95 protein-coding genes and 2 pseudogenes (1 of these 97 running past the window's edge) are annotated in these 115,343 nt (G+C 57.0%); 45 read left to right on the top strand and 52 right to left on the bottom strand.

The features are described from left to right. A protein-coding gene (locus AACV31_RS05035; protein WP_165156316.1) for a glycosyltransferase crosses the window boundary here: on the top strand, positions 1-1,245 show its 3' portion. Its footprint begins 207 nt before the window's first position; 1,245 of the gene's 1,452 nt are visible here — the last part of the coding sequence; the start codon falls outside the window, past its left edge; its stop codon occupies positions 1,243-1,245. Between the two features lie 9 nt (positions 1,246-1,254). On the opposite strand, the gene AACV31_RS05030 is transcribed toward AACV31_RS05035, so the two are convergent. Continuing rightward, positions 1,255-1,818 (bottom strand): histidine phosphatase family protein, encoded by a 564-nt coding sequence (locus AACV31_RS05030; protein ID WP_165156318.1) that lies wholly within the window; start codon positions 1,816-1,818, stop codon positions 1,255-1,257. A 204-nt stretch (positions 1,819-2,022) separates the two neighbouring features. Between AACV31_RS05030 and AACV31_RS05025 the strand changes: the two genes are divergently transcribed. Continuing rightward, positions 2,023-4,050 (top strand): acyltransferase family protein, encoded by a 2,028-nt coding sequence (locus tag AACV31_RS05025; RefSeq protein ID WP_185155297.1) that lies wholly within the window; start codon positions 2,023-2,025, stop codon positions 4,048-4,050. A gap of 211 nt (positions 4,051-4,261) precedes the next feature. Here AACV31_RS05025 and AACV31_RS05020 read toward each other — a convergent pair whose 3' ends face one another. After that, on the bottom strand, positions 4,262-5,920 hold the full coding sequence (locus tag AACV31_RS05020; RefSeq protein ID WP_165156320.1) for a methyl-accepting chemotaxis protein: 1,659 nt from the start codon (positions 5,918-5,920) through the stop codon (positions 4,262-4,264). A 304-nt stretch (positions 5,921-6,224) separates the two neighbouring features. Here AACV31_RS05020 and AACV31_RS05015 point away from each other — a divergent pair, with 304 nt between their 5' ends. Beyond that, positions 6,225-7,025: an MBL fold metallo-hydrolase gene (locus AACV31_RS05015; RefSeq protein ID WP_165156322.1), complete on the top strand. Its 801-nt coding sequence runs from the start codon at positions 6,225-6,227 to the stop codon at positions 7,023-7,025. A gap of 34 nt (positions 7,026-7,059) precedes the next feature. On the opposite strand, the gene guaD is transcribed toward AACV31_RS05015, so the two are convergent. Beyond that, a complete protein-coding gene (gene guaD / locus AACV31_RS05010; RefSeq protein ID WP_165156324.1) occupies positions 7,060-8,376 on the bottom strand; it encodes a guanine deaminase in 1,317 nt (438 codons plus the stop codon). Positions 8,377-8,953: 577 nt separating this feature from the next. On the opposite strand from guaD, the gene AACV31_RS05005 reads away from it, so the two are divergent. Further along, positions 8,954-9,550, top strand: a complete 597-nt coding sequence (locus AACV31_RS05005; RefSeq protein WP_007767706.1) for a glutathione S-transferase family protein — start codon at positions 8,954-8,956, stop codon at positions 9,548-9,550. 43 nt (positions 9,551-9,593) lie between these two features. On the opposite strand, the gene AACV31_RS05000 is transcribed toward AACV31_RS05005, so the two are convergent. The 6 genes from AACV31_RS05000 to AACV31_RS04975 form a co-directional block, all read right to left on the bottom strand. After that, on the bottom strand, positions 9,594-9,995 hold the full coding sequence (locus tag AACV31_RS05000; protein WP_165156326.1) for an Exc2 family lipoprotein: 402 nt from the start codon (positions 9,993-9,995) through the stop codon (positions 9,594-9,596). 231 nt (positions 9,996-10,226) lie between these two features. Continuing rightward, the gene (locus AACV31_RS04995; protein ID WP_105538834.1) at positions 10,227-12,173 is read right to left on the bottom strand and encodes a methyl-accepting chemotaxis protein; all 1,947 of its coding nucleotides are present in this window, start codon (positions 12,171-12,173) and stop codon (positions 10,227-10,229) included. Between the two features lie 365 nt (positions 12,174-12,538). Further along, positions 12,539-13,309, bottom strand: coding sequence for an AAA family ATPase (locus AACV31_RS04990; RefSeq protein WP_165156328.1), 771 nt, complete (start codon positions 13,307-13,309; stop codon positions 12,539-12,541). 568 nt (positions 13,310-13,877) lie between these two features. Further along, positions 13,878-15,134, bottom strand: a complete 1,257-nt coding sequence (locus AACV31_RS04985) for an AAA family ATPase (RefSeq protein WP_185155296.1) — start codon at positions 15,132-15,134, stop codon at positions 13,878-13,880. A gap of 206 nt (positions 15,135-15,340) precedes the next feature. Further along, entirely contained in the window at positions 15,341-18,055 is a 2,715-nt protein-coding gene (gene mgtA / locus AACV31_RS04980) for a magnesium-translocating P-type ATPase (RefSeq protein WP_165156330.1), read from the bottom strand. Positions 18,056-18,658: 603 nt separating this feature from the next. After that, entirely contained in the window at positions 18,659-19,780 is a 1,122-nt protein-coding gene (locus tag AACV31_RS04975) for a ribosomal protein uL16 3-hydroxylase (RefSeq protein WP_007767728.1), read from the bottom strand. A gap of 149 nt (positions 19,781-19,929) precedes the next feature. Here AACV31_RS04975 and AACV31_RS04970 point away from each other — a divergent pair, with 149 nt between their 5' ends. Further along, entirely contained in the window at positions 19,930-20,097 is a 168-nt protein-coding gene (locus tag AACV31_RS04970; protein WP_165156332.1) for a hypothetical protein, read from the top strand. Between the two features lie 124 nt (positions 20,098-20,221). Beyond that, the gene (locus tag AACV31_RS04965) at positions 20,222-23,161 is read left to right on the top strand and encodes an autotransporter domain-containing protein (protein WP_165156455.1); all 2,940 of its coding nucleotides are present in this window, start codon (positions 20,222-20,224) and stop codon (positions 23,159-23,161) included. Between the two features lie 58 nt (positions 23,162-23,219). On the opposite strand, the gene glgX is transcribed toward AACV31_RS04965, so the two are convergent. The 7 genes and pseudogenes from glgX to AACV31_RS04930 all read right to left on the bottom strand — a co-directional run bounded on the left by glgX (position 23,220) and on the right by AACV31_RS04930 (position 33,594). Then, the gene (glgX, locus tag AACV31_RS04960) at positions 23,220-25,298 is read right to left on the bottom strand and encodes a glycogen debranching protein GlgX (protein WP_165156334.1); all 2,079 of its coding nucleotides are present in this window, start codon (positions 25,296-25,298) and stop codon (positions 23,220-23,222) included. A 68-nt stretch (positions 25,299-25,366) separates the two neighbouring features. After that, entirely contained in the window at positions 25,367-27,898 is a 2,532-nt protein-coding gene (gene treY / locus AACV31_RS04955) for a malto-oligosyltrehalose synthase (RefSeq protein WP_165156336.1), read from the bottom strand. Further along, positions 27,895-29,679 carry a malto-oligosyltrehalose trehalohydrolase gene (treZ, locus tag AACV31_RS04950; protein ID WP_165156338.1) on the bottom strand — a complete coding sequence of 595 codons (1,785 nt, stop codon included), beginning with the start codon at positions 29,677-29,679 and terminating at the stop codon, positions 27,895-27,897. The genes treY and treZ overlap by 4 nt, the downstream gene beginning before the upstream one ends. A 304-nt stretch (positions 29,680-29,983) precedes the next feature. Continuing rightward, positions 29,984-31,080: pseudogene (locus AACV31_RS04945) on the bottom strand (HipA domain-containing protein). Positions 31,081-31,082: 2 nt separating this feature from the next. After that, positions 31,083-31,364 carry a helix-turn-helix transcriptional regulator gene (locus tag AACV31_RS04940; protein ID WP_165156340.1) on the bottom strand — a complete coding sequence of 94 codons (282 nt, stop codon included), beginning with the start codon at positions 31,362-31,364 and terminating at the stop codon, positions 31,083-31,085. A gap of 134 nt (positions 31,365-31,498) precedes the next feature. After that, on the bottom strand, positions 31,499-32,386 hold the full coding sequence (locus AACV31_RS04935; protein WP_165156342.1) for a siderophore-interacting protein: 888 nt from the start codon (positions 32,384-32,386) through the stop codon (positions 31,499-31,501). Beyond that, on the bottom strand, positions 32,383-33,594 hold the full coding sequence (locus tag AACV31_RS04930; RefSeq protein WP_165156344.1) for an MFS transporter: 1,212 nt from the start codon (positions 33,592-33,594) through the stop codon (positions 32,383-32,385). Before AACV31_RS04930 ends, AACV31_RS04935 begins: the two co-directional genes overlap by 4 nt. 135 nt (positions 33,595-33,729) lie before the next feature. Between AACV31_RS04930 and AACV31_RS04925 the strand changes: the two genes are divergently transcribed. The 5 genes from AACV31_RS04925 to AACV31_RS04905 are packed head-to-tail and all read left to right on the top strand — an operon-like array spanning position 33,730 to position 41,699. Further along, a complete protein-coding gene (locus AACV31_RS04925) occupies positions 33,730-35,478 on the top strand; it encodes an IucA/IucC family protein (protein ID WP_165156346.1) in 1,749 nt (582 codons plus the stop codon). Beyond that, positions 35,471-36,418, top strand: coding sequence for a GNAT family N-acetyltransferase (locus tag AACV31_RS04920; RefSeq protein WP_165156457.1), 948 nt, complete (start codon positions 35,471-35,473; stop codon positions 36,416-36,418). The genes AACV31_RS04925 and AACV31_RS04920 overlap by 8 nt, the downstream gene beginning before the upstream one ends. After that, entirely contained in the window at positions 36,415-38,160 is a 1,746-nt protein-coding gene (gene iucC / locus AACV31_RS04915; protein WP_165156348.1) for an IucA/IucC family protein, read from the top strand. The genes AACV31_RS04920 and iucC overlap by 4 nt, the downstream gene beginning before the upstream one ends. Next, positions 38,157-39,479, top strand: coding sequence for a lysine N(6)-hydroxylase/L-ornithine N(5)-oxygenase family protein (locus AACV31_RS04910; protein WP_165156350.1), 1,323 nt, complete (start codon positions 38,157-38,159; stop codon positions 39,477-39,479). The genes iucC and AACV31_RS04910 overlap by 4 nt, the downstream gene beginning before the upstream one ends. Positions 39,480-39,503: 24 nt before the next feature. Then, entirely contained in the window at positions 39,504-41,699 is a 2,196-nt protein-coding gene (locus AACV31_RS04905) for a TonB-dependent siderophore receptor (protein WP_165156352.1), read from the top strand. A gap of 585 nt (positions 41,700-42,284) precedes the next feature. On the opposite strand, the gene AACV31_RS04900 is transcribed toward AACV31_RS04905, so the two are convergent. Both AACV31_RS04900 and AACV31_RS04895 read right to left on the bottom strand, forming a co-directional pair. Further along, complete coding sequence (locus AACV31_RS04900) at positions 42,285-43,253, bottom strand: ParB family protein (RefSeq protein WP_165156354.1); 969 nt, start codon at positions 43,251-43,253, stop codon at positions 42,285-42,287. 7 nt (positions 43,254-43,260) lie between these two features. Beyond that, positions 43,261-44,457, bottom strand: a complete 1,197-nt coding sequence (locus AACV31_RS04895) for an AAA family ATPase (RefSeq protein ID WP_370458115.1) — start codon at positions 44,455-44,457, stop codon at positions 43,261-43,263. A gap of 851 nt (positions 44,458-45,308) precedes the next feature. Here AACV31_RS04895 and AACV31_RS04890 point away from each other — a divergent pair. The 8 genes from AACV31_RS04890 (at position 45,309) to AACV31_RS04855 (ending at position 64,395) form a co-directional block, all read left to right on the top strand. Further along, the gene (locus tag AACV31_RS04890) at positions 45,309-46,322 is read left to right on the top strand and encodes a RepB family plasmid replication initiator protein (RefSeq protein WP_007767773.1); all 1,014 of its coding nucleotides are present in this window, start codon (positions 45,309-45,311) and stop codon (positions 46,320-46,322) included. A 615-nt stretch (positions 46,323-46,937) separates the two neighbouring features. Then, positions 46,938-48,602 carry a ShlB/FhaC/HecB family hemolysin secretion/activation protein gene (locus tag AACV31_RS04885; RefSeq protein WP_165156356.1) on the top strand — a complete coding sequence of 555 codons (1,665 nt, stop codon included), beginning with the start codon at positions 46,938-46,940 and terminating at the stop codon, positions 48,600-48,602. A 13-nt stretch (positions 48,603-48,615) separates the two neighbouring features. Further along, positions 48,616-60,825, top strand: a complete 12,210-nt coding sequence (locus tag AACV31_RS04880) for a hemagglutinin repeat-containing protein (RefSeq protein WP_165156358.1) — start codon at positions 48,616-48,618, stop codon at positions 60,823-60,825. Beyond that, positions 60,822-61,226, top strand: coding sequence for a hypothetical protein (locus AACV31_RS04875; protein ID WP_237656673.1), 405 nt, complete (start codon positions 60,822-60,824; stop codon positions 61,224-61,226). The genes AACV31_RS04880 and AACV31_RS04875 overlap by 4 nt, the downstream gene beginning before the upstream one ends. Before the next feature lie 382 nt (positions 61,227-61,608). After that, a complete protein-coding gene (locus AACV31_RS04870) occupies positions 61,609-62,112 on the top strand; it encodes an immunity 42 family protein (RefSeq protein WP_105538458.1) in 504 nt (167 codons plus the stop codon). 264 nt (positions 62,113-62,376) lie between these two features. Continuing rightward, positions 62,377-62,763 (top strand): hypothetical protein, encoded by a 387-nt coding sequence (locus tag AACV31_RS04865; RefSeq protein WP_165156360.1) that lies wholly within the window; start codon positions 62,377-62,379, stop codon positions 62,761-62,763. Positions 62,764-62,912: 149 nt separating this feature from the next. After that, positions 62,913-63,536, top strand: a complete 624-nt coding sequence (locus tag AACV31_RS04860; protein WP_165156362.1) for a histidine phosphatase family protein — start codon at positions 62,913-62,915, stop codon at positions 63,534-63,536. A 91-nt stretch (positions 63,537-63,627) separates the two neighbouring features. Continuing rightward, on the top strand, positions 63,628-64,395 hold the full coding sequence (locus tag AACV31_RS04855; RefSeq protein ID WP_165156364.1) for a COG4705 family protein: 768 nt from the start codon (positions 63,628-63,630) through the stop codon (positions 64,393-64,395). A 41-nt stretch (positions 64,396-64,436) separates the two neighbouring features. Here AACV31_RS04855 and AACV31_RS04850 read toward each other — a convergent pair whose 3' ends face one another. The 16 genes from AACV31_RS04850 to AACV31_RS04775 all read right to left on the bottom strand — a co-directional run bounded on the left by AACV31_RS04850 (position 64,437) and on the right by AACV31_RS04775 (position 78,512). Beyond that, the gene (locus AACV31_RS04850) at positions 64,437-64,823 is read right to left on the bottom strand and encodes a RidA family protein (RefSeq protein ID WP_075198971.1); all 387 of its coding nucleotides are present in this window, start codon (positions 64,821-64,823) and stop codon (positions 64,437-64,439) included. A 91-nt stretch (positions 64,824-64,914) separates the two neighbouring features. Beyond that, a complete protein-coding gene (locus AACV31_RS04845) occupies positions 64,915-65,835 on the bottom strand; it encodes a LysR substrate-binding domain-containing protein (RefSeq protein WP_105538456.1) in 921 nt (306 codons plus the stop codon). A 111-nt stretch (positions 65,836-65,946) separates the two neighbouring features. Next, on the bottom strand, positions 65,947-67,158 hold the full coding sequence (gene metC, locus AACV31_RS04840; protein ID WP_165156366.1) for a cystathionine beta-lyase: 1,212 nt from the start codon (positions 67,156-67,158) through the stop codon (positions 65,947-65,949). A gap of 69 nt (positions 67,159-67,227) precedes the next feature. Beyond that, positions 67,228-68,412, bottom strand: a complete 1,185-nt coding sequence (locus AACV31_RS04835) for an aminotransferase-like domain-containing protein (RefSeq protein ID WP_007767346.1) — start codon at positions 68,410-68,412, stop codon at positions 67,228-67,230. A 172-nt stretch (positions 68,413-68,584) separates the two neighbouring features. Then, a complete protein-coding gene (locus AACV31_RS04830) occupies positions 68,585-69,862 on the bottom strand; it encodes an amino acid permease (protein ID WP_075198968.1) in 1,278 nt (425 codons plus the stop codon). 370 nt (positions 69,863-70,232) lie between these two features. Further along, a complete protein-coding gene (locus AACV31_RS04825) occupies positions 70,233-71,162 on the bottom strand; it encodes a LysR family transcriptional regulator (RefSeq protein ID WP_105596934.1) in 930 nt (309 codons plus the stop codon). 174 nt (positions 71,163-71,336) lie between these two features. Next, positions 71,337-71,483 (bottom strand): DUF2474 domain-containing protein, encoded by a 147-nt coding sequence (locus tag AACV31_RS04820; RefSeq protein WP_007767356.1) that lies wholly within the window; start codon positions 71,481-71,483, stop codon positions 71,337-71,339. A gap of 13 nt (positions 71,484-71,496) precedes the next feature. Continuing rightward, on the bottom strand, positions 71,497-72,501 hold the full coding sequence (gene cydB / locus AACV31_RS04815; protein WP_075198965.1) for a cytochrome d ubiquinol oxidase subunit II: 1,005 nt from the start codon (positions 72,499-72,501) through the stop codon (positions 71,497-71,499). Next, positions 72,498-73,913, bottom strand: coding sequence for a cytochrome ubiquinol oxidase subunit I (locus tag AACV31_RS04810; RefSeq protein WP_075198964.1), 1,416 nt, complete (start codon positions 73,911-73,913; stop codon positions 72,498-72,500). The genes cydB and AACV31_RS04810 overlap by 4 nt, the downstream gene beginning before the upstream one ends. A 123-nt stretch (positions 73,914-74,036) precedes the next feature. Continuing rightward, complete coding sequence (locus AACV31_RS04805; protein WP_032807677.1) at positions 74,037-74,558, bottom strand: carboxymuconolactone decarboxylase family protein; 522 nt, start codon at positions 74,556-74,558, stop codon at positions 74,037-74,039. Between the two features lie 40 nt (positions 74,559-74,598). Continuing rightward, complete coding sequence (trxA, locus tag AACV31_RS04800) at positions 74,599-74,922, bottom strand: thioredoxin (protein WP_007767363.1); 324 nt, start codon at positions 74,920-74,922, stop codon at positions 74,599-74,601. Between the two features lie 44 nt (positions 74,923-74,966). Further along, the gene (locus tag AACV31_RS04795; RefSeq protein WP_165156368.1) at positions 74,967-75,989 is read right to left on the bottom strand and encodes an alcohol dehydrogenase catalytic domain-containing protein; all 1,023 of its coding nucleotides are present in this window, start codon (positions 75,987-75,989) and stop codon (positions 74,967-74,969) included. A 28-nt stretch (positions 75,990-76,017) separates the two neighbouring features. Beyond that, positions 76,018-77,145, bottom strand: a complete 1,128-nt coding sequence (locus tag AACV31_RS04790; protein WP_075198961.1) for a flavin monoamine oxidase family protein — start codon at positions 77,143-77,145, stop codon at positions 76,018-76,020. Beyond that, the gene (locus tag AACV31_RS04785; protein ID WP_255492475.1) at positions 77,132-77,785 is read right to left on the bottom strand and encodes a cupin domain-containing protein; all 654 of its coding nucleotides are present in this window, start codon (positions 77,783-77,785) and stop codon (positions 77,132-77,134) included. The genes AACV31_RS04790 and AACV31_RS04785 overlap by 14 nt, the downstream gene beginning before the upstream one ends. Positions 77,786-77,871: 86 nt before the next feature. Next, entirely contained in the window at positions 77,872-78,213 is a 342-nt protein-coding gene (locus AACV31_RS04780; protein ID WP_075198959.1) for a carboxymuconolactone decarboxylase family protein, read from the bottom strand. A 17-nt stretch (positions 78,214-78,230) separates the two neighbouring features. Next, positions 78,231-78,512, bottom strand: a complete 282-nt coding sequence (locus tag AACV31_RS04775; RefSeq protein ID WP_007767381.1) for a hypothetical protein — start codon at positions 78,510-78,512, stop codon at positions 78,231-78,233. A gap of 241 nt (positions 78,513-78,753) precedes the next feature. On the opposite strand from AACV31_RS04775, the gene gcvA reads away from it, so the two are divergent. Both gcvA and AACV31_RS04765 read left to right on the top strand, forming a co-directional pair. Continuing rightward, positions 78,754-79,674 (top strand): transcriptional regulator GcvA, encoded by a 921-nt coding sequence (gcvA, locus tag AACV31_RS04770; RefSeq protein ID WP_075198958.1) that lies wholly within the window; start codon positions 78,754-78,756, stop codon positions 79,672-79,674. 31 nt (positions 79,675-79,705) lie between these two features. After that, on the top strand, positions 79,706-80,770 hold the full coding sequence (locus tag AACV31_RS04765) for a ParB/Srx family N-terminal domain-containing protein (RefSeq protein WP_165156372.1): 1,065 nt from the start codon (positions 79,706-79,708) through the stop codon (positions 80,768-80,770). Here the strand turns inward: AACV31_RS04765 and AACV31_RS04760 are convergent. Continuing rightward, positions 80,767-81,696: a LysR substrate-binding domain-containing protein gene (locus AACV31_RS04760; protein WP_165156374.1), complete on the bottom strand. Its 930-nt coding sequence runs from the start codon at positions 81,694-81,696 to the stop codon at positions 80,767-80,769. The genes AACV31_RS04765 and AACV31_RS04760 overlap by 4 nt on opposite strands. A gap of 165 nt (positions 81,697-81,861) precedes the next feature. On the opposite strand from AACV31_RS04760, the gene AACV31_RS04755 reads away from it, so the two are divergent. The 7 genes from AACV31_RS04755 to AACV31_RS04725 all read left to right on the top strand — a co-directional run bounded on the left by AACV31_RS04755 (position 81,862) and on the right by AACV31_RS04725 (position 86,916). Then, entirely contained in the window at positions 81,862-82,638 is a 777-nt protein-coding gene (locus tag AACV31_RS04755) for an SDR family NAD(P)-dependent oxidoreductase (RefSeq protein ID WP_075198955.1), read from the top strand. 45 nt (positions 82,639-82,683) lie between these two features. Continuing rightward, positions 82,684-83,166 (top strand): OsmC family protein, encoded by a 483-nt coding sequence (locus tag AACV31_RS04750; protein ID WP_165156376.1) that lies wholly within the window; start codon positions 82,684-82,686, stop codon positions 83,164-83,166. A gap of 182 nt (positions 83,167-83,348) precedes the next feature. Beyond that, positions 83,349-84,554, top strand: coding sequence for an MFS transporter (locus AACV31_RS04745; RefSeq protein WP_165156378.1), 1,206 nt, complete (start codon positions 83,349-83,351; stop codon positions 84,552-84,554). Between the two features lie 115 nt (positions 84,555-84,669). After that, a complete protein-coding gene (locus AACV31_RS04740) occupies positions 84,670-85,212 on the top strand; it encodes a carbapenem self-resistance protein CarG family protein (protein WP_105538451.1) in 543 nt (180 codons plus the stop codon). 44 nt (positions 85,213-85,256) lie between these two features. Further along, entirely contained in the window at positions 85,257-85,748 is a 492-nt protein-coding gene (locus AACV31_RS04735; RefSeq protein WP_050555494.1) for a hypothetical protein, read from the top strand. Between the two features lie 32 nt (positions 85,749-85,780). Next, entirely contained in the window at positions 85,781-86,476 is a 696-nt protein-coding gene (locus AACV31_RS04730; protein WP_075198950.1) for a helix-turn-helix transcriptional regulator, read from the top strand. Between the two features lie 56 nt (positions 86,477-86,532). Further along, complete coding sequence (locus AACV31_RS04725) at positions 86,533-86,916, top strand: VOC family protein (protein WP_012815771.1); 384 nt, start codon at positions 86,533-86,535, stop codon at positions 86,914-86,916. Between the two features lie 53 nt (positions 86,917-86,969). Here AACV31_RS04725 and AACV31_RS04720 read toward each other — a convergent pair whose 3' ends face one another. After that, the gene (locus AACV31_RS04720) at positions 86,970-87,860 is read right to left on the bottom strand and encodes a transcriptional regulator (RefSeq protein WP_165156380.1); all 891 of its coding nucleotides are present in this window, start codon (positions 87,858-87,860) and stop codon (positions 86,970-86,972) included. 428 nt (positions 87,861-88,288) lie between these two features. Here AACV31_RS04720 and AACV31_RS04715 point away from each other — a divergent pair, with 428 nt between their 5' ends. Then, positions 88,289-88,600: a type II toxin-antitoxin system HigB family toxin gene (locus AACV31_RS04715; protein ID WP_032807106.1), complete on the top strand. Its 312-nt coding sequence runs from the start codon at positions 88,289-88,291 to the stop codon at positions 88,598-88,600. After that, the gene (locus tag AACV31_RS04710; RefSeq protein ID WP_105538447.1) at positions 88,597-89,013 is read left to right on the top strand and encodes a helix-turn-helix domain-containing protein; all 417 of its coding nucleotides are present in this window, start codon (positions 88,597-88,599) and stop codon (positions 89,011-89,013) included. Before AACV31_RS04715 ends, AACV31_RS04710 begins: the two co-directional genes overlap by 4 nt. Positions 89,014-89,140: 127 nt before the next feature. On the opposite strand, the gene AACV31_RS04705 is transcribed toward AACV31_RS04710, so the two are convergent. The 3 genes from AACV31_RS04705 to AACV31_RS04695 all read right to left on the bottom strand — a co-directional run bounded on the left by AACV31_RS04705 (position 89,141) and on the right by AACV31_RS04695 (position 90,479). Further along, positions 89,141-89,497, bottom strand: coding sequence for a nuclear transport factor 2 family protein (locus AACV31_RS04705; protein WP_075198946.1), 357 nt, complete (start codon positions 89,495-89,497; stop codon positions 89,141-89,143). A gap of 81 nt (positions 89,498-89,578) precedes the next feature. Next, positions 89,579-90,022: an NUDIX hydrolase gene (locus AACV31_RS04700; RefSeq protein WP_075198945.1), complete on the bottom strand. Its 444-nt coding sequence runs from the start codon at positions 90,020-90,022 to the stop codon at positions 89,579-89,581. A 25-nt stretch (positions 90,023-90,047) separates the two neighbouring features. After that, positions 90,048-90,479, bottom strand: a complete 432-nt coding sequence (locus AACV31_RS04695) for a GNAT family N-acetyltransferase (RefSeq protein WP_075198944.1) — start codon at positions 90,477-90,479, stop codon at positions 90,048-90,050. Between the two features lie 84 nt (positions 90,480-90,563). Here AACV31_RS04695 and AACV31_RS04690 point away from each other — a divergent pair. After that, positions 90,564-90,674: pseudogene (locus AACV31_RS04690) on the top strand (DinB family protein); the annotation flags it as partial. A 38-nt stretch (positions 90,675-90,712) separates the two neighbouring features. Here the strand turns inward: AACV31_RS04690 and AACV31_RS04685 are convergent. Next, positions 90,713-91,624 carry an ABC transporter six-transmembrane domain-containing protein gene (locus tag AACV31_RS04685; protein WP_165156382.1) on the bottom strand — a complete coding sequence of 304 codons (912 nt, stop codon included), beginning with the start codon at positions 91,622-91,624 and terminating at the stop codon, positions 90,713-90,715. 100 nt (positions 91,625-91,724) lie between these two features. On the opposite strand from AACV31_RS04685, the gene AACV31_RS04680 reads away from it, so the two are divergent. From AACV31_RS04680 to AACV31_RS04670, 3 genes are all read left to right on the top strand, one after another. Beyond that, the gene (locus tag AACV31_RS04680) at positions 91,725-92,282 is read left to right on the top strand and encodes a TetR/AcrR family transcriptional regulator (protein ID WP_165156385.1); all 558 of its coding nucleotides are present in this window, start codon (positions 91,725-91,727) and stop codon (positions 92,280-92,282) included. A 298-nt stretch (positions 92,283-92,580) separates the two neighbouring features. Continuing rightward, positions 92,581-93,888, top strand: a complete 1,308-nt coding sequence (locus tag AACV31_RS04675; RefSeq protein ID WP_007767421.1) for an MFS transporter — start codon at positions 92,581-92,583, stop codon at positions 93,886-93,888. Further along, positions 93,881-94,687, top strand: a complete 807-nt coding sequence (locus AACV31_RS04670; protein ID WP_165156387.1) for a substrate-binding domain-containing protein — start codon at positions 93,881-93,883, stop codon at positions 94,685-94,687. Before AACV31_RS04675 ends, AACV31_RS04670 begins: the two co-directional genes overlap by 8 nt. Here AACV31_RS04670 and AACV31_RS04665 read toward each other — a convergent pair. Both AACV31_RS04665 and AACV31_RS04660 read right to left on the bottom strand, forming a co-directional pair. Further along, positions 94,662-95,561, bottom strand: coding sequence for a LysR family transcriptional regulator (locus AACV31_RS04665; RefSeq protein WP_165156389.1), 900 nt, complete (start codon positions 95,559-95,561; stop codon positions 94,662-94,664). The two genes, AACV31_RS04670 and AACV31_RS04665, sit on opposite strands and share 26 nt — an antisense overlap. A 103-nt stretch (positions 95,562-95,664) precedes the next feature. Beyond that, a complete protein-coding gene (locus AACV31_RS04660; protein ID WP_165156391.1) occupies positions 95,665-96,558 on the bottom strand; it encodes a LysR family transcriptional regulator in 894 nt (297 codons plus the stop codon). A gap of 103 nt (positions 96,559-96,661) precedes the next feature. On the opposite strand from AACV31_RS04660, the gene AACV31_RS04655 reads away from it, so the two are divergent. Next, positions 96,662-98,167 carry an MFS transporter gene (locus AACV31_RS04655; RefSeq protein WP_165156393.1) on the top strand — a complete coding sequence of 502 codons (1,506 nt, stop codon included), beginning with the start codon at positions 96,662-96,664 and terminating at the stop codon, positions 98,165-98,167. A gap of 8 nt (positions 98,168-98,175) precedes the next feature. Here AACV31_RS04655 and AACV31_RS04650 read toward each other — a convergent pair whose 3' ends face one another. Next, on the bottom strand, positions 98,176-98,496 hold the full coding sequence (locus AACV31_RS04650) for a darcynin family protein (RefSeq protein ID WP_165156395.1): 321 nt from the start codon (positions 98,494-98,496) through the stop codon (positions 98,176-98,178). Between the two features lie 94 nt (positions 98,497-98,590). On the opposite strand from AACV31_RS04650, the gene AACV31_RS04645 reads away from it, so the two are divergent. Next, on the top strand, positions 98,591-99,202 hold the full coding sequence (locus AACV31_RS04645; protein WP_165156397.1) for a TetR/AcrR family transcriptional regulator: 612 nt from the start codon (positions 98,591-98,593) through the stop codon (positions 99,200-99,202). 10 nt (positions 99,203-99,212) lie between these two features. Then, positions 99,213-99,524 (top strand): hypothetical protein, encoded by a 312-nt coding sequence (locus AACV31_RS04640; protein ID WP_161590025.1) that lies wholly within the window; start codon positions 99,213-99,215, stop codon positions 99,522-99,524. Positions 99,525-99,558: 34 nt separating this feature from the next. Here the strand turns inward: AACV31_RS04640 and AACV31_RS04635 are convergent, their stop codons facing one another. From AACV31_RS04635 to ycgZ, 4 genes are all read right to left on the bottom strand, one after another. Then, on the bottom strand, positions 99,559-100,299 hold the full coding sequence (locus tag AACV31_RS04635; RefSeq protein WP_161590024.1) for a metallophosphoesterase: 741 nt from the start codon (positions 100,297-100,299) through the stop codon (positions 99,559-99,561). Positions 100,300-100,432: 133 nt separating this feature from the next. Further along, positions 100,433-100,711 (bottom strand): biofilm development regulator YmgB/AriR family protein, encoded by a 279-nt coding sequence (locus tag AACV31_RS04630; RefSeq protein ID WP_007767443.1) that lies wholly within the window; start codon positions 100,709-100,711, stop codon positions 100,433-100,435. Positions 100,712-100,751: 40 nt separating this feature from the next. Beyond that, complete coding sequence (locus tag AACV31_RS04625) at positions 100,752-101,051, bottom strand: hypothetical protein (RefSeq protein ID WP_032807110.1); 300 nt, start codon at positions 101,049-101,051, stop codon at positions 100,752-100,754. Positions 101,052-101,219: 168 nt separating this feature from the next. Continuing rightward, positions 101,220-101,459: a regulatory protein YcgZ gene (gene ycgZ, locus AACV31_RS04620; protein ID WP_007670514.1), complete on the bottom strand. Its 240-nt coding sequence runs from the start codon at positions 101,457-101,459 to the stop codon at positions 101,220-101,222. A gap of 391 nt (positions 101,460-101,850) precedes the next feature. Here ycgZ and AACV31_RS04615 point away from each other — a divergent pair, with 391 nt between their 5' ends. Beyond that, the gene (locus AACV31_RS04615) at positions 101,851-103,068 is read left to right on the top strand and encodes a diguanylate phosphodiesterase (protein WP_105582442.1); all 1,218 of its coding nucleotides are present in this window, start codon (positions 101,851-101,853) and stop codon (positions 103,066-103,068) included. A gap of 231 nt (positions 103,069-103,299) precedes the next feature. Next, the gene (locus AACV31_RS04610; protein WP_041924235.1) at positions 103,300-104,043 is read left to right on the top strand and encodes a MerR family transcriptional regulator; all 744 of its coding nucleotides are present in this window, start codon (positions 103,300-103,302) and stop codon (positions 104,041-104,043) included. 24 nt (positions 104,044-104,067) lie between these two features. Here the strand turns inward: AACV31_RS04610 and asd are convergent, their stop codons facing one another. From asd to AACV31_RS04595, 3 genes are all read right to left on the bottom strand, one after another. Beyond that, entirely contained in the window at positions 104,068-104,925 is an 858-nt protein-coding gene (gene asd / locus AACV31_RS04605) for an archaetidylserine decarboxylase (protein WP_165156399.1), read from the bottom strand. Between the two features lie 197 nt (positions 104,926-105,122). Next, positions 105,123-106,631 carry a GMC oxidoreductase gene (locus AACV31_RS04600; protein ID WP_007767468.1) on the bottom strand — a complete coding sequence of 503 codons (1,509 nt, stop codon included), beginning with the start codon at positions 106,629-106,631 and terminating at the stop codon, positions 105,123-105,125. 45 nt (positions 106,632-106,676) lie between these two features. Beyond that, positions 106,677-108,224 (bottom strand): GMC oxidoreductase, encoded by a 1,548-nt coding sequence (locus AACV31_RS04595; protein ID WP_165156401.1) that lies wholly within the window; start codon positions 108,222-108,224, stop codon positions 106,677-106,679. Between the two features lie 493 nt (positions 108,225-108,717). On the opposite strand from AACV31_RS04595, the gene tehA reads away from it, so the two are divergent. Further along, entirely contained in the window at positions 108,718-109,725 is a 1,008-nt protein-coding gene (gene tehA, locus AACV31_RS04590; protein ID WP_165156403.1) for a dicarboxylate transporter/tellurite-resistance protein TehA, read from the top strand. A 57-nt stretch (positions 109,726-109,782) separates the two neighbouring features. Here tehA and AACV31_RS04585 read toward each other — a convergent pair whose 3' ends face one another. Next, a complete protein-coding gene (locus AACV31_RS04585) occupies positions 109,783-111,693 on the bottom strand; it encodes a methyl-accepting chemotaxis protein (RefSeq protein ID WP_165156405.1) in 1,911 nt (636 codons plus the stop codon). A 440-nt stretch (positions 111,694-112,133) separates the two neighbouring features. Here AACV31_RS04585 and AACV31_RS04580 point away from each other — a divergent pair, with 440 nt between their 5' ends. Both AACV31_RS04580 and AACV31_RS04575 read left to right on the top strand, forming a co-directional pair. After that, entirely contained in the window at positions 112,134-112,520 is a 387-nt protein-coding gene (locus tag AACV31_RS04580) for a VOC family protein (protein ID WP_161590019.1), read from the top strand. Between the two features lie 154 nt (positions 112,521-112,674). Then, positions 112,675-113,235, top strand: coding sequence for a thioredoxin fold domain-containing protein (locus AACV31_RS04575; RefSeq protein ID WP_165156407.1), 561 nt, complete (start codon positions 112,675-112,677; stop codon positions 113,233-113,235). A 38-nt stretch (positions 113,236-113,273) separates the two neighbouring features. On the opposite strand, the gene AACV31_RS04570 is transcribed toward AACV31_RS04575, so the two are convergent. Further along, positions 113,274-113,789, bottom strand: a complete 516-nt coding sequence (locus AACV31_RS04570) for a GNAT family N-acetyltransferase (protein WP_165156409.1) — start codon at positions 113,787-113,789, stop codon at positions 113,274-113,276. Positions 113,790-113,889: 100 nt separating this feature from the next. Here AACV31_RS04570 and AACV31_RS04565 point away from each other — a divergent pair, with 100 nt between their 5' ends. Genes AACV31_RS04565 through AACV31_RS04555 form a run of 3 tightly spaced genes read left to right on the top strand, consistent with a single transcriptional unit; the run spans position 113,890 to position 115,302 of the window. Further along, positions 113,890-114,213, top strand: coding sequence for an antibiotic biosynthesis monooxygenase family protein (locus AACV31_RS04565; RefSeq protein ID WP_165156411.1), 324 nt, complete (start codon positions 113,890-113,892; stop codon positions 114,211-114,213). After that, the gene (locus AACV31_RS04560; RefSeq protein WP_165156413.1) at positions 114,206-114,604 is read left to right on the top strand and encodes an amino acid-binding protein; all 399 of its coding nucleotides are present in this window, start codon (positions 114,206-114,208) and stop codon (positions 114,602-114,604) included. Before AACV31_RS04565 ends, AACV31_RS04560 begins: the two co-directional genes overlap by 8 nt. After that, complete coding sequence (locus AACV31_RS04555; RefSeq protein ID WP_165156415.1) at positions 114,577-115,302, top strand: ArsR/SmtB family transcription factor; 726 nt, start codon at positions 114,577-114,579, stop codon at positions 115,300-115,302. Before AACV31_RS04560 ends, AACV31_RS04555 begins: the two co-directional genes overlap by 28 nt. Positions 115,303-115,343 lie beyond the last annotated feature (41 nt).

Raw genomic sequence — 115,343 nt, 5'->3', positions numbered from 1 at the left:
TATGGCGCGGCGCGGGCCGATCTGTTCCGTTATCTGGTGATTTACCAGGAAGGCGGTGTCTATCTTGATGTAAAAAGCTTTTGTTCACGTCCGCTTGATGAGGTTATCCCAGCCGATTGCGAACTGATGCTTTTCCACTGGGATAACCAGCCTGGCGGACAGGATCATAAAAAAGGTCTGCACAAAGAACTCGCGGAACTGCCGCATGGAGAATACCAGCAGTGGAATGTCATTGCGGCGCCTCGTTCGCCGTGGCTGCGTGAAGTCATTGATGAAGTGACGAGCCGGATAAAAAATTATCAACCCGCAACATATGGGATTGGTATGAAAGGCGTGCTGAGCACGACCGGGCCTATCGCTTTTACCCTTGCTATCCGCCGTATCCCGTTCAGCAAACATGTTCATGTTGTCCGCGATCACCGCACCGTTGGTCTGAAATATTGCGGCGTGGACAGCTCTGTCCTTAAGCGTTTTAAAAAAAGCGCGTATGCCCGTCTTAAGACCCCTGTCGTCACGCTGAGCGAACGCGATCACGCGCGTTATCAACTGTGGCTGTTCTTTGTATTTCCCTTTAAGCGGCTTCATAAAAATATCGTTAATGAAACCGACATTGCACTAAAAAAAACCAGCAGGCTCCTGGGTGACAGACGTGTAAATCGCGCGCCAAAAGGCAGGAAGGGCTGGGTCGGCGCGTTTCGCCGCACCGGTAAGCGGCTTGGTTTACTGGTCGCAGCGGTGCTGGCGCTGACTGGCCTGCATGCCGGATACGAACAGCTCACCGGCAATTTTCATGAAGTGATTGAAGGTGAGCTGTACCGCTCTGCGCAACCAGACGCAACGGATATCGCTGAATACAGCGAGCGGTATCATATCCGCACTATCCTTAATCTTCGTGATGAGCCACGCGGCGACTGGTATGAGCAGGAAAAGGCCTCAGCTGACGTTCACGGTATTCAACTGGTGGATTACCCGCTGAGTTCCAGCAAAGAAATCAGCGTCAGGGAGGCGGAAAAACTGGCGGAGCTGATGAAAACGCTGCCGCGGCCCCTCCTGATTCACTGCGATCATGGCGCTAACCGCACCGGGCTGGTTTCTGCAATCTATCTGGATGCTGTCGCCCAGACCAGCGATCTCATCGCGCAATTGCAGCTAAGCCCGTGGTATGGCCATTTCCCGATTCCTGTTATGGGCCGTTACGCCATGTACAGTTCCTACAAGCGATTCCAGATAATGAGCCCATACTGAAGGGCTCCGTTATTCCGCACGACGATAGACCCCTGCGCCCCAGTAGCCTTTATCCGGTTTGCGGATTTCACGCCAGCCCTGACGGAGAAGTATACGGGCAATCAAACGATTCATGATGCCATGCCCCATCAGCAGCACCGGGCTTTCCGCATTACCGGCAAGCGTTGCCAGATTTTCTGCGGCTTTCACCGCTCGCTGTTTTGCGCCTTGCAGTGTTTCAGCGTGACCCGATACCCCGCACAGCCATAGCACACGAAAAATCCCGCTCCAGGCCAAAGGCGACAGACGCAGCCCGCCTACGCCATAAACGGGCAGTTCAGCCTCCCGGTATAACGCATCGGTGTGCATCGGCTCACAACCGAGCGCTTTTAGTGAAGAAAGCGAGCGGGGTAAATCACTACTGATGACAATGCCTGCTCTGTCAGCTAACGCACGACTTGTCTCAGGCGGTAAGTCGTTTCCCGTTCCGGCCAGATCATAACGCGTAATCCATTCTGGCATATCACGGGCCAGAAGCGAGTCCGGGCTCGTTAAAGCAGGCCTGCCGTGGCGCATGAGGATGATTTCCATCATTAAGTACCTTTACCCATCGGTTGGTTTCCATAAATTATCTGCTTAAGTATCTACTCAAGCGATCTTAAAACATTCTTCAGGCCGAATACCCCCCCAAATTTAAGAAGTGACTTAAATTCATAATGTTGTAGAATGTGACAGGATCGCGAAATTTTTTACAAAATTTAATAAGATTTATATTCATAAGTAAGGCGTTTCTTTCACATGGAATTATCTTTAATGAACCCGTCAAAAAGCCTCTCATATCAGGACGCTTATCGAGGGGATATAGACGGACTTCGTGCTGTCGCGGTTGTCCTTGTTATCTTGTTCCATGCCGGGATTTCTTATTTTCCGTCTGGTTTTATTGGTGTTGATATTTTCTTCACTATTTCTGGTTATTTGATTACCGGAAAAGTAGTCCGTGATATTGAGAATAAGAAATTCTCATTCGCTAATTTTGTTGCAGGCCGGTTATGGCGATTACAGCCTGCATTCATTACAGTACTGATCGCGACAATACTTATCGCTTCATACTGTTATATCCCTGCTGACTATCAGGTATTTACTAAAAGCGCCAAATATACTTCGCTATTTCTGTCGAATCAGTTTTTTGATAAGCAAAGCGCTACGTATGCTTCTCCGGATGCTGATGCATTTCTGCTAATCCACACATGGTCATTGGCTATCGAATGGCAGTGGTATTTTTTCTTTGCGCTGATAGCCACATTACTTGTCGTGTTTACCCGTAAAGATGACGCGGATAAAACCGGGAGAAGGGTGCTTCTGGGGTGGCTTGCGTTGACGGTGTTCGCTTCGCTGGCGATGATAATGTCTAATCTGTTAACGCATGGACAGCATTATTACTCGCTGGGAATGCGTGCGTTTGAGTTTCTGATCGGCGGCAGCGCTTCGCTACTTCAGCCAAAGCTAAAACTTACCGGGAAAACGCAGCAGAACCTTGTGGCTGTCGTGGCGCTCGCGTTGATACTATGGATCGCAGCCAGAGATATTTCGGTGGATTTTTATCCGAACGAATATACCCTTTTGGTTTGCCTTGCGACGGCGATGATATTTTTTTGCCGTGGCGCTTTCGTGAATGGGATGCTGACGTTTGCCCCGATTAACTATCTGGGGAAAATATCTTATTCTCTGTATTTATGGCACTGGCCAGTTTTCGCGACTCTGCACTATCTGGGTTATCCCCTCAAGGGTGAGACGCTCTGTATGGCGCTTGGCTTGACGCTGGTGCTGGCTATCCTCTGTTATCATGGTATCGAAAATCGATTCAGACGTGTTCGTCTCTCGGCATGGAAAACGATCGCCATTCTCGTTGTTGCCCCGATAGTGATATCCATGGTGTTATACTCACTGTCCGAAAAATATAACGGATTGCCTCAGCGCTTTAATGCCGAATATAACCGTGCATTTAATTTGCAGTACGATGCCTATCTTCATGCGAAGCGTCGCGAGGATTGCCACAGCGGTAAACAGAACCTGTCTGTTTGTCATTTTGGCGATGAAGATAGTAAGAAAACGGCATTTTTAATGGGCGATTCAAATGCTAATCATTTTTGGGGATTCTTTGATGTCGTAGCGAAAGATGCCCATGTGAAAATGTATTCGCTGACAACATCGTCCTGTCTGGCATTGCCGGGTATCTACCAGTACGACTGGTGGAAATTCAAAGGGATAAAGTACCAGACGTGTCATGACAATACGGAAAAGTACTATGAGTACATTCGTAAAAACCATTATGACTATGTGATCCTCGGTCATGTATGGTCACGCTATGCGCAAGGCCCGCATCTGATTAATGCTGATGGCGATGCGCGAAACGAAGCGTTAACGCAACAACGTTATGAAATTGCGTTGCGTAACGCGCTTAAAATTATTACCGCATCGGGTGCTAAACCTGTCGTGATGTTCACCATTGCTCAGATGCCCGAGAATTATGAAACCTGTATCAACCGGCACGTGATCCATCGTTATGCCTATGATGCTAATGAATGCGATGCGCAGGATCCGAAAAGCCCTGAAATAGCGTGGACGTTAGATTTGATGAAGAGAATGAAAAATGAATTCCCTTCGTTATCCTTTATCGATGCTAAATCTGCGCAATGTATCAGCGACACCTGTGTAACTAACATCGATGGAGTGACCATCTACCGGGATGCAGGTCATCTGACTGATTACGCCTCTTATCGCTTTGGTGAGATTTACCTTAAGGCGTTCGGTAATCCGTTAAAATAATGTTCTCATTCTGCTCATAAAAAAGCCGCTTATGCGGCTTTTTTATTTCCAGTCTATGCTGTTCGATTTTATGGTCGAGGACATGCTGGATGTCCGGTAACCGTCCACAAAAAAGCCCGGAGCACTGAGTTATCAATGCACCGGGCGTAGTTTAACCGGCGACAGCGTGACAGGCTTTTACTTCGCCCGGCGTAGCGATCGCGGCTTTTAATCAGAAGCTCTGCCAGTCGTTATCAGATACCGCGGCGGCGGCAGGTACCGGTCGCAGCGTTTTGATAGGCGTAACCGGAGCGGCGGCCTGACGCGCCGCGCTTTTCGCGTGGCTGTTCGCCGCAATGGTAAACGCGCCGACCAGCTGATTCAGGGATGCGGCCTGTTCCATCAGTGACTGTGAGGCCGCCGATGCTTGCTCAACCAGCGCGGCGTTCTGCTGGGTCACGTCGTCCATCTGATTGACGGCCAGATGAACCTGGTTAATACCCTGAGACTGCTCCTGCGCGGCCACAGAGATCTCATCGACAATATCCGTCACCTGACGCACAGCTTCGTTCATTTTGCCGATATTCTGGCCAACGCCTTCCGCCTGCGCTGAACCCGCCTCGACGTACTGCATCGAGTTCTCAATCAGCTCTTTAATTTCACGCGCGGACGATGATGAACGCTGCGCCAGCGTGCGAACTTCACCGGCCACCACGGCAAAGCCTCTGCCCTGCTCGCCGGCGCGGGCGGCTTCCACCGCCGCGTTGAGCGCCAGGATGTTGGTCTGGAAAGCGATGCCTTCGATAAGCGCGATGATATCGGTAATTTTCGCTGAACTGTCGCGAATATTGCCCATCGTGCTCAACATGGTATTGACGCGTGACTGGCTGTCTTCAGAGATATCACGCGCGTTTTTCGCAAGCTGGCTGGCAAGCTGGGTGTTTTCCGCAGTCTGACGCACGGTTTCGCTGAGCTCAGACATGCTGGCTGCGGTCTGCTCCAGCGAGGCGGCCTGCTCTTCCGTACGCGACGAGAGATCTTCGTTGCCGGCTGAAATCTGCCCGGACGCGGAACTTACCGACTGTGCAGACGCTTCCACCGCGGCGAGCGAGGAAGCGACATTCGCCGCCAGCGTGTTGTACGCTTTCGCCGTCAGTCCAATCTCGTCCTTGCGGGAGTCGTCGGCGCGCAGGGTCAGATCCAGGCGCTCACTGGAAGCTTCCAGCGTCTGGCGCATGCTGTTGAGCTGGTTGCGAATTGAGAAAATGGTCTTCAGCGTGAAAAAGCCGAGGATAATGATGACGACAGTTGAGGTGCCAATCAGGCCCCACAGCGTCTGACTATAGGAGCGATCGTTTTCCTGACGCAGCGTTTTGCCTACTGCTTCATTAACTCCCAGCTGTTTCTGATACAGGGCGATGAGCTGACGCGCCGCGCCGCCGACGCCGTTATCCTCACGCAATGCCGCCAGCGCGGTGGCGTTGTCGTGCGTACGGGAGCTTTCAAGGAACGCCGGTAGACGAGACTGTAGCGTCTGAATCATCGCACTGGCATCTTCAGAGATCTGCTTGTCTTCCTCGCTCGAAATTTCGTTCTGCAGGTAGTACTGATTCAGCGTAGTGATACGGTTGATAACGGTATCGATCTCTTTTTCGATCTGCGACTGGCGGGTAGCCTCTGTCGCGCTCTGGTGGCGATAAAGCCAGATAATCAATGTATTACTGCCATCAATCATTTTGCCGATATCAAGCACCGACGGAAGCGTGTTTTCCTGGACGTACTGAAACCTTGCCTGAAAATTGCTGACGACCACCACCGACGTGATCACCATAGCGATCAGCGCGGCTGAGAGAAGTGAGAACGTCAGCATAAGACGTTGTGTAATGGACATGAAGTGTTTCCTCGGGTGCCTCTTTTCGCTGTATGGAGCCAGTGCTTAAATCAAACCGGCAAAACGAATATCGGCAACCAGGGAGCCAATAATTAGCCCACGCCGCGCGCTTTTTCGTATCCTGCTGATTCCCAAAAATATTAAATTTATTTAAGTGAGCGCGGGGTATCCTGCGGCACGTCTTCATGGGCGCTTTTACAGCAATGGTCTTATGAGTTTGCTCTATGGTTTATATCGGAAGGCGTAAATGCGTTACGCCGAAACGCTGGTTGTTACCGTGATTTCCGGAACAGAGAGGGATGTAATGATCATATTGTGTAAAGCCTGCGGCACGTCTTACCAGGTGAGTGGCTCCCGGCCACAGCGGTGCGACATTTGCGACGATGAGCGGCAATTTGTGCCAGTGACGGGCCAGCAGTGGGTAGAGGCCGACACCCTTCTCGCCTCCCATTCGTGTAAGTGGAAGCAGCATACTCCCGATCTTTTCAGCATCCAGACGGTGCCGGACTTTGCCATTGGCCAGCGTGCGTTTCTGCTGCGCACGCCGCAAGGCAATATCCTCTGGGACTGCATCGCCACGCTGGATGAGGCGACCAAAACGCTGGTTACCGCGCTCGGCGGGCTGATGGCTGTCGCCATTTCGCATCCGCACTTTTACACCACCATGCAGGACTGGGCGGCCGCCTTCGACGCGCCGGTTTACCTGCATGCCAGCGACCGGGAGTGGATCATGCGAGGCAGCCCGCATATCCAGCTCTGGGAAGGTGACAACCTGACGCTTACGGATGATGTGAGTGTGATAAATCTGGGCGGGCACTTTACGGGCGGCTGTGTGCTGCATGACGCGCGCGGCGACGGCCTGCTGCTGACCGGCGACATTTTGCAGGTGACGCCGGGCGCAAATGGCGTCTCGTTTATGTGGAGTTACCCGAATATGCTGCCGCTGCCTGCCACGACTGTCAGCGCGATGACCAGGAAGCTGGACAGCGTGAAATTCTCTAGGCTGTACGGCGCGTTTGAAGGCCGTGAAATCACGGCCAGCGCCAGCGAGATAGTGCGTCGTTCCGCCGAAAAATATGTGGCGTGCCTGAACAACGCGGGCTAACGCGGCCCGTGTTTTTTCGCAAGCGGCCTGTCAGTCAGGCGCGCTCATACGCGACCCGGCCATCGACATAAGTGCGGTATATCGCGCGATCGTCACCGAGCGTCATCATCACGAATAACTTATCAAACAGGGTCACAGAATTGTCATAGCGCAGCTGCTGAAGCGGTGTTGAGGTGGGTTCCAGGACCACAAAATCGGCCTCTTTGCCGGGCGTAAAATTGCCGATAAGGTCGTCGAGCCCGAGCGCCCTCGCGCCGCCCAGTGTCGCGAGATAGAACGCTTCATAAGCGGACAAGGGATACCCCTGCAATTGCCCGACCTTGTAAGCTTCGTTCAGCGTTTGCAGCATGTTGAAGGTCGTGCCGGCGCCGATGTCCGTCCCCATGCCTACTTTCACTTTTTTATGCCACGCTTTGGGCAGATTAAACAGCCCGCTGCCAAGGTAGAGATTAGAGGTAGGGCAGAAAGCAATACTGGATCCGGTTTCGCTCAGGCGGTCCCACTCGTTTTCTTCCAGATGAACGCAGTGGGCAAAGACGCAGCGTTGGCCGGTTAAACCGTACTGATGATAGACATCGAGATAGCCGTCATGCTCAGGATAAAGCGCTTTCACCCAGGCAATTTCATCTTTATTTTCTGATAAATGCGTCTGAAACCAGGTGTCCGGGTACTCTTCTCGCAGGCGCTGCGCCATCGCCATCTGTTCCGGTGACGAGGTGGGGGCGAAACGCGGCGTGATGGCATAGAGCAGGCGCTGCTTTTTGTGCCAGCGCGCAATTAACGCTTTGCTCTCTTCATAACTGCGTTGCGGATCATCCAGCAGATACTCTGGCGCGTTGCGATCCATCATTACCTTACCGGCAATGAGGCGCATATTAATCTGACTTGCCGCTTCAAACAGCGCATCCACTGATTGCTGATGCACCGAACCAAAAACCAGCGCCGTCGTGGTGCCGTTACGTAATAGCTGTTTGATGAAAAAAGCCGACATTTCGCGCGTATATTCCAGATCTTCGTAGCGTCGCTCGGCGGGAAACGTGTATTTATTCAGCCAGTCCAGCAGCTGCTCGCCATACGCCCCCACTATTTCGCTTTGCGGATAATGAATATGGGTATCGACAAAACCCGGCACCACCAGCTTTCCCCGATAATCGCGCACCCGAACCGCCGCCGGGATTTGTTGTTTTCCTGCTTCCCATTCACCAAACCATTCGATTTTCCCGTGTCGAATCAGCAGTAACCCATCCTCAATAAACCGCAGCGCCGGGGCTATCTCCACCGGGTTTTCAACGACGCGGGTGAAATCGATAAAACTGCCGCGTACCGCTTTTAAGGTCTGTTCTGCTGACATAGTGAACTCCTGCGTAATGTTCTGTTTCTTCGTAAGGTCTCTTATGCCCGGATCTCATGTACTGCTCGTAGTATAGGACGCTATGCCCGCAGGCTTTTGAGACGGCGCCATGGCACAGGCGGTTAACCCACCATATTCATCCTGCCAGACCAAACGCCCTGACAGCGAAGAGTACGTGCGCCTGCACCTTCGGAGTGGGGCTGACGCAGTCAGACCGTATCTCCGGCCTGCGGGTCCGCAGGAGCCGCCTGGCGGTGTAGTTACAACATACATTAATACGAATCAGGTTTACCCGCCCTTCGGGCGGGCACGGGCGGCCCGGCAATGGGTGGTTGCGGGCTCTGTGGTTTCAGGAACGAATCTGACGCCGCAACTGTGGGCGGAAGCGACACAGGCGCTTCAGAACGGCGCGTATGGTTTCAGTGGCTATTCAATCCGCCATTATTGTATGTTGTAACTATCAACAAGGCGTTTATTGTATGCTTTTACTGGTAATGGTGACTGACAACGTTGATATTGTATTGCCGTGAGTAAACGTAAAAAGTAACGCCACCGCTACGCCAACAGGAGACGCTACGTGATTGTTTATACTTATCCTAAGAGCCGTTCGCTCAGAGTGCTTTGGACGCTTGAAGAACTGGGCGTGCCGTATGAGTCCATTAAAGCCGATATTCTTTGCGACACACCGGAGGTCCCGTCGCCGCATCCGCGCGGTAAAGTCCCGTTTTTGACAGATGGCGACATTTCCATCTGCGAGACCCTGGCCATCTGCACCTGGCTTTGCGAAAAACAGCCTGCCACCGCGCTCTTTCCCGCCGATCCCGCCCGACGTGCCGCGATAAACGGCTGGATCAGTTTCGCCTTAACGGATCTGGAATCGCCGGTATGGAATTTACTTAAACAGATGATTTTTGTGCCGGAAGCGCAGCGGTCCGCCGCACTGACACATTACTTCAAAACCGAAGCTGCAAAAGCAGTGGCGATGGTGGATTTAGCGGACAACGCGCCGTGGATAGCAGGCGATGATTTTACGCTGGCCGATATTTTTATGTCGCATACGCTTTTCTGGGCAAAACTGGGCGGCATTACGCTTGGCGAGACGCTCGAAAATTACGTGAATCGTGCCTTTTCCCGTCCTGCGTTTACCCAGGCCCAGCAGCGAAATAACCAATGATGACAGCCAGCCGGTATGGTTATCGACGCTGCCGCATCTACCCTCACCGGCCGTAAAACCCGTCCAGATAAGTCTGCGCCAAATCGTCACCCAGCATCCGTTTTTCGCGCGGGCTGGTGTTGTCATCGAGGAACTGGCCGCGATGATTGGCAAATTCACTGGTGGTCTGCATACCGCAGGCATCGTCGCGGTAAGCTTTAGCCTGACGCTCTGCCCAAGCGGCATCGCGCCCCTGCGCTTTATCAGTTTTGCCCTGATTATAGACGCTGGTAAACGCGGGCAGAAACGCGGCGATGCTGCCCGCGGTATCCACTCTTAAATTCGCGTCGTGCGATTCCATTCCCTGCAGCACATAGTGCCGCGCATGTATTTCCGGCGACGTTCTGGTCGCGCATCCCGCTAATACCGCGGCCACAGCCACGACTATCACTCCGTAACGCGTCATAGATTTCATCCTGAAAAGTTATCGTTCTGCCGAATTAAGGCGGGCAGATGTGGCCTGTGCATCATCACCGCTGTGAATGGAGCGCAGAAATTTTACCCCTCGACATTCAGGGTTAATACATACCAGATCAGGGGATTGCACGGGCATCGCTGGCGTGCATTACACTGTGGAAATCAAAGTAAAAAGCCGCACAAGGCGAACCCTGTGCGGCGAGTCTGGGGCGTTTCTTCGTCAGGCCGTCTGCTGGTGCGTACTGAAGAACGCCAGCGCGGTTTCCAGCGCTTTCGCCTGCTCTTCGAGCGACATCGCCGCCGCGGAAACCTGCTGCACCAGCGAGGCGTTCTGCTGGGTCACGCTGTCCATCTGGTTCACCGCCACGCTTATCTGATCCACCCCGCGGGTCTGTTCATCCAGCGCCCGTACGATTTCGTTAATCGCCAGGTGCACGCTGCTCACCGCGTCGATGATTTGTTTCATCGTGGAGCCCGTTTCATTGACCAGCGTCACGCCCTGCCCGACGCGGCCGGTCGATTCCGTGATCAGCTGAGAGATCTCTTTCGCCGCGTTCGCGCTGCGGCTGGCGAGCGTGCGCACTTCACCGGCAACGACCGCGAAGCCGCGCCCCTGTTCACCGGCACGTGCCGCTTCCACCGCGGCGTTCAGCGCCAGGATGTTGGTCTGGAAGGCGATGCTGTCGATGATGCTGGTGATATCGCTGATTTTCTGCGAGCTCTCATCCACCTGCGACATCACATGCACCACGCGATCCACCAGGGCCTCGCCTGCGCCCGCGATATTCTTCGCGTGTTCCGTCAGCACAATCGCACGTCCGGCGCTCTCGGCGTTGTTTTTCACGGTCGCGGAAATCTCTTCCATGCTGGCGGCCGTCTCAACAATCGCCGCCGCCTGCTCTTCGGTGCGGGACGCCAGATCGGTATTGCCCGCAGCGATTTCACTGCTCCCGGCGCGCACAGAGTGGCTGGCATCGCTGATATCGCCGACGATCTCACGCAGTCGCGACTGCATCGTACTCAACGCATAAAAGATGCTCCAGGTATCGCCCTGCTGCACCGGAATGACATTATTCAGGTTGCCATGCGCGACGGAGAGCGCAATTTCAGAGGCTTCCAGCGGCTCGCCGCCTACCGGGCGCGCCACTTTGCGGGTGAAGACCAGCGCCACCACCAGGCTCACGACGGCAATACTCAGCACCATCAGAATGAGGGCATTGATCAGCCCCTGCCAGGCTTCGGCCATGACGACGCTCACCGGCGTAACCACCGCAAGCTTCCACGGCGTGCCGCTGTTGCCCACATCAATGGTGTTCCAGGTGATAAACGCCGGTTCGTTAAGCACCGGATCGTTATAGCGAATTACCTCGCGGCCCGTCACGGTGCCTTTATAAGGCTTGCCGATGGTCGCTTTATCCGGCGCGGAGATCACTTTGTTGTCTGCTGACAGCAGCAGCGCATAGCCGACGCCATCCCACGGTTTGATTGCTCCCACCATCTTTTGCAGCGTGTCGAGCGAGAAATCCGACGTCACCGAACCCTGGAATTTGCCGTCGCGCATAATCGGCGCGGCGATCGAGGTGAGCATGACGTCCACGCCGTTATACGGGTAGATATAGGGTTCGATGATGACATCTTTCTGCCGCTGGCGCGGAAGCACATAATAATCGCCGCTGCCGGGCGTTTCATAATCCACCAGATTATGCAGCGCCGGGTTGCCTGCGCTGTCGCGGTCTACATAACGCGCGTAGCGTCCCTTCGGATCCTGGCCTGCCTGACCGGCAAATGTGGCGTCGCTTGCGTCAAACGCGTCAGGTTCAAAGGTCAGTGACATTGATAAGAAATCATCATGGGCGCGCAGAAAGCTGACTAACAACTGCTCCAGCCCTTTACGATCCTTAAGCCCGGATTCATGCAGCGCCCAGGCGCTGATGCCGACATCGCGCGCGGCAATCAGGGCCGTATCGAGGCGACGGCTTACCTGTAAGGTTTCCGTTTGCGCGATTTGCTGCAGGTGTTTTTTCGCGACATATTCCTGCTGCGACATCGATTGCCAGAGCAATAAACCGATCGTGATGCCAAAACCTGCGGTTATCGTAATGAAAATGGATAACAGCATCAGCGTTTTGGTCTTAAGCTTTCTTCCCGACGAGAGCTTACTGGTCATTATTTTCTCCCAAACACCGCCAGAAAGGCAGGATATATCTGCTAACTATCGGCAATTATCCAGGAAGCCTTATACGTTCCCTTAATTAAATTTTCTTACTGCAAACGAAGCGGGATAAGCGAAACGGGTAAAGGTAGTCATATCAAAGAGAAAGGCGCGAATGCAGAAATCTAATGCAAAAAAAGAGGGCCGCCCGACATCGTGGCAGCCCGTAAACAGAATAATGGCGAATGGCCCCTTTTCCTGATGATGCTATCGTAGCGTCTGAACCTTAAGGCAAACTTAAGAGATGAGTTTAATCTTAAATTTTTTGTGACGATGGCATCATTACGTGTCAAAAAAGCCAGAAAAACTCACCGCCGCGATCAGGCCTCCGTAAATTCCAGCTTCGCTTTGACGCGCTCCAGCGACTGCAGATAATCGATATTCTCAATAAGCTGATGTAATTCCCGCGTTTCGCCGCCAGACTCCGCCAGTGCATCTTCAATAAAAGGCGAATGCCCGAAACGTTGCAGGATCACATTTTTCTTTTGCATGTCATTCAGCGAGCAGAGCGTTATAAACCGGAAGCGTTTTTTATACGTAGCGTCATTTTTCAGGGTATCCGTCGCCTCGCACGGTGCGGAAATAATGCACCGGAACGACGACATCAGATACGGCTTAAGAGAGAGAAGAACGCGCATCCCTGCCGATAGCTGGTCATTTTCTGCGGTGAACGCGTGCGTACCGTCGAGATACAGAATGACTTTATGGCGCTCGGCCAGCTCAACCGCCAGCGCCAGTTTTTTTTCTACCTCTTCCTGACTGGTATTACCTGCATACAGCGAGACCATATTTATTTCCGCCAGATGGCAGCCAGGCTGGATCTGTAACAGATAGCGGGAAAGATTGCGGACAAAACAGGATTTCCCGACGCCCTCATTGCCGGAGACGACCAGACTATTGGTATTTCGGCATGACAGAATCGCCAGCGCCGAGAGGATTTCTGATTCCCGATACATCACGTCCGGAATATTTCCGCTGGCGAGCAGCCCCATCAGATCGCTGGCATGAATGCCATGCTCTTTTAACAGAGAATAAAACGCCTTCCGGTCATGTTGCGGCTCAATGGTGAACAAATTGTTAGGTGGTGTCATTTTATTTTCCTTAAGCGTGTAATTACAAAAGTAATAATCTCGCCCTGATTCATTTCTGAAAAGGCGTTGAATACCGCTGCGGTTAAATGGGTAACAAAATAATAATGGCGCCGGTTAACGGGCACGACTTATCCCCACGCCGGAGACCATTCCACCAGCGTTTGCGTACCTTTTGCGCATTACCGTTTTACGAGCGTCTCGTTGAATACCCCATTGTGTGTCTGACTCTCCCGCCAGCATTTCAAAGGTCAAGAAAGGCCAGCTCATATCATCAGGAGAATTGGATAGTTAAGCGATGCTAAAACTTAATTAAGTGTGAAGATAGGCAAAAATCTTAAAGGCGTCAACTGCCGAAATAATTATCGATAAATAAGTTATTCCTTATATCGTGAATTGGCGAATTAAGATTTTCCTCAGTATGAATTACGGAAATAAAAAGGTAAGTTGTCCGGTTATTTTTTATGGGGGCAGGTAAAATTTTATGTCGCAAACGGGTGTCGATACGGATGGAAATCATTAAAAAACCCCGCCAACGCGGGGTTTGTGAAAGAAAAGAAGACGGGCGGTTTCAGAACGTACTGTAAAGCAGCGCAGAAACCGTAAGCAGGCCGCCAGCGGCGACCACGACCGCCGTCGGGCCACGCAGCGATCGCAGCGCGTCACGGGTATAGATCAGGTACGTCGGGATCAGAAACAGGAAGATGGCGGTCAGCGGCCCGCAGACGGTTTCGATAAGCGTGATAACGTCCGGGTTGAGGTCAACCACGCCGAATGTCACGACAAACATCGCCAGGAACGCGAGCGTCTTCGCACGCGTTTTTATACCGGTGCGCTCGGCAATCAGCGCCGTCATGGTTTCCGCCACAGGCAGGCATACGCCGAGAAACGATTTCGTCATCCCTACGATGGCGATAAACGGCGCGAGGATAAACAGCAGATCGAGACCGCCCTGGCGCTGCATTACCGAGAGCATATTGAGGTTTTCCGCTTTCGCTCTGGCGAACGTCGCCGGTGAGTTTGCCAGCAGGCAACTCAGCACGAAGAACACAATGCTGAAAATAATCAGCGCATACGCCACGCGCACCACCCGTACCGACTTCACTTCGCCGCCATGCCCGCTTTCACGATAGTACGACGCCAGCGGCGCAATCAACGGCGCGGAGCAGAGCGCGAAGGAGATGAGCGGCAAGGTCAGCCAGATATTTTTCAACGCGTCGCCCATGGGCTCGCCTGCCGGAATGAGCGGCATACTGAAATTCGCCAGGCTCCAGGCGGGGATCTGGAGCACCGCTATCAGCAGAAGCGATAACGCAAACGGCAGCGCCAGCGCGCCCATCATGCTGACGACTTTATCGCGCCCTTTGCTGAGCGCCAGAAACAGCCCCGCCACGACGACAAACGCCAGCAGCGCGCGATTTACCGGCGCGAAGTGCATGCGATTCACCAGGTAATCCGAGATAGCATTCACCAGCGAGATGGCATACACCAGCGTGACCGGGAAATGCGCGACGCAGAAGAAAATCCGGATCGCCGCCCTCCCCTTCGGGCCGAAAAACGCGCCGAACAGCGGCAGCGTGCCGTCATCGGTCTGTTTATCGCGCATAAATACGCGGCAAATCAGCACATGCGGCACCAGCGAAAGCGGAATGCCCAGTACCAGCAGAAGAAGAAAAACCAGCGGGCCGCGCGTGCCGATTTCAACAGGAAGAAACAGCGTGCCCGCGCCGACGGTAGCGCCGTAAACGCCCAGCATCCAGAGCGTGTCTCTGAATGTCCAGTGGCTACGGGCCGGCAGGCCGCTGTCCGTGGGGGTTGATATTGTCATTGTTTATATTTCAGCTTAATGGATTAAGAATGTACCGAAGCCGTTTCGCAGGCCGGTTAAGAAAAAACGCACAGGGCGCAAACAGGGGCTGAATGATATAGAAATCGGGCGCTGAATTCGAAGTTCGCAGGTGATAAAACGTAAATAAACGCAACGGCGCGCGCGGTAATAACAAAGGGGCACATGCCCCTTTATCGGTTGATAACTCAGAACCACTGGCCGAATTTGCGGATATACAGCCGTTTCATGCCCTGCACGACGACGCAGTAGGCGAAAAGGATCCCCGCCAGCCACGGGAAGTACGCCCACGGCAGGGGCACCAGACCAATCATATGGCCGAGCGGAGAAAACGGAATCGCTATCCCGGTGACCATAACGATCCCGGTCGTCACCAGCACCGGCAGCGCGGCGCGGCTCTGGATAAACGGAATTTTCCGGGTGCGCAGCATATGCACAACCAGCGTCTGCGACAGCAATCCTTCGACAAACCAGCCGGACTGAAAAAGTGACTGCGCCGCAGGCGTAGTAGCGGCAAAAACAAACCACATCACCGCAAACGTCACCATATCGAATAACGATGACGTCGGCCCCATCCAGATCATAAAGCGCTTAATATTCTGCGCATCCCATTTGCGCGGCTGACGCAGAAATTCCTTATCCATACGATCCCACGGCAGCGAGAGCTGTGAAATGTCGTACATCAGGTTCTGCACCAGCAGATGGATAGCAAGCATCGGCAGGAACGGCAGAAAGGCGCTCGCCACCAGCACAGAAAACACGTTGCCGAAATTCGAACTGGCGGTCATGTTCAGATATTTGATGATATTGCCGAAGGTCTCGCGCCCGGTCAGCACCCCCTGCTCCAGTACCCTCAGATCTTTTTCCAGCAAAATAATGTCCGACGACGCTTTGGCGATACCCGCCGCGCTGTCGACCGAAATACCGACATCCGCATCGTGCAGGGCGGGCGCATCGTTAATGCCATCGCCCAGGAACCCCACCGTGTGACCGTTGTTTTGCAGCGCGCGCAGAATGCGGGATTTTTGCAGCGGCGTCAGCTTGGCGAAAATCGCGCCGTGTTCGACAGCCGTTGAAAGCTGCGCCTCGTCCATCTCCTCAATCCGATCGCCGGTGAGGATCTCGTGGTTGTCGATCCCGACCGCCTGGCAAATGCTGGCCGCCACCAGCGGGTTATCGCCGGTGAGCACTTTCACGGTCACGCCGTGCGCATGGAGGGCCGAAATCGCCTGCGCCGCGCTCGCCTTCGGCGGATCGAGAAACGTCAGCATCCCTTCAATAACCAGCCCGTTTTCATCCGCCACGCAGAGCGGATGGTTAAGACCCGGCTCCGGCAGTTCGCGTGTCGCTACCACCAGCACCCGGAACCCCTGCGCATTGTACTGGCGCGTTAAGCGCGCAAACGCGGCGCGGCGCGCGTCATCAAGCGCATAAACCGTGTCGCCATCGCGAATATGCGTTGATATCGCGAGCATTTCTTCGACGGCGCCTTTGCAGATGAGCGTCTGCTGATGCGCGCCATAACGCTCCACCACCACAGAAACGCGGCGGCGTACAAAATCAAACGGCAGCTCGTCAATTTTGAAATAGCCGGACTGCACCGCAGACGAAAGCGCTGCCTGCCCGGCGGCCAGCACCGCCTGATCCATCAGGTTGCGCGTTCCGCTCAGGTTGACGCTGTTCAGCCAGGCAAGCGACAGCACAGGCAGGCTGTCATGGCCGTGACAGTCCAGATGCTTCTCAAGCACGATGTTGTCCTGGGTGAGCGTGCCGGTTTTATCCGTACACAGCACATCCATCGCGCCGAAATTCTGAATCGCGTTGAGATGCTTCACAATCACCTTGCGGCGCGCCATGACTATCGCGCCTTTCGCCAGGTTAGCGCTGACGATCATCGGCAGCATTTCCGGCGTCAGGCCCACCGCGACCGCCAGCGCGAAAAACGTCGCGTCCAGCCAGTCGCCTTTGCTGAAGCCATTAATGAGCAGCACCACCGGCACCATCACCAGCATAAAGCGAATAAGCAGCCCGCTGACGCTGTTCACGCCTTTATCAAACGCCGTCTGGGTGCGGTTGCCGACAAGCGATTTCGCAAGCTTTCCGAAATACGTTTTCGCGCCGGTCGCCACCACCACGCCGCAGGCAGTCCCGCTCGCGACGCTGGTGCCCATCAGGCAGATATTGCCTCGCTCCAGCAGGCTGACGTTATCGTCGGGGATGTCATCTGCCGTGACGCCTTTGCCCTGCACATGGCCGGTAACGTCATATTTCTCCACGGGCAGGGATTCGCCGCTCAGTATCGCCTGGCTGATGAACAGATCCCGGGAGGCGATAAGGCGTAAATCCGCCGGGATCAGATCGCCTGCCGACAGATACACGATGTCGCCCGGCACCAGCGCCTCGACCGGGATTTCCCGTTTTTCGCCGTCGCGATGACTGGCGGTACGGCGTAACACGGTCGCCGTCGTGCTGACCATGGATTTCAGCGCCTGCGCCGCTTTACTGGTGCGAAACTCCTGCCAGAAGCGCAGCAGGCCGCTGAACAGCACCATCGTGACGATGATAATCACGCCGGTCAGATCGGTCTCCTGCCCGGCGCGCAACGGATACCCGTAATCGGTGAAGAAACTGATAACCGCCAGCGCCATCAGCACATAGATGAAGGGGTTGTTGAACGCCTGTAAGAGCTGCATCAGCGCGGGCGGCGCGTTGTCATGCGCCACGGTATTCGGGCCATAAACGGCAAGGCGCGCCCGGGCTTCGTTTTCCGGCAGCCCTTTTTCACTGCTTTCCAGCCGCGCTAATGTTTGTTCCGGGCGTTCCGCGGACGCCGCGTCGATGCAAAAAATCGCCGCCTGTGTTTTAGCGGCGCTGTTCAGGTTTTTGTGATTGTGCTTTGCCATACCGGCACCTGTTATTCAGCAGGCAGCGAAACGCGTCCGCGCATCGCCGCCACGGTTTTTTAAGGCGCACGCGATTTCACCTTTAAAAAGTAAAGGCGTGCTGAAGAATATGTTTAAAAACGCAAAGGAATTAACGTAAAGGCGGAGGGAACAGCGCCGTGTGAATAAAAAACATAGGTAAGCACTCCTTAATAAAACAAGGATAAAAGCCTGGGGTGCAATAAGAAGAAGTAAAACATTGCTGCCCGCCATGAGAGGCAAACAGCGAAGGTGACGTCGCGAGTTTGCCCGTTAATAAAATCCGGTATCGCTGTTCAGGGGAGGGATCTCCATTAATAATTTTCCGGCAGTATAAAACGCAGCCGCTTAAAGTAAACGTCTTAACGCGTTCAGTTTACAGAGCGTTTAGCTTTGCTTTCTGCCGCGTCGGTTACCGACAAAGAAAATACTCTGGCGGGTTATTTTATTATCGGCGGCGCGGATAATGTATTGTCGGCGGAAATCGAAGCCCTGATATTTTATTAACGAACGCCAGGCTATTCGCCACAGACAATCTTAAAAAGAAAACGGCCTTCACTGGCAATGAAAGCCGTCAGGGGACATTTATTCGTCGAAGAACCAGTAGCCCTGGTTTATCAGGTCGGTCAGCTCATCAATAAACGCCGGATGATGCAGCGCGTCGCCCAGTTCGTTCTGGCCCACGTCGGTATAGCGGCACAGCACATCCGCCGCGCGCGGATCCACGGTGTCGTACTGCTCGCTGTTGATGAAAAAGCGGTCGTTGACGTTCAGCACCCGCAGCCCGGAAAGGCGCGTAAGCGTTTCCCCGCCAAGCAGCGCCTCGCGCACCTCTTCGGCCGTATACGGCGGTTCGGCGGCGGCGATATCCAGCTCGTGGCGCGGGGTGGTGACGAACGAGCCAAACCAGCGGGTAAAGTCTTCCGGCTGGTTAATCATCCCGATCATCATATGGCGGATGCGCTCAAGCTCATACGCCTCGACGCGGCCCGGATGGTCGCGGCAGGTCAGATCCGGGTCGCTGTAGTGCTCGCCGCCCAGATCGTTTTCCAGCGCATAATCCGCAAAGCTGCTGATTAAATCGCGCCCGTTCGGCCCGCGAAAACCGACGGAGTAGTTGAGCGCCGTTTCGTGGGTAAAGCCGTCATGCGGGAAGCCAGGCGGAATATAAAGGATATCGCCCGGTTCAAGATCTTCATCGATAATCGGCTCGAACGGATCGACATGCAGCAGCGCCGGGTGCGGGCAGAACTGACGCATCGGCAGTTTATCGCCCACGCGCCAGCGACGGCTGCCCATGCCCTGGATAATAAACACGTCGTACTGATCGATATGCGGGCCCACGCCGCCGCCCGGCACGGAAAATGAAATCATTAAGTCGTCCAGGCGCCAGTCCGGCAGTACGCGAAACGGACGCACCAGCTCGGCGGACGGCGCGTGCCAGTGGTTTACCGCCTGCGCCAGTAGCGACCAGCCGGTGTCGCCAAGCCCGTCGAAATGTTCAAACGGGCCGTTGCTGGCGTGCCATTTTCCGTTAGCGTGGCTCACCAGACGGCTGTCGACCTCCGGCTCCATCGCCAACCCCGCCAGTTCATCCGGCGTGATCGGGTCAATAAAATTCGCAAACGCCTGTTTCAGCACGACAGGTTTTTTCTGCCAGTATTTTTCTAAAAATTCCGGCCAGTTCAGGTTGAGTTGGTAAGCCATAGCATCACACCAGTGAAGGATTGAGGGCGTGATTATAAGAAGGCTTACCGGTGCGCCGCCTTGTCATGGGTCAAGCGCCGGACCTGCGCATTATCAACGCGCCCTGTTTTTCGGTATGATGGATAACATTATTCACCGCCGGAGGGCGTATGCATTATCTGCTGGAACTGATTTGCGATATTCTGTGGTACTGGCCAACCCGTAACCCGCCCGCCGAGGGAAGAAACGCCATTCCTTCGCTTAAACACAAGCCGCTGTTTCGCATGCCGGCAGGCGATCCCCTGAAAAAAGACGAACAGAAAAAAGATCCGGAGTAATCCCTTGTCGCTACGCCGCTAATTGTCCCTGAAAACCGGGTTATATCGGCCCATCGTTACCGCACCCTCAATGTTACGCTGCACAACAATCCCACCCTTCTGATCATTTCACTGCGGGTAAATGATGGCGCGTCACGTTTCAGGGCTGCTTAACGCAGTCTGTTTTTTCGCTGTTTTTCTCGTCCTCCTGGCGCTAACGATATCGCCCGCCCGCGCGCTCTCATCGGCGTGTATGGCCCTGAACGCCTCAAGCCCGGTGAGTTCCGGCACCAGCACGTACAACGCCAGCGCTTTCAGCGCGGATGAAAGCGTCACGGTCTCATTTACTGACAATGGTGGAGGCGCCGGCGGCTCCCAGATAAGTGCAGATGCGGTCCTTATGCACTCGCGTGACTTCTCCCGGCATTATGTGGCGCATTACAGCTCAGACGGCAATGCCGGGAGTTTCAGCACCACGGTGACCGGCGCGCAACTCACCGCAGGCGGGCTTTACCTGAAAGTATCGACGGCCAACGGCTTTATCAGCCCGGTGAACGTCTCCTGTACCGCCGCAGTCACGCTCTCATCAGACGCCACGCTGAGCGGGCTCTCGTTTTCCGGCGGCGCCCTCTCCCCCGGTTTCGCGTCCAGCACCACCAGCTACCATGCCACGGTCGACTATGCCGTCGCCTCCGTGACGCTGACGCCCGTCACCACTCACGCCGCCGCCACGGTTACCATTAACGGCAACGCTGTCGCGTCGGGCACCGCTTCGCCCGCTTTTAACCTTAGCGTGGGCATAAATACTTTCGGGATCGTCGTCACCGCCGAAGATGGCACCACGAAAAATTACAGCGTCACAGTCCAGCGCAACGAGCAGACGCCGGTAGCGGGTAATGTCTCCGCGCAGGTGGCGGCCAACAGCCACGATAACCCGATTACGCTCGCCCTCTCCGGGGGCAGCGCCACGGCCGTGAATCTGGTTACCCTCCCGGCACATGGCACGCTGGTTATCTCCGGCACGTCGGTCACGTATACGCCGCTGGCCGGGTATAGCGGCAGCGACAGTTTCACCTATACCGCCAGCAACAGCGCGGGCACGTCGGCAAGCGCCACGGTATCGCTGGTCATTACCGCGCCCGCGACCATCAAAATAACTCCCGCCAGCGGCGCGCTCCCGGCTGCCACCAAAGGCAGCGCCTGGTCGCAGAGTCTCTCGGCCACCGGCGGCAGCGCGCCTTATACTTGGACAGCGCATGGTCTGCCGACAGGCATCACGCTCAACAACACAACCGGCTCGCTCTCCGGTACGCCCACCACGTCCGGCAGTTTCAGCTTCACGCTGACCGCGCAGGACGCCGGAGGTATTTCTTCCACCGTGACCTATACGCTCGTGGTGACGAATGACACGCCGCCAGCCGCCACGCTCATGATGACGCCGGCTGCGGGCGCACTCCCGCCCGGCACGGTCGGCACCGCCTTATCGCAGACCTTCACGGTGAGCGGTGGCGCAACGCCCTATACCTGGCAGCTGAGCGGTACGCTGCCCGCGGGGCTTACTTTCTCCGACGGCATTCTGAAAGGCACGCCGCGCGCATCAGGCGACAGCGCCCTGACGCTTTCGGCCACCGATGCGAACGGCGCCGCGGTTCACGCCGCGTATACACTGCACATCAACGCCGCGGTGGCGCAGGCGGTGGATCAGAGCGCGTCGCTCTCTGCCGGACGCGTCGCCCGCGTGTCGCTCACGCGCGGCGCTACCGGCGGCCCGTTCACTGGCGCGCGTCTGCTGGCGGCCCCGGATAAACGCCAGGGCAGCGCGACCATTCAGTCGCGGGGCGCCGATTACGAACTCACCTTTACCGCCGCGCCGCAGGCCAGCGGCACCGTCGCGCTACGCTACGTGCTGTTAAACGCCGCCGGCGCCACCTCGCCTGCGACCATTACGCTGAGTATCGCCTCCCGCCCCGATCCGTCGAAAGACGCCAGCGTAACGGGCACCGTCAGCGCGCAGTACCAGGCGGCGCAAAACTTCGCCCGCGCGCAGATCCGCAACTTCAACGATCGTCTCGAACAACTGCACGGCAGCGAAAACGTACCGTCCAGCCTGAATGGCGTACATTTCGCCCTGCCCTCTTCGCAGGCGGAACGCGGGCTGGATACCGATCTCTGGGATGCGGCGCTGCAACAGCAGGCGCAGCTGGATGCGCAGAACAGCCTGCCGCCCGCGCTGCCGTTCGGGACGCAGACGCCCGGCCAGCGTCTCTCTTACTGGACGGGCGGTTATGTCGATTTCGGGCGTGATAAAGACAGTACGATGCGCTTAAGCCACACGCTGGTGGGCGTCAGCACCGGGGTGGATTACCGTTTCACACCCACCGTGACGGCAGGCGTCGGCATCGGCTTCGGGCGCGACGTCAGCGATATCGGCGATACCGGCACGCGCAGCAATGGCCGCTCACTGAGCACCGCGCTGTATGCGAGCTATCATCCGGATGCGGTTTTTGTCGACGGGCTGCTGGGTTACAGCCGTCTTGATTTCGACAGTAAACGCGACGTGAGCGAAACGGACGCCTTCGCGCGCGGCAGTCGCGCCGGAAGCCAGGTTTTCGGCGCGCTGACCTCCGGCTACGAGTTCCGCTCGCCGCAAAGCCTCGTCTCCCCGTATGGCCGCGTGCAGGTTTCGCAGACGCGCCTTGAGCGCTACACCGAGTCGGACGCGGGCATGTATAACCTGGCGTTCGCGCCGCAGCGGTTCTCTCAGGTCACGGGCAGCGCGGGTCTGCGCGCCGAACACCGCGTTCCGCTTACCTGGGGCGGCGTGCGGCTGCAAAGCCGTGTCGAATATTCCCGCCTGATGAATGACACCGGCAGCGCGCGTGTCGGTTATGCGGATACGGGCAGTGATACCTGGCGAATGTCGCTGTATGAACAGAACCGGCAGTCGCTGGCGCTGGGCGTCGGGGTGGATATGCAGCTGCCGAACGGCGTCACGCCAGGCCTCGCGTATCAGGGCACGCTGGGACTGGATGACAGCGGTTCGCGCGCCCAGACCATCATGGCGCGGATGAACGTGGCGTTTTGACCGGTCATAAAAAACGGCGCGGGGTTGCCCCTGCGCCGTAGGTGTGATGGCGTCGCGATTAAGGCCGTCTGAACAGCGCGATGCTGCGCCCTTCCAGCTCAAAATCCTTCTCTTTCGTGATAACCAGCCCGTGGTTCGCGGTATCGGACGTGGTCAGCTCCAGCACCCAGCCGCCTTCTTCGCCAAACTGCGGAATGCGGAACGGCACGGTGCCTTCAAACGGGTTGAACAGCATTAACACGTCGTGCCAGATCCCCTCTTCCTGCTGCAAATCGGAGCGCCCGATGTAGAGGCCAAGCGTCGAGCCTTCATCCCACTGTTCCGGCGTCTGCAGCCCGCCGCCCGCGTTAAACCATTTGATCTCCATTCCGTCGCGCCAGTTCTCGCGGCGCAACAGCGGCTGCTCGGCGCGCAGGCGGATCACGTGACGGGTAAACTCGCGCAGCGCGTCGGCGCTTTCCGGCAGGTTTTCCCAGTGCACCCAGGAGATCTCGCTGTCCTGGCAGTAGCCGTTGTTATTCCCCATCTGGCTGCGGCCAAACTCGTCGCCCGCCAGCAGCATCGGCGTGCCGTGTGAGAAAAAGAGCGTGGCGAGGAAGTTACGTTTCTGGCGTTCACGCACCGCGTTGATGCCTTCGTCGTCGGTCGGGCCTTCCGCGCCGTAGTTACAGGAGCGGTTGTCGTTATGACCGTCGTTGTTATCTTCGCCGTTATCCTCGTTGTGCTTGCCGTTATAGGAGACCAGATCGTTGAGCGTGAAGCCGTCATGCGCGGTAATGAAGTTGACGCTTGCCCACGGACGGCGGCCGCGCTGATCGTAGAGGTCGCCGGAGCCGAGCAGGCGCGCCGCGAAATCGGTCGAGACGTTATCGCCCTTCCAGTATTCGCGCACCGTATCACGGTATTTATCGTTCCACTCCGCCCAGCCCGGCGGGAAGCCGCCCACCTGGTAGCCGCCAGGGCCGATGTCCCACGGCTCGCCGATCAGTTTCACTTTCGAGAGCACAGGATCCTGCATGATGGCGTCAAAGAAGCCGCCGCGCTGGTCGAATCCTTCCGGCTCGCGGCCAAGAATGGTGCCCAGATCGAAGCGGAAACCGTCGATATGCATCGATTCCGCCCAGTAACGCAGTGAATCCATCACCATCTGCAACACGCGCGGATGCGACGTATTCACCGTGTTGCCGGTACCGGTATCGTTAATGTAATAACGATGCTGATCCGGCATGGTGCGGTAATAAGAGAAGTTGTCGATGCCCTTGAACGAGAGCGTCGGGCCAAGCTCGTTGCCTTCGGCGGTGTGGTTATAAACCACATCCAGGATCACCTCGATACCGGCGTCGTGGTAGGCGCGCACCATGTCGCGGAAACCCTGAATGCCGCGCGGCCCGAAGTAGCGCGAGGCGGGCGCGAAGAAGTTAAGTGAATTGTAGCCCCAGAAGTTTTTCAGCCCCTTATCCAGCAGATGCTGATCGTCCGGGAACCAGTGCACCGGCAGCAGTTCAACAGACGTAATGCCAAGGCTTTTGATGTAATCCACCGACGCCTTATGCGCCATGCCGTCATAGGTGCCGCGCAGCTCCGGCGGTATGGCCGGGTTGAGCTGGGTGAAGCCTTTCACATGGGTCTCATACACCACCGTGTGCGGCCAGACGACAGACGGACGGTTCTGATCCTGCCAGTCGAACTCATTCGGGTCGATAACCCGGCACTTCGGCATATACGGCGCGCTGTCGCGCTCATCAAACGTCAGATCTTTATCTTCATGCAGCAGATCGTAGGCAAAGTGCGCCTCGTTCCATTCGATATTGCCGACGAGATCGCGGGCGTACGGGTCGACCAGCAGCTTGTTCGGGTTAAAGCGGTGACCGTTTTCCGGATCGTACGGCCCGTGCACGCGGTAGCCATACAGCGCGCCGGGTTGCAGGCCCGGCACATAGCCGTGCCAGACTTCGTGCGTATATTCCGGCAGCGTCAGGCGGGCGATTTCGTGTTTGCCGCTCGGATCGTAGAGACACAGCTCCACGCGCTCTGCGTGCGCGGAGAAAATCGCGAAGTTTACCCCCTCGCCGTCGTAGTTTGCGCCGAGGGGATAACTGCATCCCGCCGTGATTTCAAAAGCCTTATCGTTTGACATTTATCCCTCTCCATCCAGGCCGTAAATTTTCAGGACTACCACGATTCATGATGTTTATTTGCATGGAATCAGTCGGTTATCAGTATCACGGACGAGCAGCCATCGGCTGTCTCCAGGGTTATCCGATCGGTAAGACTCAGCGTCTCGCCGGTCAGTACGTTGCGCCAGCGACGGTGAGCCAGTGACGCAGGCAGCAAGATATGTGTGTCGGGCCAGCCGCCGCTTGCCGGCAGCGACGCGCTTTCATAGAGCGCGGTGAACATCAGCCGCGGCGCGATGATGATGATGGCGTTATCGCCGTGCGTGCGGGCGTAAGCAATGACGTTACTGTCGAACTCGCCTTCGGCGTGGAGCGGCAGATAGTCGCCGTGGCGGAACAGCGCCGGATCCTGCTGGCGCAGGTGCAGCACGCGGGCGATCAGGTGTTGTTTAAGGCGCCCGCTGATCCAGTCCTGCGGCGTGGCGGCAAGATTCGCCTGCGGCGCCAGCATACTGTCGAGCGCGATAAAGTCCGGCTCGCGGCGGTTATCCGGGTCCACCAGGCTGAAGTTGAGCGCTTCGCTGCCCTGGTAGATGTCCGGCACGCCGGGGGCTGTCAGCTTGAGCGCCGTCTGGGTCAGGCTGTTGACCAGACCCGCGCGGATAAACGGCTGTAATGCCTCATGGAAATCCTTCAGGAAATCCTGATTGTCCGGCGAGAGCATATGGCTTGCGTAATCCAGCACCGCTTTTTCATAGGCATCGTTCGTGTCCGCCCAGTCGGTGCGCAGCTTCGCTTCGCGCAGCGCCTTTTCTACAAAGGCGAGGAAACGTTCTTCAAGCGCTTTCAGGCCCGCTTCATCATCCGGTTTCAGCGTGGCGGGCCAGACGCCCGCCAGCGCCTGATAGAGCATCCAGGTATCGGTGCCCTTCGGCGCGGTGCCGTCATTCAGGAACACCACTTTGGTCTGGTTCAGCTGACGCCAGCGCGCGACGCACTCGGCATAAAATAGCGGCGCTTCAGTGAGCGCATAGAGCCTGGCGCGGGCGTCTTCACCGCGTTTGGTGTCATGCGTCGACGTGCTGGTGAGCGCGTCCGGCTGATGCGCGAGACGCAGCGCCATCTCTTTATGGAAACGATCCACCGAGAAGGTGCGCGGCAGCGGCTCGGCTCCCACTTCATTGAGCGCGAGCTGCATGTTCTGGCGGAAAAACAGCGTATCTTCCACGGATTTCGCCATCAGCGGGCCGGTAAGCTGCTGAAAACGGGTGCGGAACGTCGCGGCGTCGGCAACTGAGGCGCCGGAAATATTCCCGGCCAGCACATCGGTGATAAACCCGAGCGCCTGCGCATCCGGCGCGTGCTCGCCAGCCTGCACTTTCGCGACCACTTTTTGCAACAGCGCGCTGTCGGCGGGCGTCAGCCCCTGCGCGGTGCCGTAGGTGCGGTACACCGGGAACGCCACCAGCAGTTCTCGCAGCGCGTCGCGCAGCGCCGGTTCTTCCGACGTTACGCCCTCCTGCTGTGCAATGCGGGTCGCCAGCCGCAGCAGCGTGGTGAATTCGCCTTCGAAATTCCGGTCAGCCATCAGCAGTTTGGCGTCGCGCAGTTCGGCGCGCATATCCACCTCCTGCCCGACCACCTCGTGATACGCCTTGCTGAGATCCTCGAGCTTCGCGTCATCCACCAGCACATCCGAGAGCGCGGCGATAAATTCATACCCCGTCGTGCCGGAAATCGGCCAGTCTTCCGGGATCTGCTCGCCCTTACCGAGAATTTTTTCGACGGTGATGTAGCAGTCCGGCCCGGCTTTTTCGCGCAGCCGCTCCAGATACGCTTTCGGATCGGCAAGGCCGTCCACGTGGTCCACCCGCAGGCCGTCCACCGCGCCGGAGTGCACCAGTTCGAGGATCAGCCGGTGGCTGTCGTCAAACACGGCGTCATCTTCAACGCGCACGCCCGCGAGCCCGGTAATTTCAAAAAAGCGGCGGTAGGAGAGCGAGCGCGGCGCGTCGCGCCAGGAGATTAACTGGTACGGCTGGCGGTCGTGCAGCGCGGCGATGGCCTGTTTATCCGTCATCGCGAGCACTTCCGCTTCGCGCCCCTGCCAGGTTTCCGGGTTGAGCGGGTAAAAGCTGTCGTAATAGGCGAGCGCCGGTTTGCCGGTTTTCGGATCGGGCTTAACGCTGATTTCGCCGTTTTCCAGCACGTTCTCAAACGTATCGCCCAGGAACGGCAGCGTCAGGCGGCGCGTCCAGTCGATATCGAAATGGCGGGCATAACGGCTCTTTTCGCCATATTCAATCACGTCGCGCCACCACGGGTTTTCCAGTGACGCCGCCATATGGTTGGGCACGATATCGAGGATCAGCCCCAGCCCGCCCGCTTTGAGCGCCTGCACCATGCGGTCGAAGCCCTCGCGCCCGCCGATGGCAGGCTCTATCTCATTGGCGTCGGTCACGTCATAGCCGTGGGTGGAGCCGGTGGTCGCGGTAAACACCGGCGACGCGTACAGATGGCTGATGCCAAGCCGCTTCAGATAAGGCACCAGGCCCGCCGCGCGGTCAAACGTCATGCCGTTGCGAAACTGAATGCGGTACGTTGAAGAAGGAATACTCATTGCGCGTCTCCTTTCGCCAGGCGAACGTGAATGCTGTCAGGGGGCAGTTCGTCGCTTCCCTGCGGCCAGGCGAACAGCGTATCGCCCGGCAGATCCGGCAGCGGTTGCGGGCGCTCGCCGATATTCAGCGCCAGCGACAGGGTGCCTTTGGGGAAGGTCCAGCTCACCGCCACAAAACCCGGCGCGGTGTCGACGACTCGTCCGCTGTGGCCGCCCGCCGTTGCCAGCAGCGGCACGATATGCTCACGGCGAAGCGTCAGCAGCTCGCGGGTGAGCGCAAGCCACGCCCTCCCCTCTTCGCTCTCCGGCTTCTGCCAGTCGAGTTTCGACATTTCAAACGTCTGCTGCGCATTCGGGTCCGGTACGCTGTCGCCGTCCCAGTCGCCGTGGCCTTCAAATTCACGCGCGCGTCCTTCACGCACGGCTTTGGCGAGCTCGCCGTGGAAATCGGTAAAGAACAGGAACGGATTGGTTTCGCCGTACTCTTCCCCCATAAACAGCAGCGGAATATGCGCAGAGAGCAGCAGCGTCGCGAGCAGCACTTTGGTGCGGTCGCTGCCCGCCAGCTCAATCAGACGTTCGCCCCAGGCGCGGTTGCCGACCTGGTCGTGATTCTGGATAAAATCGACGAATGCAACCGGCGGCTGGCCGGTGCTGTCCACGCCGCGCGGCTCGCCGCTCTGCGGCGACACCTCGCCCTGATACGCGAAACCTTCCGTCAGTATGCGGGCGACGAGTTTTTCCGGCCGATCGGCGAAGTCCTGGTAATAAGCGTGCGTTTCGCCGGTGGCGAACACATGAATGGCGTTATGGAAATCATCGTTCCATTCGCCGGTAAACAGCGGCGCGCTGCCGTCCGGGTTACGCGGATGCAGGAAAATCACGTTGCGGCTGTCCTCGGTGGTGAGATGCGCCGGGCGATCGGTGATTTCCGCGCGGATGCGCTCGGCAATTTCAACCAGCGCATGCTTTGCCGAGGTATCTTCAATCTGGTCGATGGCGTCAAAACGCAGGCCATCTAAGCGATATTCTTTGAGCCAGTAGAGCGGCGCTTCCACAATGTAACGGCGCACCGCGTCGACGTCATAGGCGATGCCGTTGCCCCAGGGGGTCATACGTTCTTTGTGGAAGAAATCGGGCGCCAGCAGCGGCAGATAGTTGCCTTCCGGGCCGAAATGGTTGAGCACGATATCCAGCACCACGGAAAGCCCGTGGGCATGGGCGGCGTCGATAAACGCTTTAAAATCGTCCGGCGTGCCGTAGGCGGAGTGCGGCGCGTAAAGCAATACGCCGTCGTAGCCCCAGCCGCGGTTACCACCGAACTGCGAGACGGGCAGCACTTCCAGCATCGTGACGCCAAGCTGCGCCAGATACGGCAGCTTTTCGATTGCCGCGCGGAAGGTGCCTTCCGGCGTAAAGGTGCCGATGTGCATCTCATAGACGACCGTCTCTTCCCACGGGCGGCCGCGCCAGTCCGTGGTTTTCCATGGGTACGCGCCGGGATCGACCACCAGCGACGGTCCGTTGACGTCCGCTTTCTGAGCGCGAGAGGCCGGGTCCGGCACGGTCATGCCGTCTTCCAGCACAAAAGAGTATTCGGTTCCGGGTGCGACGCCCGGCACGTCCAGTTCAAACCAGCCATCGCCTGTCGGCGTCATGGGCAAATCCTGGCCCGCGAGGCGCAGCGTCACGCGCTTCTGTCCGGTCGCCCAGAGACGGAAGCGAACGGCGCCGTCCGCCACATATTCGCTACCCCAACTTTTCAGGAATGTTGACTCCATTCTGTTACCTCGTTTAATCCAGAAGTGAGCAGTGGCGCGATCGCGCAATTTCCGCTCCTGCGGCGTGCCTCAGGAGCGTTAACGTGTAAGCATGAGCCGGGTGCCGCAGCGGGCCGGTAGCGCGCAGGCCGCCTGTGTGAAAGCGGTTTTCTGCTGGGGGGTACAACGGATAACGGAATGTCCCGGCCGTGGCGGCATACGTGAACAATCATAGACCATTACCGGAGAAGTGCCGGGAAGCGCGACGAGGCGCGTCAGGAGAAGGAGTGACGACGCCGCGTGCGACACGGCGTCGAATGGGCGATTACGCGGCCAGGAGACGCGCGCACTGCTGGCGCATGCCGTCGAAAATCGCCCCGGCCAGAAAGGCGGGGAAATCTGGCGTAAGGGCGTCGGCCACGCGCGCGATGACCGCGGGCGCGCTGGCTATCAGCTCATCAATCATGGCGTTGACCTGCGCTGCCGACAGCCCGGCGAGTTCGCCCTGACGCAGCCAGTGACGACGGCGGATCTGACTCAGATGGTAATAGTTACTGCTGCCGCGCACGGCCATCGCCAGCTTGCACTTCTGCCACGCAATCTGATGATGGCCGGGCCCGATGACCGGCCAGGCAGACAGGACGTCATACAGAGGCGTCAGGTGATACCGGTTGCCGGGCAGATGCGCGATGCTGAAATTCTTGGCGTGGCCATCAGTCGCCGCGAGGATCCAGAAGATGATCTGGGCGCGGAAGAAGTGCGCGCGACCGGAATGCCCCAGCCCTCCAGCAGCTGCGCGCAGAGCCACTCGTTTTCAATAGAGGTGCGCATATCCGCCTGCATATTGCCCACCAGGCCGAGCGGCAGTTTGAAAATATGCGTGGTGGGCGTGTTGCCCTCCGGCAGACACCACTGACCTTCGTGCCACAGCAGCGCAGTTTTCTCCTGCGCGCCCGCAATCGAGAGCCGCAACGCCTCTTCCCCGCCATGCTGGCCGGGAAAGGCCCCGGCGGTGTGGCGCAGCATCGCGGCAATATCCACTGTGGAGAGTGGCCGGGCGCGAATGGTAAACAGCCCGTCCGGCGCTTCATCGGCAGGCAGTAGCTGAATGGCACCGACGCAGTCGCGCCCCAGCTCAGCCAGCAGATCGAACGGCTCCAGGCTTTGCGCCCGGTAGCGCATCGCCAGCCGCCGCCGGATGTTTTCGCTGTCCGGCAGGAGGTTGTCGAAGTAATCACGCACCCGCGCGCCGCGGTACGGCTGATTGCCGGGCGTGAACGGCAGCGACAGCGACAGCGGCCTGCCCTGCGGATCACCGGGCCACGCAGGTAAATAGGTCAGCCGGTCTTCGCCGTTGTGTTTATCCCAGTAACCGACCGGGATGCCGTTCATCCAGAGCGCTAAACGCGACGTGCGGCGCATGATTACCACGCCTCGCGGCGGGCAGGCGAATCATCACGCGCGGGCGCGTCAGGTTCAGCCGTCTGCGTTTCGCTGAGCGTTATCTCAATGCCGAGCACGTTAAAGACGCGGAACAGGCGCTCAATGCTGGCCGTTTCAGGGTTCGCCTCGAGGCGCGCATAGGTTTGCTGGGTAACGCCAAGCCGCGCGGAGACGTCTTTCTGGGTCAGCCCCTGATTTTTGCGAAAGCCCACCAGCAGCGGGCGCAACTGGCTGAGCGTTTTCAGTGGATAGCAGGTGTTCATACGGGCGGGTCGCATCCTCGGATACATACGATAAGCTGTATTTTTTATTTTACACCCTTCAGGCTGTAGTATGCAATTACAGCCTGAAGGGTGTTAAGGACGTAATACAGCCTGTATGCTGTAAAAGCGGGGCGTTATACGTGGCTTTTCCCGCGCGACCAGTACGCCATAAAGCAGGCGCGGGCCGGATCGAGCTGACGCTCCCGCGTCAGGTAGTGACGCAGCCGTTTCACCGCGCCGGATTCCGCCGCCACCCAGGCGCGAAACGTCCCTGCCCCGCCGGCGCGCTGCCAGATAAGCGTCTCTTCGTCATCATCGTCTGCGGTCGTCTGCGCCGACGCCTGCTCGCTGGCAGGCAGCGCTGCGGCGTCTTTCACCGCTTCCAGCAGTCGCTCGCCGTGCGGCGCGTTTTCATCACGCGCCAGCCAGTGAATATCGGCAAACGGGTAACGCAGGGGCTGGATATCCTGGGCCAGCGGCACTTCCAGAAACGCCTGGACGCGCGGCGGCGCAGGCTGACGGGCGAGCTGTTCGAGAATGCCGAGCGCGGCGGGCAGCGCGGTTTCATCGGCCACCAGCAGCGCCTGACGAAGCGCGTCGTCAGCGCGCCATTCATAGCCGCCGCTGTCGCCAGGAAAATCACGATCCGGCGCGACGATTTGCAGCGTGTCGCCAGGTTTCGCGTGCATCGCCCAGCGCGACGCCGGGCCGCTGTCGCCATGCAGCACAAACTCGACATCCAGCTCGCACGCCTCTCTACGCAGCGCTCTCAACGTGTAGGTGCGCATAAAAGGCCGCCGCTCGCGCGGCAGCGCCAGATAATCCTGATACCAGCTGTCGCTCACCGGCAGCCTGGCGGTGTCGCCGTCGGGCCTCGCGAACATCAGCTTGATGCGCTGATCGGGCGCTTCATGCTTCATGTGCGCCACGTCCGGGCCGGTGAACACGCAGCGCAGCAGCGAAGGGGTGACAGGAATGCGACGGCGCAGCGTCACGTTAAAAATGCGGTAACTGGCGGTCATACGGTGGGCTCCTGCGGCGCGGCGTGACGCCAGACGCCAATGCTTAACAGTAAAAACAGCGCGGCGGTGATAAAGGCGGCAGCGATAAGCATCTGCTCGCCGAACCAGAGAGAAATGACCGGCACCAGCAGGGCGCTTACGCCATACCCGAGCGTATGGCTGGTGGCGATAACGCCCGCGCCTTTGCCGGTGGTGAGCCGGTCGTTAAGCAATACCTGATAGCCAGGCGTCGCCATCGCGGCGCCAAAAGCGGTCACGGCGATACCGGCGTAAAAGGTGACCAGCCCCGGCAGGATCATCAGCAGCAGACCGGCGGCCATCAGCACCGCCGCCGCCATCAGCAGCGCGCGCGGCTGAAGGCGCTGTGGGCGCACCACCAGGAACTGCGCCAGCAACGTACTCGCCGCCGCCAGGCTTAGCAGCAGCGCCACGTGATGGCTGACGGCGCGAAGATCGCCATGAAACAGCGGGCGCAGATGCGGCGACAGGCCGAGCTGCATCAGGCTGACCGCGGCGGCCAGCAGCAGCGCGAGCGCAAGGAAAGGCAGCATATCCGCACGCAGGCGCGCCGACTGGTGCGCCACAGGCGCAAGCGGTGGATCGTTATGCTGGCGCGCCACCAGCAGCAGCGCGATAAAGGGCGCGAACGCCATCAGCCAGAGCGGCATTTGCGGGTGAAGACTTAACGCGGCGGCGGCCAGCGGCGGGCCGATAAGGCGCCCGCAGCTCAGGCCGGAACTGATGGAGGCAAGCGCCGCGAGCCGGTGCTCCATGCCCGCCCGCTGCATGGCCCACGTCTGGGCGGCAGGCACCATGCCGGAGACCGTCAGGCCGTAGAGCGCACGCGAGATAATCAGCCCGGCGAGCCCCAGGGACACGCCGACCACGCCGCGCGCCATTCCCCAGACCACCAGCGCCATCACGGCGAAACTCAGCAGATAACCGCCGAGCGCGGCCACCACCACGAATTTACAGCCGCGCACTTCCGTCTGCCGCCCCCACCAGGGCGAGCCGGGCAGAAACAGCATCGAACCGAACATCAGCAATCCAGCCCAGACGGAGAGCGACAGCCCCGTCATCTGTACCAGTTGCGGCAATACCACGAGCAAACCGTTCTGTCCGATCCCGAGCAGACCCGCGCACAGCGCCAGCGGCCAGAGCGATTGTCCTGTGCGGCGGGCGTGTACAGCGTGAGAAGAAGCATCCATAAGCAGGTAAATATATTGTCAATAAAGATGAGGAAATTATGAAATTAATGAAAACAAATATTGCAAAAATAGTTGCCACTGTAAATAGAATCCCTATCATAACGATAATCATTATCAACAAAGGATGTGTTTGTTATGGTTTCCCTGCCCCGCCCTGCCGCGACTGACGTTGCGGCTCAGTGTTTTCTTAACGCGCTGCTGCGTGAAACCCGGGACTGGCAGCTGGTTCCTGGCGCATTACCGCAGGAGCCGGCGCAGATCCATTTACCGCTCTCCGATACGCAGGCAATCCGCATTGCGCTGCGTTATTTCTCCCCGACGCAACACCATCAGTATCAGTTCCCGGCAATGCGGGTGGCAAGCGATGAAGATAGCTGCGAACCCATTGATTTTGAAGAGCTTGTCGAGCTGATTCTGGCGAAACCTTCCGTAAAAGGCGAACTTGCCGATGACGTGCTGGCCCGCTTTGCGCGCCGCGTACAGGAGAGTCACCGCCATACCTGGCAGGCCATTGAACTGCGTCACGACTGGGCTGCGCTTCGCGCGAAGCCGCTGAACTTCGCCGAGGCGGAACAGGCGCTGCTGGTCGGTCATGCCTTTCACCCGGCACCCAAATCGCACGAGCCGTTTGATGAGACCGAAGCGCGGCGTTATCTGCCCGATTTTGCGCCACGTTTTCCGCTGCGCTGGTTCGCGGTAAATAAAGCCTGTGTGGCGGGCGAAAGCCTGGGGTTAGATCTGCGCACCCGCTTGCTGCGTTTCGCCGCTCAGAGCGCGCCTGCGCTGCTCGAACATTTTACCGATACGCGCTGGCTGGTGCCGATGCACCCGTGGCAGGCGGCGTATCTGCTCACGCAACCGTGGTGTCAGGCGCTGGTGGAAAAGGGCGAGCTTATCGATCTGGGCGAGGCGGGCGCGCCGTGGCTGCCGACCAGTTCCTCGCGTTCGCTCTACAGCGAAACCAATAACGACATGATCAAATTCTCGCTCAGCGTGCGTCTCACCAACTCAGTACGCACGCTGTCGGTGAAAGAAGTGAAACGCGGAATGCGCCTGGCGCGCCTGGCCCAAACCAGCCGCTGGCAGGCCTTACAGGAGCGTTACCCGACAATGCGCGTGATGCAGGAAGATGGCTGGGTGGGCCTGCGCGACGCGCAGGGAAACATTCAGGAAGAGAGCCTGATGGCGCTGCGCGTCAATCTGCTGTTCGATACGCCACAGACCCAGACCAACGTGCTGGTGAGCCTGACCCAGGCCGCGCCGGACGGCGGCGACAGCCTGCTGGCCTGCGCCGTGCGTCGTCTCAGCGAGCGCCTCAGCCTGCCGCTGGCGCAGGCGGCGCGCTGCTGGGTGCAGGCGTACTGCGAACGCATATTGCTGCCGCTCTTCAGCGCCGAAGCCAATTACGGCCTGGTGCTGCTGGCACATCAGCAAAACATTCTGGTGGAGATGCAGCAGGATCTGCCTGTCGGCCTGATTTATCGCGACTGTCAGGGCAGCGGTTTTACTGATGGCGCGCTGCTGTGGCTTGCGGAAGCCGGCGAGCCGGAGGCGGAAAACCGCTTCAGCGAAGCCCAGTTGCTGCGCTACTTCCCGTATTACTTGCTGGTGAACTCAACGCTTGCGGTAACCGCCGCTCTCGGCGCCGCCGGGTTTGAGCGCGAAGAGAACCTGATGGCGCTGGTGCGTGACGCGCTCGCGCAGCTGCGCGCTACCGCGCGCGACACCCGCTGCCTCGATTACGTGCTGGAGAGCCGCCACTGGAATTGCAAGGGCAACTTCTTCTGTTATCTGCACGATCACAACGAAAATACCATCGTCGATCCGGCGGTCATCTACTTCAACTTCGACAATCCGTTTGCAGGGAGCACGCATGATGCCTGAAGCCAGCATTATTCATGACGGTTACGGTTTTCGCTGCGCGAAGCGCGATCTGGCGCTGCCGCTGGGCCTCGGGCTCGACGGCAGCGCGGTATTAAATCATCCGGGCGCGCTGGCGGAAGGGTGGCTGACCGCCGCTCTCGACCAGCTATTTGTCGCAGCCCCCGCATTAACGGGCATTACGCTGCCGTGGGCGCAGTGGCGCGATGAGCCGCAGGCGCAGGCGCTGTTTGACGCCGTGCAGTGTGATTATCTGGCCCGCGACACGTTCTGGCAGCTGCCGCTGTGGCTGCGCGGCGAGCGCATCGCCGCACGTGCCGCTATACAGTTTGACGAGACGCGCCAGCTCGCCTTCCCGGCGCGGCCGCCACGCCCGCAGGGCGAGGTCTATCGTCGCTACGATCCGCAAATCAAGCGCACGCTCAGCTTCCGCGTGGCGGATGTGGCGCTGGATGGCGAGCGCTTCACCCGCTGGATGAACGCGCCGCGCGTGAATGCTTTCTGGGAGATGGCCGGGCCGCAGGCGGAGCAGGAAAAATATCTGCATAAACAGCTCGACGCCACGTACTGCTATCCGTTGATTGGCTGCTTTGATGATGAGCCTTTCGGCTATTTCGAAATCTACTGGGCGCCGGAAGACCGCATCGGTCGCCACTACCGCTGGCAGCCGTTCGACCGCGGGCTGCATATGCTGGTGGGCGAAGAGCAGTGGCGCGGCGCGCAGTACATCCGCAGCTGGCTGCGCGGCCTGAGCCATTATCTGTGGCTGGACGAGCCGCGCACGCAGCGCCTGGTGGCGGAACCGCGCTTCGATAATCAGCGCCTGTTCCGTCATCTGCCGGTCGCCGGTTTTGACACCGTGAAAGAGTTCGATTTCCCGCATAAGCGCTCGCGGCTGGTGATGAGCGAGCGCAGCCGTTTCTTCAGCGAGGTGGGATTATGACGCAGGAACGGTGGGATCGCGTAAACCGCGAGATGGTGGCGAAAATGCTCGCCGAGCTGGAGTATGAACGCACGCTGACGGCGCAGGAAATCGATGCTGAGGGCTGGGCCATCGCGCTCGGCAATGAGACCTGGACGTTTGACGCGAAGCGCGGCATCTGGGGCTGGCTGCATATCAACCCGGCGACGCTCGCGAACGAAAGCGGCAGCGCCATTGAGGCCGAAAGCGCCCTGCGCCAGCTGGCCGTGGTGCTCAAGATGAGCGACGCGCAGACGGCGGAGCATCTCGAAGATCTCTACGCGACGCTCAGAGGCGATATGCAATTGCTGGAGGCGCGTGAAGGCCTGGACGCCGACGCGCTCATCGATATGGATCCGGATGAGCTGCAGTGCCTGATGTCAGGCCACCCGAAATTTATTTTTAACAAAGGGCGTCGCGGCTGGGGGCTGGATGCGCTGAAGGCTTATGCGCCGGAATACCGTGGCCGGTTTCGCCTGCACTGGGTGGCGGTCCGCCGTGACCTGATGGTCTGGAGCAGCGACGCTGACTGCGACATCAATAACCTGCTGGCAAGCGCCATGGATGACGGCGAACGTCAGCGGTTTACCCGCTACTGGCAGGCGCTGCATCTGGATGAAAACTGGCTGCCCGTGCCGCTGCATCCGTGGCAGTGGCAGCAGAAAATCGCCCTGCATTTTCTGCCGCAGCTGGCGCGCGGCGAGATTATCGATCTCGGCGTGTTTGGCGATGAGTATATCGCCCAGCAGTCGCTGCGTACGCTGACCAACGTCAGTCGTCGCTCGTCGTTTGATATCAAACTGCCGCTCACCATCTACAACACCTCTTGCTACCGGGGCATTCCGGGCAAGTACATTGCCGCCGGGCCCCTCGCCTCGCGCTGGCTGCAACAGCAATTCGCCGGCGATAAAACGTTAGTGGCCCTCGGCGCGCAGATCCTCGGCGAGCCTGCGGCCGGTTACGTGACGCACACCGGTTACGCCGCGCTGAAAACCGCGCCCTATCGCTATCAGGAGATGTTTGGCGTGATCTGGCGCGAGAACCCGTCCTGCTGGCTGAAAACTGGCGAGCAGGCCGTGCTGATGGCGGCGCTGATGGAAACAGACAACGCAGGTCGGCCCCTGATTGACGCGTGGATCGCGCGCTCGGGGCTAAGCGCCGAGGCGTGGCTGACGCAGCTATTCCGCGCGGTCGTCATTCCGTTTTATCACCTGCTGTGCCGGTACGGTGTGGCGCTTATCGCGCACGGCCAGAACGTGACGCTGGTGATGAAAGACCATGTGCCGCAGCGCATTCTGCTGAAGGATTTCCAGGGCGATATGCGTCTCGTGGATGAAGCATTTCCTGAAATGGAGAGCCTGCCGGAGCCGGTAAAAGCCGTGACCGCGCGTCTTGGCGCGGATTACATCATTCACGATTTACAGACCGGGCATTTTGTGACGGTGCTGCGTTTCGTCTCGCGTCTGACCGAACAGTGCGGCGTCAGCGAAACCCGCTTCTACCGTCTGCTCGCGGACGTATTGCAGGACTATATGGCCGCGCACCCGGAGATGACAGCGCGCTTCGCGCTGTTTGATCTCTTCAAACCGCAAATCATTCGCGTGGTGCTGAACCCGGTCAAACTCACCTTCTCCGAGAATGACGGCGGCAGCCGCATGTTACCCAATTACCTTACCGATCTTGATAACCCGCTGTATCGGGTCACCAGGGAGACCGCATCATGAAAACGTATGATTTCATCGGCATTGGCATCGGCCCGTTTAATCTCAGCATCGCCGCGCTCGCCGAAGGGCTTGACGGCTTCAGCTCGCTGTTCCTTGAATGCAAACCGCATTTTTCCTGGCATCCGGGCATGATGGTGCCGGATTGCCATATGCAGACCAGTTTCCTGAAAGATCTGGTCAGCGCGGTGGAGCCAACTAATCGCTACAGCTTTCTGAACTACCTGGTGCAGCGTAAAAAGTTCTACCGCTTCCTGACCACCGAGCAGCGCACGGTGTCCCGTGAAGAGTTTGCCGATTACCTCTGCTGGGCGGCGGACAACCTGAGCAATCTGTCGTTCAGCCAGCAGGTGCAGCAGGTGAGCTTTAACGAGGCCAGCGGGCTGTTTGAAGTGGTGACCCAGCGCGATCGCTTCTTCGCGCGCCACGTCTGCATGGGTATCGGCAAGCAGGTCAACCTGCCCGACTGCGTGCCCGCACAGACCGACAATTGCTTCCACGCCAGCGAAATGATGCTGCGCACGCCGTCGCTTGCCGGTAAGCGCGTTACAGTCGTCGGCGGCGGCCAGAGCGGTGCCGATCTGTTCCTGAATATTTTCCGCGGCGAGTGGGGCCAACCTGCAGCGCTGAACTGGGTGTCGCGCCGCAACAATTACAACGCGCTCGATGAAGCCGCATTCGCGAACGAGTATTTCACGCCGGAATATCTGGAGAGCTTCGCCCGGCTTGATGAGAAAACACGTTGCGATCTGCTGGCCGAGCAGAAGATGACATCAGACGGCGTCACCTGCGAATCGCTGCTCGCTATCTATCGCGCCATGTACCACCGCTTTGAAGTGCTGGGTGAAAAACCCTGGGCGCATCTGCTGCCGTCACGCTCGGTCACTCGCGTGACGCCGCAGGCGCAGGGGCAGCGTCTGTCGCTGCGTCATCATCTGGACGGCGGTCACGAAACCCTGGAAGCCGATGTGGTGATTTTCGCAACCGGCTATCGCCCTGCCCGACCGGCATTTCTCGCGCCGCTGGCGCATCGCCTGCAACTGGACGAGCGCGAAGGCTTCCGGGTTAATACCGACTTTACGCTGGAGTGGGACGGCCCCGACGCGAGTCACCTTTTTGCCGTGAATGCCGGTATGCACAGCCTCGGCATTGCGGAACCCCAGCTCAGCCTGATGGCCTGGCGGGCCGCGCGCATTCTTAATGTGGCGCACCCTGACGAGCCGTTTGACCTGAGCACCACGCCTGGCGTGATCCAGTGGCTCTCCCGGCCAGAGACGGTCACACGCCAGATTACTCAACCTGTAAACAGCACCGACTACTAACACACTCTCAGGAACACCATAACAATGAAGCGCCATCATCTTTGGGTTTTGAATCCTTGTTTACTTGCCATGCTTTCCGCCTCCGCCTGGGGGGCGCCGCAAAAAGAAGAGACGCTGGTGGTTGCCGCCAGCCGTACCGGACACAGCGCTGCGGATATGGCACAGACCACGTGGGTTATTGAACAGGCTGACATTGAACAGCAGGTTCAGGGCGGTAAAGAGTTAAAAGAAATTCTGGCGCAGCTGATCCCAGGAATGGATGTCAGCAGCCAGGGGCGCACCAACTACGGCATGAATATGCGTGGCCGCTCCATGATGGTGATGGTGGACGGCGTGCGGATGAACTCCTCGCGCAGCGACAGTCGCCAGCTGGACTCCATCGATCCGTTTAATATCGAGCGAATCGAAGTTATCTCCGGCGCCACCTCGCTTTACGGCGGCGGCAGCACCGGCGGTCTTATCAATATCGTGACCAAAAAAGGGCAGCCTGAGACGCAGGTGGAATTCCAGACCGGCGCGAAAAGCGGCTTTAACAGCCATAACGATCATGACGAGAACATGGCGGCGGCGGTGAGCGGCGGGAATGACAACGCCTCCGGTCGCCTGTCAGTCGCCTATCAGCGCTACGGCGGCTGGTATGACGGCAATGGCGATGAAGCTATTATCGATAACACCCAGACCGGCCTTCAGTATTCTGATCGCCTGGACGTCATGGGCACCGGTACGCTGAATATTGATGACCACCAGCAGTTGCAACTGACCACGCAGTATTACAAAAGCGAGTCAGACGGTAAGCATGGCCTGTTCCTGGGCGAGAATTTTTCAGCGGTGACCGGCAACGGTACGGCCTACAACAAAGGCAATCTGGATTCCGATCGCCTGCCGGGTACCGAGCGTCACCTGATTAACCTTCAGTATTCCAATTCCGATGCCTGGGGCCAGGCTCTGGTCGCGCAGATTTACTATCGCGATGAGAGCCTGACCTATTACCCGTTCCCGACGCTGAACGGTGATAAAACGCGGGTGACCAGTATTGGCGCTTCGCAGCAGAAAACGGATTTCTGGGGCGGGAAACTGACCGTAAACAGCAAACCGCTGGATGCCCTTTCTCTTACTTATGGCGTCGATGCCGAGCATGAAACCTTTAATGCCAACCAGCAGTTTTTCGATCTGAACAAAGCCACTGCCAGCGGGGGAATGAAGCTGGATAACGCCTATAACGTCGGGCGTTATCCGGATTACAGCATTACGAACCTGGCACCGTTCCTCCAGGCGAGTTATGACATCGACGCGATCACCTTAAGCGGCGGCGTGCGCTATCAGTACACCGAGAATAAGGTGGATGATTTTGTCGGCTACACCCAACAGCAGAATATCGCCACCGGTAAAGCCACCTCCGCCGACGCCGTGCCGGGCGGCAAAACGGATTATAACAATCTGCTGTTTAACGCCGGGATTCTGGGCCATCTGAGCGAACGCCAGCAGCTGTGGTTTAACTTCTCGCAGGGCTTCGAACTGCCGGATCTCGCAAAATATTATGGCTCCGGCACCTATCGTCTTGAGAATGGTCATTACCGTCTGCTTAAGAGCGTGAACGTAAATGACTCACGTCTCGATGGCATTAAAGTCGACAGCTATGAGCTGGGCTGGCGTTATACCGGCGATAGTCTGCGTACCCAGCTCGCGGCGTATTACTCGGTTTCTGATAAAACCATTAACATTAACAAAACCGACATGACCATCACCCTTGATGACGACAAACGTCGTATCTATGGTGTGGAAGGTCAGGTGGATTACTTCTTCAGCGACAGCGACTGGAGCACCGGCGCGAACTTTAACGCCATCAAATCTGAAACCCGCGTGGACGGCGACTGGAAAAAGCTTACGGTCGACAGCGCCAGCCCGTCAAAGGTCAGCGCGTGGGTTAACTGGGCACCGGATAACTGGACGCTTCGCCTGCAAAGCACCCAGACGTTTGATGTATCTGATGATGCCGGTAAGAAAATCGATGGCTATAACACCATGGACTTTATCGGCAGTTATGCGCTCCCGGTCGGCAAAATCGCCTTCAGTGTGGAAAACCTGCTGGATGAAGATTACACGACGGTCTGGGGGCAGCGTGCGCCAGGCCTCTACAGCCCGACCTATGGCTCACCCGATCTCTATACCTATAAAGGCCGCGGCCGGACTTTTGGTCTGAACTACTCCGTTCTGTTCTGATTGCTGCAACATGAAAAAGGCTGCCTGAGGGCGGCCTTTTTTATTGCTGTTTTCTGAAGATGCCTCGCATAACCGCGGCAGTGCGATAGCACTCGCCGTAGTGGATACGTCTCAGCCACGCTGGCTTCGCGTATAGCGCGTTCAAAGAGAAAACCGTACCGCCTTTAAATCGTCACATAATGCGCCGCAGAGCCGCTTATACCGATGCCGGGAATGAAAAAAGAGTTATGTCATGTATCCGGCATTACTGCAAAAGCACTGGCCTGCTGAATACATGTTGTGTTGCGTAATCCGGGAAAATAGCGATAAAACGCAGCCTGAAAGATGGCGATTTCAGCGTGAAATATTCCGTTTAAATTTATAAATATCAATCACTTAACGATAAAATCAGCGTGGCGAAACCTTTGAAATTTCATTGTGTAGCGGGCAATCATCAGACGGAACATCCACTGTAGAGAGTAAAGGAGAGATAACGCTTTAACGAAGGGAAAGGGGAAGCTGGCGATTTCACCGTGAAATCCGTCCAGAAAAAAACGATATTTCAGGGAGATAACGGTGAAATCACCACGGCGAGCGGATGTCCGCTCAGGAAAGATGCTTCTTCAGAATGCGTTCAATGGCGCTGTCGAGTTCGTCCTGCACCTCGCGTGAGAGACGATTAAACTCGTAGCTGAACAGGCGGCCTTTGGTGCGTTTGCGGGCAAAACGATCTTTATCTGAAAAACGCCAGAGTGGGGAGATAACCGCTTTATCTTTCGGACCCGGCGACGTGAGCAGTTCCCCTTCACGGGCAATGATACGCACGATGCGGTTTTTGACTTCGTCTTCGGCCAGATCCGTTTCTGACAGCACAATATCCACTTCGCTGGCGATGGAGTCGGTCAGCGTTTTCAGGGCGACCTCATTCTTCAGCAACGTTTCTTCGACACTGTTCAGCGTCTTGTAGTCGCTGAAGGTGAGTTCGGACTGAATCGGAAAGAACGCCAGCAGTTCAGCCGATACCGACGCTGCCTGTAGCGCGCGGGTGACTTTCGCCTGCGACAACCCTTCCTGCTCGGCTATCTCTTTCTGGTTAAGCCCGGCGTTTTTCAACGCCATCAGGCGCAGCCCAATCTCACGAATGTTGTGCTCTTTCGCGGTCTGGATATCTTTGGCAAGCTTGCGGGCTTCTTCTGACGTCAGCGCAGCTTCTGTCACCAGCACGGTCAGGCCGGTGTGGCAGATAAGCGCCGCCGCACGACGGCGGGAGCCATCCAGAATTTCAATGCGATCGCCCGCTTTTACGCCAATTGCCGGGAAGAACTGCTGAAATTTCAGCGTACGGGTAATGTCACGCAAAGATTCCGGCGTCAGCGCAGACTGATCGCGCCCGTTGGTTTCCTGGCGCACAAAGGTTTTTTCCGCCACGTCCGCAGGCGCGACGGTTTCCAGCCTGAACGTCGCTTTACGGCCGGAATTGAGCACAAACACCGAGGTAAACGTTTCGGCATCCGTGCTCTCTTTAAACGGGGCGTGGGTGAGTGTACGGCCAATGGTGACTCTTTTTGTGCTCATAGTATTCTCAGCTCATACGAATGAATTCAATGCGATCGAAAACCGCTTTGGCAAAGTCTTCGGCGGCGGCGCGCGCATTCTTCAGCGCCTCGCTGCTCCCGATATAAGTGGCGGGGTTGGCGGAAATCACTGTATCAAACGACTCTCCGCAGCGTTCAAAGCCGTCCAGACGGGGCAGGGCGACATCCAGCATATCGCCGCCGAAAATCTCCTTGGCGAGGCTGTGACAGAGCTTGTGATCGGCTTTGTTAAGTAGCTTCGACATGAAGCCGATATTTTTCTGCAGCCGCACCCGGCAGCCGGACTCTTCAATCAGGGCAATAAGCTCCGGCAGACGCGTCAGGTATTTGAGCGTGGAGTGGAAATCCACCTGCGCGGGCGGCACCGGCGTGAAGAGGACGTCCGAGGCGGCAATAGCGTTCATCAGGAAAGCATCCAGATGCGGGCCGCTGTCGACAAAGATAAAGTCGTAGTCCCCGGCAATTTTATCGATGATATTCTGGCGCAGTACGCCATAAATACTGGCGCCCGGCAGATGCTCCGCGCAGAGCTCTTCCCAGCGTGACGCGATAAAAGCGTCTTCAATAGAGGCTGGCATGACATCCACGCCCGGCACAATCGACGGCACAATGAACTCTTCCAGCAGCTCTTCACGCGATACGTTCTGCAGCATGGCCTGCGCGCTGGTGGTATCGACAGTACCGACCGCACGAGTGTGATTAAGGAACATGGTGGCGGAAGATTGCGGATCGAGATCGACCACCAGGATACGCAAATCTTCGAACAGCAGATGAGGGTGTACGCGCAGCGCATGCGCCAGAGAAACCGTAGACACCGTTTTCGAAACGCCGCCTTTCAGGTTACCGACAAAAATGGTAAAGGCCTCATCATGACGATCGCGGTATTTAGGCACGCCGCGGTGATGATAGAGATCGATAATATTCTGAACGGACATCGCATATTTGGTGGAAGAGCCCGCCGCGCGTTTATCAAAGATATAGCCGTTCGCTTCCATTTCACTGACGGCGTAATCGACGCTGGCGCGGGTCAGCCGCGGAAGTTTGGCCAGCGCCGCTTTGGCGTAGACCTGATAAAAGGTGTTTTCCTGAAGCTCATCTTTCTGATGTTGGATCTGTTCCGTCAGGCCAAGAAGCATTCTTTCTGAACGTTCGGCAACTTTCGTCAACTGCTGCTCATTATCCATCATAAAACTCACTGTATGCAGGATTTATTGATTTAGACGAAAATACAGCATAAAAGCCAGACGGTAAACATAAATGTGATGGCGATGTGCGCCTGCTCAAATTGCTGATGTTATAAGACGTTACTGTTAAAGATCGCAGCGCTCACCGCAAAAACGAACGTGCTTCAGCCGTTCGTTTGAGGAAGCGCGAAAGAGCCGAGTTTAATCAGGGCGGGAGATGCGTTGTTTCTGAAGGTTATCCACAGGCCCGATCAAAGTTTTCGATCCCAAGCAGATCCCTAATATGATCCTTAAAGATCCCTTTCCTGAATTTCTTATCTGGATCATGGGGTTGCATCACTTTATAACCACTATGGCGAGCAGATCATCCACTGAAGCGAGCCGGATATCCACTGTGGTGAGGCATATAACGGCTGAAGAGAGTACCGTGTATCCACTGTAGTGAGCAAAGCCCCTGGGTTGTTGTTATCGGTCATTGCCTGATAACCCTCTGTCACAGAAACCTTTTTCCTGGTATCCGGTAAAGTTATCAATGCGCATTAACACGCTTATTCACACCCCCCAAAGCCTTTTTTTGCTGCCTGACCATCACTGTAACAGATTAACGCTCTTACGCAGGCGTTGCGGGTATCCACTATGGTGAGCTACGTGCAGGATCCTGTATCAGGATCCGGTAAAACAACCACTGCAGAGAGTAAATAACCACTGTAGCGAGTAAACATCCACTATGGAGAGTAATTGGCGCGTATAAGCATGTGACATAACCACTATGGTGAGTGATACTCTCACTGGCGAAGATAATAACCACTATAGTGAGTAAACACCGGCATTCAGGACAGGAGAACCCGCACGTGGCCGATGAAGAGAGCATCAATATCAACGACGCCTTCAGTGAGCTCGACCGTAAAACCGGCGAGGTGGTCACGCTGGTCCCTAACCGTAACAACACGGTGCAGCCGGTCGCGCTGATGCGCCTTGGCCTGTTTGTTCCGACGCTGAAGTCCACCGCCCGCGGCCGAAAAGGCCAGATGTCCTCGATGGACGTGACGGAAGAGCTTAAGCAGCTTTCGCTGGTAAAATCGGAAGGCTACGAAAATATCAAGATAACCGGCGCCCGTCTGGACATGGACAATGATTTCAAAACCTGGGTCGGGATCATTCATGCCTTCGCCAAATATAATGTGCTTGGCGACAGCGTCACGCTGCCTTTTGTGGAGTTCGTGAAGCTGTGCGGCATTCCTTCGGCCCGTTCTTCTGCAAAGCTCCGTAAGCGTCTTGATGCCTCGCTGACCCGTATCGCCACCAACACCATTTCCTTCAGTAACAAAGAAGGGGAGTACTACGTCACGCACCTGGTGCAGTCTGCCAAGTACAGCGCCAAAAAAGATGAGGTGACGCTGCAGGCCGATCCAAAAATCTTCGAGCTCTATCAGTTCGACAAGAAAGTCCTGCTGCAGCTGCGCGCCATTAATGAACTGTCGCGTAAAGAATCCGCGCAGGCGCTGTATACGTTTATTGAAAGCCTGCCGCCCAACCCGGCGCCGGTCTCGCTTGCCCGTCTGCGCGCACGTCTGAATCTTACGTCCCGCACCATCACGCAAAACTCCACGGTGCGTAAAGCCATGGAGCAGCTCAAAGAGATCGGTTATCTCGATTACACCGAAATCAAACGCGGGCGGGTGGTGTACTTTCATATCCACTACAGAAGGCCAAAACTGCGTCCGCAGAGCCTGCCTGGCGCGCTGCCGGCCGGTGAGGAGTTGCCGGTGGAAAACAGCGCCGTAGCGGAAGAGCAGGGCGAAATGGTGATGCTGACCAAAGAAGAGCTGGCACTGCTGGAGAAAATCCGCAAAGGCCAGATCTGAACATCCACTGTAGTGAGCAGTGCGTATTGCCGTTTCGCTACCAAACTCACTACAGTGGATTTTACTCACTGTAGTGGATGCTTCTCTCTGTAGTGGATATTTTGCCGTTATGCACTCTCCATAGTGGATACGCTTCCTGCTCTCCGTCAGCGATCTCGCCTTACTGTTAAAAATCTGGCGATTTCACCGTGAAATCTCAGCATGTAATCCTGTATAAACAGCAAGTTAGACGAAGATGAGGGCGGCGAGCATGAGGCATTTCACTGACCGCTGATCTTGCAGCGGATTGCCGGGGTTTGTTTCAGCGTGGGTTTCTGTGGGGACTGCTTTCACTTAAAAAGCCCGTTTCTCTTGTTATATAAAACGCATTAAAAGTCCATTTCAACATTAATCCTTTTTATAACCACAATTCCCGCTGTTTTATTCTGGCCGGTACCACCGGTTTCACTCTGGGCCTGTTCTTATTTTTCTTTTATTCAAATTAACGCGCAGCCCGCAAAGAATATATCTTTGTGAATAAATGTAATTAACTATTACTATAAGAAAAACCTTAAAACCATTCGCGAAATAACGCTGTGTTATTCCGCTAACTTTTTCATTTCAAAGGTCAACCGGATGACTGCTCGCATTTTTTATGGATTATTACTGGCGCTGCTATTTCCTTCTGCCTTTGCGGCGCCACTTTCTCCTGCCGATCGCGATGCCATCCGCCAGCAACAGGAACAGCTGTTATTACAGGGTCAGCAGCAGCGTGAGGAGTTACAGCGCAGCACGCCGCTACTCCGCGCTGAAGCGCCTGTAATACCTGCCCCGTCATCCGGCCCGTGTTTTACCATTCGTACCATTACTTATTCCGGCGCCACGCTGTTAAGCGCGCGTGAGCAGGCGAAATTATCGCGCCCCTGGCTGAATCAGTGCCTCGATATGCCGCGTATTACGCAACTGATAAATAGCGTATCAGACTGGTATCTGAGTCGTGGGTATATTACCAGCCGCGCGTTTCTCACCGAGCAGGATCTCTCGCAGGGTGAACTGCGTATCGTCGTGCTGGAAGGAAAGCTGCGTCAGATCCGCCTCGAAAACAAAACGCCGCTGCTGCTGAAAATGGCGTTTCCGGGGCTTGAAGGGAAGATCCTGAACCTGCGCGATATTGAGCAGGGGATGGAGCAGATCAATCGCCTGCGCGCCACGCCGGTACAAATCGATATTCTGCCGGACAACACGCCCGGCTGGTCGGTGGTCAATCTGACTGCCACGCCCGAGTTTCCGCTACGCGCCACGGTAAGTTTCGATAACAGCGGCCAGAAGAGCACCGGCACCGGGCAGCTTAATGGCTCGCTCACCGGTAATAATCTGCTGGGGATCGCCGATCAGTGGTTTGTCAGCGGCGGGCGCAGCAGCGATTTCGCGACCGCGTATAACGCCCGCAGCCTGCAGGCGGGCGTCAGTATCCCGTGGGGCTACAGCCTGCTGGATTACAGCTACAGCTGGAGCGACTACCGCTCGACGCTCGATAACCAGGGTTTTATGTGGATCTCCACCGGCGACAGCGAAACGCATCGCCTTAATCTTTCCCGCGTGGTGTTCCGCAACGGCGATATCAAAACCGCGCTTACCGCGGGCGTCACACGGCGCGAAAGTCACAACTGGCTTAATAATGCCCTGCTCGCCAGCAGCAGCCGCAAGCTCTCCAGCCTGACGCTCGGCGTTAACCACACCCAGAAAACCGGCGGCGGCGTGGCGACCTTCAACCCGGCCTTCAGCCGCGGCATGCCCTGGTTCGACAGCGAAACCGATGAAACCAAAACCGGTGACGAACCCAAAGCGCAGTTTCGTAAATGGAGCCTCAGCGCCAGCTGGCAGCGCCCGCTCACGCAGGATCTGTGGTGGCTCACCAGCGCGTACGGCCAGTGGTCGCCGGATCGCCTCTATGGCGCCGAACGCCTGACGCTCGGCGGCGAAAGCTCGGTTCGCGGCTTTAAAGAGCAATATTTGTCCGGCGACAACGGCGGCTACTGGCGTAACGAACTCAACTACACGCTGGCAACGCTGCCGGTGCTCGGCCAGATCAGCGCCACGGCGGCGCTGGATGGCGGCTGGCTCGCCAGAGACAAACTTGACCGCTACGCCTCCGGCACGCTGTGGGGGGGGGCCGTCGGGCTTGGCAGCGCAGGGCGCTGGTTCGCCAGTCAGCTTACCGTAGGCACGCCGTTACAGTACCCGGACTGGCTGGGGCCGGACCACTTTACCGTTAACTACCGCATCGCATTCACGCTTTAAGAGGCTTCAGGTCATGGATACCCGTCAACCGCCCGTGCGTTTTTCCGCTCGTCTGCTGAGCTACCTCATTATTTCCCTGCTGGTCTGGCAGCCCGTGGCGCCGGCTTTTGCGGCGGCCATGGCGCCCACAGGCCCCACGGCGATGGATAAAGCAGGTAACGGCGTGCCGGTGGTGAACATCGCCAGGCCCAACGCGGCGGGGATCTCCCATAACCAGTTCAAAGACTATAACGTCGGCCAGGAGGGGGTCATTCTCAATAACGCCACCGGGCAGCTGAACAAGACCCAGCTCGGCGGGCTTATCCAGAACAACCCGAACCTGAAAGCGGGCCAGGAAGCGCGCGGCATTATTAACGAAGTGACGGGCGGCAGCCGTTCACAGCTCAACGGCTACACCGAGGTGGCGGGTAAAGCCGCGAACGTCATGGTGGCGAACCCGTATGGCATTACCTGTAACGGCTGCGGCTTTATTAACACGCCGAACGTCACGCTGACCACCGGCAAGCCGGTGCTCGACGCCGCAGGTAATCTCTCCGCGCTGGAGGTCACCCGCGGCACCATCACCGTGGAAGGCAAAGGGCTTGACGCCAGCCAGAGCGACGCGCTGTCGATTATCTCCCGCGCCACCGAAGTGAACGCGGCGATCCACGCGCGCGATTTAAACGTAACGGCGGGCGCGAACCGCGTTAACGCAGACGGCAGCCGCACCGCGATGGTCGGTGAAGGCAATGCCCCTGTGGTGGCGGTCGATACCGGCGCGCTCGGCGGCATGTACGCCAACCGCATTCGTCTGGTGTCCGGCGATAAGGGAGTGGGCGTTAACCTTGGCAACCTCAATGCGCGCCAGGGCGATATCACGCTCGACGCCAGCGGCAAACTGACGGTTAAAAACAGCCTGGCGAGCGGCAACCTGACGGCGAAAGGCGACAACGTCACGCTCACGGGCGAGCATAAAACCGGCGGTACGCTTGCGGTTAACAGCCGTGGCGGGGTGGCGCTGGATCACGCAGCGCTCGCAAGCGACGGCGCCATGACGCTTACCGCCGACGGTGCGCTCTCCGCCAGCGCCAGTACGCTCACCAGCGGCCAGAGCCAGGCGCTGAACGGCAAAACCGTCACGCTGGATAGCGGTAGCCGTCTTGACGCAAAACGTGACGTCACGCTCACCGGCGGCGCGCTCGCGAGCCAGGCGCAAATTAACGCCGGCGGCAACGCGCAGATAGCGGGCGACAGCCTCACCAACAGCGGGCAGATTGCTGCCACTGGCCGCCTCGACACCCGAACCACCCGTCTGAATAACCGCGGCACGCTGCAGGGCAACGGCGTGACGGTTGACAGCGATGCCGTGACCAACAGCGGAACGCTGCAAAGCGCGTCGGCACTGACGCTGAAAGGCAAAACGCTCGATCAACAGGGCACCGTCAGCGCGCGCGGCGATGCCGCTCTTAACCTCACAGACAGCCTGCGCAACGGGACCAACGGGAAAATCCTCACGGACGGCACACTCACTGCCAACATCGGCGAACTTGAGCAGAACGGCACGCTTTCCGGCACAAAACGCCTCGATGTACAGGCTCAACAGGTTACCTCCGGTAAGGGAGCGCTCACTACAAGCCAGGGCGATATTCGTCTCGATGCGGTCGGTAAAGCCGATCTCAGCGGCCAGACGATCGCGGCGGGTAACCTGACGCTGACCGGTGACGCCGTCACCACGCAGCAGGACGCGCAGCTGCAAAGCGGTCGCGATCTCGCCATTACCGCCCATGACGCGACGCTTGACGGCACGCATGCGGCGAAGGGCGCGCTGAACGTCACGACGCAGCGCCTGAGCCACGGCGGCAAATCTGACTCGGCCGCGACCACCTTTCTGGGTGATGAATCCCTTAATAACAGCGGTACGCTGACGGGCGACGCGCTGACGCTGCGCGGTAAACAAATCACTAACCGCGGCCTTCTGAAAGGCAGCGGCACGCTTAATCTCTCAACCGATCGCCTCGATAACCTCGCGGGCGGCACGCTTTACAGCCCGGCCAGCCTGAACCTTGCCATTCCGACGCTCACCAACCAGGGGCAAATCACCACCGATGGCGATCTGACGCTGCGTGGCGCGCAGCTGACGAACGGCGGACTGTTACAGAGCCATCGCGCGCTCGATATGGCTTACGATAGTTTCGATAACCTTTCCGGCGGTACGCTGTACAGCGCCCGCGATCTGCATCTGACCCTCCCGGTGCTCACCAATCAGGGGCTGATCAGCACCGACGGCAACCTCTCATTGCGCGGCCAGTCGCTGGTAAACCGCGGCGAGATCAACGGGGTGAATCTCAGCGGCGACATCACGACGCTCAACAATACCGGCCGCCTGCTGGCGGATAACGCGCTGACGCTGAATACCGGCACGCTCAGCTCCGACGGCACGCTGGCGGCAGAGCAGGTGACGATCGCCGCAGATCAACTGCAAAACCAGGGGCTGGTGCAGGGCAACCGCGTACTGAACGTGACGGCGGGTGACACCGACAACCAGGGCGCGCTGCGCACCAGCGGTACGCTGGCGCTGGACGGGGGCACGCTCACCAACGGCGGCGAGCTCAGCGCCACGGCGCTGCTGCTGACGCTGGCGAAACACGCCGATAACCGCGGCAAACTGGTCGCGACCGACGCGCTGCGCCTTACCACGCCAGCGCTCACCAACACCGGCACGCTGGCGGCCGCCACGCTCGATCTCAACAGCGCCGCCGTCACCAACAGCGGCACCTTGCAGGCGACCGGCGATGTACTCGCGCACGGTAAACAGTTCGATAACCAGCAGGGCGGGGTGGTGCTCGCGGGCGGGGCGCTTGCGCTGAACCAGAACACGCTCAGCAACGCCGGGCTGTTACAGGGCGACACGCTTGCTGTCGCCGCGCAGGACTGGCGCAACGAGGGCAACGCGCTCGGGCAAAACGGCGTCACCGCACAGATTGACGGCAACCTGACCAATCAGGGAAACGTGTTAAGCCAGCAGGCGCTTGATATCCGTGCCGGTAATACGGATAACCGCGGTGCGCTGATGGCGAAAGTGCTGGCGCTGCATGGCGATCTGCAAAACAGCGGGCTGCTGCAGGGCAGCGATGCGCTGAACTGGGATGGCGCCATGCTCACCAACGCCGCAGGCGGTAAAGTCACTGGCGGCGGTACGCTTGCACTCAACGGCACGACGCTCGACAACCAGGGCCAGATGCAGGGCCGCGCGCTCAGCGTGACCGGCGATAACCTGCATAACGGCGGTACGCTGCAGGCGACCGACAGCCTGAACGCCACGCTGAGCCAGACGCTTGAGAATAACGGCGCGCTGCTGAGCCAGAATCAGGCGGACGTGAGCGCGGCGCAGCTGTCGAATAACGGCACGCTGGCGGCACGCGCGCTGACCGTTCAGGCACCCGGCATCACTAACCGCGGGACGCTTGCGGGCAACGACAGCCTGAGCCTCACCACGCGTAATCTTTATAACGGCGCTCACGGCCAGCTTGCCACCGGCGGCGGCCTGACGCTGAACCTCGATCGTCTGGACAACCAGGGGCAGCTGTCGGTTAACGACGGGCTGACGCTCCGGGGCAACACGCTCATCAACGGCGGCGATATCAACGCCGCGGCGCTTGATACCACGCTCAGTGGCGCGCTGGATAACGCCGGGCGGCTGATGGCCGACGGACGTGCGCAGCTTACTGCAGGGACGATGATCAACAGCGGCACGCTCGCAGCGGATGACGTCACGCTGGGTGCCGGAACCCTCCACAACAGCGGGCTTATTCAGGGCGCGCAGCGCGCGGAGGCCACGGCGCAGACGCTCACGAACGACGCCAGCGGCACCTGGCTTTCTGGCGGCGCGCTGACACTTCACGGCGCTGACCTCACTAACGCCGGACAAGTGCAGGGCGACACGCTGGCGCTGACCGCCGGCAGCCTCGATAACCGCGGCGTGATAAACGGCATTCAGGGGCTCACGGGCACCGTTCAGGGCGCGCTCACCAATGACGGGCAGATGGTCAGCCGTGGCGACGCGACGTTTAACGCCGACAGCCTCACCGGCAGCGGGCGCATCGTGGCGGATACCCTAACGCTTCAGGCGAATCGGCTTACAAACAACGGCCTTTGGCAGGGCACGAAGGGGCTGACCGCGACCGGCGACACCCTTACCACGGGTGCGAACGCCCGCACGCTGAGTGGTGGCGATCTTTCGCTTAATGCCGGAACGCTTAACACCGGCGGGACGCTGCAGGGCCAGCAGGTGAAAGTTGATGCCGACAACTGGACGCACGGCGGCACGTTAATCAGCCTCGGCGGGCTGGGCGCGCAGACGCGCACCACCCTGACCAACAACGGCTCGCTGTTAAGCCAGGGCGCGGCCACCGTCACGGCGGGCGAGCTTGCCAACAACGGCTCATTGCTGAGCCAGGGCGCGCTGACGCTCGACGGCCAGCGGCTGACCAACCACGGCGCGCTGCAGGGCGATACCCTGAGCGCGTACCAGAACCAGATCAACAACCAGGGCACCCTGACCGGCGTGCAGGGGCTGACGCTCACCGCCCGCCCACAACCGCGAATGGCCCGTATGCTGCTGGTTGCACCGGCGCGCGAGCTGATCAATGGCGCCAACGGCGCGCTGCTCACCGGCGGCACGCTGCGTATTGATTCTGGCGCGGTGAACAACGCCGGGCGCTGGCAGGGGCAAAATATTTTGCTGAACGCGCAGCGCCTCGACCACAGCGGCGCTATCCAGAGCGCGGACGGCCTGAACATCACGCTTTCCGGCGATCTTAACAGCCAGGCGGGCAGCAAAATCACGGCGCTCGGCACGGCAACGCTGAACGCGCTCGCCATGACGAACCAGGGCGAATGGGCGGCGAAAAACCTGACGCTCACCGGCAACAGCCTGCGTAACGACGGCGCTATCACGGGCGTCAACGGCCTGACGGCGACGCTCAATAACGATCTCACCCAGACCAGCGGCGGCAAACTGTTAACCGGCGGCGCGCTGACGATGGGCGCAGGCGCGGTAAATAACCAGGGCGCGGTGCAGGGCGGCACGCTGGATGTCACCACCGGCGGCCTGACCAACAGCGGTCGGTTGCAGGGCGATAACGGCGTGACGCTCACCGCGCGCGGCTCGCTCACCAACAACGCTGGCGGGCAGGTTATCAGCCGCCAGGATCTCGCCGTCACCACGCCGGTGCTGCTGAACTATGGGCTGATGCAGGGCGGCGGCGCCACGCGGGTGGAGGCCACCACGTCTGCGCGCAACGACGGTAAGCTGCTTTCCGGCGGCCAGCTGACGCTCACCACGCCGCAGTTCACCGGCGCGGGCTGGCTGCAGGCGACGAACCTTATTCTGAACGCCGCGAATGCGACCAACAGCGGCACCTGGCTTGCGGATCAGGGCACGCTGACCGGCACCACGTTCACCAACCAGGGCACGACGCAGGGCGGGGCGCTGACGGTCAACTACGGCACGCTCAACAACAACGGCACGCTGCTCGGTAATAACCAACTGACGGTGAATGCCAGCCAGGTCAACCAGCAGGCGGCTGGCAAACTCTTCTCCGGCGGCGATTTGTGGATTGGCAGCGCGGGCCTGGACGCGGCGGGCCAGCTGGTTGCGCTCGGCAATCTGACGCTTAAGCTCACTAACGCGTTTACCAATAACAACGCGCTGGCGGCCGGGAAAACGCTCACCGTCACCAGCAATGGCGCCATCGATAACCGCGGCGTGCTGCAGGGCCAGGCGGTGAATGTCAGCGCGGGCGGCGCGCTCACCAACAACGGACAGATCACGACCGGCAGCGGCGCGAGCACGCTCAGCGGCGGCAGCGTGGCGCTCAACGGCGCAGGTACGTTACAGGGCGGCGGCGATGTGACTATTGCGAGCCGCGGCAACATCACTGTGGACGGTTTTACCGGCACCCGCGGCAGCCTGACGCTCACCGCGCCGGGCAATATCGTCAATACCGCACTGCTTTATGCGGCCAGTAACCTGGCGCTCTACGCCAACAGCATCACCAACCAGCGCGGCGATATTCTCGCGGGCAACAGCCTGTGGATGCAGAAAGATGCGGCGGGTAATGCGAATGCGGAAGTGGTGAATACGTCCGGTAATATCGAGACGCAGAACGGCGATATTACGATTAAGACCGCAAATCTGCGCAATGAACGCGCAGGGCTTAAATCAACCATGCAAACCCAGGATTCAGACTCTACTTATGCATGGATGGGACAACCGAATGTAAATATTCCTGTCGCTGACTTAGGAATAGATACCCTGGTTCAGGATTCATATATTGCGCTTTCTAACGAAACCTCAGGTAGCTGCAGTGGTGTACCTTGTTTCCGTTATGCATACAACATTATTTATTATCATCCTCTTAAAGAGTACGAAACGCGGAAGTTTATATTAGAAAAAACGCAGCAAGAAATATCAGCCGAAGGTAGTGGTGCTCGTATTTCTTCAGGTCGAAACCTGGTAATTAGTGCAGGTGTGCTTAATAACCAAGCCAGTAACATAATCGCAAATAATAACATTAATCTGGAAGGCCAAAGTTTAAATAACCAAAGCTATCAAGCCGGTACTCATATTAAATATGCAGTATATAACTATTCTGGCCCCAAGCCTGGCTCACGGAATGTTGATACCACGGGTTATACGATGAACGGCACTCGGTATCTCAGGGATGTAGCTTATAAATTTGAAAATTATGTAACAGAAACTGAAAACGGCGAACTCTACCGCGCCGTCATACAAGCTGGTGGTAACGTCACCGCGAATTTTGCCGATAATATCAGTAACACCAGCACCACCGCGAACGCAGGAAAAGTCAGCAACACCATAAACACGCCACCCCTGAATACTCTGAGCCATCAAAGTATTGGCGGTAGCGTGCAAAAACAGGGCCTCGCGGGTGGCGCGGCGGTCGCCGTCAATTCGCCGGAGTGGAAAGATCAGCTTCAGGGCGCGCTACAACAGATCAACGGCGGCGGCGCGCTGGAGAACAGCGCAGGCGGCAGCGCGCTGGCTAACCTCTCTGCCACCAAAGCGGATAAAGCGAATCTTGGCAATACTTCTGGCCTCGCCAGCGTAGGCGTAACGGCGGCGAGCGCGGCGAATATCACCGGCGGCGCGCTGGCGAACACGCCAGGCAAACCTGTCGATACCAGCGCGTATCCGCTGCCTTCGGGCAACAACGGCTTTTTTGTGGTTTCCGATAACCCGAAAAGCCCGTACCTGATCAACGTTAACCCGAAACTCGATGGCCTGGGCGAGCTCGATCCGGCGCTGTTCGGCGATCTCAACAAACTGCTGGGCGTCCAGCCTGGCGCCGCGCCGCGTGAGACGCGCGCGGGCTTCACCAATGAAAAACAGTTCCTCGGCTCGTCATACATGCTCGGGCGGCTCAACCTCAACCCGGAGTATGACTATCGTTTCCTCGGAGATGCCGCGTTCGACACGCGCTACGTCAGCAATACGCTGCTGAACCAGACCGGCAATCGCTATCTCAACGGCGTCGGCTCCGATCTCCAGCAGATGCAGTACCTGATGGACAGCGCTGCCGCGCAGCAAAAATCGCTGGGACTGCAGTTCGGCGTGGCGCTGACGCGCGATCAAATCGCCTCGCTTGATAAAAGCATTCTCTGGTGGGAGTCCGCCACGGTGAATGGCGAGACGGTGATGATCCCGAAACTCTATCTCTCGCCGAAAGATGTGACGGTTAATAATGGCAGCGTGATCGCGGGGAATAACGTCAGCCTGAAAGGCGGTGACATTACCAACAGCGGCAGCACGCTGCTGGCCAGAGAGGATCTCAAACTCGACAGCCAGAACAGCATCAGCAACCTCAACGACGGCCTGATGAAAGCAGGCGGCGGCCTGAGCCTGAGCGCCATTGGCGACATCAATAACATCAGCTCAACCATCAGCGGGAAAACCGTGGCGCTGGAGAGCGCCGACGGCAGCATTAACAACATCACGCTTGCCGAACAGACGAGCATCGACGCACGCGGTAAGTACGGCAGCGTCATGCTGAAAGACACCACACTCGGCAGCACGGCCACCATCAGCGCGCAGGACAGTCTGGCCTTACAGGCCGGTAAAAACATCACGCTCACCGGCGCGAACCTGACCTCCGGCGGCGATCTGCTGATGAATGCCTGGGGCGATATCGCGGTGAATGCCAACCAGGTTAACGACGCTTACGGGCAGTCCGGTTTGCGGAATAACACCAACACCAGCCGCTCTTCGGTGACCTACCAGGGTAGCACCCTCAGCGCAGGCGGCAATCTCGGCATTAAAGCCGGTGACAACCTGAGCGTGGCGGCAGGCGATATCAAGGCGGGCGGCAACGCGGCCCTCGCGGCAGGCGGCGATCTCAACCTCGAGGCTCTGCAAACCAGTAAAAACAGCCGCAACGGCAAGAAAGAAACGCACAGCACCGGGCTCGATCGCACGACCGTTTCCGCTGGCGACAACCTGACGCTGAGTGCAGGCCGGGATATCAACGCGCACGCGGCGGCCCTGGCGGCAGAGGACAATATCGGCATCCAGGCCGGACGCGACGTCAACCTGAACGCGGAGGCCACTACCTCTGGCGACAGCTACCGCTCGAAGAAAAAAACCACCATTAACGAGTCCGTGCGTCAGCAGGGCACGGAGCTGGCGAGCGGTGGTAACACGGTCATTGTCGCCGGGCGCGATATGAATGCCGACGCGGCGCAGGCTACGGCGAAGGGCGACATCGGCGTGACGGCGGGGCGCGATATTAACCTCGCGACCGCCACCGAGAGCGATTACCACTACAAAGAAGAAACCAAAACCAAAAAAGGTTTCCTCAAGAAAACCACCACGCACACGGTGTCTGAACAGAGCGCCACGCGCGAAGCGGGCACGCTGCTGAGCGGCGATAATGTCACGCTGAAGGCGGGCGAAGACGTGCTCGTCAAAGGCTCGGCGGTGGCAGGCGACGGTAACGTCGCGCTGAGCGCCGGTAAAAACGTGGAGATCGCGGCGGCGACCAACACCGATTCGAACTGGCAGCTCAAAGAGAAGAAAAAGAGCGGCCTGATGGGATCCGGTGGGATCGGCTTTACCATCGGCAGCAGCAAAACGCGCCATGAGCTGAAAGAAAAAGGCACCACGCAGAGCCAGAGCGTCAGCACCGTCGGCTCGACCGGCGGCAACGTGACCGTCACGGCGGGCGAACAGGCGCGCGTCAGCGGCGCCGATCTGGTGGCGGGGAAAAACCTCACGCTCACCGGCGACAGCGTGGTTATCGAGCCGGGGCACGATAAACGTACCTCTGATCAGAAATTTGAACAGAAGAGCAGCGGGTTAACCGTGGCGCTTACGGGGGCTGTGGTCGATGCCGTCAATAATGCAGTGACGGCGGCAAAGGACGCTACAAAGCAAAGCGATTCTCGTCTTGCCGCGCTGCAGGCGACCAAATCGGTGCTTTCCGGTTATCAGGCAGTACAGGGCAAAGAGATGGCGGACACCACCGGTGAGCCTAATGCCGGTATCCGCGTCAGCGTTTCTCTGACCACGCAAAAATCAAAATCTGAACAGCATCAGGTATCTGATCAGGTCACCGGTTCGACGCTGAATGCCGGAAACAACTTGTCGATTAACGCCACCGGTAAAAATCACGGCGCTAACAGCGGCGATATTGTGGTTGCGGGCAGCAGCATGAAAGCGGGCGGCGATGCCAGCCTGAATGCGGCGCGGGATATTCTCCTGACCGGCGCGGCGAATACGCAGAAAACCACCGGCAGTAACAGCAGCAGTGGCGGCGGCGTGGGCGTCAGCTTTGGGGTTGGTCAGGGAAGTGCGGGCCTGAGCGTCTTTGCAAATGTGAATGCGGCGAAGGGCAAGGAAAAGGGTGACGGCACCGACTGGACCGAAACCACGCTGGATAGCGGTGGCAAAGTATCGCTGCACAGCGGACAGGATGCATCGCTGATTGGTGCGCAGGTGAGTGGTAGCCAGGTGACGGCGGATATCGGGCGCAACCTGACAATTACCAGTCTGCAGGACAGCAATCACTACGACTCCAAACAGAGCAGCGTGAGCGCAGGCGGCAGTTTCACCTTCGGCAGCATGACGGGTTCTGGCTATGTTAATTTTAGCCAGGACAAAATGCACAGCACCTTCAACAGCGTTGCTGAGCAGAGCGGGATTTTCGCTGGTAAAGGTGGCTTTGACGTCACTGTCGGAAGCCATACCCAGCTCAATGGCGCCGTGATTGGATCAACGGCCGCCGCGGATAAAAACCGGCTGGAGACCGGCACGCTGAGCTTTACGGATATTGGCAATAAGGCGGATTACAAAGTCAGCCATAAAGGCGGAACGATTGGTGCCGGTACGGGGTCAGGGTCTTTAATAGGGCTGGCGAGCAGCGGGCTTTCCGCTGTCAGCGGGGCGATGCTATCAGGACTTGGCAGCAGCGGTCATGCCAGCGGTACCACGCAGTCTGCAGTATCGGAAGGGACTATTGTTATCCGAGATAAAGCTGGCCAGCAACAGGATGTGGCTTCACTGAGCCGCGACGTGGCAAACGCCAACGACACGGTCAGCCCTATCTTTAACAAAGAGAAAGAACAGAAGCGTCTGCAAGTCGCACAGATGACCAGCGACATCGCCGGGCAGATGACCACCATGGTGATGACGGAAGGCGACATCAACGCGCTGAAAGCGGCCCGTGCCGTTCCCGGAAATGCGCATTTAAGCGCGGAAGAACTGAAGCAGACCCAGGCGTATCAGGACGCCTTCAGTGAATACGGCACCGGCGGGAAATACCAGCAAATTGCACAGTCAGCTTCTGCGGCGATAGCCGGTCTGGTCAACGGTGATTTCTCGGGTGCTGTCGCAGGCGCTGCCGCGCCTTACATCGCGACATTTGTGAAAAATCACACCGACGAAGACAGCGCTCAGCGCATTCTGGCCCACGCGCTGGCGGGCGCAGTGATTGCAAAAGCGCAGGGTAAAGATGTGCTGGCAGGTGCCGCCGGGGCCTCCACCGGTGAACTGACGGCGAAACTGGCGCTCGATCTGTACGGCAAAAAACCGGAACAGCTGGGAGAAGACGAAAGACAGCTGGTCAGTGCGCTCTCGTCCGTTGCTGCCGGGCTCGCCGGAGCTGCCGTCAGCGACAATACCGCGGGTGTTCAGGCCGCAGCGCAGGCCGGGAAGAATGCGGTTGAGAATAACTACCTGAGTGCGACCGAAGCCGAAATAAAAGCAGTGCTGGAGCACAAGGAGAAAGCGGGGATATTAACAGGTGATGAAACCAAAGAACTGGCGGATATCCGTAGGTTAGATAAAGAGCGTGATCAGGTCATTCATGACATTTGTACGAAGGGTAATAAGTCAGGCGGAGCCTGTACGGCTTTGGTTGAAAAGGCACAGAATGCACTCAATACTTATGGTGCGAGTGTCACTTACAGTTTGATATTTAAGGATCTTTATCCGCAGGATGCAGCCAATGCTGGCGCGATACTGAAGGGACTGGATGAAGAAAGTATTACGCGCGATGCCGCTATAACTGCCATTGCTAAGAAAAATAATACCAGCTGGGATAAGGCTGCATCACAGTACGATAAAGTTATGCAACTTCATGGCTTTGTCAGCACTTTGGCTGGATTTTATGGCGCTAACTGGATTAGTGAAGCTGAAAGTCAGGTAGCAAAAAGCAGTCCAAAAAATATTTATGATGGGGCTGGAGATACTTCACTGCCTCCTAAGGTTAGAATTGAATATTCACCCGAAGGAACCTATATTAACCAAACCAGTCATGAATCTGGCGGATCAAATTTATGCGGCCCTACTACCTGTGCTATGGTTATCAGTGACAAAAAAGGTAAGGTAGTAAATCTTGATTCTGTTGTTAAACAGTTCGATGATATACGCCCTACAGGGGTTAATATCAATGAAATGAGCACGGTTTTATCAAAAAATGGAGTGGTGAATCAGCCAACGAATACATTATTACCCAATCAACTGAGAGATTATGCGTCACAAGGGCGCACCACTATTGTAAACATTGATACTGGTAAAGGTGGCCATTTTATCGTGGTTGACTCAATGAAAAAAGTTGATGGGGTAGATTATTATATGATCCGTGATCCATTTAATGGGCCTGCCGGGGTTCGCGCGGATGTTTTAGATAAGCGCATGAATTTTAATGGGATTGTTCTGGAATGAAGACCGTAAAAGAGGTTATAGATAATTTTGCTAATGATAATGAGGTATATCTTGATGGATATCTTATTTATCATTCAGACGGTGATCTGAGTCTGATAGATAAAGATTACGGAAATAACTATTTAAAAGCTCCTTTTTTGAAAATCAAAAATAAAGGACTCAGTGATAATCTTGAAAATAATGTTAGTTTGTACGGCGGCGGTTCATCAAGATTATTTCATTACGCCAAAGTGAAAGGCCATCTTTTTATTGATGACGATGAAAATCACTGTCTGGATGTAGAAGAACTGATGGTTGAAGATGGCGGGAAGTGGCATTCGATAGATCTGAACAAACAATATGAACCAAGAAGTAGTGATGGTATCACGTGGGACGATATCTTTAAAAAAGATGATGTTTAGTTTAGCAATTAGCTGTCGTGAAAGGGTATGAAAGTATCTAATATCTTTACAATCATCTCATTTGGGGTTATCTACCGCATGCACGGCTGGATTTATCGTAGTTCCATATGATGATCAAAGGTTTTTTCGAGCGCATGTGTAATACACTTTAATGAAATCATATCCATAACTGATGTGGTCGACACACCGTAGGAATAATTTATAGTCGGGTTCGGGGTAGCGATCATAACAGTAGGGCTGACGTGATGCGCTAAGTCCGCTGAGAGTTCAGTGACTTCTTAACAGATGATAAAGAAAGGTGATTATAATCATGACAGATAAGTTAAAATCAGGCACGCTTTGGGGCTTTTTAATTCAGAGCTTACGTCGTAGGAAGAAATAAATGATTTTCGGAAAGCCTTATGAATTTGCTGTTTTTTATGAAGTGTTAGAGAAAACAGAAGATGAATACTGGAAATTTGGTGTGTTTATTTTCTTTATTGAGGATGAAATATATCCAGCGAAAGGATCTAATTATACCTTGCCAATGAATATAGGCTATCTGAAAGAAAGCTATAAGGAAGTAATGGAGTGCAGTGTATTTGAGGATTTAGACTTTTCAATTGATGCCCATGTTTTATTAGAAATAATAGCTCACTCACACGGATTAGTGCTTGAAAGCGATCCTAAAGATTTTGAACTTCCTCCTGTAAATAATATTGGCGTGTTTTTAAGCCCTGCGGAAGTAGTTGATACTGGATTTTATTTGTTTTATCTTGCAGTGAATAACGAGCAAGAATGTCTTATATATAGTGCTGATTATGGTAAAACAGCCCAAAAAATTTTCTTAAATGCTGGGGTTGTTAGTAGTGTGTTGGGAAGCTTGCCAAATAAAGAATTAATTTAGATTTTTTTAATTTTAAGTTTTTTATTTGAGGCATCGTCATTTATCCCGCTACACTGCTAATGGTACACCTGTCATTGCGTGTATTGCTGATAAAACCGGGGGTAGCAGTTTTTCTCACTTCGTTGTTGTTGATGGTGTTACGACGCGAAACGGTATATCCGTTGTAGCAATAAGGGATCCTTGGGGCAAGCAGTACTTTAGTCCTGTAAGCACATTCGAGAAAAATTTTACTGGGGATGTGGTTGTCCCCAAAGGTTGGCAAAAATGATATTAGAAGTTAATTTTCCGGATAATTTAATTACTGGACAGTTATCAGAACAAAAGAATATACCATGTGTGATTCAAGTATCAGATAAGTTCAAAGTCCTCTTTTCTACCGTAGTTCCTTGTACAGAAGGGATTATTCACGAATGGGACAGAAAACTCTTAGAGGATCGTGCACCAGCAAGAGCTGGCGGTATATATACCCATAATGAACCTGCTTTAATAACGTTAAATAAAAAAACAGAAGATAGTTATACAGTAATTGAATTGTATGTTTTTTATAATGATTTTGGATGGTGTCCGATAATAATAGATGGGGATTATGCAGTTCCAGTTCAATTTTGGGATAGTGATGAAGACGATCCTGGTTATAAGCCGAAAAGTTAGTGGGGATATTCCCTCGTTTGTGCCGTTAGGAAATAAGAACTAGTACGTCAGCGTTCTTGAGCTTATATAACAGGATTATAACTTGAATAAACTTTAACTCGCTAACGTATGATGGCAGAAATAATCGACTAATAGGTGGAATGTATCCCATGAACCTTATCCTTATTCGCCACGCTGAAACAGCGTGGAACCGTGGCGGACTCATTCAGGGACGTCAGGACAGCGCGCTGACGGCCCGTGGAGTACATGAAACCACAGCGCTGATAACCGCTCTGGCGGACGATTTCCCCTCTGTTGACATGGTGTACACCTCGCCTGCGGGCCGCGCGCGCCATATGGGTGACGCCATCGCGAGCCATTTTCGCTGCCCACTCTCTGTTGAGCCGCTGGTACAGGAGCAGGCGTTCGGCGATTACGAAGGCCTGTCGCGGGTGCAGTTACAGCGTGATGATCCCACCAGCGCAGAAGCGCTGTTCTCAACGGATGCCGCATTTACACCGCCCGGCGGGGAATCGCTCGCGTGCGCCGCGCAGCGTCTGCTGTCTTTTATTCACCATAATCTTGCTGCAACCTCACACACAACCTGCTGTGTCGTGACGCACGGGCACATCCTTCAGGGGGCGCTGGCTATTCTCAAAGACGGCAAGATGGATAACTTTCCGCGCTATGCGCAACCGAACGCGAGCTATACGCGTTTAAGCGTCGCTTCCGGCCGATGCGAAGTCATTCAGTGGGGCATCGCGACCCATTTGCGACACCTGTCACAAACGTAAAAAACCTTCCCGCTCTTAAGTCTTCCTTAAGATTAATCCTATAACTTCACTCTGGATCCTGCCCCTGTCGGGCCGTACCGGAGCACACTTTATGCAAAACAATACCTCTGCGCTCAGCAAAGTTCCTGCCGTCACCGCCGCGTTCTGGTTGACGAAAATCGCCGCGACCACGCTGGGTGAAACCGGCGGCGACACGGTCACGATGTCGATGGATCTCGGTTATCTCACCGGCACGCTCATCTTCGCGGCGATCTTCCTCGCGGCGGTGTTCGTACAAATCCGCCATCACAGCTTTAATAAGTGGATCTACTGGTTCACGGTGGTCGCCACCACGACGGTCGGCACCACGCTTGCGGATTTCGCCGACCGCTCATTAGGTATCGGTTATCTCGGCGGTACGGTGTTGTTGAGCAGTCTGCTGGTACTTTCGCTTCTGGTCTGGCGCGTGACGTGCGGCACCATTGCCGTGGATTCGGTAAACAGTGTGCGTACCGAGAGCTTCTACTGGGTGACGATTATGTTCTCCCAGACGCTCGGCACGGCGCTCGGCGACTGGACGGCAGACAGCGAAGGCTTCGGTTATGACGGCGGCATCCTGCTGTTCGTGGGCGCACTGGCGGTTATCTGGCTGGCGAGCCGCTTTACTTCGATTTCTCGCACCGTGCTGTTCTGGGCCGCGTTTATCCTCACCCGTCCGCTCGGCGCGGTGGTGGGCGACTTCCTCGATAAACCCATCGCCAAAGGCGGGCTTGAGCTCAGCCGTTACGGCGCGTCTGTCACGCTGGTGGGTATGATTCTGGTTTGCCTGTGGGTCTTTCCGCATCGCGCGGCGCTGAAAAAACGCGCGCCGGTATTCTGATGTCACACTGCCCGCGGCACGCGCCGCGGGCATCGCTTACGTTACTCCTCGGTATAGGCGATAGCCTCAATCTCTACCAGCGCGTCTTTCGGCAGTTTTCCGGCCTGAATACAGGAGCGCGCCGGCGCGCCTTCAGCACCAAAAAACTCAGCATACACTTCATTAAACGCCGCGAAGTCTTCCATGCGCGCCAGGAAACAGGTGGTTTTAATTACCGTTTTCAGCGAGGCGCCGGATTGCTCCAGAACGGCTTTTACATTCAGCAGAGACTGGCGGGTCTGTGCTTTTATACCGCCTTCCGGGAACGCCATCGTGCCAGGGTCCAGCGGGAGTTGACCAGAGGTAAACACCACATTCCCGAGCTGTACGCCCTGGGAATACGGGCCGATCGCGGCGGGGGCGTGTTCACTGCTGATGATTTTCTTCATTACTTGCTCCTTTCAGAAACAGGGCGCCCCTGACCACGCAGGGGCCGCCTCACGGTGGAAAAATCGTTAATGGAACAGGAGAGGGCGCGCCTCAGGAAAGCTCTATATCCGGTAGCATGCGTAAACAGGTGTTTTTGACGATATGCACAAAATCCAGCGCGTAGTGGGTCTCCAGCAACTGCGGCACAGAAGCCAGCCAGACCTCCGACATCAGCTTATTTTTCGTGACCGAGCGGGCTGTGACATATTTCTTGTTTACGTATTCCGCCACCGCCCAGACCGGCAACACCGCGATACCGCGATGGCTTGCCACCTGTTGCACGATAGACATCGTCAGCTCCGTCGTTCGCCGTTGGGTCGGGATTTTCGCAGGACGGATGATACGGCGGTAAACATCGATACGGTCTTCTGGCACGGCGTAGGTAATCAGCGTTTGTCCGGCAAAATCGTCTGCGGTGAGGTACTCACGTTGCGTCAGCGGATGATCGTTTGCCAGGATTGCCACCATTTCATATTTAAACAACGGCAGGTAATTGACCTGTTCGGTCTCTTCCAGCTCATCGACGATGGCGACATCCGCCCGGTTTTGTAACAACAGGCCTACAGGATCGGGCTGAAAGCCGGGAAGGATTTCGATGTCGACGTCTTCCCACTTCGCCCTGAATGCATCCAGTACCGGCAGTAGCCACCCGTAGCAGGTGTGACACTCCAGCGTGACCCTCAGCATGCCCTGATTGCCACTGGCGATATCGGCAAGATAGCGGTCAGCGCTTTCCAGTTCAGCAAGCACGGTTTCCGCCAGTTGTAATAAGCGGGTTCCTGCGGGCGTGAACTGCAATGGCGAGGACTTTCTGATAAATAGCGATACTTTGTAATGTTCTTCCAGCGTTCTTATCTGATGCGACAAGGCTGACTGGGTCAGATTCAGCGCCAGCGCGGCGCGCGTCAGGCTTCCGGTATTACGCAGCGTTAAAATCGTGTGCAAATGCTTTAAATCAATCGGTATATCCATTAAAAATTCCGCTACGTCGCCTGAGAAACGAATAACATCATTCTGATAACAATAAACAGATTGCGCCAGTCAGGCTGGCGCAATCATAAGCCGGTTCAGGCCGGGGCGTTGTCAGTCCTGATTGTGTAAATGACGCATCGCATTGTTGAGATCGTTAATCAGGTCATCAGGATTTTCCAGGCCAATCTGTAAACGGAACGCTTCGCCTTGATACGGCCAGCGATATTCCGGGCGATCTTTTACCGGGTTGAACGGGATCGCGAGGCTCTCAAAACCGCCCCACGAAAAACCGATGCCGAAATATTCCAGGTTATCGATAAACGCCTGTACCGCTTCCTTTGAATAGCCCGGTTTAAGGACCACGCTGAACAAACCGCTGGATCCGGTAAAATCGCGCTTCCAGATCTCATGACCCGGGCAGGAAGGCAGGGCGGGGTGAAGCACCTGTTCGACTTCGTCGCGTTCTTCAAACCACCGGGCGATTTTCAGCGCCGAGGCCTGGTGACGTTCAAGACGCAGGGCCATTGTTCTCAGGCCACGCTGTGCAAGGTAAACATCATCAGGCGCCGCGTGCAGGCCATACAGATACACCAGGCTGCGAATGGCAGGCCAGGTTTCTTCATTCGTGGTGATGAGCCCCATCTGCGCGTCGGAATGGCCAACGATGTATTTGGTCGCGGCATGTACCGATACATCCACACCGTGATCGAACGGTTTAAAGAACAGAGGAGTGGCCCAGGTATTATCCAGGATCACGCGTGCGTGATGCGCATGAGCGACGCGGGTGATTGCCGGAATATCCTGTATATCGAACGTCTGTGAACCGGGTGATTCGGTAAACACCACGGTGGTGTTTTCCTGGAACAGATCGGCGATGCCTGCGCCAATCGTCGGGTCGAAATAGGTGGCGCTAACGCCCATACGGGACAGCACATTATTCACAAAGCCGCGCGTCGGGCCGTAAACGCTGCTGCTGACAAGAATATGATCGCCGGTTTTTACCAGCGCCAGCAGCGCGCTGGTGCAGGCGGCGAGGCCCGTTGGAACCAGCAATGCGCGATGCCCGCCTTCCAGCTCCGCCAGCGCTTTCTGTACCGCGAAAGTAATGGGCGTCCCGAAACGGCCGTAGTACATCACTTCATCTTCAGCATCATGAAACAGCGCCTGGTGGCGTGTCTCAAGCTCCTTACAGGTCTTAAAAATCACCGTCGAGGCGTGATAAACCGGCGGGTTTACTACGCCGCCGAAGACATCCGGATCGAAAGGACCGTGACAGATATACGTTTCCGGTGAAACCTGCTTATCGAAGCTGTGATTAGACATCGTAAAATTCCTCATCTACTGCATTTAATTCCAACGCCTCCACGCCGCCAGGCAGATGCCGGGCAGGGGCTACGTTAACGATATTTTTAATCGTCGGACGGCTTCCTTTAAGTTCTCTTCGGAAGGCGTCACGTATGACATTCTCAGCGTGGAATGGTCTGGGTGGTCTGAATAGAAGAACTCGCCCGGTACAAATACCACGCCATTAGCGAGCGTATTTTTCAGCCATTCCGTTGTGTTGCGGCCATCCTTAAAGGTGGCCCACAAGAACATTCCGCCTTTCGGCTGGTGGAACGTTAAGTATTCGCCAAGCTCCTGATTCAGGGCGTGGCTCAGGGTGTCGCATTTCTGTTTATAGGCCTTTCTGATCCTGTCGATTTGCGCTGGCAGGCGCCCCGTTTGCAGATATTGTTCGGTTAATGCCTGCGAGAGCGCGCTGGTATGCAGATCGGTCGCCTGTTTAAGCGTCACAACCGCGCGTTTTAGCCAGGCGGGTACAATTACCCAGCCAACACGGGTGCCGGGCGCAAGAATTTTCGAAAACGTGGAGGTGTAGATTATGTTGTCGCCTTCGCCCTGTTCCTGCGCATGCGCCAGCAGCGGTTTGTAGCGGGTGTCGCTGAAATTAATCTCGCTATACGGCTCGTCTTCGATAATCAAAAAATCGTACTGTTTTGACAGCGCCACCAGCTGCGCCCTGCGCGCTGGCGTGAGCGTTACGCCGCTGGGGTTGCCGAACGTCGGCACCAGGTAAACGGCTTTGACAGCCTTCTGCTTAACTAACGCTTCGAGTTCATCAATGTTCATCCCGTCGCCGTCGGTGCTTACCGATTCAATCTGCGCCTGCGCCAGCTGGAACACCTGTAACGCCGCCAGGTAGGTGGGTCTTTCGACCACCACGATATCGCCCGGGTTAATCAGTACCCGCGCCAGAATATCCAGCGATTGCTGAGAGCCAGAGGTGATGACAATATCGTCCACTCCGGCTTTCACGCCGCGTCCGGCCATCAACTCGCCAATGCTTTCGCGCAGCGCCGGGAGGCCCTCGCTTAATCCATACTGAAAAGCGTCGTTCCAGTCGGAGGCTAAAACCTGTTCCATTGCCGTCTGAATGCCTTCATGGTCAAACAGCGCCGCATCGGGAATACCGCCGCCTAAAGAGATAACGCCTTCCATTTTGCTGTGTTTCAGCAGCTCTCTGATCGCAGACGACTGAAGATGGCTGACGTGACGGGAAAGTTTACTTAATGACATATCGCAGGCCCTTTCTATTTATCGTTTTTTCTTAGTATCACATGTCTGTGTTTTTGATAATGCTTTTCTTAATTTGTCCAGGGTGCGTCTGTCATTTTTCGAGTCATCATTAATCCTGTTCATGATGACCCGCTATATTTTTAATGATCGTCAGTCGGCCGCTTCAGTGTGGTTATGAAAGCAGCATGACAAACGGTCCGATACACATCAGTATCCCGATGAGAATGACGTAGTAAACCGAGAAGCCGCGAATATCTGAAAATTTCTGGTTACGCAGGATAATAAATCCGGGGACGATGCAACTGATAATGCCATACGTCACGCCACCAAAAACAAACACTTTCAGGATCGGGAAGTTCGTTAATACGATAAGCCACAGGATAAATACCACCATCAGGAAAGCAATCAGTGAATGTTTGTTTGCATTGGTATCCTGATGTTTAAAAATTTTCTGCGAGGCGAATTTGATAAGCCCAAGGAAGGACTCATGTACCGCCAGATAAATGCCCAGAAATGCTGTTACGATAGAAAACACATTCAACACCACGCTCATGATTTTTACGGTGGTGCCTGGGATCACATTGGCTGCCAGCGCCAGCGCTGAAATGTTTTCGTGATAAGCACGTAATGCGTCGGCTTCGCTGATCGACAAAATAATCGAGATGACAAACAGCAGTACCGTAGTTACTAAGATTAAATAAGCAACCTTATGCACACGGACAATTTTATATTTGGCAATCTCTTTATTCTGCTCGCGCTTTTTATAAGCGATATTCATCGGGTTCAGGATCTGCACGAACATGATCGAGAAGATAGCGAACGGCAACGTCGGGAAAGTGCCCATGACCAGCGTGCTGGCGGACGGCAACGCGCTGATGTTGTCCGGGTTCCAGAACGGGATCACCACAAACCCGATAGAAACGATGATTAACAGCTTAATGGCGATCATACTGCCAGAGACTTTAAACAACAGCTTTTCACCTTTAGAGGCAATCAGCGAAAGCGTGGTGATTAATAACAATGACCACCACCAGTGATCCGATAATGTCTGTGTGGTCAGCCCAAATGTTTTAAGATACGACGCACTGTCATTAGTGATCGCCAGCGCATACTCTACCATCGATTTTAATACTGTGAAGGAATACAGCCCGCCGAGAAAAAGCCCCCAACGGTTACCAACATAGCTGGTAATAATGCTCAGGTAAGAATCATGTTCATCGCTACGGGCCATCGTTTCGATAAACAATTTTTGCATATAATAAACGGCTGGATAACCCAAAATAACGGCTAATGCGAAAACCCAGACACCTTTAAGACCAACCTGTAACGGGAAGAAAACAATTCCTGAACCAATGGCTGCGCCGATACATAATACGACCCAACCCAAATCATACATCGTAAACGGAATTTTCTTTGTATTTATTACTTCATCATTAATTTCGGATGTCATAGTGACCCCACTATTTCGCAAAACTCAGACTGTAGTCTGAGGATATTTAAAATCACTTCCAGATTTGCTTTTGATCAATAATTAATAATTAAAAGCAAAATTCACGCCTTTATTACAACTCGTCAGGCATAACGCCTGGCGGGTTGAATAAATCAAAGCTTTGCACAGGGCTAATACTATGGCTAAGGAATAATAGAGAAAACTGTTTGCACTTTTGTTCACAACTGAAAGATGCAATAATATTATGACGTGCCCCGCAAAATATAATTATTTATTATTTTAATCTGTGATCGGCTCAAAAGAATTTTCCAGAATTATTTTCTCAAAGAGAATTAAAAATAGTGATATTAATCACATTTAATAATGGGCTTTACCCGCGCTCTTCAACCCACGTTTCCCACGCCCGCCACGGCTGTAAATCCTCCACCAGAAAATCGATGAAAGAACGGACTTTCGGGTTGCGGTATTTGCTCGGGAAATAGAGCGCATACAGGCTGTGCGTGGTGTGCGTCAGCACGCCGTCCAGGCGCAGCGGCACCAGTTCATGGTGTTCAATGTGGCGGGCGATCAGATACGACGGCAGCCAGGCGATCCCCTGACCGCACAGCGCCGCTTTAAGCAGCAGCAAACTACTGTTGGCCTGTACGGGCATCCTGAGTTTCTGTTCGTGCAACGAATGCGGCTCGGTGTGGCGGACAGGCGGGGTGATACCCGGGTAAACGAGGCAGTGATGATGCAGCAGATCCGCCTTTTTCACCGGAACGCCGTTTTTTTCGAGATAAGCTGGTGAGGCGCACCAGGCCCAGCTGATTTTTGATAAGTTACGGGCCGCATAGTTTTGCGGCGGGGTGGTGGTAATGCGCAACGCAATATCGACGTTGTTTTCGTTGATATTGATAAAGTGATCATTCAGATCCAGCACCAGTTCTACCTCCGGGTTTTTCCCCCGGTAGGCTTCGAAAATATCCAGCAACTGCGCGTACCCGAAGGCCATCGAACTGGTGATTTTCAGCGCGCCGTGCGGATGGTTGAAATAGCCGCAGGTCGTATTGATAGCCTCGTCGAACTCCTTGAGTAACTCTGAGGCGCGCGCGACAAAATACTCTCCCGCTTCCGTCAGCTTGAAAGAGCGCGTGGTACGCTGGATAAGCGCCACGCCGAGGTTCTCCTCCATGACCGCCAGGCCTTTACTGATGGCGGAAGGCGAAAGATTAAGCAGCCTGGCCGCTTCAGATAATCCTTTACCCTCGCTGATTTTCACCAGCATCTCGATTTGTTTTATGGTCAGCGGGATGGTCATGGGAATATGTCTGTAAGAAAGGGAAGAGGCAGCCTGACGGGCTGAAAAAGGCATCGTTATATTCATGGAAATTATGTAAGGGACGCCGGGGAACCACAAAGCAGGAAAGGTTTAGAGTAATGATAGTTTTTCTATCAACAGGCCCGCGCTGTGGCACGGGCCGGAAGGGGATCGTTAAACGCGCATACCTGCGGCGGTCATCATCGCCCGAATGCCATAGGAGACAATCGCCAGCCCCAGCACGCTTGCAGACCAGATAAATACCATCCACAACAGCCGTTTGAGCAGGGTATAGCGGGTATGGCCTGTGTGAGAGTGCATCTTCTCCTCCTTATCAGTGATAACCATCGCCAGGCTGAACTTTTCCTCTGAAGACGTAATAACTCCAGAACGTATAGCCCAGAATAAAAGGAATGATGAGCAGACTGCCCACCAGCATAAAGGCCTGGCTGTAAGCGGGCGAGGCGGCGTCATAAAGCGTTAGCGAAGGGGGAACAATCCACGGCCAGATGCTGATGCCAAGCCCCGAGAAACCAAGAAAGAGCAGCAGTAACGTCAGCAGGAAAGGCGCGTAATGCGCGCCGCGTCGGATGGCGCGGAAAATCCCCCAGGCACTGGCCAGCACAAGCAGCGGTACGGGCAGGAACCAGAACAGGTTAGGCAGCGTGAACCAGCGGTGCGCAATGTTCGCATGGGTTAACGGCGTCCACAGGCTGATAACTCCGATCGCCACCAGCAGTGCCAGCAACAGCGGTTTCGCCAGCGCTGACATTTTGCGGTGTAAATCCTCCGTGGTTTTCATGATGAGCCACGTACAGCCGAGCAGCGCATAAGCGATAACCAGTCCAAGTCCACAGAACAGCGAAAAGGGCGTCAGCCATGCCAGCGCCGGGCCCGAATATTCCCGTCCGGTCACCTCCAGCCCGTTCAGCAGCGAACCGACCACCACGCCCTGGCTGAAGGTGGCGAGAATCGAACCGCCGACAAAAGCGCGATCCCAGAAAGGCCGGTGCGCCAGCGTCGCCTTGAAGCGAAACTCAAACGCCACGCCGCGGAAAATCAGCCCCATTAACATGGCGGTCAGCGGCACGGCGAGCGCGTCGGTCACTACCGAATAGGCCAGCGGAAACGCGCCGTACAGGCTTGCGCCGCCCATTACCAGCCAGGTTTCGTTGCCGTCCCAGACGGGGGCGACGGTATTGACCATCACGTCGCGCTCCTGAGGATGACGGTTAAAGGGGAAAATAATGCCGATCCCCAGGTCAAACCCGTCCATCACGATATACATCAGGGTGGAGAAGATAATAATGCCGAACCAGATAAGCGACAGATCGATCATGAACGGTCTCCTTCATGCTGCGTCGCGGCGGAAAGCGGGCGCGCTGGCGTGCGTGGCTGCCCTGGGCCGCCGTGTTCTTTCTCCTGTCCTTCGCCGGGCCGCGGGCCTTTCTGGATCAGGCGCATCATATAGAGATACCCCACGCCGAAAACGGCGCTGTAGACCAGAATGAACGCCAGCAGGCTCAGGCTCATGTGCAGATCGCCGTGCGCCGAGACGGCGTCGCGCGTACGTTGTACGCCATATACCACCCACGGCTGGCGGCCAATTTCCGTGGTGAACCATCCGGCAAGGATAGCCACCAGGCCGGATGGCCCCATCAGCAGCGCGAACCACAGGAATGGCCGCGACTGATAAAGGCGTTTCTTATAGCGCAGCCACACGCTCACCACGCCAAGCGTAATCATCAGCACGCCCATCCCGACCATCACGCGGAAGGACCAGAACACGACCAGCGAGTTCGGGCGGTCCTCTGCGGGGAAACTTTTCAGCGCAGGCACCTGTTTATCGAGGCTGTGGGTGAGAATAAGGCTGCCGAGGTAAGGGATTTCCAGCGCGTATTTTGTGCGCTCTTCTTTCATATCGGGAATGCCGAACAGGATAAGCGGCGTCGGTTCGCCGGCGGTATTTTCCCAGTGGCCTTCGATAGCCGCAATTTTGGCTGGCTGATGTTCAAGCGTGTTGAGGCCATGGCCGTCGCCGAGCATCGCCTGTATCGGCGAAACAATCAGCGCCATCCACAGCGCCATGGAGAACATCTTGCGTACCGCCGGATTATCATTGCCGCGCAGCAGATGCCACGCCCCCGATGCGCCGATAAAAAACGCGCTGGCGAGAAACGCGGCGGTAGTCATATGCACCAGCCGCCAGGGGAAGGAGGGATTAAAGACAATTTTGAACCAGTCCTGCGGCACCACGATGCCGTTCTGGATCAGATAGCCCTGAGGCGTATGCATCCAGCTGTTCGAGGCCAGGATCCAGAAGGTAGAAATCAGCGTGCCCAGCGCGACCATGCTGGTGGCGAAGAAGTGCAGCCCTGGCCCGACGCGGTTCCAGCCAAACAGCATGACGCCAAGGAAACCGGCTTCCAGAAAGAACGCTGTCAATACCTCGTAAGTCAGCAGCGGGCCGGTGATGCTGCCTGCGAACTGCGAAAAACCGCTCCAGTTGGTGCCGAACTGGTATGCCATCACCAGTCCGGAGACCACGCCCATACCGAAGTTGACGGCAAAGACTTTCGACCAGAAATGATAGAGATCCCGGTACGTCTCTTTTTTGGTTTTCAGCCACATGCCTTCCAGCACGACCAGATAACTGGCGAGACCAATGGTTATCGCAGGGAAAATAATATGAAAGGAGACGGTAAACGCGAACTGAATCCTTGCCAGATGAAAAGCATCTAATCCAAACATAATTCCTCTCTTTCCTGTAGCGTGCCAGCGCGAAAGCGTCTGCAATACGCGCCGTGCAGGAGAGCCCGCCGCCGCTAAGCGCGCGGGCGTTCAACAGGCAGAATGAAGGGGGTGAAGCGTTAGCTAAATCGCGAGCGCGACAAGGAAGCGTGACACCATGTTGTAGGCCGCCACGGTGGCGACGGCTTCGACCGTTTTCTCCTCGCCGAAAAAGGCTTTCAGCGTCTGGATGACGGCATCGTCAACGGCAACGCGCTGCGTGGACTGGTCGGTCAGGGTGATAAGCGTCTGCTCGGCGAGGTCAAACAGCGCATGATCCGGGGTGACCTGTTTCAGCGCCTGCGCTTTTTGCTCCGTACCGCCCGCGTTCAGATAAACGGGATAATGCACATTCCATTCGAAATCGGCTTTATTCAGCGCCGCCACGCGCAGCATGATGAGTTCGAGGTACTGGAGATCTAACTTAAATTCACTGCGTACCCGGCCCAGCAGACCATTCCAGCCCGTTGCCAGCGGCACGCTTTTCATCAGCACTCTGTCGATACCGATAAGCTCGCCGTTGGGGCGACGCGCCTGAATAGCGCTGAGGAGTTCCTCAGGAACTGGGTCGCCGTCTTGCCACGGCGTAACGCGAACATGGCTCATGTTTACCTCCTGCAGGTGAATAATTTTTTTAATGGTGTTTTTACAGAGTGAAAGAATGAAGCGCTGCGTCAAAATCGTGGCGTGGCCGCACGCCGGTAAATTCCATCACGACATCGCCGTTGACGAACAGCTTGAAAAAGGGGATCGAGCGGATGCCGTAATCCGCGGCTATCTGAGGATTGTCGTCAATGTTGAGCTTGACGATTTTGACCTTCCCCTGATAGTCACGGGCGAGATCGTCAATCACTGGCGCAACGGTGCGGCACGGGCTACACCAGGGCGCCCAGAAATCGACCAGCACCGGCTGTTCATGGCTTAACACTTCCTGATGAAAATCAGCAGCTGAAACGCTTTTGGCAGACATTTTTTATTTCTCCATTTTTTTAAGAGCGACAAACGGGTAACGGGTTACGGGTTCATCACCAGAACCATACGGAACTTCACTTTGCCGGAGCGCATACGCTGATATGCCTGTGGGGCCTGCTCCAGGGGAAGCTTCTCCGTCCAGGCTTTCACGCGGGTCAGCAGGCTGAAATCGAGCGTTTTTTCACTCTCGTAGGGTGTCCCGGTGATCGCGCCTGAGACGCTCAGCTCTCTGCCCACCATCATGCCGGGCGGCAGTGGCAACGGTTCACGGCCCACGCCCACTACCATCAACTGACCGCGCGGAGAGAGCGCGCCGACCAGCGGCGCCACCGCCTCGCTGTCCGTCAGCGTGGTCAGGATCACATCGGCCCCGCCCAGCGCTTTAATTTCAGTGACGGCATCCTTTTTATGGGTATCGATATATACATGTGCGCCAAGGGCTGACACTTCCTGGGCGATATCCTCGCCGCGACCGACCGCGACGACACGAAAACCCATTTTGTTGGCATACTGCAGCGCAAGATGCCCAAGACCGCCGAGGCCCTGAATCACCACTGTGTCGCCTGCCTGCGCGCGCGATTTTTTCAGCGCATTGAACGTGGCTATCCCGGCGCACAGCAGCGGCGCGGCCTCCAGCGAGGACAGCGCGTCCGGAATGGCGACCAGCCCCGTGGCGCGCGCCAGCATATATTCGGCGTAGCCGCCGTCGCGTGAACTGCCGGTCACCGGCTGGTTCAGGCAGAGGTTAAACAAGCCCTGACGACAGGAGGCGCATTCATTGCAGTGTCCACCGAGGCGGCCCACGCCGACCCGCTGGCCGACGCGTAAATAACCCGGCGCCGCCTCGCCTATGGCCGCGATGGTGCCCACCACCTCATGGCCCGGCACGCGAGGATAAGTCACGCCTTTCTCCATCCCTTCAATAACACCGGCGTCGGCGCCGCAGATGCCGCATGCCTCCACGCGGATTAACACTTCGCCCGGCCCTGGCGTCGGAACGGGTCTTTCCACCAGCTCAAGCTGGCCTGGCGCGGTTACCTGCATCGCTTTATACGTGGCATTCATCGTGATTTTCCTTGCTCTGTAGAGAGGGTTATTGACGGCCAGGGGTGTCATGTGACCGCTTCAGTAACGCGTTAATCGCTTCATCCGCCGCGTCAATCGCGCCCGCGAGATAACCGGGGAAAAGCGGCGACCACTCACTGGCGATGCCCATAAGACGCGCTTGCCATGCGCCGTCAGCGGGTGCGGCAGGGGGCACCGTATGCCCAGGCTGTAGCGTTAAATCGCTTGCGGCCGCGGTAAAAGGATCGTTGGCCCAGTCTTTAATAACATCGGCGATTGGGTGCGCCGCGGCTTCGCCAAACAGGCGCGCCAGCTGGGCCCGACAACGTTGACGCAGCGTGGCGTCATCCGTGGCGCGCCGGGTTTGCGCGGGCACGCCGAGGAAACCAAACAGCGCGTAAACGTCACCTGGCACGCTGACATCGTGGATCTCCGCCATCGGCCCGGCGCCGCTTCGCGCCTCGCCGGATAAACCCTGCTCGCGCCAGAAATCCTGCGTGTAAAACGCGACATACTTCGCGTGCGGCGCCATCCATGTAGCGGTGTTGCGCCACGCGTGAGCGAGCGCGTCGGGCAGCGGCGGGTCGAACGTGATTGCTGCCGCCAGCGCGGGCGGTAGGGCCAGTAGCACATGTCGGGCGTGCAGGCTGTGGGTTTCGCCCTCAGGGGACACGGACTCAATAAGGATGTCTTCGCCCGCCTGCGTAATGCGCTGAACGCGGCGATCCGTCTCTACCCGACCGGGTAAGAGACGGGCCTCCAGCGCTTCCGTTACCCGACGCATGCCGCCACGTACCCGCATGGCGGCGGGAGAAGAGGTATAGCCAGGGTGGCGCGACACCAGATTACGCGCGCGCTCATAGATCATGTCGCCGGTTTCATTCTGCGGGATCAGCGTGACGCCAAGCGTTATGAGCAGCTCGTGCAGCTGCGGCTGGATGGCGGGCCACAGCCAGGTCGCGCCAAGATCGACCCTGTCGTTTCGGCTGGCGGCAGGCGCGTCCGGCGCATCGTCAGGCGCGCAAACCATCAGCCGTCCGCCGGTCATCGGTCGGCCTTCAAGAATGGCGTAATCAATTCCTGTTTTTTCCAGCAGCCAGCCTGCGTACAGCCCGCTTATGCCTGCGCCGATAATCGCAACGTCAGTTCTTTTCATGAATTTTTTCCGGCGTGGCGTCACGCAAATGTCCGGTTTTCACATACAGCAGCGCACCCTGCGTGCCAGCCGTGAGCGGCGGGACGTCATCTGGCGGCAGCCGCAGCCATGTGCCTGCCGGGTACTGCACGTCGTTTTCCATCAGCGTGCCTTCAATCAGCAACAGCTCCACACCGCCTGTGGCGGCGTGGCTGAATACCGCTGCGCCTGCCGACAGCCGCAGCAGACAGACGCTTTCGCGGTCATCCTCATACAGCGGACAGCGGGCATTGTCATCGCCAACCTGCCATGCCCGCAGGTCGTCCGTATTAATACGGACCGGACGCGTCTCCTGCGCCGTCATCTGGCCCAGCTTGACGAAAATGGTCGTTCCCGGATTGCTGGCGGGCTGATGGACTGACCCCGGCGGGTTACGCAGATACCAGCCTGCCGGATAGTGGTTTTCTCCCTCGGAGAACGTGCCTGACAGCACCAGGATCTCCTCGCCGCCAGGGTGCGGATGAGCAGGGAAAAAGGCGTGGGGCGCATAACGGACAATGCTGGTCGCGCGGGCGCGTTCGCCGCCAGTACGATCCAGCATGACACGATCGACCCCGGGCTGCGGTGAGGCAACCCACCGGTAATGCGCAGGGGAAATCATCGCTCGCCGGGAGAAATCGTGATGAATCAACATACTTTTTTCCACAAAGCGTCTCAGGCAACCCCGGAGGGCTGCCTGAAAACGGGTTACTTCGGCAGGGTGTCAAACGCGTCAAGCGCGCGGGAGGAGTAAACCAGCGCCGCGCCGGTATTCAGCGTAATCGCTACCGCCAGCGCTTCGGCGATCTCTTCACGCGTCGCGCCATGCTTCGCGGCCGCTTCGGCGTGCACAGAGAGGCAGCCGTCACAGCGCGTGGTTACGGCGACCGCCAGAGCGATAAGCTCATGCGTTTTCGCGTCCAGGTGACCTGTGCTCGCGTAAGCGCTTTCCATGGCGCCAATGCCTTTCATAAAATCAGGCTGGGACTTGCCAAAGCGGCCAATCGCGGCGCGCAGTTCTTTACGAAGTTCGGACCAGTCAAGGTACATAATTGTCTCCAGGGTAATCAGGCTACGTCGTATACACGCACATCCGGCGCGCTGTTCAGATAAGGCTTCAGCGCCTCGACCACGTCTTCCACAAACAGCGCGGATTCCAGGTAGCCCTGCGCCTGTTGTACTGTGGCGAACCCGTGCAGCACCTGCACATCCTGAGCGCGGATCAGCAGTTCTTTCGAAACCGCCCCTTCAATGGTGTTCAGGAACGGCGCCTTATATTTCTGATAAACGCCAGCCGCCGCAGCGCGGTTTTCTTCACTGATATCAAGCGTGATTTGCAAATAAGCCATGTTTAATTTCTCCATTCACCTTTTCACGGGGCATGACATGGCCCGTGATTGTCAGGGTGCTGCCGTTTCGTCTTTTGTGAAGCGGCACGTTAAAAGAAAAACTTCGCGCGTATTTTTATTTCGCACAGCGTGGAAAGCAGGCTATGCTGCCGGAACCATCACCGTCAGGGCATTATGTGAACGCAGCCCGACCTGAACAACTGAGATAATCTTCGCTCCTCTGAAAGAGTTTCTATCTGATATGAAGGTACCTGTTCATCTGAATGCCTTGCGGGCCTTTGAGGCCAGCGCGCGGCACCTGAGTTTTTCGCAGGCCGCAGAAGAGCTGCACGTCACGCCCGCTGCCGTCGGGCAACTGGTGCGTCTGCTGGAGGAAATCGTCGGATTTCCACTGTTTCACCGCAGCGCAAACCGCCGCGCCAGCCTGGTGCTGACCGAGCCTGCGCTGCGCGCGCTGCCGGAGATAAGCGCAGGCTTCGCAAGCCTGAACCTGGGGATGACGCTGCTGAAAGAAGGGGCCACTAACGGCATTCTTAATGTGACGCTAAGCCCGGCCTTCGCGGCAAAATGGCTGCTTCCGCGTATTGAGGATTTCCAGCACCGCTGGCCGGATATCGATCTCCGGCTGGAGACCAGCCTGAAACTCATGGATTTCACGGCATCCGGAATGGACGTCGGTATCCGCTATGGCGCTGGCGTCTGGGAGGGGTTGCAATCGGAGTTGCTGATGTCGGAAGAGATTTTTCCGGTCTGCGCGCCCGCCCTGCTGCAACACGATCCGGCGATGAACTGCCTCACGGGCATGACATTCCAGACGCTAATTCACGATCTCTCTATGGAGAGCCATAAAGATTTCATTACCTGGGATCAGTGGCTGCGCCGTTTCAACGTGCAGGACATCGCCCGCAAACCGGGGCTTCGCATTAATAACTCGGCTGCCGTATTACAGGCGGCGATTGACGGGCAGGGGATCGCGCTCGCGCGCGGCATTATGGTCGAGGACGATCTGAAAAGCGGCCGACTGGTGCGTCTCTGCCCGGAAGTGTCGCTGGCTTCGCCGCTGGCGTACTATCTGGTTTACCGACCCGGCTGTGACAGTCTGCCGAAAATTGCCTATTTCCGGCAGTGGATCACCGAACAGGCGCAAAAGTGCGTCTCGTAACCTGTCTCCATCACACACGCAGGGAGCTTGCATGACACATTACTGGTGGAAAGATTTACACGATCGTAACGACGCCTGGCTGGGGCTTGCGCTGACGGTAAAGGGCGAAACGCCCCCAGGCCTGGCGCTGGAGATGCTGAGCGGTCATCACGGACGCATGGTGTTGCAGCTGCGCGGCGAAACGCTTTTCTGGGCCTCGATGCTGAAAGATTATTCCGGCGTCTGGCTCGTCACCAACCGTGAGCATCCCGATCAGCAAAATCTGCTGCCGCCGGTGCGCTCCGAAGACATTGAAACCATTAAGCGCAAGGGCGACGCGGCGTGGACGGGCGAGTGGTGCCGCTACTTCGCGCGGCAGTTGATGGATTCTCCCGCGCCGCTGCTGGCGCCGCGCGACTGGCTGTTGCGCCCGATGCTGCCCGCGAAACGTCAGTCGTCATACCTGCGCAACACCACGCCCGATATCGACCAGTGGTACTTTAAAACGCCCCCCAGCGCAGGCGACTGGGGGGTGGACTGGGCGCTTTACGGCGAAGATTTTCGCTCGCTCACCGACCCGGAATATGTCCGGCTGGTGGACTGGTGGTGGGGCGGTCATCTGCTGATGGGCCGTTACCCGATTGACCCGCACGCCGGGCGCCTCAAGTGGTGGCGTAAAAAATGCCGCGAGGGCGCGCTGCCGCCGGTGCTGGTCTGGTATGTCGCCGGGCTGGCGTCCTATGTAGTGCTGGATGGCCATTACCGTCTGCACGCGGCGATGGAAGAGGGCATCCCGCCGTCATTCCTGGTGCTGAGCGAATTCGCCGAGCGGGAATTCCCGGCGGACGAGGCGCAGCGCGAGCGGGTGCAACGGGCGCTGGCGTTACAGCAGGCCAATAATCCGGGCTGCAATATTGACGGCATTAATCAGACGTTAATTAATCTGTGGGACCGGCGTTACCTTTACGCCGAGACGCACAGCCGCGCCACGCTCGGCAACGGCGAAGGCTGGGCGCGCGAGGTCACGGCTTACCTGCGCCGCCACGGGCAGACGGCGTATCTGGAGAACCTGCTTAACGGCACGGAAAACCCGGTTGATGGCGCGCCATCGTCTTAACCCTGGGCTGACGGCGGATTCTCCGCGCGCACATCGTCCACCAGCCAGTCGTGAAACAGCCGGACTTCCGGGCGCATCACGGCCTCCTGCGGTGTGACCAGATAATAGGCCCAGCGCAACGGCCAGCGGCGATCCGGATGAAGCTGGATCAACTGCCCGGTGGCGATAAGCTGTTTTACCAGCGCATAGCGCACAATCGCCACGCCGCGCCCGCTGAGCGCGGCCAGAATCACCGCAGCGGTGGCGTTGATATGCAGCCCGCTCTCGCGGGGCGTCGGGGCGTTCAGCGCTGTCAGTACCTCATCCCAGGCGGGAAAGCCCGCGCCGGGGTGCGGCGTATCGTCATGGATAAGCTTCTGTTCTGCCAGCCAGTCGGCGCAGGTGGTTTTCTCCGGCGGCGCCAGTCGTGGGCTGCATACCAGCACGGCCTCTTCGTCCATCAGCCACGTTTTGGCCAGCCCCGGCCAGTCGCCTTTACCGCAGCGCACGCCGAGATCCGCTTCGCCGTGTGAGACATCCATCAGCCGCTCCGTCACATCGAGCCGCAAATCAATCGTGTGGTGCGTTTCTGAAAAGCGGTTCAGGCGCTCCATCAGCCAGTTCATCAGCAGCACCTGCGAGGCGGTGATCACCACCACAGAGCGCGCACGGCGACCGCGCAGCTTGTTGAGGCCCGATTCCAGCTGATCCAGCCCCTGAGAAATATCCGCCAGCGCCTCCTGGGCCTCGCTCACCAGCGTCAGCCGCGCTTTGCCCGAACGGGTGCGGTTCAGCAGCGGATGTCCTACCCAGTCCTCCAGCGCGCGCACCAGTTGCCCGACGGCGGCGGGCGTGACGCCAAGCTCCTGCGCCGCGCCGGTAAAACTGCCGTGACGGGCGGTCGCTTCAAATGCGTGTAGCCATTTCAGTCGGTTCAGGGATCGCATCGTTGCTCCGGTCTGCGCGGTTTTTCACAGTATACCGTAGCGGCAAAGATTTTCTTTCTCGCTTCGCGATTTCTTCTCAGTCGTCAGCCGGTGGCCGCAGTGGCATTCTGGCGTCACACAACAGGGCTGGCGCCCTTTCTATTGACTGAACACCAGAGGTTAACGATGAGCGCATTATTTGCAGGCAAAAAATTATTAGTGGTCGGCGGTACCAGCGGAATGGGTTTTGAGACCGCGAAACGGGTACTGGAAGAGGGCGGCAGCGTGGTGCTGGTGGGGAACCGCCAGGATAAAGCCGGGCAGGCGCGCCAGGCGCTGGCGGCGCTGGGCCCGGTAGCGACGATCGTGGCCGACCTGATGACGCAGGACGGTATGCAGCATGTGATGGATACGATCAATGCGGAGCATAAAGATATCAGTCTGCTGGTCAACGCGGCGGGCGTGTTCTTCCCGAAACCGTTCACGGAGCATGACGCTGCTGACTACGACATGTATATGAACCTCAACCGCGCGACGTTTTTCATTACCCGCGATGTGGTACGCAACATGATTGCGGCGGGCATTAAAGGCTCGATCGTCAATATTGGCTCTATGTGGGCGCAGCAGGCCATCGGCGCAACGCCGTCGTCTGCGTACTCTATGGCGAAAGCGGGTCTGCACGCGCTGACCAAAAACCTGGCCATTGAACTGGGCGATAAAGGCATTCGCGTTAACGCCGTCTCTCCGGCTGTCGTCCATACCCCGATTTATGAAGGGTTTATCCCGAAAGAGGACGTTAACGACGTCATGAACAGCTTCGACAGCTTCCACCCGATCGGCCGCGTTGGTACGGCGGTCGATATCGCTGAAACGGTGGCGTTCCTGCTTTCCGATAAAACCGGCTGGGTTACCGGCGCCGTATGGGATATCGACGGCGGCGTGATGGCTGGCCGCAACGCCTGATTGATCCTGCACGCCCGTCTGCGGCGTGCGGGAAAGGAGGCTGTTATGCAAAACGACATCGCAACGCTCGATATCACCACAACGTGGCGTGGCGGCATGGCAAGCGTGGCCCGCTGCGCTGCCCGTCTTAACGGTGAGCCGCTGCCGGGTAATACGGTATATAGCGTTTTATCTGACGAACCGGTCGCGCTGGGCGGGCAGGGCATGGCCCCGAGTCCGCAGGAACTGCTGCTGGCCGCGTTCAATGCCTGCATGATGGCTGCTTTCGTCAGCGCCGCCGAGCGCGAGCATATTCACCTGACCCGCCTGCGCATTGAAACCCGCGGCACGCTGCACCTCACCGTCTTTGACGATGCGCAGCGCGCGGCGGGTATTTCGCCTGACACGTTGTGCTACGCCATTGTGGTGAGCGGTGAGGCGGATGTCAGCCAGTTCGATAAACTCCATCGCCGCGTCATTGCCTCCTCGCCCAACCGCTGGCTGTTATCGCAAAACATGGTGCTGGAAGGGGATTTGATAGTCGAATAATCCGCCGGTTTGGTTTTGCGCAGGCGGAAGTGCGACGTTAATTAAGTCTCTGAACGTTCGTTAAAAAAATAGTTTATGGTTAATGCGTTAAGAGAATATATCGGGCCGACACAGGGACGCGCCGCCATCGGCCCCCTGTATTTACGCGTGTCGCCGGGCGACCACGACAAAAAGGAGTAGTAATGAGTGCGGAAGTAACCCTGCCCGTCGGGCAACAGAACAGGAATATTTTTCGTCTGGCGACGGCCCAGGCGCTTGCGGGCGCGAACTCCGTGGTGTTTTACGCGACCGGCGCGATTGTCGGCGACGCAATGGCGCCGGACCGGGCGCTGGCAACGCTTCCGCTGACGATTTTCGTTGTCGGGATGGCGGCGCTGATCCTGCCCTTTGGCGCGCTTGCCCGTCGCTATGGCCGCCGCGCGGCGTTTATGGCGGGCACCAGTACGGGTGTGCTGACCGGGTTGACCGCGTCGCTTGCCGTGGTGCTGGGTTCGTTCTGGCTGTTTTGCTTCGCCGGATTTATGAGCGGCGCGTATGCCGCCGTCGCGGTTTCATTTCGCTTTGCGGCCACTGATGGCGTAGCGGGCGAACGACGGGCGCGGGCGCTTTCGCTGGTCATGGGCGGCGGCGTGGCGGCAGGTATTGTCGGGCCGATGCTGGTCAACAGCACCATGGATCTCTGGCCGCCCTATACCTTTGCTATTACTTACCTCGCGCAGGCGCTGGTGGCGGCGGTATCTGCGGTGGTGCTGTGGGGCGTGAAAGCGCCCGATCCGGTTGCGCCTGAACATCAGGTGCGCGGGCGACCGCTTCGCGAGATAGTGCGCCAGCCGGGCTTTAGCCGCACCGTGTTCAGCGGCGCGGTGGCGTATATGGTGATGAACTTCCTGATGACCGCGACACCGCTGTCGATGCATATGCACGGCCATTCACTCCAGGATGCGAATCTGGGCATCCAGTGGCATGTGATTGCTATGTATGCGCCAGGCTTCTTTACCGGCAAACTCATTACCCGTTTTGGCGCCTCGCGCATCGCGGCGCTGGGGCTTGCTATTTCGGCGCTGTCGGTGGCCGCGGGCCTTGCCGGAACGGGGGTCGGGCACTACTGGCTGCTGCTGATTTTACTGGGTCTTGGCTGGAACTTCGGGTTTACCGGCGCGTCGGCGCAAATTATCGACTATCACCGCCCGGAAGAGAGAACCCAGGTGCAGTCGCTGAATGATTTTGTGGTGTTCGGCGTGATGATGGTCGGCTCGTTTTCTTCCGGCGCGCTACTGACGCTGGTGGGCTGGAACGCCGTACTCTGGAGCTCGCTGGTCCCGCTGGTCATTGCTATGGTTGCGCTGATGACTGAAAAACGGCGCGCCGCAGCGTCTTTAAACCGTTAATCGCCGGGCCAATAACGCGGCGTCATTCTCACCATGCTATATTGCGCCAGGCGTCCCACGCTGGCGCAATGCCTGTTTTCTGCCGACACTATGTATTTCAAAGGGATCGATTGAGATGAAACTGAGCGTGCTGTTTATCGCTTCGCTGTTGACGGCGGGCTGCGCCCATGCGGCACAGACGGTGCCTGTGGCGCTAAAAGATGGGCCGAACACGCTCGATATCAATCAGGATGGCGCGAATGATCTTATTTTCAGCGCCACCTATGACAATAATACTTCCCACCCCAGCAGTACTCTCACGGTCTATATTCAGAAAGACCACGCCTGGCTGATTGTTCCGGTGCCGGATGACGATGGTTTTACCTGGAGCGATTTTCGGCTGTCCGCCTCGACAACCAAAATCAGCGGCTATGAACCGTATCAGGTTAATCATATTTTCTATCTGGTCAGGGCGGTGAAAATCGCGGAATCTTCAGAAAGTACGGATTTAACCGATGCCACGAAAGTGAAATTTACGCGCTACCGGATCGCCAGTAATACCGCCGATCCGGGCGTTGCGGCCTTTTTCTGGCAGCCGTCCGGCAGTTACGTGACGGACACCGCTTACAGCGATGTGGACGACGCCTTTCGCACGCTCAATATGGATAAATTCCTTTGAGGCGGCGGGCGGCGCTGGCCATACTTCTCATCAGCACGAGCAGTATGGCGCAGCAGACCGCGCCTTATCGCGCGCGGCTACAGCAGGCGCTCAACGCTCAGTCGCTGTGCCTCGGCGAAACAGCCTGGCCGGTAACCAGCCGCGCAGGCGCTGATGTCTGGCTGCATGCCAGGATGGAAGCGCTGGTGGATGCCGGGCTTGTCGTGAGCAGGCGCGAAGGCTCTCAAAAAAGCTGGACGCTGACGCCCACAGGACGCGCGGAATTTCACCGGCACCACGATTTCTGCTATGGAAAGATGCGCGTCAAAACCCTGGAGATTAAGCCGCAGCGCGATGGTATCCAGGCGACCTTCACGTATGATATTCCGGCGCTGCCGCAATGGGCTAAAACGCCCTCCCTGCGCATGGCGGATTCAGAGCTGGATAATCTCATCAGCGGGATCGATAACGTGCATTATCAGGCGGTTTTTATTCGCGAGAATACTGGCACGCTCCGGCTGGCGCGTGGCCCGGAACCGCTGGATTTACTTTACTGATTTAACAACACCTCCTGCATCCGAGAATCAACATGACCCGGACACAACGGCTTTTAGAACTGCTCCAGCTTCTGCGATCCCACCGTTACCCGGTGACGGCGGCGACGCTTGCGGAGCGGCTTCATGTCAGCGTGCGTAGTATTTATCGCGATATTGAAACGCTGAAAATGCAGGGGGTGGAGATCGAGGGCAGCGCGGGGATCGGTTATATCCTCCAGTCTGATTATCACCTGCCGCCGCTGATGTTCGATGCCCATGAAGTCGACGCGCTGATACTCGGCCTGCACTGGGTGATGCGCCATACCGACCCGCAGCTCGAAGCCGCGGCCCGTAATGCCGTGGCGAAGATCCACGCCATTCTTCCTGAGCATCTCGCGCAGCAGATCACCTACCCGTCGCTGATGGTGGCCCCGCCCGGCAATGAGGGCAGCCTGCGGTTCCTGGCCGATATTCGCAGCGCTATTCATCAGCGCAGAAAGCTTGAGCTGGTCTATACCGATAAAGACGGCGCCGCGTCGTCGCGACTGGTGTGGCCGATTGCGCTCGGTTTTTTGGACGCGGTCAGGATGCTGGCGTGCTGGTGCGAGTTGCGTCAGGCGTTCCGCCACTTTCGTATCGACCGGATGCAACAGGTGACTGTCAGCGAACAATCGTGCCCACAATCGCGCTATAAGCTGCTGAAAGAGTGGAAAAGCTCGCAAGGGATTGCGCAGGCAAAAACCTACTGACAAAAACTGTCACTGTCGGCTGTTACTGTCATGACTCACCACACAAGGAGAGCCAAATGATTACTGCCGATATGTCTATTCTCTATGTTGAGAACGTCCTTAAGAGCGCTGAATTTTATTCCACGCTGCTCGGCTGCGAGCCGGTTGAGAAACAGCCTACGTTCGCGTTATTCGTGCTGGATAACGGCTTTAAGCTGGGCCTGTGGTCCTGCTATACCGTAGAGCCGGTTGTGAATCAGCGCGCGCCGGTGCCAGCGGGGGAAATCGTCTTTAAGGTGCAGGCGCGTGACGAGGTCGATCATTTTTATATGCTCTGGTGCATGGAGCGTCAGGCGACGGCGATCCAGAGCCCGGTGGAACTCGATTTCGGCTATACCTTTGCGGCGATGGACCCGGACGGTCACCGTCTGCGCGTCTGCTATCTCAATCCGGAGCGGTAAGCGGACAGCGAGGAAAACGGGCGCAGGCCCGTTTTCCTGCTTTCCCGCACGTATCAGAAAAAGGTTCTGCCGAGCGGGATAATATCGCACCACTGTTTTTTATAGCTCCAGAAGTCTTTATAAATCCCGAGCGAAAAACGCATCGTCTTATTTTCTCTGGCGCACAGCGCGCGGGCATTACTCGTATTCAGCCATAACAAAATACTGCCCAGATTCAGCGTGGTGTATTGCGGATCGTAGCCGCCGTTGATGTCATCGAAATAAATCCATGTGGGGTTGCTGCACATAAAAATAATGTCGAACGCGCACGGGCGATTATCGAGAAACAGCACGCTGCCAAAAATCAGGGGCCGCAGCGCGTCAAAGGTACGCACCAGATCCTCATGCGTAAAGCAGTAGATTTTTCCCTGCCAGCGCAGGCTGAAAAGCTCAACATACATCGTGGCGAGTTCTTCAGAAGAAAAACTGCTCGCGTCCCGCACCACGCCGCCCATGGCGCAGAATTTCTCAAACTCTTTGCGGCGTTTTTTCTCCGATGTCTTCGAAATAGTCTCTTTGATATACGCGACTTTATGCTTGAGACGCCCGGAGTAGATCGTATTAACAAACGCGCCTTTATGCTGCGGCGAGAGCCGTTTGTTGGTCACTGGCAGGTAGCTGCGCTTATTCGCTCGCAGGGGAAATAACACGTCATCAAAGACGACAGGATACTGCCTGTGCTGCAGGCTGCACTTTCCGTTAACGGAAAAGCAGGCGCCCGCGTCGTCGTCACCGTCTTTCAGCACAAAATAATTGAGCGTCAGATTCTGCTCACGACTTAAAAATTGCACCACATCAGGGTGACAACAGAGTGAACCGCCAAACTGATGATAAATACGCGCATAGCTGGCTGCATCGCCGCGTTGCCAGCCTGCCAGATTACCCACGACGTTTTTAAACTGCATAGCCGCACCTGTAGAAAATAGCTGTGAAAAACCACAAAACCAGCCTGAAAAAGACACCCAGGCGTAAAAATTATTCGCTATTGTCCACTCACACCGTTAAGAGAACATTAAGCTCGCGTGCAGCGTCATCCGCTTGCATGGCATCGCGAGTGCTGGCGCGTCCATCAGAGGCGTGCGTTACAGCCAGCGCAGTTACGCGTCCGCACGATCGGCCTGTTCTCTTCTTTATCAGCAAACCAGGTATAACCGGCGCTGAGGCGGCGCTCGAGTTCAAGTGGATAGCAAGCTCGTTTGCGATGGATCCAGCATCCTGTTTGACCTGTAGACACGCCCGCGGCGATGGGCTTTTTTATCTTTTGCTGTTTCCATATTGTCAACGGTATCCATCTTCGCTATTATGTATCCATATTGGAAACACGGGGGCAGTGATGCATGTAATATCGAGGGAGCCTTTCGATATTGCCGCCAGACAATTTCCCAACCAGGCTTTAGCACTTGATGATTTATACAGAACGCTCAAGCGCGATAAGTTCACCAGTCCGGATGACTTAAAACAGACGTTTCCGAGCCTGGACAGGATGAAGTACCGGGAAAAATGGTGGGTGATTGATATAGGCGGCGGGAATCTGCGAGTGATGTTCTTTGCAGACTTCGAGCGCGGGAAAATATTCATAAAGCATATATCTACCCATGCTGAATACGACAAGCTGACTGACTATTACCGGAGAAATAAAGAATGATGTACGGCGATGCTATCAAAGCTGCACAAAATCTGGCGAGCATTGTCCCCTTTTTGGGGGGGAGTACTTCCCGCAAAGACTATGAAGAAGCGATCAAAATGGTGGAGTATCTGGTAGAGCATGAGCCAGATAGCCCGCTGGTGAATATGCTGACCGCTCAAATCGATGAATACGAAGATAATGCGCCTGAGTTCGCTGAGTTTAACGCTCGCATTGCTGCCGAATCGCACGGGGTCTCCCTTTTACGCGTCCTGATGGACCAGTACGGGCTGAAACAAACCGACTTCGAAGCGGAGATCGGGCAGCGTTCTTTGGTTAGCCGCATCCTGAAAGGGGAGCGTTCGCTGACGCTGGAACATATGCGCAATCTGTCAAAACGCTTTAATATCCCGGTCGCGCGTTTCGTCGATTAAACCACCACCAAAAACATTGACTCACGTGAAATGACTTTCGGCAGGATCCTTGCATACCCGGCGCGGATAAGCCGCTTTTCACTTTCCCATGGACGGCACAAGCCCGCGCGCCGGGCAGATGCGCGCGTCAGAGTAGCGTGGTTTTTAACCCGAGCACCTGCCACTGCCCGTGACGATTAACCCAAGTGCGGAAATGGTGAAAACGGCCATTCAGCGGTTCACCGGCGTAGGTGCCCGTGATGGCCACGCAGGTATCGACAATAATGCAGTAGTCGCTTTCCTGCGCCTTAAAAAATTCACGCTCAATCGCCTGAATCGTCATAGCGCCGCTGGCATGCAGTCCAATATCCTCGGTTTTCGTGACGCGCTGGCCGGCGTGATTGATAAAGAGCAGATCGTCGGCGATTAACGCCATAAGGGCCGTCACGTCGGAATTTTTCATGGCGGTGAAAAGCGTATCTTCAAGTTGTAGCGGCAGGTTCATGGCGTTTTTTCCTCTGGTATGCGGCCACACTATCAGCCTGCGCCTGGCTGTAAACCCGTTGAAATTCGTAGGCCATCGCTTTCAGCGCGCCGACATCGCCTCAAGCAACAGTTCACGCGGGTAGATAGTTTCACGGGCGAGGGCCAGGGCTTCCTGCGACCACCAGCGGTGATCGTGAATAACGCGCTTTTCATTCGCGCTCCAGCCTGAAAAATCGGTTTCTTCGCGGTCCACGTGAATAATAAAAAAGCGCTCGTCGGCCAGCACCGTTTCGCCATTGGGCAGCTGCATCGTAAAGGTGCGCTGCGCCACTTCAGGCCCAGGGGAGGCGCGCACGATGCCTGTCTCTTCCCGTAGCTCGCGTAATGCCGCCTCTGAGAATGACTCGCCGTCTTCGACGCCGCCGCCCGGCGTCGCCCAGTAAGAGCGGCCGGCAAGCGCGTCGTCGCGGTGGGTAAAGCGAAACAGCAATAAGCGGTGATCGGGGCTCATAATCAACAATCGTGAGGCGGGGCGTGTACGCATGACGGGGCCTTATCCTGGAGAATAATCAACGCCGTTGCATATGCAGAAGCGGGTAAGGTTGTCCTTCGCCATCCAGCGGTGAGCGACCCGTATGGACAAACCCCATATGTTCATAGAAAGCGATGGCTGACGGGTTTTGCTCATTGACATCCACAAAGCGTGCACCCTGCTGCTCGCAGGCGAAGGTCAGTAACGCTTTTCCGATGTCACGACCAAACACCTGCGGTTCGACAAACAGCATCTCGATTTTTTCATCCAGCACGCCGACAAAACCAGCACATTTACCGTTTTCCTTCTGCCAGCACCAGACAGGTAGCGCAGGCAAATACATTTCCTGAACGCAGACTCTGAGACGCGCTATTTCCGCCTCGCAAAGAAAGGTGTGGGTGTGGCGCACTGCGCGTTCCCAGATATCTGCTAACGCCGGGAAGTGTCGTGCGTGGGCGCGGGTAATCATCTTGTCATCCCTTTCGTTTACTGTGCCGGGCCGAGTATACCGAAAAGCGCGCCTGAATTTTCCTGAACCCTTAATATTGGCAGCCACGGGCGCTACACCTGTCACCGGGGCGCGGTCGGCTGGCTGGTCGCGGAGTGCGGCGGCGTCGCGTTTAAAGACGTGCTGACGATTTTCCTGCGCGAACAGCCCCAGTAATCGGGCCGTCCCACAGGGCGGCGACAGGTTCACCGGGGTTATTCAGCGGCTCCGGTTTCCGCCTCCGTCGTCACCCGTTTGCCGATATCTTTGAGCTGCGAATATTTCTCCAGCAGCTGCGGCGCGTCATCCAGGCTCGTGACAAACATCCACATATAGGTCATCACCGAGTAGATATGACCGGCGTTAATCGCGGCTGACTGCGTCATCATTACGACTGTAAAGCTGAACAGCAGCGCGGCCAGCACGCCGATGGTGAAATACCCCATCGCTTCGCGATCGGAGAGCATGATGCGCAGTCTCGCCAGCAGCTGATAATGCCGTTGCAGCGCGCGCGGTGCGGCGTGCGTCACCATATCGATCTCTTTTTCCAGCCGGTTATTGAGCCTGCCATACAGCGCCTCATTGCGGCGGGTAAACTGCGTGAGAAAACAGGCCAACACCGCCAGGATCCCCAGACACGCGATCCCTGTCCAGAACTCGATGAGCAGCAGCATGACGGCGGCGCCCGCCATCGACGCCACGGAGGTAATCAGCGTCGGCAGGTGCAGCTCGAAAAAATCGACAAATTCCCTTGAGAGCGCGACGCGCGCCGCGATGGTCGAATGGCTGAGGCGTTTCTGGCGCTGCGCCAGCACCACCGAGACGGCGAGCCCCGCGTAAATGCGGGCGAATGTGCGCGTATCCACACTGCGCCGCGTCGCGCCCAGCAGCCAGATAAACAGCACCATCAGCCCGTACAGCATCGCGCTCCGGACATTCCCCGCCAGAATAGCGTTAATGCAGATACCCGCCAGCACCGGGTAGAGCAGATAGGTGACATTCTCCGCTATCACCAGAAAGAAGGTAAAAAAGAGCTTCTTGCGGTGGCGCCGGGCCAGCGTTTTCAGCGTGGCGGCGGCGCTGGGGTCGGGAAGGGCGGTCGGGATATTTACGCTGTGCGTCTTCATGATTTCTGTTAATCTTCAGTTAGAGCAATTGCTCAAGTGGGGTGGGATGCTATTTGAGCAACTGCTCAAAGTCAATCAGAGAAAAGCAGAGTGAGCTTTCGTGAAAGAGAAAATCATTAACGCGGCGATCGCGCTGTTCATTGAACAGGGCATTGAAAACGTCAAAACGCGCGATCTGACGGAGCACCTGGGCATTTCGCGCAGCCATATCTATCACTATTTCAAAAACTGGCAGGCGCTGTGCGTGGAGTCGATCACCACGTTTCTTGAGAATGAACTGACTGAATTTGTCTCGCGGACGGCGTCGTTACCCGCCCGTGAAAGGCTGAAAGCGTTTATCGAAGGCGTGATTTCGCCCACGCCAGATCCGACCGCGAAGCTTTATGGTTCGTTGTGGCAGCTTGCAGCCCATAACCCGGAATATGCGCAGCTGATGGAATCGATACTGGCCCGCTGGCACGACGCGCTGGTCGACATCCTCACGGCGGGCGCGCAGGAGGGCGTGTTTCGCCGCGTCAACGCCGCGCGGTTTGCGAGACAGCTGGACGCGATGCTGTTCGGCTACAGCGATCATCTCTACACGCTGCCTTCTGATGAAGCGTTCCGTCAGGCGCAGGACGATATCGACGATTTTATCGGGCAGAATTTGCTGGCGTAGCGGCATGGGGCATCTTTCATCAGCGAGCCTGAGGGATGTGAAAATCCGGTGAACGCGCGGGTTCACATTCAGGCCTTTGTCACAAAACGGAAAACTGAAAATCCTTCTGCTTTGGGCATGATCATTCCGCGCGTGATTGTTAAATCTTTGTATACAAAAGCGCTCTGGCAATCGTGCGGAGGACTAATGCGTGAAACGCATCGGTTGATGCGTTTATTACGCTTATTACGTGGTTATTTCTGTTCCAGTCTTCAGAAAGAGGCGCAACCACAAGCGTCAACGACAACTGGAGACATCAATGCATTCCGCTACCTCACCTGTAAACACCCGTTCCCGGGCTGGCGCTATCCTGCGCGTCACGTCCGGTAACTTTCTGGAGCAGTTTGATTTTTTCCTGTTCGGCTTTTATGCCACCTACATCGCGCATACGTTTTTCCCGGCGAGCAGCGAGTTTGCCTCGCTGATGATGACGTTTGCGGTATTTGGCGCAGGCTTCCTGATGCGCCCCATCGGCGCCATTGTGCTGGGCGCGTATATCGATAAAGTGGGCCGTCGCAAAGGGCTAATTATGACGCTCTCGATCATGGCGACAGGCACCTTTCTGATTGTGCTGATCCCGTCCTATGAAGCCATCGGGTTGTGGGCGCCGCTGCTGGTACTTATTGGCCGCCTGTTGCAGGGGTTTTCTGCCGGGGCGGAGCTTGGCGGCGTGTCGGTGTATCTGGCGGAAATCGCGACGCCGGGCCGCAAAGGTTTTTACACCAGCTGGCAGTCAGGCAGCCAGCAGGTCGCGATTATGGTGGCAGCGGCGATGGGCTTTGCCCTGAACGCGGCGCTGGAGCAGTCGGCTATCAGCGACTGGGGCTGGCGTATTCCGTTCCTCTTCGGCTGCCTGATTGTGCCGTTCATTTTCGTGCTGCGCCGCAAGCTTGAAGAGACGCAGGAATTCAGCGCGCGCCGTCATCATCTCGACATGAAACAGGTATTCAGCATGCTGCTGACCCACTGGCCGGTGGTGGTGGCGGGCATGATGATGGTGGCGATGACCACCACGGCGTTTTATCTCATCACCGTCTATGCGCCTACTTTTGGCAAAAAAGTGCTGATGCTCAGCGCCTCGGACAGCCTTCTGGTGACGCTGCTGGTGGCGATTTCTAACTTTATCTGGCTTCCGGTAGGCGGCGCGCTGTCTGACCGCTTCGGGCGTAAGCCGGTGCTGATAGCCATGACCCTGCTGGCGCTGGCCACGGCGTATCCGGCGCTGATGATGCTGGCGGCGGCGCCGGGCTTTTCGATGATGCTGGGCGTATTGCTGTGGCTCTCATTTATGTATGGCCTGTACAACGGCGCGATGATCCCGGCGCTCACCGAAATCATGCCTGCCGAGGTGCGCGTCGCCGGGTTCTCGCTGGCCTACAGCCTGGCGACGGCGATCTTCGGCGGCTTTACGCCGGTTATCTCCACGGCGTTGATTGAGTATACCGGCGATAAAGCCTCGCCCGGCTACTGGATGAGTTTCGCCGCGCTCTGCGCGCTGCTGGCGACGCTGTACCTTTACCGCCGCAGTTCGATGACATTACAGACCGCAGGACGCCGCCATGCATAAGACACTGACTTCATGGATAGCTGCGCTGACGCTCTCGTCGTTAAGCAGCGTGGCGCAGTCGCAGGAGATAACGGTGATGATTTCAGGCGGTTTCAAAGCCGCGCTGGAACAGCTCCGCCCGGCGTATGAAAAACAGAGCGGCAACCTTATTGTCATTATCCCCGGCCCGTCGATGGGCAAAACACCGCAGGCGATCCCGAACCGGCTGGCGCGCGGCGAAAAGGCGGATGTGGTGATCATGGTCGGCGATGCCCTGAGCAGCCTTGAAAAAGCGGGCCGCACCGCGCCGGGAACGCGCACGGAACTTGCAGATTCGCCGGTGGGCATGGTGGTGAAGCAGGGCGCGCCGGTGCCCGCGATAAACACGCCGGACGCGCTGCGCCAGACATTGCTGGCCGCGCGTTCCATCGCGTATTCCGACAGCGCCAGCGGTCGTTATGTCAGCACGACGTTATTCAAGACGCTCGGGATTGAGGCGCAGATGGAGACCAAAGCGCGGATGGTGGAGCGTATACCGGTGGCCTCGGAAGTGGCGAAAGGCAACTATGCCGTGGGGTTTCAGCAGGTCAGCGAACTGCTGCCGGAGCCCGGCGTGACGTTTGTCGGCGAGCTGCCGGACCGCGTTCAGTACATCACCCGTTTTGCAGGCGCGGTGACCAGTAACGCGGCGCACCCTGCCGAAGGCCGCGCGCTGCTGACGTTTCTGGCGTCGCCCGACGCGCAAAAGGTGGCGCGCGCCACCGGCATGCGGTCAGTCGCGCAAAAAGCGCCGGTCAGGCTGGCGGGTACTGTTCAGTGATGAGCTTTTCAAGCTCTGCCGCCACGTAAGACTGAATACGCCCGCTGCGGCGTATCAGCCCCACGTTGCGCGTGACGACCGGATCGATCAGACGCAGCGGCACCAGAACGGAGTGCCCGGCGGCAGGCATCGCCATGGCTGGCACCGCGGCGATGCCGATGCCCGCTTCCACCATGCCCAGTACGGTCGTGACATGGCGGGTTTCACAGATGCTCGGCCGCTCCGGCGTGATATGCCCCAGCGCCTGGTCGAGCAGGGTACGGTTTCCGGAAACTTTATCCAGCCCGATGTAATCCTGCTGAAAATACTCCTGCCAGGTGAGCTGCGCTTTTCGCGCGAGCGGATGATCGCGCCGACAGGCCGCCACATAGACATCCTCCACCAGCGGCACAAACTCGATGTGTTGCGGCAGGCTCCTGCCAAAACAGATGCCGAAATCGGCCTGGCCGCTGCTGACGGCGTCGATAACATTGCCGACGCTGCTGTCGATTAATTTGATCCGCACGCGCGGGTAGCGCGCCTGAAACTGGCGGATGATCTCCGGCATAAAGTAATAGGCGCCCGACGGCACCGTCGCGACCGTGACCAGCCCGGTGCGATCCTTGCTGGCCTGATGAATATCCGCCAGCACCGCCTCGACATTCGCCAGTAGCTGCTCTGAGCGTTCGGCAAAACGTTGCCCGTAGAGGGTCAGCGCCACGCGCCGGGTGGTTCTGTCAAAGAGCCGCGCGCCGAGCGCCGTCTCCAGCTTTTCTATCCGGCGGCTCAGCGCCGACTGTGAAAGGCAGATGGACTCCGCCGCGAGCCGGAAACTGCCGTACTCCATTAATGCGCGAAACGCATAGATATCGTTCAGGTCAAAGTTCACAGGCATGGCAGCGGCATCCTTTCAGCATCAGTCGTAACAAAACGATAAATCCGGTTAATCCTTCACGCTTTCATCATAGATGACGCGCGGGCGTTTCTGAAAGCCGACGTCACCGGCGGCGCGCTCCGGTGTCCCAGTGGGCTTTCAGGAAATCGACAAAGCAGCGGATACGCGGCGAGAGATAACGGCTGGTTTGCCAGAGCGCCGAAAACGCGCCCCGCCGTTCGCAGCAGCCCGGCATGACTTCCTTAAGCTCGCCGCGGGTAAGCAGCGGATTGACAATAAAATCGGGCACGTAACAGATGCCCATCCCGGCGACGGCCGCGCGTATCATCGCTTCGATGTTATTGACCGTAAGGGCAGACGGCGCGCCTGTCATCGTCAGGCCCGTCAGTTCCCAGGGCTGGATCAGCCCGGTCGACGGAAAGCGAAACAGAATGCAGCGGTGCTTTTTTAGCGCATCTGGTGTCTGCGGCGCGCCGTGTTCCAGAAGATAAGCAGGGCTTGCACACAGGACGAAACGGAAGTGGCCAAGTGTGGTGGCGGTAAGGCGTGAATCCGCCATCTCGCCGCTGCGGATAGCCACATCAAAACCTTCATCCACCAGATTGACCAGCCTGTCGCTGAAATCGAGCTCGATATCGATCTCGGGATAGCGGGCGGCGAACGCCGGTAAAAAGGGCATCAGCAGATGATACCCGATGACCGGCAGGGAAATGCGCAGCCTGCCGGACGGGGTGTCTGTGGCGGACGTTAACTCCGCTTCCGCCTCGCGCAGCTGTTCAAGCGCAGGGCGACAGCGCGCCAGCAGCGTCGCGCCTTCGGCGGTGAGGCTTACGCTCCGGGTGCTGCGGTTAAAAAGCCGCACGCCCAGCTTTTGCTCAAGGCGGGCCACATTTTTCCCGACGGCGGAAGCTGAAATGCCCAGCATGCGTGCGGCCTGGGTAAAGCTCAGCGTCTCGGCGGTGCGAACAAACGAGGCCAGCGACGTAAAACTGTCCATGATTATCAGCTTTTTGTCCGTTATGAAGAGATTTTCAGTCTATTTATCATTATAGCTGTCCGCAATAGTCTGGGCGTGTTCAATCATCGTTTAAGGCCAGGCTATGTCTGTAAATACATATTTTCGGGTGGCGAACGCCACTAACGTCGCCGCGCTGGCGGTGCTCTTTGCTGCGCTGATCCTGCCGCTGAGCTTTACCGGCGGCGTCGCCACCACGCCTGCTATCGGGCATTCGCTTGGCGGCAGCGCGCTGGCGCTCGCCTGGCTGACTAACGGTTTCATGCTGACGTTCGGCGGCTCGCTGCTGGCGGCGGGGGTCATGGCCGACAAACTGGGCAGGAAACGCGTTTTCACCGGCGGGCTGCTGCTGTTTTTCTTCAGTTGCCTGGCGGTCTGCGTGGCCAGGAGTACCGTTGCGATTGGCGCGTTGCGCGCCGTCCAGGGGATCGCCGCGGCGATGACGCTGGCCGGCGGTAGCGCGATGCTGGCGCAGCTGTTCAGCGGGCCGGCGCGCACGCGCGTGTTCGGCATTCTCGGCACGATGTTCGGGGCAGGGCTGGCGTTCGGCCCGCCGATCGCGGGCGTTGTCATTGAGCAGTTCGGCTGGCGATGGCTCTATGCGCTGCTGGCTCTGCTCGCCGGGCTGAGCGCGCTGACCGGCGCGGTTTTCCTGCCTCCCGCCCGTAAACCTGACGCAATGCGCGCCGACGTGCCAGGGCTTGCGTTGTTCAGCTTCTGTCTGGTGTTTTTCACGATCGCGCTGCTGTTGATCCCACGGTATGGCATCGTCTCCGGGCCGGTCATCGCCCTGCTGCTGGCGACGATTGCATCCGCGAAAATCTTTGTCGTCCGGTGCCGGCGCGCTGCGCAACCGGTGCTGGAACTCGCTTTACTGCGTAATGCGCGTTTTGCGGGCGTCCTGGTGTTGCCGCTCGCGACCTGCTGCTGTTATGTCGTCTGGTTGATCCTGCTGCCGCTGCGGTTTACCGGTGCCGACGCGTTGAGCGCCACCGCCAGCGGCCTGTATATGATGGCGTTGACGCTGCCGATGCTGCTGCTGCCTGGCGTGGCGGCGACGCTGACGCGCTGGATCAGCGCGGGTCATCTGGCCGCCTCCGGGCTGTTGATCGCCGCCGTGGGGCTGGCGCTGCTGGGCCAGGCCTTGCAGGGCGGTAGCATGCCGCTGCTGATGGCGGCGCTCATTATCACCGGCACAGGCTCGGCGCTGCCCTGGGGGCTGATGGATGGTCTTGCGGTCTCTGGCGTGCCGGTAGAGAAAGCCGGGATGGCGGCAGGCTTGTTTAATACAGTGCGGGTGGCGGGCGAAGGCGTGGCGCTGGTGGGCGTAATGGCCTTTCTCGCCGCCGCGAACCAACAAACGCTCGCCGCGACGGGGTATCCGGCGCAGACCATCGCCCGCGCCGCCGAATGGCTGGGCAACGGTCATCTTCAGCAGGCCCAGTCGCTGCTGCCGGGCGCGCCCCGCGCGCTGCTTTACCACAGCCTGAATCATGCGTACCTGCTGCTGTGCAACGCGCTGGCTGTGCTGACCCTGCTTTGCGCCGCCATCGTGTGGAAAACGCTGCGGGGCTGCAAGACTGACGGGTAAGCCGCCGCTTACAGATGCTGCGCCTCGACGCCCTGGAGGATTTCCTTTATCTCGAAAAAATCATTCCAGAACGGGGTGTCGCGCAGCGCTTCAGTGAAGGCCTGCCAGACGGCATGGCTTTCGGCTTCCCACATCCAGATATCGGAAATGCGCGCGGAGTAAAATTCGGTATCGAAATAGCGAAACCTTAACGCGCCCTGGTATTCGCTGAGTAAGGGCGCAAGATGGGTGGAGATAGTGCGCTGACGTTCGTCGGCGCTGGCGTCAAGCCAGCGGCGGTTGGCTTTCACCAGCATAAACAGCGTGACGGTCTCTTTGGCGGTATGCATAACGTCTCCCTGAAAACTATTAATGCTTGTAGATGTTGTGTTAAGACGACGCCGTTATGATATCGGGACACGTTATATTCAGGGACTCGCGTTTATGGATGCCATACTGCCGCCTCTACCACCGCGTAAAGCGCCGCGTCAGGCACGATCCCGGGCGCTGGTAGAGGCCATTGTCGAGGCGACGGCTCGCATTTTCGAGCGCGAGGGCGCGTCGGCCTGCACCACTAATGCCGTCGCGGAAACCGCAGGCGTCAGCATTGGCTCGCTGTATCAGTATTTCCCGAACCGCCACGCCTTAACGGCGGCGCTGGTGGCGCGCGAACATGAATTCCTGCTTACTGCCATGCAGACCGCCGCGGCCCGTCCAGCCCTGCCGACACGCCTCGATGGCATGATTGACGCGGCCATGGCTTATGAGTTTTCGCGCCCCGCGCTTGCACGCACGCTGGATGTGCAGGAGACAGCCCCGGAATTTCTGGCGCATCAGCAGGAGATGCTGGCGGCGCTACACCGTTGTGTCGCCTCGGCGCTTGAACAAAGCGATACCGCAGCATGGGATGTTATCGCGCTGGCGCAGGGCATGATCGCTATGGCCATCGCGCGACGCGAGGATGACACGGCTGCGCTGAAGCACCGCATCCGGCGCGCCGCATTCGGGTATCTCGGCTGGACGATGCCTGAGACACACAGCGTAACCGCCTGTTAAAGGAGAGCATATGATAGTCAGAACCTGGCACGGCTGCGTGCCGCTGGAACACGCCGACGGCTTTGCCGCGCATTTACAGAAAACGGGCGTGGAACATTCACAGCGTACGGCCGGTAACCGCGGCGCGTTTGTCCGCCAGGAGGCGCAGGGCGACTGGGCGCACTTTTTCCTGGCGACGTACTGGGACGATTTGAGCGCCGTAAAAGCGTTCGCGGGTGAAGATTATCAGGTGGCGGTAACCTACCCTGACGATGAACAATTCGGGCTGCTCTCCGATCCGTGGGTCTTTCAGCACGACGTTGAGACTATTGCGGCGCTGTAATCCCTTCGGTTCGCCTGCGCGTACTGATAAGCGATCAACGGCCGTTAACCGGTGAGACCGCAATAAAATGGCTGGCGAGCGCGCCATTCTCAACCCGGTGCACCATCAGCGCCGGTGGATCGCAGACCTCAGGCACGTGCGCGCCGCCCAGCCATAACGGGTTCGCCGGGCAGACCGAACCGCAGATATACGCTGGAATACCGGCCAGCATTCCTGCGGCCGGGCGGTGCACGTGCCCTGTGGCAATCGCGAGCGGTTTTGCCGGGTGATGGTGCAGCAGGGTGCCCAGCGCGTGGGCGTCGCGGCACGCTATCGCATCCATCGACGGAATGCCGCTCATAAAAACATGATGGTGCAGAAACAGCAGCGTCGGTCGCCCGTGCGCCTGATCGAGTTGATGCGCCAGCCAGTCCAGATGCGCGGCCACGCTGCCCACCGCACTCCTTTCCACAGTGGAATCCAGCCCAATCACGCGAAGTGCGGGCGTATCCACAACCGCATGCAGCGGCCCTTGCTGCGCCAGCGAAGGCCAGACCGCGCGCATGGCGGCGCGGTCATCAGCATTACCCGGCAGGATCAGCGTCCGGCAGGACAGTGTTTCCAGCCGCGTCGCAATGGCGCTATAACCGTCGCGCCAGTGGTCGTCGGTCAGATCGCCGCTTATCACCAGCACATCGGGCTCAAGGGGAGCAAGCCACGCCAGCGCGTTGTCGAAACGCGACAGGTGGTCGTTATCCGGTGCGGCGTGAATATCAGAAAGCTGCGCGATTATCATGAATTGCTCTTCTGTCTTATCGGTTTGGCCGTGAAATGATGATAGAAGAGGGAGGGTATGTGTGACACAAAGAAAAAAGCCAGCCGGAGTGAGAGACGGGCTGGCTTTTAACCGAAGAAATTAAACGTCAGTATCAGATGTCGTCCAGCGTATGATCGACAACGATCTCCAGCGTCTTGCGGATGACGTCGGCCATTACCACGTCATCCGTGGTTTCCAGCACGCCAATCAGCTGTAAAATAATCGCTTTGTGGGTCAGGTGACCGTCGGTGGCGAGAATGTTGCTCACAACAGCGCCCAGCAGGGCGGCTTCCTGAGCCAGCATGTCACCGGCATTACGAAAATATTCAGACAGTGCCGTGTCGGGCAGATCCGCCTGCAAATCAGTGGGGTTAAGCATCACCTGGCTCATGTACTGGCACCGTGTTTAGATTGAAAGTAGCTGAATGTAGTCAGTGTTTTTTACTGTTGTCCGGCGACGCGCTCTCGCCAAACAGCGAATGAACGTTATCGCCGTTCCACTCTTTACGCTCACGCGCGCCATTACGCCGTCCGGAAACCGTTGTCGCGGTAATTTCCACAATGACGCGGGCAATCGCCTCGCGTCGCTGAGGATCAGACTCGCTGGTTTCCATCGAGCGCAGACGCGCAATCAGAACCCGCATATTGATGGGGCCTTTCTCTCTCAGAAGAGACAGGACTGCCTCTCCGATGATTTCATCTGTCAGTTGATCTTTTTCACTTCTGTTCATAAATGCGTCTCTGAATGCCGCATGTCCCGTGCCACACGCACGGGATACAACTTTTTCCGGTGGCTTCCTGCCACTGAAAATTGTCAGGCTGTGCTAAGGCCTGCAATATCCCTCCGCCGAGATTAACTTAATCATCAGGAGCCTGTTCAGTAAAGGAACGCCCTGGTGTTAGCGATCGAACAGAAGGCCGATCAGCGTTTGATAATGACTTTCTTCTTCAACGCTTGAAGCCATTTCGAGACGACTAAGTAACTTGGTGCAAATACTCTTTTTATTCAGGAGACGACCGTCGCGCAGAATCTCGACGACGATTTGCCCTAATGTTTCTTGCTGAGTCGGCAGAGCCGCTTTGTCAAAGTATCGGGCAATGGCATTAGCTGTATCCGGAATGTAACCGTTCTGACGCATATGTCACTCCTGTTAAAATTTCGTAACTACGCAAGGAATAGTTAGCAGTATACTAATTACGTAAATCTTGTACACCGTTATTGTATAAGTTAGCGATCTTTTTTTGCGCAAATAATAACTTCATCATTAATTTCATTCAGTTATGATGAAAATTATTTTTAGTGACTAATCTGAAGTTGTACTGATTATGCAATTTTGAGGGCGAGGTATGCCGTAGAAGGTTGTACAAGGCCGATACAACGTAATCATTTTGTGAAAAATCCTTCCTGAAAGCAGGACGAATTCAGGCTTAGCTGCCTGATTCGCTGACGCTTTATACGTAATCACAACAAGACGCCCGACGGGTCATCTGTTAAGGTGGCCGCTTATTCACCTATTCACGGGATGCATGATGCTCACAACCATAATTTATCGCAGCCATATCTGCGACGACGTTCCGGTCACCGTACTGGAAGAGATGGTGAATGCGGCGAACAACAAAAACGGCCAGGCTGATGTGACCGGCATTCTGCTTTTCAATGGTCGGCACTTTTTCCAGCTGCTTGAAGGCCCTGAAGAAAATGTGAAATCTATCTACAGCGCCATCTGCGCCGATACGCGTCATTACAATCTGGTGGAGCTGCTGTGCGACTACGCGCCGTCGCGCCGCTTTGGTAAATCGGGCATGGAACTCTTTGATTTACGCGATTATGAGCGCGACGAAGTGCTCCAGCATGTGCTGAATAAAGGCACGTCGAAATACCAGCTGGTGTATGGCGACCGCGCGCTGCAGTTCTTCCAGACGTTTGTCGAAGCAACTGAAAAAGAAAACTATTTTGAGATCCCGCCGGGCGACAGCTGGGATTTCATCACCGAAGACGACGGCGTGACGGCGCCCGCGACCGCAGCTGCAAACAGCGACAGCCGCTTCGCTTTTCAGCCCATTATCGATCCGCTGGCGCGTGAAGTGGTCTCGCTGGAAGCGCTGCTGCGCACATCGGACGGCGCGTCGCCGCAGACCTTTTTCGAAGGGCTTGAGGGCGAAGCGCTGTATAAAGCTGATCTGAAAAGCAAAAAAACGGCGTTTGAAATCGCAGGCGCGCTTCGTATCGGTCAGCAGACACTGTGCGTAAACCTTCATCCGATGACGCTGGTGAAAATTCCGGGCGCGGTGGAGTATCTGGTGCAGGAAATTCAGGCCAACGGGCTGGTGCCGGATCAGGTGATTGTGGAATTTACGGAAAGCGAAGTGATTTCTCGTCTCGATGAGTTCACCGACGCGATTCGTCAGCTTAAGGCGGCGGGCCTGCGTGTGGCGATTGACCACTTTGGCGCGGGTTTCGCGGGGCTGCTGTTGCTGGCCCAGTTCCAGCCGGACCGCATCAAGATCAACCGCGAGCTTATCCGCGATGTTCATAAAAGCGGGCCGCGTCAGGCGATTGTACAGGCGCTTATCAAATGCTGCGCGTCGCTGGAAATCGCGATTTCCGCGGTGGGCGTTGAGAAAGCCGAAGAGTGGATGTGGCTGGAATCGGCCGGTATTACCCTTTTTCAGGGACACCTTTTTGCCAAACCGGCGCTCGGCGGCATTCCTGCCGTGGCATGGCCTGAGAAAAAATTCGGTCTGTAAAGGTTCACGCCCTCATGGCGCATGCTGACCCGGCATGCGCCCCTCTCCAGGATTTAATGCATTTTAAGTACACTTTTTTGTTGCTCGCAGCGCTTTGAATTCATACCCTTATCAACCAGACGGCTCTTAAATTAACTTCATGGTTGTACAATTATCAAAAATTGTACAAGCTAGGGAGAGTTAAATTTTTGAGAGATTCCTGTGTCGGTTTTGATCGTGAGTGAAGATCCTATGGCGTTTTACAGCATTGGCGAGATAGCAGAACGGTGCGGGATTAACCCCGTGACGCTGCGCGCCTGGCAGCGGCGCTATGGCCTGCTTAAACCCCAACGCAGCGAAGGCGGCCATCGCCAGTTCGATGAAGACGACATTCAGCGTATTGAAGAGATAAAACGCTGGATCAAAAGCGGCGTACCCGTCGGCAAAGTGAAAGCGTTGCTCGATAAAGACGTCGTGGTGGCGCCCGAAGCGTGGAATGTGGTTCAGGAAGAGATGATGAGCGTGGTGCGTCAGGCGCGCCCGGCGACGCTGCGCGCCAAAATCACGGCGTTGCTGCGCGAAAACGCCGTGGACGGGCTTATCGATAACGTCTTTCTGCCGGTACGCCATCGGTTAAGCCTCGATCAATACACCGCACCGTCGATGCGCAGCATGATGGACGGCGCGCTTATCGAATACGCTACGCTGTTTCTTGCCGAAGCGCGCAAAAAAACCACCAAAGAAGCGCTGCTGATGGGCTGGGGCAATGTGGATCGCGCCCGCCTGTGGCTGGAAGCCTGCCGCCTTGCGCACCAGGGCTGGCATATTGACCTGCTGGCCGAGCCTCTTGATCTGCCGCACCCTGAGCTGTTCCCTAACCAGCACTTTTTCGTCTGGACCGATGCGCCGCTCACCCGCGAGCAGCAGGAGCGCGCCGCCCACTGGAAGGCGCAGGGGTATGCCATCACCTTTTTAACCGATCAGAAACCCGCGTAACCTGAGGCCGTCCATTCACGTCGTTCAGGGCGCGGTGGCGCGGCCCAGCGCCTCTCCGTACCGGATAGTCTTCCCTTCCAGCACGGCGTTATTCCAGCGCACGCGCTGTTCGCCAAACAGCACGATAACGGTGGAACCCAGATGAAAATGCCCCAGTTCATCGCCTTTCTCCAGGCGCAACGGGCTGGCATAACGCAGGCTGGTCATCTTTCTCCCCGGCGGATTCACGACGCCTGCCCATACCGTTTCCACGGAAGCCACTATCATGGCGCCAACCAGTACAATCGCCATCGGCCCGGCGTCGGTATCAAAAAAACAGATGACTCGCTCATTGCGGGCAAACACGCCGGGAATGTGGCTGACGGTGGTCTGGTTGACGGAAAACAGTTTTCCGGGCACGTACACCATTTCACGTAAAACGCCTGTGGCAGGCATATGCACACGGTGATAATCGCCCGGAGATAAATAGACCGTGGCGAAGCTGCCGTTGTGAAACGCCGCGGCGTGTTTCTCGTTTCCGCCCAACAGCGCCTTTAGCGTGTACTCATGGCCTTTGGCCTGAAATAAACGAGCCTCATGAATATCGCCTGCCTGGCTTAACAGACCATCCGCCGGGCTGACAATCACGTCGTTCCCGGCAGCGACAGACCGGCATTCCGCTTTCAGTCTGCGAATAAAAAAGGCGTTGAAGTGGGCATAGTCCTGAATATTCTCGTCACGCGCCTCGCGCATATCAACGTGATAGCGCCGGATAAACCAGCGAATAAGGCGGGTCTTAAACCAGGGCGCAGAAATAAGCGCTATACGACCGGTCAGGCGGGATAAAAGATGTTGCGGCAGCGTATACTGCATCAGGACAAATAGCCGTTGACGTAATGACATGCCCTATACTCCCTGTTAACGGCGAAAAAACGGTAGCATATTGTGAAGTGGTGGGCAGGGCATCTCAACGCAGATAAAATATGTTATGGCGAAAGTTTCGCTTTTAAGGAGCAACGTTACTCTGCCTGAAAAATAAGCGCCGCCCGGTGCGAAAGGGCTTATCCCGGGCGGCGTGAAAATAATCAGCAGGGAAAGTTTCAGGAACCGTGCGTTAATTTAGCAATCAGTTTATCTGCGACATTACAGGACCAGGCGGCGATAGTCAGGCTCGGCGCGCCGCCAGGAGACATCGGCAAGGCCGCCGAGTCGGCGACATAAAGCCCCGGATTATCAAAAACTTCTCCGTTATCACCCACAACGCCATCCAGGATGGATGTGCCCAGACATGCCCCGCCCATAGGGTGGACTGTGACCGGATTACGCGGCGCGTAAATTTTCGTCTTAGTGCGGGATTTAATATTTTTAAGCTCGTCGTCGATGTCCGCGTAAATATCGTTATCTTTGACGCTATATTTAATCACAAATTTCCCGCGTTCAATCGAGGCGACGCCCGTGCTGTTATCGCCGCCGAACGCGATAATCACCGACTGTTTACGTAACCAGCGCTTTAATAACGCGGGCGCGGGAACATACTGCAACCCCTGAATATGCGCGCGAAGCACGATGACGCGCGAGTTGGTTGAGTCATGCAGGCGAAAAGGCGCGGCGATCGGCATGCCTCGGGAAAGGTCCCTGTCGCTATTTTCTTTCCAGACGCCAAAGAAATCGCCATTGCCGCTGAATTCACGCCCCAGGCGCGGCATCCCTTTCAGACCTTTAGTGACATCACGGCTGCGCAGCAGCAGACGAGTCGTATTCAGCCCGCCAGCCGCGACAATCACATGCTGCGCCTGCACCGCTTCCGTAGCGCCTGTGTGATGGTTTTTATAGCGCACCTCATAACGCATTCCGTCCGGCGCCTCTTCCAGCCGCGTGATGGCTAACGCTTCGCACAGATCTTTAACAACCAGCCCTTGCTGTACCGCAGGCCAGATAAACGTGAAGTCGAGCGTGGTTTTCGCGCCGGACGGCGAGCCCAGAAAACTGTTGTTTTCCATGTCGCACTCCCAGCGCTCAATGCCGTTTTTATCGGTGATTTTTGCAGGCTTGCCCGGTATCGCGGGCAGCAACATGCCGATAGCCGGGTGCCCAAGGCAGGTCAGCAAGCCCTGATAGTTGTTGTCTTCAGTGCGGTTGGGCTCGTGATCCTCAGGCGTCAGCGGGCGGGCGGCGAAAGCCTCGATAATTTCCTGATAGTAAGGCTCCATACCGGCCTGCGAGATAGCAGGGTGATGGTTGTCCCAGTAATCCGGGAACAGCGGGCGCTCCAGGAAGCCTGCGTAAACATGACTGCCGCCGCCGACGCTGGATGAGCAAATAACATTAATGCCGTCGCCGGAATACGCCTCGATAAAGCCTTTCTTGTTAAGCGTTACGCGACGCTTCATCCGGTGGGAGCCGAGCGAGCGTATCCCGTGTGTATACGCTTTTTTGCCCTGCGGCAGCGGCACAAGATTTTTTAACCCCAGCGACCGGTTCGGCACCGTATCTCGCCACGGGCCGCGCTCCAGCATCATGACATCACGGCCCGCCGCCGCGATACGCTTTGCTGCGGTTGCGCCGCCAAATCCACTGCCAATGATCAAAACTTCCACTTTATTTTTCATTTATCAACCTGCAATAACGGATAAAAAGGTAAGCGAGAGGCGCAGTTAACGGACGGGCGCTTCCTGGCCCGAATGCGTGGCATCCTCCTCGGAGAGCGTCTCCAGTAAAGCGTCAGCCACCTGCGCCGCCCAGACGGCAATGGTCAGGCTGGGCGGACGGCCAGGGGACTCGGGCAGCGCGGCGGCATCCGCGACGTATAAACCAGGATTATCGAAGATCTCGCCATTTGCGCCGATGACGCCATCGGCATTCGAGGCGCCGAGACAGGCGCCGCCAAGCGGCTGAACGGTCAGCGGTGAGGAGGGCGCGACAATTTTTGTGTTGAGCAGCCGCCTGATGGCGTTCATCTCGTCCTCGATTTCCTGATAAACATGGCTTGATTTTTTGTCGTATGTCACCCTGAACCGGCCCTTATTCAGCTGCATCGTGCCGTTGTTGTTATCTTTGCCGAGGCCGACGAGAAAACTGTTGCGGCGCGTCCACTTTCTGAGCCAGCCGGGCAGGGGAAAATCATCCAGTCCCTGCATAGCGGCGCGCAGCATCAGCACCGACTGGCTTTTCGAGCCGCGCGCCCGGAACGGGCCGCTGAGCGGCAGGCCTACCGACAGATCGCGGTCGCTGTTCTCTCTCCAGAAGCCGAAAAATCCGCCATTGGTGCCGAACCCCTCGCCAAGCCGCGGCATCCCCGTAACGCCGCCTTTTGTCGCACGGCTTTGTAGCAGTAACCGAACCGTATTCAGGCAGCCCGCCGCGAGGATCACATGCCTGGCGCGCAGGCGACGATGCGTTTTTCCGCGGTGATCTTTATAGAGGATTTCGTAGCGCATTCCGTCGGGTGCGTCAGTGAGCTTTAAGAGGGAGGTCACCTCGCACATTTCACGCAGGTCGAGGCCGCTTTGTATGGCAGGCCAGATCGCTGCGAAATCCAGCGTCGTTTTTGCGCCAGACGGCGAACCCAGCACGCTGTTATTACGGTAATCACACTCCTGGCGCGCCACGCCATTGTTATCCACGACGGTCTGCGCGTGGCCGGGCGTGTCGGGAAACAGCACGCCAATTAACGGCGCGGGCAGGCCGTCTGTAGAGAGCAGCCCGTCATAACAGGTTTCATTAATGGCGTTCGGGACGCGATCGTCAGGCGTAATGCTTCTTGCATTCAACAGACTGACCATCTCTTTGTAATAGCCATCCATCTTTTGCGCGGTGATGTCCTGATGGTGTCCGTCCCAGTAATCAGGGGCGACCGGGCGCGCCAGCATCGCGGCATAAATATGGCTGCCGCCGCCGACACCCGATGAGCAAATAATATTAATGCCACGCCCTTTATAAGCTTCAATAAAGCCTTTGGTGTTGAGAACTAACGGGCGGCGGAATGCCGATGACTGGACGGAGCGGAGACTGTGGGTGAGGAGTTTCCATCCCTGAGGCAATGAGACAAGAGGCTGGCAGCCGATCGAGCGGTTTGGAACGGTGTCTCGCCACGGGCCACGCTCCAGCATCACCACTTCGCGCCCCGCTTCCACGAGACGCTTCGCGGCAATCGCGCCGCCGAAGCCGCTGCCGATAACCACGATTTCCACTTCATCTTTCATTACGTTCACCTGTGCACAGCCATCCAGTAGCGATGTTTTTCCATGGTCTGAAAATAACAACAACTGTAAGGTTACTTATTTGTTAATTAATGAGGCTTATGGTGTTGCACAATAAAAGGACCAGCAAGGTAGATATTGTGCGTCTATTAAAAGAAAAACTTTCAAAGCGTTGGCTATCCATTATTCAGAAATCAGGCTATTAGCCCGATAGCGAAGCGGTAAATAAAGAATAACTTTCATGCAGAATAAAACGGCGCGTTGCGCTTAATCACAGGATGAAAAAGAGGAAGGTGACAGAAAATATGGCGGTATGCGTCATCTTTTATTAACACTGTTCATGTTGTACGGACGGCACGACAAGTCGCCGTCGGCATGCGCCGGGTGTTCTTAATAGCTGATGGCTCATAACGGCGATATGATACGGGCCTTCAGACCCGTTTTTACGACCGGATACGCAGTAAAAAAACCGGTCGTGTTTGGTGAGCCATCATATATGCATAAAAAAGAATTACCCCGGAAGGTGCTTAATCTCCCGGTGGGCTACTACGGCATGGTGTTAGGCATTATCGGGATGGGCTTTGCCTGGCGTTACGCCAGCACCCTCTGGCCCGTCAGTTCGCTTATCGGCAACGGTTTCGTTGTGCTGGCGATGATTATCTGGCTGCTGTTGAGTGTGGCGTTTGTTGTTCGCGCCGTGACGTTTCGTGAGAGCGTGCTGGCGGAACTGCGTCACCCTGTGCAAAGCAGTTTTATCAGTCTCTTTCCCGCCACCACGATGCTGGTGGCCATTGGCATGACCCCCTGGTGTCGGCCCGTCGCGCTGGCGCTTTTCTTCACCGGCGTGGCGGCGCAACTGTGTTATGGCGCCTGGCAGTCCGCAGGGCTGTGGCGCGGCAACCATCCAGGCGACGCCACGACGCCGGGGCTTTACCTGCCCACCGTCGCGAATAATTTTATCAGCGCGATGGCATGCGGCGCGCTGGGGTTTCATGATGCGGGGTACGTGTTCCTTGGGGCGGGCGTGTTCTCATGGCTGAGCCTTGAGCCTGTGATTTTACAGCGGCTGCGTAGCGCAGGTTCATTGCCTGTGCCGCTGCGAACCTCTCTGGGGATACAGCTGGCGCCTGCGCTGGTCGCCTGTAACGCCTGGCTTGCCGTTAACGGCGGCGAGGCGGATGTCTTCGCCAAAATGCTCTTTGGCTATGGCCTGTTGCAGTTGCTGTTTATGCTGCGGCTGATGCCCTGGTACCTGGCGCAGCCCTTTAACCCCTCGTTCTGGAGCTTCTCGTTCGGCATTTCAGCCCTGGCCAGCACAGGCCTTCATCTGGGTCATCACAGCCAGAGTGGGTTTTTCGCTGCGCTGGCCGTTCCGCTGTTTATTTTTACAAATACCATTATTGCGCTGCTGCTGGTGAAGACGGGTCTGCTGCTGATGCAGGGAAAACTACTGATCCGTGTTGAGCGCGAGCCCGCGTCCGACTGCCCGGAAGAGAGGATGTGACGCCTGTAAAAAAAAGCCCGGCGCTGGCCGGGCTTTTTGTTGCGCTCAGGAGGGGACTCAGAAGGTTTCCCAGTTGCCTGCGCCATCGGCAGCCAGCGTTCTCGTTGGCGCCATGACCGGTTTCGCCGCTGGTTTCTTCACTATCGTGTCGCCCAGGCGGAAGCGTGAGATAAGCTGAGACAGCTCACCCGCCTGTTGTTCGAGCGACGCGGCAGCGGCAGAGGATTCCTGCACCAGCGCGGCGTTCTGCTGGGTCGTGGAATCCAGCTCGCTCACGGCTTTGCTTATCTGATCGATACCGCGGCTCTGTTCGTCCGACGCGTGGGAGATTTCCGTCATGATCCCGCTGACGCCTTCCACGGAGGAGACGATATCCTTCATGGTTTCGCCCGCTTTGTTGACCATCGCGGAGCCGGAGCTGACACGGTCAACGGATTCCTGAATCAGGCCCTCAATCTCTTTCGCGGCCTGCGCGCTGCGGCTGGCCAGCGTTCTGACTTCGCCTGCGACCACCGCGAACCCGCGCCCTTGTTCGCCGGCGCGTGCGGCTTCTACCGCGGCGTTCAGCGCCAGGATGTTGGTCTGGAAGGAGATGCCATTAATCACCGTGATGATGTCTTTGATTTTGTTCGAGCTGTCAGTAATGTTCTGCATGGTTTCGACCACATCCCAGACAATCTGCCCGCCGCTGCGCGCGTTCTGCGCGGCGGTGTTCGCCAGCGTGCTGGCCTCGCGGGCGTTATCGGCGTTGCGTTTTACGGTCGAGGTTAACTCCTCCATGCTGGCGGCGGTTTCCACGACGGCGGCCGACTGCTCCTCGGTACGCGAGGCCAGATCGGTGTTACCGACAGAAATCTGCGAAGACGCCGAGGCGACATAAACCACCGATTCTTTGATCTGGGTAATCAGCTCGCGCAGTCGCTGGTTCATGGTCGCCATCGCCGCGCTCAGTCGGCCAAGCTCATCCGTAGAATCCGCTTCAATGACCGTGGTCAGATCGCCTGCGGCGATACGCTCCGCCACGTTCAGGTTATAGCGGATCTGCGAGGTCATCTGACGCGTAATCAGCCAGGCGATGAACAGCCCGATAACCACCGAAAAGAGCGCGACAATCGCAACGATATACATCACATGCTCAATTTTGGCGCTGCTTTTATCCGCCTGGAGCTGTGCCAGTTCGGCAGTGGCGTTATTGAGTTTGTCGGCAACCGCGGTCATGTTGTCCGCCCCGGCCTTCGCGTTTTTCAGTGCGAGGCTATAGGCATCGGCCGCGCTGGCAAGCGTATTCAGCGCTGACTGGAGCGTATCGGCTGAGCCTGCGACCGCAGAGGTATTTTCGGTTTTAATCGCCGCCAGTGAAGATAAAGCCTGCTGCGCGTCGGCACGTAATTGCTGTAGCCCGTCTGCCCCACGCGAGGAGACAATGACCCCCGCATCAGCCCGCGCTTTTTCGATAAAATAGAGCAGATTGACGCTGGATTTGGACAGCGACTCACTGTTACGCAGCGCGCTAGCCGCCTCGTCAAACACGGATTGCCGGGCTGCTTCCAGTACCTTTTTACCCTGCTCAATACTGGCGCTTTCCAGCCCGATAAAATTACTGCGCGCGTCGCTGTACTCTTTAACCTTCGCGCTCAGTCCCTGAAATAACAGCCCTGCGTCTTTTTCCCAGGTGAACTTATCGCCTTCTTTAATTTTATCCGCCATTTTATTAATAGCGGTGAGATTCGCCTGCGCGGCCTTATCTTCATGCGTTAACTGATAAATCAGCCGGTTACGCCTGGCGTTATTGAGGTCATTGCTTATCTGATTGACCAGCTGTTCTTTATCAGAGTGCTCGCTGATAGCCGAAAGCTGATTAATATTAATGGCGGAAGCAATAATAATAATCCCGACCAGTACTGAAAAGCCGCCAAACAACTTCGCTGCTACGGAAAGATTTTTAAAAACACCGGGTCTGCCTGTCATTGTTGATTCCTCGGCTGCTTATCTTGCTGTCATAACGCATTGCTCCGCCGCGTTGATTGGCACGCGATAGTTCGCGCGCTGATGAAGCGCGGCGGGCAAGGTATTGTCTGTTTAATCCATAAAGGTTATCGGCACAAACTAAAATTATATTCAGGATATATTTTCAGGAATTTTTCATCTTCTTTATAATCAGGGTATTAGTTATTTTTTGCGATGTAATATCTGTGAGCGAGTTAACAAAGGGAATACAGGGTGGGGTTATTCAGGAATGCTTTGCGTAAAAACCATAAGCATGATCAGAATATAAACCGCGCATTTTTTATTAGCACGCTAACTCATGGCGCGTGAATCATACCGGAAAAAAGCTTTTGCCGACAAATGACGCTACACCCGGCGGGTACACTGATGGCGCGTTTATTTATCACGATAACGAGGTAGACATGTCTTTTACCCATATGCGCATTGCAAGACCGGTCACCGATCTCGAGAAATCTTTCCGGCTCTGGTCGCAGGGGCTGGGCCTGACACGGCTTGCGGATTTCACCGATCACGCGGGTTTTAGCGGCGTGATGCTGGGGCGCAGGGATGTGCCCTGGCATCTCGAATTCACAGTCTGTCTTGCACACCCTGTTACGCCATCGCCCGGCCATGAAGATCTGCTGGTCCTTTATTACCCGGATAATACCGAATGGCAGCGGACGTGCCGCACGCTCGAAGAGGCTGGGTTTACCCGCACGCCGTCTTTTAACCCTTACTGGGACATCAACGGGCAAACCTGGAGGGATCACGATGGTTACCGGGTGGTGGTGCAACACCAGGCGTGGTAATACGTAGCCCGGCGTTCTGACCGACCTACCAGAATAAGTAAATCCTGATAAAGATCATGCTCTGCGGGGCGCGGAAGGCTACACTGCTTCTGCGCTTTTTTGCGCGTAATAACAATAAATTAATCCCGGTCAGTAAGGGAGTACAGGGGGTAAAATGAAATATAGCGCGTTACTGGCGCTCGCCATGGTTTGCTTACACAGTGGCAATGCGTTATCGGCCGCACCTGCGTTAGCGAATCAGACGCCGGATCAGAGTTATCAGGAAACTATCAAAGCCTTACCCGCGCTTCAGCCCATTACCTTTAAAGCGGCGCATGAAACGCATCAGGTGCTGGTGTTTATCGATAACCAGTGCGTGTATTGCACCAATGTCGTTAAAAACATTAATACCTATACCGATGCGGGTCTGACGATGTCCTTTTTAACCATCGCGCCCGGCGCTATCCGGGATTCCGTTATAGCGGATATGGCCCGGGTGTGGTGCGCCACGGATAAACAGAAAAGCCTGAAGAATGCGATGGTGGGGTTTTTACCGGATAATGACGCCACACCGGAATGTGAAAACCTGATCAAAGCGCAATCCGCTTTCGCGATTAAAAACGGCGTTGAGGTGACGCCCACAATGGTAGTGCTGGATAACCCGCCGCAGGTATTTTTAGGCTCTCTGACGGCTGAAACTATACTGGCTCGTCTCTCCGCGCCGTCGCATAAATAATTATTTACCGCGGCGTCTCACAGGGCGCCGCGTACAGGCTAAAGCCGTAAGGCCATGGCGCAGCGCCCGGCGCGCGTAAAGCCGTGCGCGGCTTCTTCATCAAGCAGGCGAGCCAGACGTTCCGGCATCTCTGCGTCTGAAAGCACGTGAAAACCCAGACGCGTATAAAACGGCTGATTCCACGGCACGTTTCGAAACGTCGTCAGCGTCAGCCCGGCGAGCTGTTTTTCCCGTGCGTGATGAATGGCCCCGGCCATCAGCATTTTCCCAAGCCCCATTCCCTGACAATCGCGCATCACCGCCACGCCCAGAATATGCAGCGCGTCGGCGGTATATTCCCCGTTAATAAACCCGACGGGAATGTCATCGTTATTCACCACAACCGCAGAATATCCCTGATCGCAAAGCCGGTAATGTAAATCCTCAGGCTGGACGCCATCGCTCGCCACCCAGGCGAGCGCCGGGATCGTCTCAAAAGCGCTGTCCGCCGAGCGCTCAATGGCCTGAAGACAACCAATATCTGCGGTTACGGTCTTTCTGATACGAAAAGTCATGATGGCTCCCTGTTCTGCCGACTCCATATTTCGCCCGCGGGCGAAGCATCGCGTTTTCATGCTCTTACACTGGAGCAACATTCAGTGATGGAGAAAACCCATGATCGCCGTTTTATTTGAAGCGCAGGCGCTGCCTGAGGCGCAGTCGCGTTATTTCGAACTCGCCGCGGCCCTGAAACCGCTGCTGGCGGATGCGCCGGGCTTTATCGACCTTGAGCGGTTCCAGAGCCTCACCGTGCCCGACAGGATTTTGTCGCTCTCCTGGTGGGAGAGCGAAGAGGCGGTGCGTCAGTGGAAAGGCAATCTTATGCATCAGGCCGCTCAACAGGAAGGGCGGGCGCGCATTTTCGCGCATTACCGTATCCGCGTGGCGCAGGTGCTGCGCGATTATTCCTCTGATACAAAGGATAACGCACATGTATGATATCCACGTGATCCTCAGCAATACGCCAGGCGCGCTGGCCGCGCTGGGTACGCTGCTTGGTAAAAGCGGCGTCGGTCTTGAAGGCGGCGGCGTCTTTTCATTTGCGCAGGAGAGCCACGCGCATTTTCTGGTGGAAGACGGCGAAACGGCGCAGCAGGTGTTGCAGGACGCCGGATTCACGGTGCGCCACGTCGCCCGTCCGCTTATCCGCAAGCTGCCGCAGGCGCGTCCGGGCGAGCTTGGCGAGATAGCCCGGGCGCTGGCAGATGGCGGTGTGAATATTCTTGTGCAGTACAGCGATCACGCCAACCGGTTGATTCTTGTGACCGACAACCACGAACAGGCGGAAAAGGTAACCAGACCATGGGCAGTCCCGGACGAAACCCCCTGACAGACGCCGACACGGCGCCAGGGCTTGAGCAGGCGATGTCGGGCGTCGCGGCGGCGATGGCGGATCCCTCGCGCGTCACGATGCTCTGCGCGCTGATGGATGGCAGGGCGTGGACCGCGACGGAGCTCAGCGCGGTGGCGGATATCGCGCCGTCCACCGCGAGCGCGCATCTCTCGCGTCTGCTGGGCCACGGGCTGGTGGTCTGCCTCTCTCAGGGTCGCCACCGCTACTACCGGCTGGCGGGGCATGACATCGCCGGGCTGCTGGAGACGCTGATGGGCGTTTCCATGAGCCCTCGCCGTCAGCCTGCGACCCGTACGCCGGGGCATTTACGCCACGCGCGCACCTGTTATGACCATCTGGCGGGCGAACTCGCCGTGCAGCTCTACGCGTTTATGCTGGAGGAAAAATGGCTGACGCCGGATGGCGACGCGCTGACGCCGTTCGGGCGCGAGCGCTTTGCGGCGCTTGGGGTGCCGCTCAGTCCAAAGCCCAGACGCAAAGCGTGCTGCCCGTGTCTCGACTGGAGTGAGCGGCGTTACCACCTGGGCGGCGATGCCGGTGCCGCCTTACTGACGCTGTTTTTACAGGAAGGCTGGCTTCTGAGAACGCCGGGCTACCGGGAAGTGACCGTCACCGCCGCCGGGCGCGCCGCGCTGCGTCGCGTCTTCGCCATTGATAGCGCGGTAACAGTCTGAAAAGCTCGCGATAATTCATCGTGCCGTCATGCAAACACTAT

It is taken from the genome of Cronobacter sp. EKM101R, from assembly GCF_963888145.1.
Lineage (GTDB): Bacteria > Pseudomonadota > Gammaproteobacteria > Enterobacterales > Enterobacteriaceae > Cronobacter > Cronobacter turicensis.
Note: the sequence above shows the minus strand (reverse complement) of the source record. Positions and strands in the feature narration are given on the sequence as shown.

What these genes read in the sequence shown, in the direction of transcription:
- AACV31_RS04880 (WP_165156358.1), top strand. Translation starts at nt 48,616, where the DNA reads ATGGATACCCGTCAACCGCCCGTGCGTTTTTCCGCTCGTCTGCTGAGC.
- gcvA (WP_075198958.1), top strand. Translation starts at nt 78,754, where the DNA reads ATGAAGGTACCTGTTCATCTGAATGCCTTGCGGGCCTTTGAGGCCAGC.
- AACV31_RS04810 (WP_075198964.1), bottom strand. Translation starts at nt 73,913, where the DNA reads ATGTTTGGATTAGATGCTTTTCATCTGGCAAGGATTCAGTTCGCGTTT.
- AACV31_RS04860 (WP_165156362.1), top strand. Translation starts at nt 62,913, where the DNA reads ATGAACCTTATCCTTATTCGCCACGCTGAAACAGCGTGGAACCGTGGC.
- AACV31_RS04670 (WP_165156387.1), top strand. Translation starts at nt 93,881, where the DNA reads ATGCATAAGACACTGACTTCATGGATAGCTGCGCTGACGCTCTCGTCG.
- AACV31_RS04765 (WP_165156372.1), top strand. Translation starts at nt 79,706, where the DNA reads ATGACACATTACTGGTGGAAAGATTTACACGATCGTAACGACGCCTGG.
- AACV31_RS04995 (WP_105538834.1), bottom strand. Translation starts at nt 12,173, where the DNA reads ATGACCAGTAAGCTCTCGTCGGGAAGAAAGCTTAAGACCAAAACGCTG.
- AACV31_RS04775 (WP_007767381.1), bottom strand. Translation starts at nt 78,512, where the DNA reads ATGGCTTATTTGCAAATCACGCTTGATATCAGTGAAGAAAACCGCGCT.
- AACV31_RS04730 (WP_075198950.1), top strand. Translation starts at nt 85,781, where the DNA reads ATGACCCGGACACAACGGCTTTTAGAACTGCTCCAGCTTCTGCGATCC.
- AACV31_RS04785 (WP_255492475.1), bottom strand. Translation starts at nt 77,785, where the DNA reads ATGATTTCCCCTGCGCATTACCGGTGGGTTGCCTCACCGCAGCCCGGG.
- AACV31_RS04555 (WP_165156415.1), top strand. Translation starts at nt 114,577, where the DNA reads ATGGGCAGTCCCGGACGAAACCCCCTGACAGACGCCGACACGGCGCCA.
- AACV31_RS04720 (WP_165156380.1), bottom strand. Translation starts at nt 87,860, where the DNA reads ATGCAGTTTAAAAACGTCGTGGGTAATCTGGCAGGCTGGCAACGCGGC.
- AACV31_RS04580 (WP_161590019.1), top strand. Translation starts at nt 112,134, where the DNA reads ATGTCTTTTACCCATATGCGCATTGCAAGACCGGTCACCGATCTCGAG.
- AACV31_RS04630 (WP_007767443.1), bottom strand. Translation starts at nt 100,711, where the DNA reads ATGAGCCAGGTGATGCTTAACCCCACTGATTTGCAGGCGGATCTGCCC.
- mgtA (WP_165156330.1), bottom strand. Translation starts at nt 18,055, where the DNA reads ATGGCAAAGCACAATCACAAAAACCTGAACAGCGCCGCTAAAACACAG.
- AACV31_RS04660 (WP_165156391.1), bottom strand. Translation starts at nt 96,558, where the DNA reads ATGGACAGTTTTACGTCGCTGGCCTCGTTTGTTCGCACCGCCGAGACG.
- AACV31_RS04895 (WP_370458115.1), bottom strand. Translation starts at nt 44,457, where the DNA reads ATGGATAATGAGCAGCAGTTGACGAAAGTTGCCGAACGTTCAGAAAGA.
- AACV31_RS04855 (WP_165156364.1), top strand. Translation starts at nt 63,628, where the DNA reads ATGCAAAACAATACCTCTGCGCTCAGCAAAGTTCCTGCCGTCACCGCC.
- AACV31_RS04740 (WP_105538451.1), top strand. Translation starts at nt 84,670, where the DNA reads ATGAAACTGAGCGTGCTGTTTATCGCTTCGCTGTTGACGGCGGGCTGC.
- AACV31_RS04850 (WP_075198971.1), bottom strand. Translation starts at nt 64,823, where the DNA reads ATGAAGAAAATCATCAGCAGTGAACACGCCCCCGCCGCGATCGGCCCG.
- AACV31_RS04965 (WP_165156455.1), top strand. Translation starts at nt 20,222, where the DNA reads ATGGCGCGTCACGTTTCAGGGCTGCTTAACGCAGTCTGTTTTTTCGCT.
- guaD (WP_165156324.1), bottom strand. Translation starts at nt 8,376, where the DNA reads ATGTCAGCAGAACAGACCTTAAAAGCGGTACGCGGCAGTTTTATCGAT.
- AACV31_RS04710 (WP_105538447.1), top strand. Translation starts at nt 88,597, where the DNA reads ATGATGTACGGCGATGCTATCAAAGCTGCACAAAATCTGGCGAGCATT.
- AACV31_RS04920 (WP_165156457.1), top strand. Translation starts at nt 35,471, where the DNA reads ATGCCTGAAGCCAGCATTATTCATGACGGTTACGGTTTTCGCTGCGCG.
- AACV31_RS04600 (WP_007767468.1), bottom strand. Translation starts at nt 106,631, where the DNA reads ATGAAAAATAAAGTGGAAGTTTTGATCATTGGCAGTGGATTTGGCGGC.
- AACV31_RS04665 (WP_165156389.1), bottom strand. Translation starts at nt 95,561, where the DNA reads ATGCCTGTGAACTTTGACCTGAACGATATCTATGCGTTTCGCGCATTA.
- AACV31_RS04685 (WP_165156382.1), bottom strand. Translation starts at nt 91,624, where the DNA reads ATGAAGACGCACAGCGTAAATATCCCGACCGCCCTTCCCGACCCCAGC.
- AACV31_RS04570 (WP_165156409.1), bottom strand. Translation starts at nt 113,789, where the DNA reads ATGACTTTTCGTATCAGAAAGACCGTAACCGCAGATATTGGTTGTCTT.
- AACV31_RS04875 (WP_237656673.1), top strand. Translation starts at nt 60,822, where the DNA reads ATGAAGACCGTAAAAGAGGTTATAGATAATTTTGCTAATGATAATGAG.
- AACV31_RS04900 (WP_165156354.1), bottom strand. Translation starts at nt 43,253, where the DNA reads ATGAGCACAAAAAGAGTCACCATTGGCCGTACACTCACCCACGCCCCG.
- asd (WP_165156399.1), bottom strand. Translation starts at nt 104,925, where the DNA reads ATGTCATTACGTCAACGGCTATTTGTCCTGATGCAGTATACGCTGCCG.
- AACV31_RS04640 (WP_161590025.1), top strand. Translation starts at nt 99,213, where the DNA reads ATGATAGTCAGAACCTGGCACGGCTGCGTGCCGCTGGAACACGCCGAC.
- AACV31_RS04585 (WP_165156405.1), bottom strand. Translation starts at nt 111,693, where the DNA reads ATGACAGGCAGACCCGGTGTTTTTAAAAATCTTTCCGTAGCAGCGAAG.
- AACV31_RS04790 (WP_075198961.1), bottom strand. Translation starts at nt 77,145, where the DNA reads ATGAAAAGAACTGACGTTGCGATTATCGGCGCAGGCATAAGCGGGCTG.
- trxA (WP_007767363.1), bottom strand. Translation starts at nt 74,922, where the DNA reads ATGTCTGCCAAAAGCGTTTCAGCTGCTGATTTTCATCAGGAAGTGTTA.
- AACV31_RS04935 (WP_165156342.1), bottom strand. Translation starts at nt 32,386, where the DNA reads ATGACCGCCAGTTACCGCATTTTTAACGTGACGCTGCGCCGTCGCATT.
- AACV31_RS04675 (WP_007767421.1), top strand. Translation starts at nt 92,581, where the DNA reads ATGCATTCCGCTACCTCACCTGTAAACACCCGTTCCCGGGCTGGCGCT.
- AACV31_RS04885 (WP_165156356.1), top strand. Translation starts at nt 46,938, where the DNA reads ATGACTGCTCGCATTTTTTATGGATTATTACTGGCGCTGCTATTTCCT.
- AACV31_RS04970 (WP_165156332.1), top strand. Translation starts at nt 19,930, where the DNA reads ATGCATTATCTGCTGGAACTGATTTGCGATATTCTGTGGTACTGGCCA.
- AACV31_RS04645 (WP_165156397.1), top strand. Translation starts at nt 98,591, where the DNA reads ATGGATGCCATACTGCCGCCTCTACCACCGCGTAAAGCGCCGCGTCAG.
- AACV31_RS04595 (WP_165156401.1), bottom strand. Translation starts at nt 108,224, where the DNA reads ATGAAAGATGAAGTGGAAATCGTGGTTATCGGCAGCGGCTTCGGCGGC.
- metC (WP_165156366.1), bottom strand. Translation starts at nt 67,158, where the DNA reads ATGTCTAATCACAGCTTCGATAAGCAGGTTTCACCGGAAACGTATATC.
- AACV31_RS04865 (WP_165156360.1), top strand. Translation starts at nt 62,377, where the DNA reads ATGATATTAGAAGTTAATTTTCCGGATAATTTAATTACTGGACAGTTA.
- AACV31_RS05015 (WP_165156322.1), top strand. Translation starts at nt 6,225, where the DNA reads ATGATCATATTGTGTAAAGCCTGCGGCACGTCTTACCAGGTGAGTGGC.
- AACV31_RS04845 (WP_105538456.1), bottom strand. Translation starts at nt 65,835, where the DNA reads ATGGATATACCGATTGATTTAAAGCATTTGCACACGATTTTAACGCTG.
- AACV31_RS04975 (WP_007767728.1), bottom strand. Translation starts at nt 19,780, where the DNA reads ATGGCTTACCAACTCAACCTGAACTGGCCGGAATTTTTAGAAAAATAC.
- AACV31_RS04750 (WP_165156376.1), top strand. Translation starts at nt 82,684, where the DNA reads ATGCAAAACGACATCGCAACGCTCGATATCACCACAACGTGGCGTGGC.
- AACV31_RS04940 (WP_165156340.1), bottom strand. Translation starts at nt 31,364, where the DNA reads ATGAACACCTGCTATCCACTGAAAACGCTCAGCCAGTTGCGCCCGCTG.
- tehA (WP_165156403.1), top strand. Translation starts at nt 108,718, where the DNA reads ATGCATAAAAAAGAATTACCCCGGAAGGTGCTTAATCTCCCGGTGGGC.
- AACV31_RS05030 (WP_165156318.1), bottom strand. Translation starts at nt 1,818, where the DNA reads ATGATGGAAATCATCCTCATGCGCCACGGCAGGCCTGCTTTAACGAGC.
- AACV31_RS04825 (WP_105596934.1), bottom strand. Translation starts at nt 71,162, where the DNA reads ATGACCATCCCGCTGACCATAAAACAAATCGAGATGCTGGTGAAAATC.
- AACV31_RS04755 (WP_075198955.1), top strand. Translation starts at nt 81,862, where the DNA reads ATGAGCGCATTATTTGCAGGCAAAAAATTATTAGTGGTCGGCGGTACC.
- AACV31_RS04835 (WP_007767346.1), bottom strand. Translation starts at nt 68,412, where the DNA reads ATGTCATTAAGTAAACTTTCCCGTCACGTCAGCCATCTTCAGTCGTCT.
- treY (WP_165156336.1), bottom strand. Translation starts at nt 27,898, where the DNA reads ATGAGTATTCCTTCTTCAACGTACCGCATTCAGTTTCGCAACGGCATG.
- AACV31_RS04565 (WP_165156411.1), top strand. Translation starts at nt 113,890, where the DNA reads ATGATCGCCGTTTTATTTGAAGCGCAGGCGCTGCCTGAGGCGCAGTCG.
- AACV31_RS04735 (WP_050555494.1), top strand. Translation starts at nt 85,257, where the DNA reads ATGGCGCAGCAGACCGCGCCTTATCGCGCGCGGCTACAGCAGGCGCTC.
- AACV31_RS04870 (WP_105538458.1), top strand. Translation starts at nt 61,609, where the DNA reads ATGATTTTCGGAAAGCCTTATGAATTTGCTGTTTTTTATGAAGTGTTA.
- AACV31_RS04635 (WP_161590024.1), bottom strand. Translation starts at nt 100,299, where the DNA reads ATGATAATCGCGCAGCTTTCTGATATTCACGCCGCACCGGATAACGAC.
- glgX (WP_165156334.1), bottom strand. Translation starts at nt 25,298, where the DNA reads ATGTCAAACGATAAGGCTTTTGAAATCACGGCGGGATGCAGTTATCCC.
- AACV31_RS04695 (WP_075198944.1), bottom strand. Translation starts at nt 90,479, where the DNA reads ATGATTACCCGCGCCCACGCACGACACTTCCCGGCGTTAGCAGATATC.
- AACV31_RS04985 (WP_185155296.1), bottom strand. Translation starts at nt 15,134, where the DNA reads ATGACAATATCAACCCCCACGGACAGCGGCCTGCCGGCCCGTAGCCAC.
- AACV31_RS04820 (WP_007767356.1), bottom strand. Translation starts at nt 71,483, where the DNA reads ATGCACTCTCACACAGGCCATACCCGCTATACCCTGCTCAAACGGCTG.
- AACV31_RS04705 (WP_075198946.1), bottom strand. Translation starts at nt 89,497, where the DNA reads ATGAACCTGCCGCTACAACTTGAAGATACGCTTTTCACCGCCATGAAA.
- AACV31_RS04575 (WP_165156407.1), top strand. Translation starts at nt 112,675, where the DNA reads ATGAAATATAGCGCGTTACTGGCGCTCGCCATGGTTTGCTTACACAGT.
- AACV31_RS04930 (WP_165156344.1), bottom strand. Translation starts at nt 33,594, where the DNA reads ATGGATGCTTCTTCTCACGCTGTACACGCCCGCCGCACAGGACAATCG.
- AACV31_RS04830 (WP_075198968.1), bottom strand. Translation starts at nt 69,862, where the DNA reads ATGACATCCGAAATTAATGATGAAGTAATAAATACAAAGAAAATTCCG.
- AACV31_RS05025 (WP_185155297.1), top strand. Translation starts at nt 2,023, where the DNA reads ATGGAATTATCTTTAATGAACCCGTCAAAAAGCCTCTCATATCAGGAC.
- AACV31_RS04780 (WP_075198959.1), bottom strand. Translation starts at nt 78,213, where the DNA reads ATGTACCTTGACTGGTCCGAACTTCGTAAAGAACTGCGCGCCGCGATT.
- AACV31_RS04715 (WP_032807106.1), top strand. Translation starts at nt 88,289, where the DNA reads ATGCATGTAATATCGAGGGAGCCTTTCGATATTGCCGCCAGACAATTT.
- AACV31_RS04560 (WP_165156413.1), top strand. Translation starts at nt 114,206, where the DNA reads ATGTATGATATCCACGTGATCCTCAGCAATACGCCAGGCGCGCTGGCC.
- AACV31_RS04725 (WP_012815771.1), top strand. Translation starts at nt 86,533, where the DNA reads ATGATTACTGCCGATATGTCTATTCTCTATGTTGAGAACGTCCTTAAG.
- iucC (WP_165156348.1), top strand. Translation starts at nt 36,415, where the DNA reads ATGACGCAGGAACGGTGGGATCGCGTAAACCGCGAGATGGTGGCGAAA.
- AACV31_RS04795 (WP_165156368.1), bottom strand. Translation starts at nt 75,989, where the DNA reads ATGAATGCCACGTATAAAGCGATGCAGGTAACCGCGCCAGGCCAGCTT.
- AACV31_RS04625 (WP_032807110.1), bottom strand. Translation starts at nt 101,051, where the DNA reads ATGAACAGAAGTGAAAAAGATCAACTGACAGATGAAATCATCGGAGAG.
- cydB (WP_075198965.1), bottom strand. Translation starts at nt 72,501, where the DNA reads ATGATCGATCTGTCGCTTATCTGGTTCGGCATTATTATCTTCTCCACC.
- ycgZ (WP_007670514.1), bottom strand. Translation starts at nt 101,459, where the DNA reads ATGCGTCAGAACGGTTACATTCCGGATACAGCTAATGCCATTGCCCGA.
- treZ (WP_165156338.1), bottom strand. Translation starts at nt 29,679, where the DNA reads ATGGAGTCAACATTCCTGAAAAGTTGGGGTAGCGAATATGTGGCGGAC.
- AACV31_RS04655 (WP_165156393.1), top strand. Translation starts at nt 96,662, where the DNA reads ATGTCTGTAAATACATATTTTCGGGTGGCGAACGCCACTAACGTCGCC.
- AACV31_RS05020 (WP_165156320.1), bottom strand. Translation starts at nt 5,920, where the DNA reads ATGTCCATTACACAACGTCTTATGCTGACGTTCTCACTTCTCTCAGCC.
- AACV31_RS04615 (WP_105582442.1), top strand. Translation starts at nt 101,851, where the DNA reads ATGCTCACAACCATAATTTATCGCAGCCATATCTGCGACGACGTTCCG.
- AACV31_RS04650 (WP_165156395.1), bottom strand. Translation starts at nt 98,496, where the DNA reads ATGCATACCGCCAAAGAGACCGTCACGCTGTTTATGCTGGTGAAAGCC.
- AACV31_RS04745 (WP_165156378.1), top strand. Translation starts at nt 83,349, where the DNA reads ATGAGTGCGGAAGTAACCCTGCCCGTCGGGCAACAGAACAGGAATATT.
- AACV31_RS04925 (WP_165156346.1), top strand. Translation starts at nt 33,730, where the DNA reads ATGGTTTCCCTGCCCCGCCCTGCCGCGACTGACGTTGCGGCTCAGTGT.
- AACV31_RS04760 (WP_165156374.1), bottom strand. Translation starts at nt 81,696, where the DNA reads ATGCGATCCCTGAACCGACTGAAATGGCTACACGCATTTGAAGCGACC.
- AACV31_RS04990 (WP_165156328.1), bottom strand. Translation starts at nt 13,309, where the DNA reads ATGACACCACCTAACAATTTGTTCACCATTGAGCCGCAACATGACCGG.
- AACV31_RS04910 (WP_165156350.1), top strand. Translation starts at nt 38,157, where the DNA reads ATGAAAACGTATGATTTCATCGGCATTGGCATCGGCCCGTTTAATCTC.
- AACV31_RS04805 (WP_032807677.1), bottom strand. Translation starts at nt 74,558, where the DNA reads ATGAGCCATGTTCGCGTTACGCCGTGGCAAGACGGCGACCCAGTTCCT.
- AACV31_RS04610 (WP_041924235.1), top strand. Translation starts at nt 103,300, where the DNA reads ATGGCGTTTTACAGCATTGGCGAGATAGCAGAACGGTGCGGGATTAAC.
- AACV31_RS04905 (WP_165156352.1), top strand. Translation starts at nt 39,504, where the DNA reads ATGAAGCGCCATCATCTTTGGGTTTTGAATCCTTGTTTACTTGCCATG.
- AACV31_RS05000 (WP_165156326.1), bottom strand. Translation starts at nt 9,995, where the DNA reads ATGACGCGTTACGGAGTGATAGTCGTGGCTGTGGCCGCGGTATTAGCG.
- AACV31_RS04700 (WP_075198945.1), bottom strand. Translation starts at nt 90,022, where the DNA reads ATGCGTACACGCCCCGCCTCACGATTGTTGATTATGAGCCCCGATCAC.